Annotated in this window: 100 protein-coding genes, 3 pseudogenes and 1 riboswitch (1 of these 104 running past the window's edge); of the genes and pseudogenes, 58 read left to right on the top strand and 45 right to left on the bottom strand. The window is 60.2% G+C overall.

What is annotated here, in order from left to right; genetic code table 11:
- Both ACPYOP_RS03270 and ACPYOP_RS03265 read left to right on the top strand, forming a co-directional pair.
- Positions 1-84, top strand: partial view of a DUF4142 domain-containing protein gene (locus ACPYOP_RS03270; protein WP_481408958.1) — the end only. The gene continues 444 nt to the left of window position 1, outside the view; 84 of the gene's 528 nt are visible here — the last part of the coding sequence; its start codon lies beyond the left edge, outside the window; it ends in the stop codon at positions 82-84.
- Between the two features lie 375 nt (positions 85-459).
- Positions 460-735 carry a hypothetical protein gene (locus ACPYOP_RS03265; protein ID WP_481408957.1) on the top strand — a complete coding sequence of 92 codons (276 nt, stop codon included), beginning with the start codon at positions 460-462 and terminating at the stop codon, positions 733-735.
- A 428-nt stretch (positions 736-1,163) separates the two neighbouring features.
- On the opposite strand, the gene atzF is transcribed toward ACPYOP_RS03265, so the two are convergent.
- From atzF to ACPYOP_RS03215, 10 genes are all read right to left on the bottom strand, one after another.
- Positions 1,164-2,975, bottom strand: coding sequence for an allophanate hydrolase (atzF, locus tag ACPYOP_RS03260; RefSeq protein WP_481408956.1), 1,812 nt, complete (start codon positions 2,973-2,975; stop codon positions 1,164-1,166).
- The gene (gene uca / locus ACPYOP_RS03255) at positions 2,975-6,511 is read right to left on the bottom strand and encodes an urea carboxylase (protein WP_481408955.1); all 3,537 of its coding nucleotides are present in this window, start codon (positions 6,509-6,511) and stop codon (positions 2,975-2,977) included. Before uca ends, atzF begins: the two co-directional genes overlap by 1 nt.
- A gap of 1 nt (position 6,512) precedes the next feature.
- The gene (locus ACPYOP_RS03250) at positions 6,513-7,163 is read right to left on the bottom strand and encodes an urea amidolyase associated protein UAAP2 (protein ID WP_481408954.1); all 651 of its coding nucleotides are present in this window, start codon (positions 7,161-7,163) and stop codon (positions 6,513-6,515) included.
- A 14-nt stretch (positions 7,164-7,177) separates the two neighbouring features.
- Positions 7,178-7,996 carry an urea amidolyase associated protein UAAP1 gene (locus ACPYOP_RS03245; protein WP_481408953.1) on the bottom strand — a complete coding sequence of 273 codons (819 nt, stop codon included), beginning with the start codon at positions 7,994-7,996 and terminating at the stop codon, positions 7,178-7,180.
- Positions 7,993-8,820: an ABC transporter ATP-binding protein gene (locus tag ACPYOP_RS03240; protein ID WP_481408952.1), complete on the bottom strand. Its 828-nt coding sequence runs from the start codon at positions 8,818-8,820 to the stop codon at positions 7,993-7,995. The genes ACPYOP_RS03245 and ACPYOP_RS03240 overlap by 4 nt, the downstream gene beginning before the upstream one ends.
- A complete protein-coding gene (locus tag ACPYOP_RS03235; RefSeq protein WP_481408951.1) occupies positions 8,817-9,635 on the bottom strand; it encodes an ABC transporter permease in 819 nt (272 codons plus the stop codon). Before ACPYOP_RS03235 ends, ACPYOP_RS03240 begins: the two co-directional genes overlap by 4 nt.
- A 60-nt stretch (positions 9,636-9,695) precedes the next feature.
- Positions 9,696-10,766: a putative urea ABC transporter substrate-binding protein gene (locus ACPYOP_RS03230; RefSeq protein WP_481408950.1), complete on the bottom strand. Its 1,071-nt coding sequence runs from the start codon at positions 10,764-10,766 to the stop codon at positions 9,696-9,698.
- 74 nt (positions 10,767-10,840) lie between these two features.
- Positions 10,841-10,954, bottom strand: a riboswitch (guanidine-I (ykkC/yxkD leader).
- 360 nt (positions 10,955-11,314) lie between these two features.
- Entirely contained in the window at positions 11,315-13,282 is a 1,968-nt protein-coding gene (locus ACPYOP_RS03225) for a CHASE2 domain-containing protein (protein WP_481408949.1), read from the bottom strand.
- On the bottom strand, positions 13,282-16,929 hold the full coding sequence (locus ACPYOP_RS03220; protein ID WP_481408948.1) for a FecR domain-containing protein: 3,648 nt from the start codon (positions 16,927-16,929) through the stop codon (positions 13,282-13,284). Before ACPYOP_RS03220 ends, ACPYOP_RS03225 begins: the two co-directional genes overlap by 1 nt.
- Before the next feature lie 445 nt (positions 16,930-17,374).
- Positions 17,375-17,848 carry a VOC family protein gene (locus tag ACPYOP_RS03215; protein ID WP_481408947.1) on the bottom strand — a complete coding sequence of 158 codons (474 nt, stop codon included), beginning with the start codon at positions 17,846-17,848 and terminating at the stop codon, positions 17,375-17,377.
- A 395-nt stretch (positions 17,849-18,243) separates the two neighbouring features.
- Between ACPYOP_RS03215 and ACPYOP_RS03210 the strand changes: the two genes are divergently transcribed.
- The 3 genes from ACPYOP_RS03210 to ACPYOP_RS03200 all read left to right on the top strand — a co-directional run bounded on the left by ACPYOP_RS03210 (position 18,244) and on the right by ACPYOP_RS03200 (position 21,576).
- Entirely contained in the window at positions 18,244-20,085 is a 1,842-nt protein-coding gene (locus ACPYOP_RS03210) for a methyl-accepting chemotaxis protein (RefSeq protein ID WP_481408946.1), read from the top strand.
- A gap of 399 nt (positions 20,086-20,484) precedes the next feature.
- Positions 20,485-20,907, top strand: coding sequence for a DUF982 domain-containing protein (locus ACPYOP_RS03205; protein ID WP_481408945.1), 423 nt, complete (start codon positions 20,485-20,487; stop codon positions 20,905-20,907).
- A gap of 234 nt (positions 20,908-21,141) precedes the next feature.
- Positions 21,142-21,576 carry a DUF4168 domain-containing protein gene (locus tag ACPYOP_RS03200; protein ID WP_481409087.1) on the top strand — a complete coding sequence of 145 codons (435 nt, stop codon included), beginning with the start codon at positions 21,142-21,144 and terminating at the stop codon, positions 21,574-21,576.
- Between the two features lie 89 nt (positions 21,577-21,665).
- Here the strand turns inward: ACPYOP_RS03200 and ACPYOP_RS03195 are convergent, their stop codons facing one another.
- The 4 genes from ACPYOP_RS03195 to ACPYOP_RS03180 all read right to left on the bottom strand — a co-directional run bounded on the left by ACPYOP_RS03195 (position 21,666) and on the right by ACPYOP_RS03180 (position 25,346).
- A complete protein-coding gene (locus ACPYOP_RS03195) occupies positions 21,666-22,022 on the bottom strand; it encodes an avidin/streptavidin family protein (RefSeq protein WP_481408944.1) in 357 nt (118 codons plus the stop codon).
- A 284-nt stretch (positions 22,023-22,306) separates the two neighbouring features.
- Positions 22,307-22,609 (bottom strand): alkylphosphonate utilization protein, encoded by a 303-nt coding sequence (locus ACPYOP_RS03190; protein WP_481408943.1) that lies wholly within the window; start codon positions 22,607-22,609, stop codon positions 22,307-22,309.
- Between the two features lie 186 nt (positions 22,610-22,795).
- Positions 22,796-23,806 carry a polysaccharide pyruvyl transferase family protein gene (locus tag ACPYOP_RS03185; protein WP_481408942.1) on the bottom strand — a complete coding sequence of 337 codons (1,011 nt, stop codon included), beginning with the start codon at positions 23,804-23,806 and terminating at the stop codon, positions 22,796-22,798.
- Between the two features lie 55 nt (positions 23,807-23,861).
- A complete protein-coding gene (locus ACPYOP_RS03180) occupies positions 23,862-25,346 on the bottom strand; it encodes a lipopolysaccharide biosynthesis protein (RefSeq protein ID WP_481408941.1) in 1,485 nt (494 codons plus the stop codon).
- Between the two features lie 664 nt (positions 25,347-26,010).
- Here ACPYOP_RS03180 and ACPYOP_RS03175 point away from each other — a divergent pair.
- Entirely contained in the window at positions 26,011-26,409 is a 399-nt protein-coding gene (locus ACPYOP_RS03175; RefSeq protein WP_481408940.1) for a DUF1236 domain-containing protein, read from the top strand.
- A gap of 227 nt (positions 26,410-26,636) precedes the next feature.
- Here the strand turns inward: ACPYOP_RS03175 and ACPYOP_RS03170 are convergent, their stop codons facing one another.
- On the bottom strand, positions 26,637-28,976 hold the full coding sequence (locus tag ACPYOP_RS03170) for a methyl-accepting chemotaxis protein (protein WP_481408939.1): 2,340 nt from the start codon (positions 28,974-28,976) through the stop codon (positions 26,637-26,639).
- A 444-nt stretch (positions 28,977-29,420) separates the two neighbouring features.
- On the opposite strand from ACPYOP_RS03170, the gene ACPYOP_RS03165 reads away from it, so the two are divergent.
- A complete protein-coding gene (locus ACPYOP_RS03165; RefSeq protein WP_481408938.1) occupies positions 29,421-29,621 on the top strand; it encodes a type II toxin-antitoxin system VapB family antitoxin in 201 nt (66 codons plus the stop codon).
- Positions 29,618-30,001: a type II toxin-antitoxin system VapC family toxin gene (locus ACPYOP_RS03160; protein WP_481408937.1), complete on the top strand. Its 384-nt coding sequence runs from the start codon at positions 29,618-29,620 to the stop codon at positions 29,999-30,001. The genes ACPYOP_RS03165 and ACPYOP_RS03160 overlap by 4 nt, the downstream gene beginning before the upstream one ends.
- Positions 30,002-30,283: 282 nt before the next feature.
- Here ACPYOP_RS03160 and ACPYOP_RS03155 read toward each other — a convergent pair whose 3' ends face one another.
- The 4 genes from ACPYOP_RS03155 to ACPYOP_RS03140 form a co-directional block, all read right to left on the bottom strand.
- Positions 30,284-31,075 carry an amino acid ABC transporter ATP-binding protein gene (locus ACPYOP_RS03155; protein WP_481408936.1) on the bottom strand — a complete coding sequence of 264 codons (792 nt, stop codon included), beginning with the start codon at positions 31,073-31,075 and terminating at the stop codon, positions 30,284-30,286.
- Positions 31,072-31,740 carry an amino acid ABC transporter permease gene (locus ACPYOP_RS03150; RefSeq protein WP_481408935.1) on the bottom strand — a complete coding sequence of 223 codons (669 nt, stop codon included), beginning with the start codon at positions 31,738-31,740 and terminating at the stop codon, positions 31,072-31,074. The genes ACPYOP_RS03155 and ACPYOP_RS03150 overlap by 4 nt, the downstream gene beginning before the upstream one ends.
- Positions 31,737-32,378 (bottom strand): amino acid ABC transporter permease, encoded by a 642-nt coding sequence (locus ACPYOP_RS03145; protein WP_481408934.1) that lies wholly within the window; start codon positions 32,376-32,378, stop codon positions 31,737-31,739. Before ACPYOP_RS03145 ends, ACPYOP_RS03150 begins: the two co-directional genes overlap by 4 nt.
- Positions 32,379-32,476: 98 nt before the next feature.
- Positions 32,477-33,304: a transporter substrate-binding domain-containing protein gene (locus ACPYOP_RS03140; protein ID WP_481408933.1), complete on the bottom strand. Its 828-nt coding sequence runs from the start codon at positions 33,302-33,304 to the stop codon at positions 32,477-32,479.
- Between the two features lie 229 nt (positions 33,305-33,533).
- Here ACPYOP_RS03140 and hutC point away from each other — a divergent pair, with 229 nt between their 5' ends.
- From hutC to ACPYOP_RS03120, 4 genes are all read left to right on the top strand, one after another.
- Positions 33,534-34,277, top strand: a complete 744-nt coding sequence (gene hutC, locus ACPYOP_RS03135; protein ID WP_481409086.1) for a histidine utilization repressor — start codon at positions 33,534-33,536, stop codon at positions 34,275-34,277.
- Entirely contained in the window at positions 34,274-35,215 is a 942-nt protein-coding gene (locus ACPYOP_RS03130) for a LysR family transcriptional regulator (RefSeq protein WP_481408932.1), read from the top strand. Before hutC ends, ACPYOP_RS03130 begins: the two co-directional genes overlap by 4 nt.
- Positions 35,216-35,319: 104 nt before the next feature.
- Positions 35,320-36,672, top strand: a complete 1,353-nt coding sequence (locus ACPYOP_RS03125) for an LLM class flavin-dependent oxidoreductase (RefSeq protein ID WP_481408931.1) — start codon at positions 35,320-35,322, stop codon at positions 36,670-36,672.
- 16 nt (positions 36,673-36,688) lie between these two features.
- A complete protein-coding gene (locus ACPYOP_RS03120; RefSeq protein ID WP_481408930.1) occupies positions 36,689-37,213 on the top strand; it encodes a flavin reductase family protein in 525 nt (174 codons plus the stop codon).
- A 7-nt stretch (positions 37,214-37,220) separates the two neighbouring features.
- Here ACPYOP_RS03120 and ACPYOP_RS03115 read toward each other — a convergent pair whose 3' ends face one another.
- The 3 genes from ACPYOP_RS03115 to ACPYOP_RS03105 form a co-directional block, all read right to left on the bottom strand.
- The gene (locus ACPYOP_RS03115; protein WP_481408929.1) at positions 37,221-38,384 is read right to left on the bottom strand and encodes an aminotransferase; all 1,164 of its coding nucleotides are present in this window, start codon (positions 38,382-38,384) and stop codon (positions 37,221-37,223) included.
- 353 nt (positions 38,385-38,737) lie between these two features.
- On the bottom strand, positions 38,738-39,652 hold the full coding sequence (locus ACPYOP_RS03110; RefSeq protein ID WP_481408928.1) for a proline iminopeptidase-family hydrolase: 915 nt from the start codon (positions 39,650-39,652) through the stop codon (positions 38,738-38,740).
- A 54-nt stretch (positions 39,653-39,706) separates the two neighbouring features.
- Positions 39,707-40,489, bottom strand: a complete 783-nt coding sequence (locus ACPYOP_RS03105; protein WP_481408927.1) for a helix-turn-helix transcriptional regulator — start codon at positions 40,487-40,489, stop codon at positions 39,707-39,709.
- 131 nt (positions 40,490-40,620) lie between these two features.
- Here ACPYOP_RS03105 and ACPYOP_RS03100 point away from each other — a divergent pair, with 131 nt between their 5' ends.
- From ACPYOP_RS03100 to ACPYOP_RS03055, 10 genes are all read left to right on the top strand, one after another.
- Complete coding sequence (locus ACPYOP_RS03100) at positions 40,621-41,511, top strand: proline iminopeptidase-family hydrolase (RefSeq protein WP_481408926.1); 891 nt, start codon at positions 40,621-40,623, stop codon at positions 41,509-41,511.
- 51 nt (positions 41,512-41,562) lie between these two features.
- Positions 41,563-42,501, top strand: coding sequence for an ABC transporter permease (locus tag ACPYOP_RS03095; protein ID WP_481408925.1), 939 nt, complete (start codon positions 41,563-41,565; stop codon positions 42,499-42,501).
- Positions 42,498-43,349 (top strand): ABC transporter permease, encoded by an 852-nt coding sequence (locus ACPYOP_RS03090; RefSeq protein WP_481408924.1) that lies wholly within the window; start codon positions 42,498-42,500, stop codon positions 43,347-43,349. The genes ACPYOP_RS03095 and ACPYOP_RS03090 overlap by 4 nt, the downstream gene beginning before the upstream one ends.
- Positions 43,346-45,055: a dipeptide ABC transporter ATP-binding protein gene (locus ACPYOP_RS03085; protein WP_481408923.1), complete on the top strand. Its 1,710-nt coding sequence runs from the start codon at positions 43,346-43,348 to the stop codon at positions 45,053-45,055. Before ACPYOP_RS03090 ends, ACPYOP_RS03085 begins: the two co-directional genes overlap by 4 nt.
- Positions 45,056-45,074: 19 nt before the next feature.
- Positions 45,075-46,589, top strand: a complete 1,515-nt coding sequence (locus ACPYOP_RS03080) for an ABC transporter substrate-binding protein (protein WP_481408922.1) — start codon at positions 45,075-45,077, stop codon at positions 46,587-46,589.
- Between the two features lie 560 nt (positions 46,590-47,149).
- Positions 47,150-47,359, top strand: a complete 210-nt coding sequence (locus ACPYOP_RS03075) for a cold-shock protein (protein WP_481408921.1) — start codon at positions 47,150-47,152, stop codon at positions 47,357-47,359.
- A 779-nt stretch (positions 47,360-48,138) separates the two neighbouring features.
- Positions 48,139-48,276, top strand: coding sequence for a hypothetical protein (locus ACPYOP_RS03070; protein WP_481408920.1), 138 nt, complete (start codon positions 48,139-48,141; stop codon positions 48,274-48,276).
- 268 nt (positions 48,277-48,544) lie between these two features.
- Complete coding sequence (locus ACPYOP_RS03065; protein WP_481408919.1) at positions 48,545-48,790, top strand: hypothetical protein; 246 nt, start codon at positions 48,545-48,547, stop codon at positions 48,788-48,790.
- Positions 48,791-49,370: 580 nt separating this feature from the next.
- The gene (locus ACPYOP_RS03060) at positions 49,371-49,637 is read left to right on the top strand and encodes a DUF1488 family protein (protein WP_481408918.1); all 267 of its coding nucleotides are present in this window, start codon (positions 49,371-49,373) and stop codon (positions 49,635-49,637) included.
- A gap of 39 nt (positions 49,638-49,676) precedes the next feature.
- On the top strand, positions 49,677-49,943 hold the full coding sequence (locus tag ACPYOP_RS03055) for a BON domain-containing protein (protein ID WP_481408917.1): 267 nt from the start codon (positions 49,677-49,679) through the stop codon (positions 49,941-49,943).
- Between the two features lie 96 nt (positions 49,944-50,039).
- On the opposite strand, the gene ACPYOP_RS03050 is transcribed toward ACPYOP_RS03055, so the two are convergent.
- Complete coding sequence (locus tag ACPYOP_RS03050; protein ID WP_481408916.1) at positions 50,040-50,675, bottom strand: hypothetical protein; 636 nt, start codon at positions 50,673-50,675, stop codon at positions 50,040-50,042.
- A gap of 148 nt (positions 50,676-50,823) precedes the next feature.
- Positions 50,824-51,510 carry a glutathione S-transferase family protein gene (locus tag ACPYOP_RS03045; protein ID WP_481408915.1) on the bottom strand — a complete coding sequence of 229 codons (687 nt, stop codon included), beginning with the start codon at positions 51,508-51,510 and terminating at the stop codon, positions 50,824-50,826.
- Positions 51,511-51,619: 109 nt separating this feature from the next.
- Between ACPYOP_RS03045 and ACPYOP_RS03040 the strand changes: the two genes are divergently transcribed.
- On the top strand, positions 51,620-52,192 hold the full coding sequence (locus tag ACPYOP_RS03040; RefSeq protein ID WP_481408914.1) for a TetR/AcrR family transcriptional regulator: 573 nt from the start codon (positions 51,620-51,622) through the stop codon (positions 52,190-52,192).
- 382 nt (positions 52,193-52,574) lie between these two features.
- Here the strand turns inward: ACPYOP_RS03040 and ACPYOP_RS03035 are convergent, their stop codons facing one another.
- A complete protein-coding gene (locus tag ACPYOP_RS03035) occupies positions 52,575-53,198 on the bottom strand; it encodes an FMN-dependent NADH-azoreductase (protein ID WP_481408913.1) in 624 nt (207 codons plus the stop codon).
- A 397-nt stretch (positions 53,199-53,595) separates the two neighbouring features.
- Between ACPYOP_RS03035 and ACPYOP_RS03030 the strand changes: the two genes are divergently transcribed.
- Positions 53,596-54,492 carry a LysR family transcriptional regulator gene (locus tag ACPYOP_RS03030; RefSeq protein WP_481408912.1) on the top strand — a complete coding sequence of 299 codons (897 nt, stop codon included), beginning with the start codon at positions 53,596-53,598 and terminating at the stop codon, positions 54,490-54,492.
- Positions 54,493-55,172: 680 nt separating this feature from the next.
- Here the strand turns inward: ACPYOP_RS03030 and ACPYOP_RS03025 are convergent.
- A complete protein-coding gene (locus tag ACPYOP_RS03025) occupies positions 55,173-56,537 on the bottom strand; it encodes a lactonase family protein (protein ID WP_481408911.1) in 1,365 nt (454 codons plus the stop codon).
- A 112-nt stretch (positions 56,538-56,649) separates the two neighbouring features.
- Here ACPYOP_RS03025 and ACPYOP_RS03020 point away from each other — a divergent pair, with 112 nt between their 5' ends.
- The gene (locus ACPYOP_RS03020; RefSeq protein WP_481408910.1) at positions 56,650-57,546 is read left to right on the top strand and encodes a LysR family transcriptional regulator; all 897 of its coding nucleotides are present in this window, start codon (positions 56,650-56,652) and stop codon (positions 57,544-57,546) included.
- Positions 57,547-57,984: 438 nt separating this feature from the next.
- Here the strand turns inward: ACPYOP_RS03020 and ACPYOP_RS03015 are convergent, their stop codons facing one another.
- Entirely contained in the window at positions 57,985-59,025 is a 1,041-nt protein-coding gene (locus tag ACPYOP_RS03015; RefSeq protein WP_481408909.1) for an alpha/beta fold hydrolase, read from the bottom strand.
- Positions 59,026-59,120: 95 nt separating this feature from the next.
- On the opposite strand from ACPYOP_RS03015, the gene ACPYOP_RS03010 reads away from it, so the two are divergent.
- The 10 genes from ACPYOP_RS03010 to ACPYOP_RS02965 all read left to right on the top strand — a co-directional run bounded on the left by ACPYOP_RS03010 (position 59,121) and on the right by ACPYOP_RS02965 (position 70,065).
- On the top strand, positions 59,121-60,017 hold the full coding sequence (locus tag ACPYOP_RS03010; RefSeq protein ID WP_481408908.1) for a LysR substrate-binding domain-containing protein: 897 nt from the start codon (positions 59,121-59,123) through the stop codon (positions 60,015-60,017).
- 841 nt (positions 60,018-60,858) lie between these two features.
- On the top strand, positions 60,859-61,722 hold the full coding sequence (locus ACPYOP_RS03005) for a DMT family transporter (RefSeq protein WP_481408907.1): 864 nt from the start codon (positions 60,859-60,861) through the stop codon (positions 61,720-61,722).
- Between the two features lie 372 nt (positions 61,723-62,094).
- Positions 62,095-62,901 carry a class I SAM-dependent methyltransferase gene (locus ACPYOP_RS03000; RefSeq protein ID WP_481408906.1) on the top strand — a complete coding sequence of 269 codons (807 nt, stop codon included), beginning with the start codon at positions 62,095-62,097 and terminating at the stop codon, positions 62,899-62,901.
- Positions 62,902-62,994: 93 nt separating this feature from the next.
- Positions 62,995-64,026: a prephenate dehydratase domain-containing protein gene (locus tag ACPYOP_RS02995; protein ID WP_481408905.1), complete on the top strand. Its 1,032-nt coding sequence runs from the start codon at positions 62,995-62,997 to the stop codon at positions 64,024-64,026.
- Positions 64,023-65,450, top strand: coding sequence for an FAD-binding oxidoreductase (locus ACPYOP_RS02990; protein WP_481408904.1), 1,428 nt, complete (start codon positions 64,023-64,025; stop codon positions 65,448-65,450). Before ACPYOP_RS02995 ends, ACPYOP_RS02990 begins: the two co-directional genes overlap by 4 nt.
- 36 nt (positions 65,451-65,486) lie before the next feature.
- Entirely contained in the window at positions 65,487-66,710 is a 1,224-nt protein-coding gene (locus tag ACPYOP_RS02985; RefSeq protein WP_481408903.1) for an alpha-hydroxy acid oxidase, read from the top strand.
- Between the two features lie 38 nt (positions 66,711-66,748).
- Positions 66,749-67,729, top strand: a complete 981-nt coding sequence (locus tag ACPYOP_RS02980; protein ID WP_481408902.1) for an ABC transporter substrate-binding protein — start codon at positions 66,749-66,751, stop codon at positions 67,727-67,729.
- On the top strand, positions 67,726-68,658 hold the full coding sequence (locus ACPYOP_RS02975; RefSeq protein WP_481408901.1) for an ABC transporter permease: 933 nt from the start codon (positions 67,726-67,728) through the stop codon (positions 68,656-68,658). The genes ACPYOP_RS02980 and ACPYOP_RS02975 overlap by 4 nt, the downstream gene beginning before the upstream one ends.
- Entirely contained in the window at positions 68,658-69,455 is a 798-nt protein-coding gene (locus tag ACPYOP_RS02970; protein ID WP_481409085.1) for an ABC transporter ATP-binding protein, read from the top strand. Before ACPYOP_RS02975 ends, ACPYOP_RS02970 begins: the two co-directional genes overlap by 1 nt.
- A complete protein-coding gene (locus ACPYOP_RS02965; RefSeq protein ID WP_481408900.1) occupies positions 69,427-70,065 on the top strand; it encodes a MarR family winged helix-turn-helix transcriptional regulator in 639 nt (212 codons plus the stop codon). The genes ACPYOP_RS02970 and ACPYOP_RS02965 overlap by 29 nt, the downstream gene beginning before the upstream one ends.
- Before the next feature lie 159 nt (positions 70,066-70,224).
- On the opposite strand, the gene ACPYOP_RS02960 is transcribed toward ACPYOP_RS02965, so the two are convergent.
- From ACPYOP_RS02960 to ACPYOP_RS02950, 3 genes are all read right to left on the bottom strand, one after another.
- Positions 70,225-70,920, bottom strand: a complete 696-nt coding sequence (locus tag ACPYOP_RS02960) for a sulfite exporter TauE/SafE family protein (protein ID WP_481408899.1) — start codon at positions 70,918-70,920, stop codon at positions 70,225-70,227.
- Between the two features lie 85 nt (positions 70,921-71,005).
- Entirely contained in the window at positions 71,006-72,955 is a 1,950-nt protein-coding gene (locus ACPYOP_RS02955; RefSeq protein ID WP_481408898.1) for a primary-amine oxidase, read from the bottom strand.
- A gap of 74 nt (positions 72,956-73,029) precedes the next feature.
- Positions 73,030-74,469, bottom strand: a complete 1,440-nt coding sequence (locus ACPYOP_RS02950; protein ID WP_481408897.1) for an APC family permease — start codon at positions 74,467-74,469, stop codon at positions 73,030-73,032.
- 133 nt (positions 74,470-74,602) lie between these two features.
- On the opposite strand from ACPYOP_RS02950, the gene ACPYOP_RS02945 reads away from it, so the two are divergent.
- A complete protein-coding gene (locus ACPYOP_RS02945) occupies positions 74,603-75,787 on the top strand; it encodes an AraC family transcriptional regulator (RefSeq protein WP_481408896.1) in 1,185 nt (394 codons plus the stop codon).
- 213 nt (positions 75,788-76,000) lie between these two features.
- On the opposite strand, the gene ACPYOP_RS02940 is transcribed toward ACPYOP_RS02945, so the two are convergent.
- The 9 genes from ACPYOP_RS02940 to speB form a co-directional block, all read right to left on the bottom strand.
- A complete protein-coding gene (locus ACPYOP_RS02940; protein WP_481408895.1) occupies positions 76,001-76,972 on the bottom strand; it encodes an acetylxylan esterase in 972 nt (323 codons plus the stop codon).
- 60 nt (positions 76,973-77,032) lie between these two features.
- The gene (locus ACPYOP_RS02935) at positions 77,033-79,453 is read right to left on the bottom strand and encodes an aminotransferase class III-fold pyridoxal phosphate-dependent enzyme (RefSeq protein WP_481408894.1); all 2,421 of its coding nucleotides are present in this window, start codon (positions 79,451-79,453) and stop codon (positions 77,033-77,035) included.
- 197 nt (positions 79,454-79,650) lie between these two features.
- Positions 79,651-80,454: an ABC transporter permease gene (locus ACPYOP_RS02930; protein ID WP_481408893.1), complete on the bottom strand. Its 804-nt coding sequence runs from the start codon at positions 80,452-80,454 to the stop codon at positions 79,651-79,653.
- A gap of 2 nt (positions 80,455-80,456) precedes the next feature.
- Positions 80,457-81,347 (bottom strand): ABC transporter permease, encoded by an 891-nt coding sequence (locus ACPYOP_RS02925; protein ID WP_481408892.1) that lies wholly within the window; start codon positions 81,345-81,347, stop codon positions 80,457-80,459.
- 5 nt (positions 81,348-81,352) lie between these two features.
- Positions 81,353-82,423: an ABC transporter ATP-binding protein gene (locus ACPYOP_RS02920; protein ID WP_481408891.1), complete on the bottom strand. Its 1,071-nt coding sequence runs from the start codon at positions 82,421-82,423 to the stop codon at positions 81,353-81,355.
- Between the two features lie 25 nt (positions 82,424-82,448).
- Complete coding sequence (locus ACPYOP_RS02915) at positions 82,449-83,552, bottom strand: polyamine ABC transporter substrate-binding protein (RefSeq protein WP_481408890.1); 1,104 nt, start codon at positions 83,550-83,552, stop codon at positions 82,449-82,451.
- A gap of 324 nt (positions 83,553-83,876) precedes the next feature.
- Positions 83,877-84,824, bottom strand: coding sequence for a LysR family transcriptional regulator (locus ACPYOP_RS02910; protein ID WP_481408889.1), 948 nt, complete (start codon positions 84,822-84,824; stop codon positions 83,877-83,879).
- 200 nt (positions 84,825-85,024) lie between these two features.
- Positions 85,025-85,948, bottom strand: a complete 924-nt coding sequence (locus ACPYOP_RS02905) for a LysR family transcriptional regulator (RefSeq protein WP_481408888.1) — start codon at positions 85,946-85,948, stop codon at positions 85,025-85,027.
- A 65-nt stretch (positions 85,949-86,013) separates the two neighbouring features.
- A complete protein-coding gene (gene speB, locus ACPYOP_RS02900) occupies positions 86,014-87,066 on the bottom strand; it encodes an agmatinase (RefSeq protein ID WP_481408887.1) in 1,053 nt (350 codons plus the stop codon).
- A 156-nt stretch (positions 87,067-87,222) separates the two neighbouring features.
- On the opposite strand from speB, the gene ACPYOP_RS02895 reads away from it, so the two are divergent.
- The 13 genes and pseudogenes from ACPYOP_RS02895 (at position 87,223) to ACPYOP_RS02835 (ending at position 100,021) form a co-directional block, all read left to right on the top strand.
- Positions 87,223-88,329, top strand: a complete 1,107-nt coding sequence (locus ACPYOP_RS02895; protein ID WP_481408886.1) for an ABC transporter substrate-binding protein — start codon at positions 87,223-87,225, stop codon at positions 88,327-88,329.
- Between the two features lie 70 nt (positions 88,330-88,399).
- On the top strand, positions 88,400-89,440 hold the full coding sequence (locus tag ACPYOP_RS02890; RefSeq protein WP_481408885.1) for an ABC transporter ATP-binding protein: 1,041 nt from the start codon (positions 88,400-88,402) through the stop codon (positions 89,438-89,440).
- A gap of 4 nt (positions 89,441-89,444) precedes the next feature.
- Entirely contained in the window at positions 89,445-90,296 is an 852-nt protein-coding gene (locus tag ACPYOP_RS02885) for an ABC transporter permease (RefSeq protein ID WP_481408884.1), read from the top strand.
- Positions 90,296-91,090 (top strand): ABC transporter permease, encoded by a 795-nt coding sequence (locus ACPYOP_RS02880; protein ID WP_481409084.1) that lies wholly within the window; start codon positions 90,296-90,298, stop codon positions 91,088-91,090. Before ACPYOP_RS02885 ends, ACPYOP_RS02880 begins: the two co-directional genes overlap by 1 nt.
- A 38-nt stretch (positions 91,091-91,128) precedes the next feature.
- Positions 91,129-92,649, top strand: coding sequence for an aldehyde dehydrogenase family protein (locus ACPYOP_RS02875; RefSeq protein WP_481408883.1), 1,521 nt, complete (start codon positions 91,129-91,131; stop codon positions 92,647-92,649).
- Positions 92,650-92,705: 56 nt separating this feature from the next.
- Entirely contained in the window at positions 92,706-94,376 is a 1,671-nt protein-coding gene (locus ACPYOP_RS02870; RefSeq protein ID WP_481408882.1) for an amidohydrolase, read from the top strand.
- A 63-nt stretch (positions 94,377-94,439) separates the two neighbouring features.
- Positions 94,440-95,153 carry a GntR family transcriptional regulator gene (locus ACPYOP_RS02865; protein ID WP_481408881.1) on the top strand — a complete coding sequence of 238 codons (714 nt, stop codon included), beginning with the start codon at positions 94,440-94,442 and terminating at the stop codon, positions 95,151-95,153.
- A 93-nt stretch (positions 95,154-95,246) separates the two neighbouring features.
- Positions 95,247-96,098, top strand: a complete 852-nt coding sequence (locus ACPYOP_RS02860; protein WP_481408880.1) for a transporter substrate-binding domain-containing protein — start codon at positions 95,247-95,249, stop codon at positions 96,096-96,098.
- Between the two features lie 75 nt (positions 96,099-96,173).
- Positions 96,174-96,887, top strand: a complete 714-nt coding sequence (locus ACPYOP_RS02855; protein WP_481408879.1) for an ABC transporter permease — start codon at positions 96,174-96,176, stop codon at positions 96,885-96,887.
- Positions 96,884-97,576 carry an ABC transporter permease gene (locus tag ACPYOP_RS02850; RefSeq protein ID WP_481408878.1) on the top strand — a complete coding sequence of 231 codons (693 nt, stop codon included), beginning with the start codon at positions 96,884-96,886 and terminating at the stop codon, positions 97,574-97,576. Before ACPYOP_RS02855 ends, ACPYOP_RS02850 begins: the two co-directional genes overlap by 4 nt.
- A 37-nt stretch (positions 97,577-97,613) precedes the next feature.
- Positions 97,614-99,206 carry a gamma-glutamyltransferase gene (ggt, locus tag ACPYOP_RS02845; protein WP_481408877.1) on the top strand — a complete coding sequence of 531 codons (1,593 nt, stop codon included), beginning with the start codon at positions 97,614-97,616 and terminating at the stop codon, positions 99,204-99,206.
- A 94-nt stretch (positions 99,207-99,300) separates the two neighbouring features.
- Positions 99,301-99,384, top strand: a pseudogene (locus ACPYOP_RS02840) (short-chain dehydrogenase); the annotation flags it as partial.
- Positions 99,385-99,802: 418 nt separating this feature from the next.
- Complete coding sequence (locus ACPYOP_RS02835; protein ID WP_481408876.1) at positions 99,803-100,021, top strand: hypothetical protein; 219 nt, start codon at positions 99,803-99,805, stop codon at positions 100,019-100,021.
- Between the two features lie 41 nt (positions 100,022-100,062).
- On the opposite strand, the gene ACPYOP_RS02830 is transcribed toward ACPYOP_RS02835, so the two are convergent.
- From ACPYOP_RS02830 to ACPYOP_RS02815, 4 genes are read right to left on the bottom strand one after another with little or no spacing between them, the layout of a single operon-like run.
- On the bottom strand, positions 100,063-101,412 hold the full coding sequence (locus ACPYOP_RS02830) for an 8-oxoguanine deaminase (RefSeq protein WP_481408875.1): 1,350 nt from the start codon (positions 101,410-101,412) through the stop codon (positions 100,063-100,065).
- A 38-nt stretch (positions 101,413-101,450) separates the two neighbouring features.
- Complete coding sequence (locus ACPYOP_RS02825; RefSeq protein WP_481408874.1) at positions 101,451-102,647, bottom strand: amidohydrolase; 1,197 nt, start codon at positions 102,645-102,647, stop codon at positions 101,451-101,453.
- 18 nt (positions 102,648-102,665) lie between these two features.
- The gene (locus ACPYOP_RS02820) at positions 102,666-103,703 is read right to left on the bottom strand and encodes a questin oxidase family protein (RefSeq protein WP_481408873.1); all 1,038 of its coding nucleotides are present in this window, start codon (positions 103,701-103,703) and stop codon (positions 102,666-102,668) included.
- On the bottom strand, positions 103,700-105,151 hold the full coding sequence (locus tag ACPYOP_RS02815) for an NAD(P)-binding domain-containing protein (RefSeq protein WP_481408872.1): 1,452 nt from the start codon (positions 105,149-105,151) through the stop codon (positions 103,700-103,702). Before ACPYOP_RS02815 ends, ACPYOP_RS02820 begins: the two co-directional genes overlap by 4 nt.
- Positions 105,152-105,371: 220 nt before the next feature.
- Between ACPYOP_RS02815 and ACPYOP_RS02810 the strand changes: the two genes are divergently transcribed.
- The 3 genes from ACPYOP_RS02810 to ACPYOP_RS02800 all read left to right on the top strand — a co-directional run bounded on the left by ACPYOP_RS02810 (position 105,372) and on the right by ACPYOP_RS02800 (position 108,684).
- On the top strand, positions 105,372-106,658 hold the full coding sequence (locus tag ACPYOP_RS02810; protein ID WP_481408871.1) for an ABC transporter substrate-binding protein: 1,287 nt from the start codon (positions 105,372-105,374) through the stop codon (positions 106,656-106,658).
- 269 nt (positions 106,659-106,927) lie between these two features.
- Positions 106,928-107,869: a carbohydrate ABC transporter permease gene (locus ACPYOP_RS02805; RefSeq protein WP_481408870.1), complete on the top strand. Its 942-nt coding sequence runs from the start codon at positions 106,928-106,930 to the stop codon at positions 107,867-107,869.
- Positions 107,866-108,684 carry a carbohydrate ABC transporter permease gene (locus ACPYOP_RS02800; protein WP_481408869.1) on the top strand — a complete coding sequence of 273 codons (819 nt, stop codon included), beginning with the start codon at positions 107,866-107,868 and terminating at the stop codon, positions 108,682-108,684. Before ACPYOP_RS02805 ends, ACPYOP_RS02800 begins: the two co-directional genes overlap by 4 nt.
- 177 nt (positions 108,685-108,861) lie before the next feature.
- Here ACPYOP_RS02800 and ACPYOP_RS02795 read toward each other — a convergent pair whose 3' ends face one another.
- Positions 108,862-110,010: an ABC transporter ATP-binding protein gene (locus tag ACPYOP_RS02795; RefSeq protein ID WP_481408868.1), complete on the bottom strand. Its 1,149-nt coding sequence runs from the start codon at positions 110,008-110,010 to the stop codon at positions 108,862-108,864.
- 45 nt (positions 110,011-110,055) lie between these two features.
- Positions 110,056-110,838 carry an SDR family NAD(P)-dependent oxidoreductase gene (locus tag ACPYOP_RS02790; RefSeq protein WP_481408867.1) on the bottom strand — a complete coding sequence of 261 codons (783 nt, stop codon included), beginning with the start codon at positions 110,836-110,838 and terminating at the stop codon, positions 110,056-110,058.
- Between the two features lie 162 nt (positions 110,839-111,000).
- Here ACPYOP_RS02790 and ACPYOP_RS02785 point away from each other — a divergent pair, with 162 nt between their 5' ends.
- The 6 genes and pseudogenes from ACPYOP_RS02785 to ACPYOP_RS02760 all read left to right on the top strand — a co-directional run.
- Entirely contained in the window at positions 111,001-111,852 is an 852-nt protein-coding gene (locus ACPYOP_RS02785; protein WP_481409083.1) for a DeoR/GlpR family DNA-binding transcription regulator, read from the top strand.
- A gap of 70 nt (positions 111,853-111,922) precedes the next feature.
- Positions 111,923-112,723: a BtpA family protein gene (locus ACPYOP_RS02780; protein WP_481408866.1), complete on the top strand. Its 801-nt coding sequence runs from the start codon at positions 111,923-111,925 to the stop codon at positions 112,721-112,723.
- Between the two features lie 15 nt (positions 112,724-112,738).
- Positions 112,739-114,220 (top strand): FGGY-family carbohydrate kinase, encoded by a 1,482-nt coding sequence (locus ACPYOP_RS02775; RefSeq protein WP_481408865.1) that lies wholly within the window; start codon positions 112,739-112,741, stop codon positions 114,218-114,220.
- 58 nt (positions 114,221-114,278) lie between these two features.
- A pseudogene (locus ACPYOP_RS02770) lies at positions 114,279-114,512 on the top strand (IS6 family transposase); the annotation flags it as partial.
- A gap of 147 nt (positions 114,513-114,659) precedes the next feature.
- On the top strand, positions 114,660-115,238 hold the full coding sequence (locus ACPYOP_RS02765; RefSeq protein WP_481408864.1) for a TetR/AcrR family transcriptional regulator: 579 nt from the start codon (positions 114,660-114,662) through the stop codon (positions 115,236-115,238).
- Between the two features lies 1 nt (position 115,239).
- Positions 115,240-115,343 (top strand): annotated as a pseudogene (locus ACPYOP_RS02760) (2-hydroxychromene-2-carboxylate isomerase); the annotation flags it as partial.

Here is a 115,343-nt window from a genome sequence, read left to right as displayed (position 1 = left end):
AATGCTGCTTTGAAAGCATGGGCTGCCAATACGACACCTACGCTCGAACATCACCTGCAGATGGCCAAACAGTTGGGGAAATAGAGCTTAGTCAGGAGTATAAGATCTCGCGAGAGAGGATTCCTCACTGATCAGAGCCATTTGTACCTGCAGTCGCCCGCGAGCTGCGGCGTGCTTGTCCTCTTGTTTCGAACACGCGCACAGCAGTTCTTGGTTCAGCCGGCTAAACGAAAGCGCCCAACCGGCTGAGCCTGGAAGTTTACTTACCTATTGTTCCGTCGAGCATTCCAAGCCAGATGCACCGCAACAAAATGCGGCTGCCAAGTGGACTCCTGTCTTTTAACGCGTAGTATGAAGCGTACTGTCATCAATCCTCAGGCGCTTGTGATCGCAGGACAGAGTGTGAGCCGGTCGCCCAGGAATACGAGGAACTCTATGCCCGTTTCGAGATCGACAGAAATGTCGCTAGATCGTGATCTTCGCCCCATTCTGCTGAAATGGGCAAAAAAATTCGTCGAATCGGAGGCTGCGGCAGATCGCGTTGTGCGGCGGACCATCAATGTTATCTGTGATAATCCTGAGCTGCTGGATGGGCCTCATATGAACGAAGCACTTTTCGCTCTCCTGCGCCGATACGCCTTCGACGAGAATGATTTGAGAACAAGCCGGCAATCCGAAAGCGCGAAGCCAGCCGTCAACGACATGACTGACGAAGAAGTTCAAATGGAAAAATAATTTCCATCATAAGGTCTTATGCCGGTTGACTTGCCTGTCTGTACAGAGAGCCGGTTCCTATTCCCCCACGGCAAAGCGTTCTCAGCAATTATATATAAAAATCCGTAGGTCACCCGCCGTACGTTTTGACATCGGCCACACCGCGACTGAAAGACGAGACGTGGAAGGTTGCTCCTCCGACTTTTGCGGCCATTGCTCATAAAAATCGTTTTCGTGCATCTCGGAGACAGCGATGGCGAGACCGGGATTATCTGCCGCTCACGGCTCCAATTGGCGCGATCGATCAGTCTCGCGGGATGCCTCGCTGCAAACGGCGGGAGGATGGCGTGAAATCACGACTATCAATCGCAAGGGTTCTGGCGATCAGGCCGTCGAGAATGATCCGCATTGTCCTGAGGAGGAGCTTTCTCATCTCGTTTCTCCATTATTCAAGCCGTGGCATTTGCGGTGCGAATGAAATTTCGCCAGCCACCAAATTCGGTGATGTCTTTGGCCCCTGTCGTGGCGTGGCTCTCGCAGAGAAAGCCAGAAACCGCCGTGCCGTCGTCTAGCGTAATCTTGCCGATGCCGAGCGGAGCTGGGATTTTCTGGACGAAACGACCGAAGGCTTCGGGTGGCAGGGCCCAGACCTCGACCTCTATGCCGCCGCCTGCAAAGCCGGGTTCACGCACCAGCCCCGGCTTGGGCGGGACGGTTCCCGGCAGCGCGAAGAGACGGTAGTCGCCGGCCGTCCGGCAGGTCTTCAGCCGATAGCCACCGGAGGAGGTCAGCTCGTGATTGAGCGGCATGCCGCTCAAATGTGCCCCGACGACGACGATCGGCACAGAGCCGTCATTTGCCGGCGGCACGCGGCTTGCCTCGGGGATAGTCGCTGCGCGGTCCCGACCCATCCCCGCGCTCAAGGTCCGGTGCATGGCGTCGGCGAAGGGAGCCAGCGCCTCGTCGGTGAAGGCCGGGCCGATCAGGGTCACGCCGGCCGGCAGGTGGCCGATGGCGTCGAAGCCGGCCGGAATGGCGATCGCCGCGCAATCGAGCAGATTGACGAAGTTGGTGTACCGGCCGAAATGCCCGTTCTTGACGATGGGGTCTGCCATCATCTCCGCGACCGTGTAGGTGGTCGGCGAGGTCGGCAGCATTAGGATGTCCACCTTCTCCCATTCCCGTCTGGTCTTCTGGCGCAGCGTTTCGAGCCTGTATCTGCCCTCGAAAGCATCGACGGCATCGTAGGTTTTCGCGCCTTCGATGATGGTGCGCACCGTCGGGTCGAAATCATCGGCGTTGCTGGCGAGAAAATCTTTCACCGCCGCCAGCCGCTCGGCGACCCAGGGGCCGTTATAGAGCAGCTCGGCCGCCTGCCGGAACGGAGCGTAATCGAAGGGAACGATGATCGCGCCGAGGGCACGCGCCCGTTCGATCGCAGCGTCGTAAAGGGCCTCCACGTCTCTGTTGCCGAAGAATTCCCGCTCCGCCCCGTCGAGCACGCCGATCCGCAGGCCGGAGGCAGGCAGGCTGGCTGATGTGGCCCTGCGCGAGAAGGGGTCGGCGGCGTCATAACCTTCCATCATCTTGCGGATCGCAATGCCGTCGCCGACCGTTGCGGCAAAAATAGTGACGACATCGACGCTGCGGCAGGCGGGCACCACGCCGACATTCGGCACCAGCCCCGGCGTCGGCTTGATGCCGACGAGATTGTTGAAGGCCGCCGGCACACGGCCGGAACCGGCCGTGTCGGTGCCGAGCGCGAAACTGGCAAGGCCCAAGGCGACGGCAACCGCCGAACCGGAGCTCGAGCCGCCAGACACATAATCCCTGTCGAATACCGAACGCGGTGCGCCGTGCGGCGAGCGCGTACCATTAAGGCCGGTCGCGAACTGGTCGAGATTGGTCTTGCCGATCACCAGTGCGCCGGCGGACTTGAGCCGCGCCACGACAGTCGCATTCTCGTCGGGATGATAGGCGAAGGCTGGGCACGCGGCCGTGGTCGGAAGACCCGCCACATCGATATTGTCCTTGACCGCGAAGGGAATGCCCCAGAGCGGCAGGCTGTTCGGTTTCGGCGCGTGGACCAGCAGTGCCTTGGCGGCGGCGCGCAGGTCATCGTCCGGGGTCGGCGTGATGAAGATCGCCGGATCGTCGGATGCTTTGCGGCGGCGGATCACCTCCTCGACGAGATCAAGGGGCGATAATCCGGCTGCATAGGCGGACTGGAGCGAAGCAAGATCGAGAATGATGGGGAGCATCAGATTTCCTCCAACACGACGAGGACATCGCCGGCTTTGACGTTGCGGCCGGGACCTGCGCGCAGATCGCGGACGCGGCCTGGTGCATGGGCGGTGACGTTGATTTCCATTTTCATGGATTCGATGATGGCGAGCGTCTCGCCGGCGACGACCGGCTGGCCCTCCTCGACGAGGATCTTCCAAACGTTGCCGGGCACGGCGCTTTCGATGCCGAAGCAGCCTTCGGGGATGTCGCCCCCGAGCCCGGGACCGCTGCCCTCGTCAACGGAGAAACTGTCGAGGCCGAGATCTTTCCAGCGCTGCCGTTCGGCCTCGAAGGCCGATTGCTGGCGAGCTTTGAAGGTGCCGATCGCCTGTGCATTGCGGGCAAGGTCCGCCTCATAGGCCGCATAGGAGAATTCGCTCTCCTCGATGCGGATCGGATAGCCGCCGTGCGGGAAGGCTGCGCGCGCTTCGGTGAGTTCCTCGTGGCTCACCGGGAAGAAGCGGATCTGATCGAAGAAGTCGAGCAGCCATGGCTTCTCTTTGGAAAAGACCTTCGTCTGGCGCCAAGTGTTCCAGACCTGGATCGTCCGGCCGAAGAGCTGATAGCCGCCGGGGCCTTCCATGCCGTAGATGCACATATAGGCGCCGCCGATGCCGACGGCGTTTTCCGGCGTCCATGTCCGGGCGGGATTGTACTTCGTCGTGACAAGCCGATGGCGCGGGTCCATCGGCGCGGCGACCGGCGCGCCGAGATAGACGTCGCCAAGCCCCAGCACGAGATAGCTGGCATCAAAGACGATGTCGCGCACCGCCTGTTCGTCGGCCAGCCCATTGATGCGGCGGATGAACTCGATATTCGACGGGCACCAGGGCGCATTCGGGCGGACGAGCTCCTGATATTTGCGCATCGCAAGTTCGGCATCGGGATCGTTCCAGGACAGCGGCAGATGCACGATCCGGCTTGGGACCTTCACCGCCTGCGCTGGCGGCAGGGAGGCCTCTATCTCGGTCAGGAGGCCGAGAAGGCGCGTTCGGGCAAGGCCGGTTCCGTCATAGTGGATCTGCAGCGACCGTATGCCGGGCGTAAGATCGACGAGCCCCGGAAGCTTCGCTTCCTTGATCGCCTGCATCAGAAGATGCACGCGCAGGCGCAACGCGATGTCGAGCTGCATCGGCCCGTATTCGACGAGCAGATTGTCGTCTCCCTGGCGGCGATAGACCACGGGGACAGGCCCCGCCTCGCTGTGCCCTATGATCGCGGCACCCGCATCGTCGCCGATGCGTCTGACCACCGGCCCGGCGATCGGATCCTCGGCGCGCTTCACCGCATGGAAGCGGATCTTGTCGCTCGGTTTGAACTGGCCCATCTTCCATTGCTCGTCCCGCGCGATCACCGCCGGGCAAACGAAGCCGCCGAGGCTCGGGCCGTCGGGACCGAGAATGATCGGCATGTCGCCGGTAAAGTCGATCGCGCCGACCGCATAGGCGTTATCGTGCAGGTTGGAAGGATGAAGCCCGGCTTCGCCACCATCCGTGCGCGCCCATTTCGGCGCGGGGCCGATCAGGCGCACGCCGGTGCGGGCGCTGTTGAAATGAACCTCGTATTCGGTTGAAAACAGCGTTTCGATATCCTCCTCCAAGAAGAAATCGGGAGCGCCGTGCGGGCCGTAGAGCACGCCGACTTTCCAGTTGCGCGTGAGCTCGGCCGGTTCATTGGCCGGCTTCGACGCAGGCTGCGGAGCGCGGGCGAGCCGCAGCACATGGCCGGCGCGAAGCGCTCCCGTCGCATGGCCTCCGAACTGGCCGAGACTGAAGGTGGCGCGCGAACCGAGCACCTCCGGGGCCGCGAAACCGCCGGCAACGGCGAGATAGGTACGCTGGCCGGCATCGGCGATCGCACCGATCGAAAGCGTCTGACCCGCCTTGACGAGGATCGCCGCATCATGTCGAGCCGGCATGCCGTCCAGCGTCATCGGCATTTGCGCGCCAGCAAGCGCGACCGTGACATCCGAAAAGAATTTCAGCACCGGCCCGGAGACGGTCAGCTCCAGCGCCGCTGTCTCGTCGGCATTTCCGACCAGACGGTTGGCATGGCGAAAGGATCGCTCGTCCATCGGTCCGCTTGGCGGCACGCCGACATGCCAGAGACCCAGTCGCCCCGGCAGCTCCTGCAGGCTCGACTGGGCGCCCGGCGAAACCACTTCGACAACATCGGGCAAGAAGATGAAATCCTTGAGCGCCGTCGTCGCCACATGGCCGCTCGCCAGAAGATCCGAGGCCGCAATCGCCTTCAGATAATCGAGATTGGTCTCGATGCCGGAAATCTTGCTGTCTTCGAGTGCCTTGCCGAGCGCTTTAATCGCGCTTGCGCGATCCTCGGCCGTCACGATCACCTTGGCGAGCATGGGATCATAATAGGGGCTGACCTCGGTGCCCGTCTCTATCCAGCCGTCGACACGTACCTTGTCCGGAAATACGACCTCGGTCAGCAACCCGGCGCTTGGCCTGAACCCGGCATGCGGCATCTCGGCATAAATGCGCGCTTCGATAGCGGCACCCTTGGGAACGAGATTTTCCTTTCCGGTCAGCACGTCTTCGCCGGCCGCTTGACGGATCATCCATTCGACGAGATCGATGCCGAAGACCGCTTCGGTCACGGGATGCTCGACCTGCAGGCGAGTGTTGACCTCGAGGAAATAAAACTCTTCGCGTGCCGGGTCGTAGATGAATTCGACCGTTCCCGCCGATCGGTAGCGGGCGGAGATACCGAGCGCGACGGCCGCCGCATGCAGGCGGATCCGAACCGCATCGGATAATCCCGGCGCTGGGGTCTCCTCGATCACCTTCTGGTTCCGGCGCTGCAAGGAGCAGTCGCGCTCGCCGAGCGCGATCACCCGGCCATTGCCGTCGCCAAAGATCTGCACTTCGACATGGCGAGCCCTGTCGACGAAACGCTCCAGATAGACACGCGCATCGCCAAAGCTTGCGCGTGCGGTGCGCTGCACGCTCTCGAAGGCAGCGCTCAGGCTTTCCGGGTCGTGACAAAGCTGCATGCCGATGCCGCCGCCGCCGGCGGTCGATTTCAGCATCACCGGATAGCCGATCTCGGTGGCAGCCTTCAGAGCTTCATCGCTCGTTTCCAAGAGGCCGCTGCCGGGCAGCAGCGGCACGCCGCTTTCACGCGCCAGTTCGCGAGCCCGATGCTTCAGCCCAAAGGCGGCGATGTTATCGGGCGTCGGTCCGATGAAGGCGATACCTTCCCTGGCCAGCCGCTCGGCAAAATCGATATTTTCCGAAAGGAAGCCATAGCCCGGATGCACGGCCTCGGCGCCGGTTGCCTTGCAGGCGGCGATGACGGCGTCGATGTCGAGATAGCTTTCGGATGCCGGCGCCGGGCCGAGCCTTATTGCCTCGTCGGCCATCAGCACCGCCTTGGAAAAGCGGTCGGCATCGGAATAGACGGCAACGGAAGCGATCGCCATGCGCCGCAACGTCTTGATAATCCGGACGGCGATTTCGCCCCGGTTTGCGATCAGAACCTTGTTGAACATGTCAGGCCTCGCTGTCCCAGACCAGCACCCGGATCGGTGTCGGATCGAAACCGTTGCAGGGATTGTTGATCTGCGGGCAATTGGAGATGACGAGCAGTACGTCCATTTCCGCTCTCAATTCGACATAATCGGCCGGCGCGGAGATCCCGTCGACGATCGTCATCTCGCCGCCAGGCTCGATCGGCACGTTCATGAAGAAATTGATATTCGGAACAACATCGCGCTTGCTCATGCCGTGCTTGGAGACTTCCAGAACGAAATTGTCGCGGCATGCATGGAGATACTTTGTGCCGTGGCCGAAGCGCACCGTGTTGCTTTCGCAGGAGCAGGCGCCGGCCGAGGTGTCGTGACGACCGCAACTGTCGGCGGTCATGGTCAGCATGACCCGGCCTTCATTCGAGATGATCTTCGTATTCGTGGAGATATAGGCGGCACCCTGTTCGCGCATCGTATCCTGGTTGGAATAGCGCTCGGAGAAATCCGCGGCATTGTAGAACAGCGTGTCGATCGCCTGCTGGCCGTAGCTATCCTCGATGCGCAACGTCTGGCCTTTCCGCACCACCGTCGAGAACGGAGCTTCCGCGGCGATGAAGTGATCCTGCACCACGTTTTCGAGCGTGCGGCTAGGTGCCGTCTGGATGAAATCGGTCATGGTCTCGCTCCTCCTCAGATCGCCGCCAGCGTGTTGTTTTCAAAGCCGCGCATGGCCTCGGCGGTCGCGGTCCGGCAAAGGTCGTCGGCTGGTGGCTCCACTGCTGCGATGCGGGTGACAGTCACCGAGTTTGGCTGGTAGCTGGGATCGGGATCGAGCGGATGCGGGCAGTTGGAAAAGCCGACGATCAGGTCCATCTCGGCGCGCAGCTCAACATAATCGCCGCCACTCAAAAGTTCCGGCCTCCATAGGAATGCGCCGTCCCGGTCAACGCGGACAGGGGCGAAGAGTGCCAGCACCGAGGGAATATCCCGCCTGTCGAGCCCGGCCTTGGTGGCGAGCAGGACGAGGTTGTCACGGGTGCTGCGTTTACCTTCCCCGTATTTCGCCAGGTTTGAGGCCGCGGTGGAACTGCCCATCAGGCAATCATGTGCGCCAGAGGAATCCTCGGTAACGGAAAACATCACCCGGCCCATGTCGGAGAAGATCACCCGGCCTTTGCCGAGCGCTGTCGTCCACTGCATCTTCACGGTATCGGGCAGGTTCAGCCGCTCGCTGGTGTCGGCGGCACTCCAGGCGACGAGAGAGACCGTCGAGAAGCCGTGATCGAGGCTGACGCGCAAGGTTTCGTTCTTCCTGACATGGGTCGACCAGTACCAGCCGCCGGGGATTACCTCGCGGTGGACGATCTTGTCAGAGGCGATTTCGGGCGCAGGCAAGGGACTTGCCCCTGGCAGGGCCTTTGGCGCGAATTCCAGGCCCTTTCTTTGATGCTCTTCGTAGCGCGCGCGGTTGGCGGCTATTTCTTCCGGCGAACGTCTGACATGTGTCATGGCTGGATTTCTCCCGACGAAGCCAGGTCGTCCCGGCGGTGCCCCAGGGAAGTGACCGGGCCGTCCCGGTCGGAGCTGAAGATCGATGGCGTGCCGGCGATGCGCGGCGGCCAGATGGAAATATCCTTGGTGATGGTCGCGCCGTAGCGTTCCTTCTCTTCCGGTCGGTCGCGGCGGCGCTCAAAGGCGACGACGCGGGTGGCGAGCGTGAAGGCTTCGCGCATGTCATGGGTGACCATGACAACGGTCATCTGTGTTTCATGCCACAGCCGCTTCATCAGCATGTGGATCTCGGCGCGGATGCCCGGGTCGAGCGCGCCGAAAGGCTCGTCGAGCAGCAGCACCTTGGGGCGCATGATGAGCGCCTGGGCAAGCGCCAGGCGCTGCTGCATGCCGCCGGAAAGCTGGGCCGGATATTTGTCTTCGGCGCCGGCAAGGCCGACCTCGGCGATGAGTTGACGCGCCTCCTCGATCGCATCGCGGCGCGCCGCACCGAAGAGTTTGGCCTTGTAGCGCGAGGCTGTAAGTTCCTTGCCGAGCAGCACGTTGCCGAGTGCCGTCAGATGCGGAAAGACCGAATAGCGCTGGAAGACCACGCCGCGGTCCGCGCCTGGTTCGGCAGGCAGCGCCACACCATCGAGAAAGATCGTGCCTTTGGTCGGCCGCTCCTGCCCCAGCAGCATGCGCAGGAAGGTCGACTTGCCGCAGCCGGACGGGCCGACCAGGGCGACAAAGGCTCGCGAGGCGACCCTCAACGACACGTCCTCGAGCACGATCTGGTCGCCATATTCCTTCCAGACCTTGTCTATCCTGAGTTCGCTCATGCCTGCTTCTCCAGTTCGGACCAGGGGAAGGCGGCGATGCGGAGACGATCGAACAGATAGTTCATGAGCACGGCAAGCAGCGTGATCCAGACGACATAGGGAAAGATCACGTCCATCGACAGATATCGGCGGACGAGAAAGATGCGATAGCCGAGGCCGGAATCGGATGAGATCGCCTCGGCGGCGATCAGGAACAGCCAGGCCGGCCCGAGCTGCAGTCGAAGGCAGGTGATCAGTCGCGGCAGGATTTGCGGCAGCACCACGCGGAGCGCAATCTGCCAGGAGGAGCCACCGAGCGTTTCTGCCTTGACGATCTGTTCGCGCGGCAATTCCAGCGCCTTCAGTGCCAGGTCGCGGATCATCGTCGGCGCAACCCCGATCACGATGAGAGCGATCTTCGAGGTCTCGCCGAGGCCCATGACGATGAAGAGGATCGGCAGAAGCGCCAGAGGCGGCACCATCGAAATGACGGCAACGAAAGGAGAAAGGAGGGCTCTGAGATAAGGCAGCATGCCGATGAGCATACCGATCAGCAGCGCTGTCATCGTGGAGATGCCCAGGCCGGCAAAAAGCCGGATCAGGCTCGCCCAGCTGTCCGACCAGAGCAGATATTCTCCCGTGCGCGGATCGGCGATGAAGGCCATGCGATTGATGGCGTCGGCAAAGCCGGCAAGGCTGGGCAGCAGCTTGTCGTTGGCGTTTTCGGCAAGTCGCGCCGCCGAACCGGCGCCATAGGCGACGATCAGCAGAGCAAAAGGCAAGAGCATCAGGGCAAGCCGCGCGCCGGGGCTGGGCCTGGTATTGATCCAACGCATGAGAACCTCCGCGGATGAAGGAAACAGGCGGCGCTCCGGCGCCGCCGGCGGAGGTCTCGCTCAGAGCGCAGCGGCGGCGGTCTTCATGTAGGTTTCCGTGAAGCGCAGCTTGACGTTCGCGCTGTCGCCGAGAACCTTGCCGTCGGGCATTTCAATGCCGATGACATCGGCGGATGGCGCGCCATTGCCAAGCAGGCCCTTCTGGAACAGGAAGCTGCGCACCAGATCCATCGTCTTCGGCAGGGTCGGCGAGGTGGTGAAGGCAACCGCATCGGCGGGCTTGTCGAAAAGCTTGGTGGCGGCGAGCTGCGCCTCGAAGCCTTTCAGATCCGTGCCCGAGGCCGCCCCCATCGCTTCGCGGGCGGCCTTGCCTTCGGGCGTATCCGCCTTCACTAGTGCCGCCGTTTCGTACCAGATGCCGGCCAGCGCCTTGCCGAAATTCGGATTGTCCTTGAGGACATTGCTGTTGGCGACCATCAGGTCGATGATCTCGCCCGGCACCTGCGAACTGTCGAAGACCTTCTTGGCCGAAGGATCCTCGAGAATGGTCGAGACCAGCGGATTCCAGGTGACGACGGCCGAGACGTCGGGCGTCTTGTAGGCCGCGACCATGTCGGCATCAGAGGTGTTGACCACCTTCACGTCGCGTTCGGTGAGCTTGACGCTGTCGAGCGCGCGCGCGAGCAGGTAGTGCGAAACGGAATATTCGACCAGATTGACGTTCTGGCCCTTGATGTCGGCAAGGCTCGTCTTGTCTTTGAGGATGACGGCGTCATTGCCGTTTGAAAAGTCACCGACGATCACGGCCGTCGTGTCGACGCCGCCGGCAGCGGGGATCGAAAGGCCGTCCATGTTGGTGAGCGTTACGGCATCGAAGGCACCGGCCGTGTACTGGTTCATCGACTCGACGTAGTCGTTGAACTGAGTGACTTCGATGTTGATGCCGTATTTGTCGGCCCATTTCTTGACGATGCCGTGGTCGCTCGCGTAGCCCCAGGGCATCCAGCCGACATAGATGGACCAGGCGACCTTGAAACTGGTTTTCGGCGCGGCGCTTGCAGCGGAGCCAAGCCCGAAAGCCAGCGATACCGAAAGGGCCGTTACGGAAAGGATCTTCGAAAAAGTCTGCATAGAAATTCCCCTTTTGCTTTTTTCAAAAAGGGATCGGCAAAGACCATCGCGCCGCCAATCCCTTGGCTTACGAGGTCTCCCGGGCTTTTATCCCGCCGTGCATCCGGTGGGATTTCTCCCCCAGCCGGTGGTGGCTCTCGGACCAGCACGCTCCGAAAAGGAGCGCCGGAACCCTAGCCACCAACTCTGCGGATAAAGAAGCAAGGTCCATGCCACTTCCAAATATGTATGATAGCTGCGGACCGAAGCATGATCACGAATGGCAGCGACGCCATTCAATGCCGCTATTTTGATCACGGTGCCCAGAATTTCTGCCGGAGTTGCCGCTGGTACCTCTTCATCGGCGATATCTTCGCCTGGGCCTGTGCGGCAGGCGCGCTGGCGCTTACAGCTTGGATATTCAGCCCCTCTCCCTGGCGGCCGCATCGCTGATAACGAGTTCCACAATCGCCAAAGCGGGGACACCCGTCGTGGCCTCGGCAGTTGGTCGGTCATTGCGAACGATCCTGCGGATCGGAAGCGGGTCGCGATGAAAGGGATATCACCCTCTAAATTTCTTCCTGCACGATCGCATAATATGGCTGGAGGTGGGGAATAGCCGTCTTCAGTTTTTCGAAGCGCTCATCAAGCGGCGTCAGCGTCTTGTTGTATTTAGCCACAAGGAAGGCTTTGTGAAGTTCTAAGTCGTCAGGATGAACGTCTTCCACGACCGTGAATACCGGGGACGGCGCGGTTCGTCCTTTGACGATGATCCGGTCCAGTTCGACGACGGTGTAGAAACCACTCACAAGGCGTGCCGTCTCCTCTCCGAGCAAAAGGGCGATGCCGTAGTTTTTGGATTCGCCTTCCAGGCGGGATGCCAGATTGACCGAGTCACCGAGGCAGGAGTAGTCGAAGCGGCGGGTTGAGCCCATGTTGCCGACCACGCAGTCTCCGGTATTGATACCGACGCCCATTTTCAGCATGTGGAACGGCGCGCCGCTTACCTTTGACTCCGCCTCGAGCTGCTCATTGAGCGCTGCTATCGCCGCCTGCATCGCGATCGACGCCTCGACCGCGTGAAGTGCATGCTCGGGGTCGTCGAGCGGAGCATTCCAGAAGGCCATGATGCAGTCGCCCATGTATTTATCGATCGTTCCTCCATGATCCATGACGATATCAGACAAAGGCGTCAGCAGACGATTGATGAGACCGGTGAGTTTTTGAGGATCGTCCTTCATAGTCTCTGCGATCGCGGTGAAGCCTCGCACATCGGAAAAGAGCACTGAAAGCGTGCGCTTCTCGCCACCGAGCTTCAGCTGCGAGGGGTCTTCCGACAGTTTCTTCACGAGGTCGGGCGAGATGTAATGTGAAAAGGCCCGAGTAATCCGCAGCTTGTTTCTGCGCTCTTCCGCAAAGTCAAAAGCGGCTTGACCGAAGGCAACAGAGACATAGGCGACGGTCGGCCCTAGCGGCGAAACGAAGAGGTGGCCGAACCGGACGCCGGCATAGCAGAGCGCAGCAAAGACGAAGACTGCGACGATAGCCGCGACCAGGGTGAGCCAGCCGGTCGACCTCCAGACCGTTGCCGCGGCGAGCAGGGCCGCGAGCAGAATGAAGCCCACGAAAGGCGCAGAACCGGTCTGGGCGATCGCAAGCTTCTGACGAAGATTGTCGTAGATCGTCGCCTGGATCTCGACACCGGCGGTGAGTTTGCCCGTGTGCATCGTGTAGGGCGTCGCGAAGGCGTCGGCACCGCCCTTGTCGATCTCCGGGGCGTTTTGAAGACTGAGGCCGATCAGCACTACGCGATCCTTGAAGATGCCCGCGGGCAAGAAGTTCTCAGGGTCGAGCGCCTGATAGTAGGAGACGGTTGGATAGCTGCGTGCCGCTCCGAAGGATTGGATCATTGCGTTCTGCGGGATCACCGCTGCGTCATCGCCCGCTGCTCGCAGAAGGGTGACTGCAAAACCATCCTCGTAGAGCGGAATGGTGCGGAAGACGCCGTCGCCTCCAAGCTCGATCGACGCAATGCCTGTACGTGCGCCTGCCGCCGTCAACTGGGGAAGCGGCGTTGCCCGCACGAGTTGATTGGCTTGCGGCGTCTCGATCAGCGTTTCGTCACCTGCGAGAACGACGTCCCGGCCGACTGCGGCGGTGATGGCCGCATCATGCTCGGCCGTCGAAGGCTCTGCCATGATGATATCCATGCCAACAGCCTTTGCGCCAGCCGCACGCAACTGCCGGATCAGCTCTGCGTGCAGGCTACGCGGCCACGGCCATTGCGCATTGATGGCCGCGAGAGATGGCTCGTCGATTGCCACGATCACCGGTCCGCCATCCGGCGGCGGCGGATCATCGATCGTCGATAGATAATCGAAAGATTTCAGCTCCAGCAGCGACCAGGCCGGCAAGCGCGAAAGCAGCAAGATTCCGATCAGCGTCAGGAGAACCAGCATAAGCAGCCAGAGACCACGAATGCTCGGCGGCGAAGCAGGCACCCGTGAAAGCGGACCAAGGGTTGAAGGCGCTTTCATCAGAACCGGACTTTTAGCGTGCCCTTTACGGCACGGCCCCAGCCGGCGACACCCGGTGATATTTCGAAGTCCTTCCCGAGCAGGTTGAAGGCGGCAAGCTCAAGCGCAAAGCGCTTGTCGAGCGGCTCCCATAGGAAATTGGCGTCGAGCGTCCAATAATCGTCGAGGTGGACATTGCCCAGAAATGGATCGATGCCTTGACGCTCGCCGGTGTAGTTCGCTGCCAAGGTGACCTTTATATTGGCGTCGTTGACCCAGGTAAGGGCCACCTGACCGGAGTTGTTCGGTACATAGGGCAAAGATCTGCCAAAAGTCGGACTCGTCGGATCATTGTCTCTTGAATCGGTATAGGCTGCAGTCGCCGAAATTCCGAAACCGTTGCCCAGGGCAATGTTCGTTGTTGCGCTGACCCGATCAATGCGACCATCGTCAATATTGGTACCAAATGTGAACGGGAAAATGAACGGCGCGCTTGTCGGATACGCCACGCTCAGTTCGCGAATTTCCTGGTGCTGATAATCGAGGCTCGTGAACAGATAATCCGTCCACTGAGCATCCCATTGCAACGCGATCGTATCGGTGTAGCCCTCGGCGCCGAGGAACGGCTGAAACGGCTGCAGACCGAGGACGCCGATCGGAGAGAGCGTCGGCGAGCCGAAGTCGAAGCTTTGGCGCATGAACGCCGCCCGCAGCCATTGACCGTCCGCCGGCGCCCATGCTCCTCCAAGGCGAGGCTCCAAGCGTTTGACATCCGTCGCTTCGCCGTCCATAAGCGTGCCAAAAAGTGCGTACTCAGCCTTGATCTCTGGGGTGATCTCGTGGATGAGATCAACATAGGCGCGCCCGATGTTGATCTTCTCATCGACAGGGGCCGATATTGCCGAACCCGCAATTTCATCCGAAGCTTTGAGTTCGACGAACCCGCCTTCCACACCGTAGCGCCATGTCAACTCGCCATCGCCGTAGAGATGGTTGATAGCCGCCACGTAGCTTTTTTGTGAAGTCTTCGCAATTCGGTCCAATATCGGCGGCGGACCGAACTCTTGGGTAAGATCCTGATCGGTATCTGTGTAGAATACCGCCGCATTCATGACATTGCGATAGCCGAAGGTGTGGCTCCAGCCGAAGCCGGCTGCTGTCGCCTTGTTATCGGCGTCGCCGTTCTGCTCGAACGGAGCCAGCGAAAACGCCAAATCACGATCGACTTTGCTGTCGGCGTGATTTGCGTAGAGAACGAAACGGTCATCGGGGTTGGGAGTGGCTGTCAGATATCCGTTGCCTGAGAGGCTTCGAATGTCGCCGCTGAATGTGCCAGTCCCAAATCGGCCTCCCGCGAAAGACTGGTCCTGGCCCGCCGTCGGGGTTTGATCCCAGGTGATGTTCGCAAAGCCGCTGATTGGGAAGGGTTCATTGGCGAAGCCTTGAATTTCGGCTTCACCAATGAGCCTGTTCTTGCCTGCCGAATGCATCGCGCCAGCACCGAGCGAGCCTTCCAGAAATGGGCGCCTTAGAAGATTGGCCGATCGCGATCGGCCCGAAAGCATATGCGGGTCCAGCAGCAGTCCCTGCACCAATGCCGAGAAGCTATTCGAGTTGGGCTTGAAGAGATCGATTTCGTCGTCGAAGATTTCCGTATTGGCAAAGGGCCTGATATTTCCACGGATGGCCTGGTCGACATAGCCGCTGCCGGCGAACGGATCGAAGACCGCGTCGCCGTAGTAGCGCCCCCAGGCATTAAGCCCTTGCAGGCGGAATGCATTGTTCAGCGTCGAACCGGCATCTTGATTGGCCCCGAGCGAGCCATAGTGCCCGCCACGGGCTTTCGAACGTCTCAGAAATTCCTGAGCATTTCGGATTGCGCCGTCCGCATCGTAGTCGTCGATCGCCACGGCCGTTCGAAAGGACGAAATGACGGGATCGTTCTTGTCGAGCCGATCAGCATTGTCCAGAGCCTGGTTCGAAGGATCGCGCTCGCCTTTCTCGTAGTGTCCTGCTGCGAGCATCAGCTGTGCCTGCGAATAGCTGGGATTGGCTGTCGAGGCGGCCAGCAGGTCGTCGACGGCTTTGTCCATCTCACCCGTCTGCAGATAATAGCGTCCCCGCGCCAGCAGGGCGACGTCGAAGGCGGGGTCGACGGCTAGTGCGAGGTCGATCTCGCGCTTGGCCTCCTTCATGCGTGACTGATCGAGATAGTGAACAGCAAGATTGGCGTGGCTGATCGGGTCGTCGGGATCGAGTTCGATCGCCTTCTTGAATGCGGCTTCGGATTCTCGGTCGGCGCCGCGAGCATCTTGCAGCAAACCGAGATCGTTCCAAGCCATCGAGGAACCCGGGGTGATTTTGATCGCGTTGTTAAGGTCTTCGAGTGCGCCATCGAGGTTGCCTTCGAAGGCTGTGCGCATGCGAGCCCGCGCCTGCAGTCCGTCAGGGTCTTTTGGGTCGATCGAAAGCGATTGTTCAATCGCTTCGCGCATCTGGACCTGATCATTGATCAATATTGCAAGCTGCGCACGCAAAGCTGGCAGCCGTGAATCCGTCGGATAGCGTGCCTCTGCCTCCTTCATCGTTTTGATCGCGGCGGGAATGTCTTGGAGAAAGCCGGCCGTGTAGGCCTTCATCGCCGCGGCATAAGGGCCGCTGATGTTGGCTGGTGGCTTTTCCGCGTGATTGGGGTCCCGCAACGAACGCGAATAATAGCCGCCATAGGCGGCGATGCTGCGGCGTTGCGGGTCGAGCATCGGTTCCGCCCGCGAAAACAGTCTTGCGGCTTCATCGTAGCGCTTCTCTGCGCCGGCGATCAGCGCTTCGATCAAATCGGCGCGCGCGCGCTCGGTGGCGGAGAGTTTGTGTGGCCGGGCATTTGCGAGCGATTCCGCCGCCTTCCGGCGGCCATCGAGCGACATTTGCACTTCTGCAAGTGTCAGCCATTCCTCCGCATTTCTGGCGCCGGGTGCCTTTGCCTCGATGCGGCTGCGCTTGGAACGCATCTCCTGGATCGGAAGGGGGGAGGCAGGCATGAAGGTGAAGCCGCTGCGCAATGTTAGATAGAAGAGCATCTGTTCGCGGTCGTCGGGCGTTACGATTACGAGCTTACGCGGCGCTTGGCCGATCCTGGCAACGGCCGCCTCGCCTTGTGCGACCTCGACGCTGCCGTGCTCGTTCTTGAGCTCCACGCGGCCTTCCAACACGATAAGCGAGGTCTGGTCGCCTTTGACCGTCAGTGTCCAGTCTGTGCCGCGAATGGCAGCTGCCGCGGCCGGCGTTTCCACCGTCAAGCCCTGGCCGCCGCGTTGGGCTCGAGCCCACATGGTGCCGGATTGCAGGTTGAGGATCGTGTCGCCGGTGGCGCCCATCTGCTTGACTTGCAGCGCCGAGTTTCGGCCGAGGCGGACCTGCGTATGGTCGGCGAAGAGGATCGCAAGCTGGCCGTTGGCATTGGTGCGCAGCAGGTCGCCGCCAAGCAGATCTTGATGGAGCGCGACATCCTGCCAATTGGACAGGTCGACGAAGCGAACTTCCTCGCCCAACTTGTGATCAATCACCGAACCGGTAGCTTGCGCTATCCGCCGAACAGGCTCTGCCTCTGCTGGCTGCATTAAACACAATGCAACCAGCGCGATCGCTGTGCCCCCACACGCGTATCTCATAGATCGGTCCCCAACCTGCAGCAAGGATTTGTCTGCCTGTGGTTGAAAGTCAAGTGCGATGAGAGATCGACTTGCTGCATCCAAAATATGTTCTATCGAAGAAACACTTCTGTGCGTAGTAAGGTGCAATCGTTCTTGATAATTTATAGAAATTCATGAGAGGATTACTCTACATTTATTATTGCAGTATTATAAGTTTTCCAAACTTATAATACACTATTAATATAAATGTACGTAAGCCGCCCCTGAGGAAATGTCTTTCGAAGGGTATTTGTATATATTTGCACCGTAGCCATTGTCAGCGACGACAATGTCCTCGGCCCGTTACAGCATCTAGTGGCCGGACGTCGCCGGTCGCGGATTCCGTCCGGTCAATATAGCCGCCTGATTTTGTCCGGCCGCCAGTATCGAATGGCGGACAGTGTTCGCGCAACGCCGAATTGCCTCAGCCGCGCCGAGCAGCCGCAATCGCGGCGACGTCGATCTTACGCATGGTCATCATCGCGTCGAAGGCGCGTTTTGCCTCATCGCCGCCGACTACGAGCGCTTCCATCAAGATGCGCGGCGTGATCTGCCAGGAGATGCCCCATCTATCCTTGCACCAGCCGCACTCACTTTCCTGGCCGCTATTGTTGACAATGGCGTTCCAGTAGCGATCGGTCTCTTCCTGGTCTTCGGTGGCGATTTGAAACGAAAAGGCTTCGTTGTGCTTGAATACGGGGCCACCGTTCAGCCCGACGCAGGGGATGCCCGCCACGGTGAACTCGACGACCAGCACATCGCCCTGCTTACCGTCCGGATAGTCGCCGGGAGCGCGGATGACGGCCCCCATCGCACTATCCGGAAAGGTTTCGACATAGAAGCGGGCAGCGGCTTCGGCATCCTTGTCGTACCACAGGCAGATCGTGTTCTTTGCCATTGCAAGTTTCCTTCCCGGTTGTTGTTGTGATTTTCAATGGGAAATAGGTGACAAGCTGTCTTTCTCCACCCCGGAGGAGCGATTTCACGGCGATGCCGGCCAAAACACTTTCAAATGATTGGATGGTCGCTTCCGCCCTGTGTGTGGCGAGCATGATAGAGGATTGGTCGGCAGCCCGGTCACCAAACTGCGCAGCGCCTTCAGCGAAGGCGTGTCGGCATGCTCAAGTGAGGGGAGCCGTTTCGTTGCCATCCCGGGCCTCAATCATGATTTGCTGCTCCTTGGGAATCTTTTCGTTGCAATCCCTTTCTATCGGGCCCTTTCTATCGGGACATTGCCTAGAATCTTAATGACTTCCGTCCAACCTTGTTCCGGCTGTATCACCGGAGACATTCATGCTGCGTTTTCTTTCGACATCCATCGTGCGCCAAGTGGTTGCGATCACCCTCGGGTTGCTCGTCGTCAGCACGGCTGCAATCGTTACGGTGACCTACTACAACCTCAGCCGCGATGTGATGGACAGCGCAGTGGCCGACGCCAAAGATGCAAGCCGCGCGATGGCAATTCTCTATGCCGCGAGCGACGATGGCGCAAAGATCACACTGAAGGACACCGATCTTGCCTCCATCACCGAGGAGAAGATCCCGGCTTTCAACGATCATGGCCTTGTCGACCGGACCGCGCAATCGATCGCGGGCGTGGCAACGATCTTCGAAAAGCAGGATAGCGACTACGTTCGCGTGTCCACCAACGTGAAGAAGCAGGACGGCAGCCGTGCCGTCGGCACCAAGCTCGCGGCCGATCATCCCGCTCAGCCCGTACTTGCCAAGGGCGAGGCCTACTACGGTCCGGCTCAGCTTTTCGGCCGCAATTTCATGACCGGCTACTTCCCCGTCAAGAATGCCACAGGCGCTAATGTGGGTATTCTATTCATCGGCATTCCGATGGAAGTCTATTTTGCGCGGTTGAACCATCTGCAGCTTCTCGTCCTGACGGCCGGAGGAGCGGTAATGGCGCTCGTCGGCCTGCTCGCCTTCTTTGCAATCCGCCGCTCGATAAAGCCGCTGCGGGCATTGACCATGACAGTTCATGCGATCTCTGCCGGCAATCTCAACAGCAGCATTCCCTGCGTCGAGAGGAAAAATGAATTCGGCGAGATCGGGCGCGCGCTGGAGGCGTTTCGCGATAGCGCGCGAGCGCGCCGCGATCTGGAAACGCAGGCAGCCGAACAACGTTCCCTTGCCGAAGCCGAACGCAACCGCAACGACACGGACAAGCGCACGCTTGACGACCAGATCGAATTTGCTGTCAACCAGATCGCAATCGGCCTCGGCCGGCTGGCGCAGGGAGATGTTTCCCAGACGATCGAAACGCCGTTCGTGGGGCGGCTCGAGCAGCTTCGCATCGATTTCAACGCCTCGCTTGTTCGACTGCAGGACACGCTGTCCCGAATCCGCGACAGCGCGACAACTATCCAGCATAACAGCAACGCGATGCGCTCCTCGGCCGGCGAACTCTCCAAGCGCACGGAGGCGCAGGCAGCCAATCTGGAAGAAACCGCCGCCGCCGTGGAGGAAATCACCGTCACGGTCCGCTCTTCGGCCGAACGCGCCCGCGAGGCAAACAATGCCGTGGCGCTGACCAAGAAGACGGCCGACAGCTCGGACACCGTCGTCGCCGATGCCGTCGCCGCCATGAGCCGTATCGAGGAGGCGTCCAGGCAGATCGAACAGATCATCGAGGTGATCGACGATATCGCATTCCAGACAAACCTACTGGCACTGAACGCAGGCATCGAAGCCGCACGCGCCGGAGACGCAGGCAAGGGCTTTGCCGTCGTCGCGCAGGAAGTGCGCGAACTGGCGCAGCGCTCCGCCGGGGCCGCGCGCGAGATTAACGGCCTCATTGAGAAATCGACTCGGGAGGTCACAGCCGGTTCCGAGTACGTACAGAAGACGGGCGACATGCTCGCTTCGATCAGCCAGGAAATCGTTGCAATCAGCAAGCACGTCGAGGCTATCGCGACCGCCAGCCGTGACCAGGCAACGGCCCTGCACGAGGTCAACGGTTCCGTCAACGCAATGGATCAAATGACCCAGAAGAATGCAGCGATGGTCGAGGAAACGACCGAAGCCAGCCGAGGGTTGGCCGAGGAAGCCGATGCTCTGATGAGCTTGCTGCAGCAATTCCGTATCGAGGGCGCGGTGAAGGATGGGCGGGCAAGGCGAGCAGCCTGACCGCTCCTCGTGAACCCGTGTATTCGAGGATGATATTTGGAAGATGGTGCTGCATGGATTTTTGAGTGCTTTGTGATCTTGCCCCTTCCTTCCATCCATGGCCGCCCTAGTTCCTAGAGCAAGACCGAGGCTCGAAGCGAAACTTCCGTGGGGAAGAGCGTCACAGACCTCCTCATGGCCAGCCCAGTTCCCCTTCAACCTTTCGGTGTTCGTCGGCGGCCAACAAACCAACCCCATGTCTATCGAAGATCTCGACATCCTTGCCAGCCAGATGCTCCGCCTTCTACGGCTGCGGTTTTAAATTGGTCTATCATCGGATCCGCCCGGTTACAGGTATCTGCCAGATTTTTCAGATTTAAAAACTGATGTTAGTTCCGGCCAGCCTTTAGAAGCTTGTGCATGTGCTATCTGACTACTCTTTGCCGGCCGCAGCTAGCAAAGTTATACAGTCTTGAGCCGGATGCATCCTCGGCAGGAACAAAGATGTTATTATCTCCGTTTCAGCATCAGAGGTCGATTATGTTGATGTATGGAACATGGCAGAGGCCCGTAAGTATTCTGCTGCAGCGCGTCGGCGAGTTGCGCGCGATTAACAGTAGTTCGGAAGCACTTGACTGTCTGTTGGTCGATTGGCCCGTCGAGGAAGACCAGGCTCATCAGGATGCGTTGATAATCTGTCGCGCCGCGATCGAGGGCAATTCCAATCCGGAGCTTGCGCGAGATGCCTTCATTGTGGCGGCGTACGAAGCTCATATCTACATGAAGCTCGGATATATCGACCGGGATTCTGACGCTATCGAACCACCGAAGCCGGCATTTTGAGATCGTAGGCGATCCCGGCCCGAAGCTCACGCCGCTCCGATCGGCGACGGCCATAAAGCCGCCGTTCCGCGGTCAGCAGATCGCCGTACTATTGCCCCATAGAAAACGTTTGGCGGCCACATTGTCGCCGGATCGGTCTTCAACCCTAACCGGCGGCCAAATCAATGCGATATGCCGCCGTTCGCTCTACGCCATCAAAGAGGTGTTCCCCCGCACTATCGAAGAGGAATCAAGATGATCACTCGTTATATCTCCGCCACATCGTTGACCGCAGCGGTCTTGAGCCTGATGTTTGTCGGCAATCCTGCGTCCGCGCAGCAGGCAACGCAAGAAAAGCAACCCACCCAAGGACAACCGGCTAGCAATGGGACGGGTGCCGCCGTCAGCGATCAAAAGATCGAGGCTTTTGCGGTCGCCTATCTGCAGGTGGACAAGATCAGGCAGGAATATTCGGCCAAGATCGGAGCAACGCCGGATGCAACCGCGAAGCAACAGCTGCAGACCGAGGCAAGCAAACAGATGGTACAGGCTGTTCAGACCTCTCCGGGCATGTCGGTAGACGAGTACAACGCAATTCTCACGGCCGCGCAGAAGGATCCGGCGCTCGTCAAGAGAGTTCAGGACAAGATTCAGAAATCGGCGCCTGAACAGCAGCCCGCGCAGCAGTAAGTAACGCCACGATCGCCAGGCAAAACGATCTCCACCACGACCGTGCCGAGTACAGCAATCTTGGCGCGGCGTGGATCAGGGGCTCTCCCTCAGGTGCATCGCTCGAATGTATCGACATTCGTCTGCACCGAATGAGCCCAGCCGAGCTTCTCAAGCTGGCCGGAATTTCCGACTTTCGCGCTGGTCACGACGTGCCAGACTGTTTGGAGCTTATTCTCACGCAACATTCCCGTGAATGAGCAGATTGACGTCGGACCGTCTCCCGCCATCCCAAAGGCAAAATTGATGCAATCATCGAACCAAACGCCGGTTGCCGGCAGTTCATGGCCAGAGAAAGCACTATCCTGCAGAGCGGTTTTGAAAGTGCCTTTGATCAGCCCATCCCGATCCTCGATGATTGTTAGCGTAGAGCCGTATTGATTGCGCCAGGTGCCCGTCCAGGTCATTCGAAAATCTCCTCATCCTGTAGATTGTAAGATAAGGAAACTAGTCGCGCGCGTGGGTGTTCCGCTCTAAGCTCGCAGCCGAGGAAATCTTTCGCATAATCTTCATAAAGCGATCGTTGCCGTTTGCAGCGACGCTGCGCGATGACATCAGAGATGTGCAGCTACGGGCTTCAGAAGCCACGCCGAAGCACTACGTGGCTGCATGGGCTGCCTTTGGATCGGCCAGGGTGGAGATCAAGTCGCATTCGCGCGTGAGGCGAGTGCGAAAACCTTGATCTCGCCGTTCAGCGCTTGCGGACGAATTCGGTGCGCAACACCAATCCCTTGATCGTATCATGCCGGCAATCGATCTCCTCGGGATTGTCGGTGAGCCGGATCGACCTGATGACGGTCCCTTGTTTGAGCGTCTGGCCGGCGCCCTTCACCTTGAGATCCTTCACCAGGACAACGGAGTCTCCGTCTGCCAGAACATTGCCCGATGCATCGCGGACCTCCGCAGCTTTTGCGGCCTCCGCGGCGATCTCCGAAGCCGGCCGCCATTCGCCGCTCGCCTCGTCATAGATGTAATCGTCGTTCTGCTCGCTCATGTCTGCCCTGCCATGTTGCTCTATTCAGCCGTATCGGTTGCCGCCACGCTTTCAGCATGGACGACCAACTCAGCTGAGCCCTTTATCCCGCAAACGCCGCGAAATCAAATCGGGGGCACCAGGCGTCGCCGGGACAAGGATGCCGCGCGATCGAGAGGCAAGGCCGAGCATGATCAATGGCCGCGTTCAAGCTGCCGGTACGAGCGTCTGATCGGCCTGGTGGCGCGCCCAGGCGATCCCGTCTTCAAGCGAGGTTGCTCGGTACGCCAGATCGGTGCCGCCGGAAAATGCGGCCATGAAACGGCGTATCTTGCCGTAGCTGTTGTCCAGCACCGCATGCGGTCGCCCGAGCAGGATCGAGCAGATATGGACATGAAGCCGGTCGGTAACGAGCGCGCGACCGCGGGAGATCTGGCGGATACCGCGACCGAAACGATTATGGGCTGCCGCATCGAGCTTGCGCAACCGCACTTCCGCCGGTTTGAGAGCCAGCAAGGCCGTTGCCGCGCCGAGCGCCTTGGAGATGCGCACGCGCCTGGCGGATTCAGTCGTCCAGTCTTCCTTCGGAATATCGGGATAGGCGGAGAGGTTCGCATCCCCGACCTTTTCAAGATCGGATCTCAGCATGGCAAGGACCGGAAATTGCGGTTCCTCCGGCTGAATTGTTCCGATGGAAAAGGCCATGTCCGGGCAAAGGCGCACCTCGCAATCGAAATGCTTGAGAGCAAATTCCTTCGACTCCTCGTCGCGCACCAGCAATACGAAGTTCTTGTGGCGTCCGATGACACGGGCGCTTTCGGCGAGGCGAGCCTCGGATTTGTAGTGGATGGACTGCGGGAACTGGATCACCTGACGATCGGGAAACCGCTCCAGGACCCGTTCGCGGAAATCCTGATGCGCGTCCCATATATCGCCGAAATTGCCGCCGCCATGAATGAAGATCGGACCGGTCGGCATGGTCCGCTCGAGTTGCTCGGGCGAAAAATCATCGATCCGCGAGACATAGGTCGGCCGCTTGCCGTATCTCCTCTTGAGATAGGCCATTTCGCCCAACCAGATGGCGGAGTCGCCGCAATTACGGATGTCGGGAAAGTCGAGAATCGCCAAAGGCTCATCATGGCTGACGTAGTCTTTCAGGCAATCGTGGATCATGTTGTCCAACTTCGCGATCAGGGCTCGATTTGATGGCAATGTCATTTCCCCATTCCCCTTTAGATGACAAGGCAGTTCGGCCGGCCTGGCCGAACGTTCTTCAGGCGAGGCGCAGTTTCGGCAGCACTTTGCCGAGTATGGTTTGAACCTCTGTTTCGGGACCGGTCGGCCGCTTCATCAACCTCCAGAGGAGGAACGTCGAACCGCAGTAGAGCAGGCCGCCAAGCGTGATCAGCATTGCGAGATGCGCCACGAGCACGAGCTTATCGTCCGTCGGCGCCAAATGGCTCGATGCGAGCGACACGCCGGCCGCCATCACGGCGACACTTGCGAGCGCCCGAAGGTTCACCGACAATTGCTTCGCGACAGTGATGCCGGTGAAGCGCCTCACTAGCATCATGTTGACGGCGGTGCTGAAGAGGCCGGTGAATACCCGGCCGGCAATGACCCCAGGCAGGCCATAGAGCATCAGGCCGCCAATCATGATCGGCACCCGCAGGCAGAACATCTGGGTATCGCGGACGAAGAGCACCCGCGTCTCGCCCTTGGCCATGCCGAGCGGCTGCACCAGCGAGCCGAGCGTCTGCAGCGCAAAGACAGAGGCAAGCGACTGGATGATGAAGATCACGGGCGCCCATTTGTCGCCAAGCGCGAGCCTGACCAGCGGATCGGCGGTCACCGCAACCCCGATGCCGGCGGGAAGCGCAACGGCGGCAACCAGCGCCTGCACGCGCTGATAAGCGGCGGCGAGCCTGCCGGGGTCGTTATGAATGCCGGCAAAAGCCGGATAGATCGTTTGCGTGAGGGGCGCGGTCGCTTCCCGCGTCGGCATCATGGCAAGGTTGCTTCCCACGGAATAATAGCCGAGCTGGATGCCGCCGAGCATCTTACCAACAAGCAGATAATCGAAGCGCCAGTTGAGCGTGCTGACGATCTGCCCGGCGGTGAGCCAGGCGGAGAAGGAAAAGAACTCCCGCATATGCTTGAACGTGATCCTGGGCCGGAACGGCAGCACGAGATAGGAGACGATGACATTCGTCGCCTGGCTTATGAGGGTTCCGACGATCAGCGCCCAATAGCTTTGATAGATCACCGCTATCGCAACGGAGGCGACGAAGCCGGCAAATTTCTGCGAAACGGCGAGTACGAACTCCTGCCAGAAGATCAGATCGCGCTGGAGCATGATGCGACGGGGATTCGTAAGGCCGCCCATCAGCATGCTGAGGCCGAGCGCCAGCATGACGCCCGTCAATCTGGGCTCGTTGAACAAAGCGGCGGCCGGATAGGCAAAGATCGCAAACAGGATGCAGATCGCCAGTCCGCGCGCGGCGTTGAGGGTCCAGGCAGCGCTGAAATGGGATTCGTCCGGCGCCGCATGCCGGATCAGCGCCTCGGAGAGGGAAAGTTCGGTAATGGTCGTGACGATCATGAGTATCGTCATGCCCAAGGCAACCACACCGAAATCCGCGGGCGCCAGATAGCGTGCCAAGACGAAAGTGCTGAGTGTCGCAAGCCCGTTCACGATCGTCCGGGACAGACTTAACCACATGCTTCCCTTGACGAGGCGTCCAGTGATGCTGCTCATACGATATCCAACTTCCCACAGTGCAATTAGGTGACCGGAGGTGCGATCCGCACGAATAAACCATGCCGTACCGACCCTTGCGGGTCGGAACAGCTCGGAAGAGCCATATGGTCGCTGTAAGCAAAGACGCCTCCGGGCATCTCAGCGGGAACTAGTTCGAAGATTCCGTATGTCAACGCTCCCAGATCATTTTCGCATCATTTCTGGATCATTTTCGCATCAGTTTCGGATCATCGGCCCGTGACGCTCGATCGATCGGAAATTAGGTTCGCCTGTCGCGCTCGCGGTGCCCGTCGGCAATACGCGCAACACGCTGTCGGCTGCAACGCAGAGACACGCCGTGGCAGCGGTCGCCCGATCGACACCAGCCCGTCAGGCTTGATGCCTGTCGGGACCTTCGATCATGTCATGCGGGGAATAAAAGCGGTCGTTTAGCATTCGGCATCGGATTGCCCATCGCCAGGCTTGGAACCTGGCTTGATACCGCTGGGAACCGCGCTTGCGATCAGTCAATTTTGGCTGCTTCTCACACTCGCCATTCACGAATTCTGTCAACGTGGTTCCAACTTGTGATGGCGGAAACCGACCCCGAAAGCGGAACATTCCGGTGTCCAATCCTATTCCCCTTTCAGCTCTTCGGAGCCGATGAGTAAAGGAGAATGCTATGTACACGAACCTTATCGTTTCAGCGGCGGCCACCTTTGGTCTTCTCGCTGGCTCAGCCTTCGCGCAGTCTTCAACGGTCACTGGTGCCGCGGGCGGCGCGGTGACCGGTGCCGTTGTCGGCGGCCCCGTGGGCGCCGCTGTCGGCGGCGTGGCGGGCGCCATAGTCGGTACCGCAATCGATCCGCCGCCGCAGAAGGTGATCACCTACGTACAGGAACAGCCGATGCCTCCTTCCGAGGCCGTCGTCCAGGATCGAATTGTCGTAGGTCAGCCGCTTCCAGAGACCGTTGTCGTGACACCGGTTCCTGAAAATCCGGCTTACGCCTATGCGGTCGTCAATCATGAACGCGTCATCGTCCAGCCGAAGACACGCAAGGTTGTCAAGATTCTCGAATAATACCGGCGAAGGGCCTCCCACGGGAGGCCCTTTTGACGCGGCATCGACTTCGGCGGTTACCTCGCCGACGCGAAAGAAGCACACACAGACTAAGCGGCGCTATAGACGATCGAGCCCTGATCACATCTAGTTGTGATATGCACCAGGCAGGATAATATCCTGGTCAACGAGAGCGTTGAACTTGTAGCCAGGGCTGAACCGCGGCGCCTGTCTTCACATCAGACTAATCAGAACTCCGACCACCCCTGCTGGAGATGTTTAAGCGCAGCATTGCCCTGCGCGACGGGAGCCCCGCGTGCAGCAAGCCGGCGCGTTGCCGGGGCTGAAGCAGGCGGGGACACGGGCCTTGCCTGTTGCTCCATGCGCTCGGCTTCGCCTGTGCGGAAGGCGCTCAAGAGTTCGCCAAGACGCTTGCTCTCCTCGGCCAAACCGGCGCCGGCCGCGTTCATCTCTTCGACCATCGCGGCATTTTGCTGCGTCGCCTGGTCCATGTGATTGACGGCGCTGTTGATCTCCGAAAGACCCATCGACTGTTCCTGAGCGGCAGTGGCGATTGCATCCATGTGCTGATTGATCTGCAGGACCAGATCGGCGATGACAGCAAGGCCCTCGCCGGTGTCGTTGACGAGCTTCACGCCCTCGCCGACGGCGACTTCAGAATTGCCGATCAAGGCCTTGATCTCTTTGGCGGCATTAGCCGAACGCTGCGCCAGCTCGCGCACTTCCTGGGCGACGACGGCAAAGCCTTTGCCGGCTTCGCCCGCACGCGCCGCCTCGACGCCGGCGTTAAGCGCAAGCAGGTTGGTCTGGAAGGCGATCTCGTCGATCACGCTGATGATCTGGCTGATCTGCTTGGACGAATGCTCAATTCTTCCCATGGCGCTGACGGCATTGCTGACGACCTGACTGGAGTTTTCTGCCCGCGATCGGGCACCACGCACCAGGTCACGTGCATCGCCAGCTCGTTTGGAGGTCGACTGAACATTGGCCGTTACCTCTTCGAGCGCTGCTGCGGTCTCTTCCAGCGAGGCAGCCTGCTGCTCCGTTCGCTTGGAAAGATTATCGGAAGCCTGCGAAATCTCGTAACTGCCGCTGTTTACCAGCGACGCGGCCTGGCCGACCTGAGACATCGCGGCGCGCAGCTGGCTGACCGATGAATTGAAGTCGTGGCGCAGAGCTTCGAACTGCGCAGCCAGCGGTGTTTCGATCTCACAGCGCAGGTCGCCCGATGCCAAATGACGAAGTCCCGTCGCAAGCGAACCCGTTGCCTGCAGCAGCCTCTCTTCTGCCTCTGCCTCGGCACGGCGCTGGACTTCGACGCGTTCATTCTCCGATGTAATGCGTGCCTCGGCAGCTTCGGCTTCCAGCGCCTTGTTGCGCAAGGCTGCCTGTTGGAAAATCTGTACGGAACGGGCCATGGCGCCGATCTCATCGCGCCGTTCGACGCCACCGATTGAGACCGAGAGGTTGCCTTGGGCGAGTTCGGTCATGGAATGAGTTAGCACCCCGACGGGCTTGGTGACGCGATAGATGATGACGCAGATGCCCGTAATACTCAGGGCGACTGCAACAAGGAAAGTGAGCCCGTAGGCGATGAAACTGACGAATGCATCACTCTGGCTGACGGCTGCATTGGCGACCATGCCATCTGCTGCCGCCGCGGCGGTGTTCGTGATCGTCAGAAGGGCGGCATTGCCGACCGGGCGCCAGTCGTCGAGAGACATGGCTTTCTTCTCACCGGCTGCGAACTTCGCAAGCAATGCATTGTGTTTTGCTGCAAAGTCACCGCTGAAAAAGGTCGTGCTGCTGATTTTATAGGCGTCTTTGACGACCTGTGGTGTCGACGGATGATTGACCAGAGTGCCGATCTGCCCCCAGGTGAAGTTCGCGGCGTAATCGAATTGCTGGATCTTGCTGACGTCCTCAGGCTTCATCGCCTCTCCAGAGGCGAGTGTGTTGACGTACAACAAGTTTGCAGCACCAGCAGTTGCGCGCGTGTACCATGTCAGCGCACGGATCTGAATGAGGGCCGTCATTGAAGGATCGCTCGCGCGAATCCGGCTTTCAATGGCGGTCGAGCCTGTCTCCAACGCCGTTAAGAGCTGCTGACCGATGTCCAGCGTCGTGGCCTGCAGTGTCGGGTCGCGATCAGCAAGCTTCTTGGCGATTTCGCTGTCGAGCTTTGAGCGGAATGCGACGACCCGATCATAGGCGTTCATAACGTCGGCAATCGGGGCTTTGAGCGTCTCGTCGTCGATGTTTGCAAAGACCGATTTTGCATCAGCCATATATTTGTCGACGATCCCCCTGTCCGTTTTCAGCAAGGTAAGCGTTGCATCTTGCGCGCCAAGCTCAAGTTTGGCGAGCGACGACCCGTCACCTCGCTCGTTGCGAAAATTCGCAAGTGTTTGGAAGAGCGCGCGGTCTAGCATGGTGAACTTCGAGACGTCGGCATACTTGCCTGCATCGCGATAAGCATCAAGCGTCGAAGATCCCGTTAGCACGCATAGGGCGATGCTGAGAAAAAGGAAAATTCCAACAAGTATATTGCGAAGAGAAAAAAACATAATTGCTCACCTACGTTCGGGGCGCCGTGATGCTAGCCCGCTTCGCCGAAACCCATATTTCTGGAGCTCTTGTGGTGAAATTTCTAAAAGAAAAGCAGTCCGTGAGCCGTCGAGGCGCCGCCCGACCACAGGCGCATCATGCCCTGCCCAATCACGAGAAAAGTTAGCCCAGCTTTATTGAAACAGAATTAACGATTTCCCCTAAAAACACAGGGGCTATTTCGATAGCTCCGTTAGCGTTGTTTACCGCCTCGATCTGATCTTGCCTTCACCTTTGATGAACTCGGCAATATTGGCGACATCATCACGTCTATAGGGACGAAGCGAAGGTATTGCCGACACGAACGCTTTATATCAGCATCCCAGACGGACGGGGCCAAAACCAGGCATGGTTTTTATCACCAAATGGTGCTATTTAGAACACCAGAACAAGGAAACAAGATAATGCGATCCACCATCAATCTCGACGATACTCTGATGGAAAGGGCTAAGTCCTTAACCGGCACGAAAGAAACAGCCGCCCTCGTCCGCCAGGCGTTGGAGACACTTGTCCGAGTGGAGTCGGGAAAACGCCTTATCGCGCTTGGAGGAACCATGCCTGATGCAGAGGCAGCCCCACGCCGCCGGAGCACAGCGGCTAAGTGATACTAGCAGACACTTCGATCTGGATTGATCATTTCCGCCATGCCGATACAGAGCTGCGCACGATTATCGAGGATGATCGTCTACTCTGCCATCCGGTTGTAATTGGCGAGCTGGCGCTTGGCAGCCTTCGCGATCGCGGGAGCGTGATAGCTTTGCTGGCGGCCCAACGCGAAGCCTTCGTTGCGACACACGACGAAGTCATGATGATGATTGATCGCCACGGCATTTTCAGTATGGGCATCGGCTACACAGATGCCCACTTGCTAGCCTCGGTCCTGCTCGATCAACGAGCGGCCTTGTGGACGAGAGACAAGCGCCTGCAGGCAGCGGCCGAAAAATCAGGCGCTTCACTGCATGTTCCGCTCAATGCGCGCAACTAAACTCTCAAATAATTCTGCTAAGGTTTCGGACTTTTTCCCATCCCTTTCTTGCTCTTGAAGGGTATCGAACCACCGACCTGTAAATTATTTGGCTTCTTCACACGACGGCGGCGCTGCGCTGGTCGTCGTAACCGTCGATCGGCGTCCAAAATTTGCACGCCGGAACACAATTCAGTATGCCGGATAAGCATTGGAGCAATTCGTTGCCATCGCATCGACAAGATGAAATTCACGACGATGAATTGGCGAGCTGGGCTGATGCCCACGGGGATCCCCGATAAGTTAAAGCAGCATCGAGGCACCACGGTCGAGATAGGTATCGAGGAATTGCTCAAGACGCGGGTTCCTCGGCTTCTTGAAGACCTCCTGCGGCGGCCCGGTGAACTGCACCTTGCCGTGGTCGAGGAAGATGATCTGCTGGCCGACGGTGGCGGCAAAACCTATCTCATGTGAGACAACAACCATGGTCATGCCCTCGGCGGCCAGATCGCGCATGACGTTCAGGACTTCGCCCGTCAGCTCCGGATCGAGCGATGAGGTCGGCTCATCGAACAGCATGATCTTCGGCCTGAGCGCTAGAGCGCGGGCGATCGCCACGCGCTGCTGTTGTCCGCCTGACAGCTGCGAGGGATAGTGCCCTGCTCGGGCTTCCAGCCCGACCTTCACGAGTTGCGCCATCGCAGCATCATCGGCTTCCTTCCGGCTCATCTTGTGAACCATCTTCAGCGCCTCGCTGACATTGCCGAGCGCCGTCATGTGCGGCCAGAGATTGAACTGCTGGAATACCATGCCGATCTGGGCGCGGATCGCACGGTTGGCGGCGGCTGAAATGCGCTCTCGCCGTCCTTGAGAATCCTCGGTGAAGCCAAGCACTTCACCGTTGATGGAGATCGTCCCGCGCGTTGCCTCCTCGAGAAAAGCCATGCAGCGCAAAAGCGTGCTCTTGCCGGAGCCCGATGGGCCGATGAGGCAGGAAACCTGCCCGGGCTCGATGGCAAGATCGATGCCATGAAGGACCGTGGTCTCCCCGAAGGTCTTGATGAGATTTTTGACTGCGATCGCGGGGACGCTCATGCGTTGAAAAACCTGAATCTGGAAAGTTTCGTTTCGGCAAGATTGCCAAGCCAGCCGGTGAGTTCGACGAGCACCCAATAGAAGAGCGCCAGCACGGACAATGCTTCGACGAAGGCATATTGCTGCGATCCGATAGCGCTCAGCGTTGCCGTCAGCTCTGGCACGGTGATGATGGACAAGACCGCCGTCTCCTTCATCAGGATGACTACCATATTCACGGATGGCGGCAGCACCAGCATCGTCATTTCCGGCAACAGAATGCGCCAGACGATCTGCCTCCGCGTCAAGCCAACGCATTCGCCGGCCTCGATATGGCCCTTCGGCACGGCCTGAAAGCCCGAACGGAAGATTTCGCTGAAATAGGCCGCGCCGTAGATCGAAATACCGATCAACCCGGCTGGCAATGGATCGAAATCAAGGCCGACGAAGGGACCGCCGTAATAGACTAGGAAGATCTGGATGAGAAACGGCGTGCCGCGTAGAACGGCGACAATGGCGCCCAGCGCCTTATCGACAATGACGCCGCCATATTGCCTGGCGACCGCCATCAGGAAACCAATGATGGCTGCGGCGATAGTGCCCAGGATCCAGATCATGATCGTCACGCCCGCACCGCTGACGATGGCTGGCCACTGCCCGATGATGACATTGATGTCGAAGGTCATCGCGGCACCCCGGGCAATCTGTTTTCGATCACGCCACCGGCAAGCGCCACCAGCCAGTTGATCATCAGATAGATGAGACCAGCGGACGCGAAAATCTGCAGCGGCAGGAAGGTGCTGCCGGCCAGGTCCTGTGCCATGCGTGTCAATTCGACGATGCCGACGACCGAGACCAGTGATGACGCCTTGAGGATCAGGATCGCCTCGTTGACGAGAGCTGGAAACGTGAGGCGCAGGGCAATCGGAACCTTGATGCGGCGGAAGGTCTGGCGCGGCGTCAGACCGACCATTTCAGCCGACTCCACCAAGCCTAGAGGCACGCTGGCAAAGCCGCCGCGCAGATTCTCGGCCTGGTAGGCTGCCGTGCAGAGCGACAGGCCGATGATCGCGGCCACGACGCTCGGCACATTGAGCCCGATGACCGGAAGCAGATTGTAGATCAGCAGCAATTGCACCAGCAGCGGCACGCCGCGGAAGAAGCTGATGAAAATCTGAGCAGGTCGCACGAAAAGGCTACGCCCCGATAGCAGCATTCCAGAAAGAAGGATCGCAATCGCAAAGCCGATAAGGATCGACACGACACTGATCGTCACCGTGTAGATCGACGCCTGCAGAAGCAACTCGAAGAGTTTGAAGGACATGTTCAGATTTCGCCCGATTGGCGGTCAGGAGGGTTCCGCTCGCATTGCTCGGCCATGCCTCGGCGCTGCCGCAGGCACGGCCGATTTCCGGTCACCAATCAGAATGCCGGGTCCTTGACGGAATCCGGCGTATCGAAGCTCGCGCCGAACCACTTCTTCTGCAGCGTCGCCATACGGCCATCAGCCTTGATTTTCAGCATGGCGGCATCGATCGCGTCCATCAGCGGCGCATGATCGGCATCCTTCAGGCCGATAAAGCCGAAATAGGATTTCTTGCCAAAAGGCGGAAGAACGACTTCGAACGTGCCTTCGCGCTGCTTGGCGACGAAAGCAATATTCGGCAGCGAGTTGGCAACGCCGGCGATGCGGCCGGCCGCCAGGTCCGCATAGGACTCCGTAAAGGCCGGATATTCGCGGATGTCGACCTTGGTCGGCAGGGTTTCGGAAAACTCCTTGAGCTGATCGAGCTGCGCGGTCGCCTTGCCGACGCCGATCTTCTTGCCGGCGATATCCCCAGGCTTGTTGATCGTCTTGTCGCCGGTTTTTTTCAGGATGGCGATGGTCGCCTCGGCAAGCGGCGGTGTGAAGCGATAGCGCTCCATGCGCTTCTTGGTGATCGTCGCCGGACCTGCGACGACGTCGAACTTGCCGGCTTCGAGCGCCGGGAAGACACCATCCCAGGGCAGCGTGACCCATTCGATCTTCACGCCGAGTTCCTTGCCGATCTCGTTGAAAAGATCGACGTTCAAGCCGACATGCTCCCCAGCATCGATAAAATCGAACGGCGCGAAAGCCGTCTCGGTGCCGACCTTCAGAGTGCCGGCGGCCTTCACGGCGGCAAGCGTATCGGCCGCATGGGCAGAAATCGTCGCGCCAAACAAAAATACGGCGCCGACCAGCCCTTTCAGAAGCGAATTCTTTTTCATATTTCTCTCCAGTTTTTTGTCCTTCCGATGGAAGGTCCAGATTCCCCAAGCATTGTCCCGCCGAACGGATTTCTCTGACCCGCTTTTGTCTATACAAATAGATACAGGCTGGCCTACACTGTCAAACATTAAACTCGATGAACGCAAGATTTGTGCCGCATAGCGGCAGTGGACCCAGTAAAAGCGGCTTTCGCGGAAACTGAATGTCATCATTGGATCGAGGTGAGTGTTGGTCTCAATTCATCGGAGAATTTTCGAAGACCTCGAAGCCAGGATCGTGAGCGGTGCTTGGCCGCCCGGTTATCGCATCCCCTTCGAACACGAGCTCGTACAAGAGTATCAATGTTCCCGGATGACCGTGAACAAGGCGCTTTCGGCCTTGGCGGGACGCGGCATGATCATACGCCGCCGGAAGGTTGGTTCCTTCGTCGCCTCGCGACAGATCGACCGCACGGTGATGGATATTCAGGACATTTCCACGGAGGCCGAGCTGGCGGGGCATGACCACAGCTACAGGATGCTGATGCGAAAGATCGAGACGCTGGATGCCGCGACCGCGGCACAGCTCGGCGAACCAATGGGGGCGGAGATCCTGCGGCTTCACTGCCTGCATGCGGTGGACGGCAAGCCGAATGCGCTGGAACGGCGCATCATCATGCTCGCCATGGTGCCGTCTGCCAGAACCGAGAGCTTTGCTTCGGTTCCGCCCGGCAAATGGCTGCTGGACATGGTGCCCTGGTCGAAGGCAAGACACGTCATTCGCGCCGTTTCGGCCGATGCCGCCACGGCACGCCTGCTTGAGACCGAGCGCGGCGAGGCCTGCCTGACACTCATCCGCCAGACATGGCAGACGAGCCGCACGGTCACCTATGTCGAGATCATCCATCCCGGCGACCGTTTCCAGTTCGCCGGCGACTTTCATCCGAGTGAGAGAGGCGTCATGGATCAACTGTCGCGGAGGAGCGCCTCTTGATCGAGAAACAGGCTATCAGGACAGTTCCGCTCAAAGGCCTGCAGGTCTTCGAGGCTGTGGGCCGTTGTGGCAGCGTAAGCGCCGCTGCCCTGGAGCTGAAGGTTTCCCCCGGCGCGATCAGTCAGCAGATCCGCAAGATCGAGAGCTTTCTCGGCGTCACCTTGCTGGAGCGCAACGGCCGCACCGTGGAACTCACCCAGTGGGGGCGGCTCTATCATCAGGAAATATCGAAGGGCTTCGAGCAATTCGTGCTTGCGGAACAGATTTTGGAGCGGGCGCGCAACGAGAATGCCCTGGTTCTCAGTGCCCTGTCTTCCGTCGTCAACAAATGGATAGGACGCCGGATCTTCGACTGGCAGGCCCTACATCCGAGCGCCCATGTCAGGATCGTCGGCCGCGACAAGGAACCGCGCATGGGCTTCGACGACATCGATTTCCGCATCAGCTATGGATCGGATGTGCTGCAGCATGATCACTATACGGAGCTGTTCCGCGACTGGGTCGTCCCGGCCTGCTCGCCGGCACTGATCAAAGGCAAGGCTCCCTCCGCCGCGCGGCTTCTCGAATATCCACTCCTGCATGTCGAATGGGAGCGGCATTTCACGCCCTATCCGAGCTGGCGCGAATTCGCCGCCAAGACGGGCGCAGCACTCGAAGAGAGCAGCGCCGGTCTGTCCTTCACCCTGTCGAGCAGTGCCATCGATGCGGCCGTCAACAAGCGCGGCATCGTTCTCGCGCAGATGTCGATGATCGCGGATGAACTGGAAGCACAGACGCTCGTCATCCCCATCGATATCCGCATTCCGTTGCAAGAGAGCTATTTCCTCGCTTGGGATAGGGCAGCATTGCAAAAGCCCTTCGGTCCCGCATTTCGCGAGTGGCTTGTTTCGATCTCCCGTCAACAGGCGCGCATATCCGCACCGTCGACCTCGGCATAGACTTTTAGAAAAACTAAAACGAAAGACAGTGCTGCGATATTGATGAAGAAAATCGCAGGACGATAATCTGCACAGACTTTGGGCTTGGCGAGCAGGAGAACGGTATGGCGCGCACCGACAAGATGAAGCTGGGCACTTTTGTCTACACCTTCGGTTTTCATCCAGCCTCCTGGCTTCATCCGGCCAGCGACGTCAACGGCGCCAATGATTTCAGTCATCTTCTCGGCGTCGCCAAGCGATCCGAAGAAGCCAAATTCGATTTCATGTTCATGGCGGATTCGCCCGCCGCAGCCGTCGGTGATCCCGATGCGCTTGCCCGCATTCCGACCAAGATGAATCGCTTCGAGCCGTTGTCGCTGCTGGCGGCGCTGTCCGTTACCACCAGCAATCTCGGCCTCGTCGCCACCGTCTCGACGAGCTACTACGAGCCCTACAACGTTGCTCGCCTCTTCGCATCGATCGACCACTTGAGCGGCGGCCGCGCCTGCTGGAACGTCGTGACCTCCGATCACGACGAGACCGGCTACAACTTCAACCGCGAAGGGCTGGATCCACATGCGCTGCGCTATGAGCGCGGCAATGAATTCGTCGATGTCGTGTTCGGCCTGTGGGACAGTTTCGAGGAAGATGCCCTGCTTCTCGACCGGGAGAGTGGCGTCTATTACGACAAGACGAAGCATCACACGTTGAACCACAAGGGCAAGCACTTCCAGGTGCGCGGGCCGCTTAACATCGCCCGCTCGCCGCAGGGCCGTCCGGTGATCGCGCAAGCCGGCGGATCGGAACCCGGCATGGATATGGCGGCGCGCACCGCCGAGATCGTCTTCAGCCTCGCCTCCAACATCGACCGCAACCGCGACTTCTATGCCAATGTCAAAGGCCGCATGCCTGCCTACGGGCGCGACCCGCAAGATCTGAAAATCATGCCCGGCGTGGTCATCAATGTCGGGGAGACCCAGGCCGAAGCGGAAGCCAAGGTCAACTATCTCATCGACCGGATGCATCCGGATGTCGGCCGGCTGATGCTGTCGGAATTTCTCGAGGCCGATCTGCGCGGCGTACCGCTGGATCAGCCCTTCCCCATGGACAGGCTTCCCTCTGCACCCAAGGGCTCGCGCGCTTTATTCGACGAGCTCGTCGATTTCGTCAAAAGCGGACGCACGGTCGGTGAGCTTGTCCGCCATTATGCGGAAAAGCATACCGGCAACGGCATTACCGGCACACCGACGCAAATTGCCGACTTCATGGAGGAATGGTTCGAGACGCGCGCCGCCGACGGCTTCATCCTGATGTTCCCGACCCTGCCCTCCAGCCTTGACGACTTTGTCAAGCTTGTCCTGCCGGAATTGCGGCGCCGCGGTCTCTTCCGCGAGGAATACGAAGGACGGACACTCCGCGAGAACCTCGGCCTTTCCAGGCCCATAAATCGCTTTGCGAAAGGTCCCGTTACCGCATGAAGAAGGAGTTGCTCCGATGACAAACGGATCCTCGATCGATCAGGAGAGTTTCAAGCTTTCCATGCGTCACCTTGCGGGCGCGGTCAGCGTCATCACCGTTGGCGAAGGCGAGGAGCGTACCGGTTTCACCGCGACCTCCGTCTCGTCGCTCTCGGCAGACGCTCCCTCGGTTATCGTCAGCCTGAACCGAGCATCCTCCTCATGGTCGATTCTCGAACGCCATCGTTGCTTTTGCGTCAATGTACTGGCCGACGACCAGCAGCATATCGCACGGTCCTTTGCCGGCCTTGGTGGGCGCCGCGGCGCCGAGCGCTACCGCGATGCCGGTTGGTATCACCTGAAAACCGGGGCGGCCGCGCTGGAAAATGCTTTGACAGTGTTGGATTGCGAGCTGGAGAAAGCGATACACCATCACTCCCATGTGATCTTGATCGGCCGGGTCTGCGCCATCGACGTCCGACGCCATACCAGCCCGCTCTTATACTGGGACGGTGGCTATCGTAAGCTCGGCGCCGCGGCTGATCTCGCTCATACCAACTAGCATTGTTTCAACGAAGGCGATCGGACAGGAGCCCAATGGACGCCGCGTCGGCATTGGCAAAGGCAAGCCGCAGATAGCGTTCCTGTCCCACACCGAAATAGCTTCCGGGGATACTGACGATACCCGCCTGCTTTGCCAGCCTCTCGGCCACCTCGGCAGAAGATTGGTCGGCGAAGGGGTGGCGCACGAACGCGAAATAGGCACCGATCGCGGCGATGTCCCAACCAGGCAGATCAGACAGAACGGCCTTCAGCGCCTCCGCTCGGCGGGCGATCTCGAGCCGATTGCCTGCCCGCCAATCTGCAAGCACCGGCAAGGCGGCAGCTACCGCCACTTGGGCGGAGCGCGGGGCGCAAATCTGCATATTGTCCATGATCTTGGCGATCTCGCCCAAAAGCTTAGGCCCCGCCGTCACCGCCCCCAGCCTGTGACCGGGGATACAGAACGATTTCGAGAAGCTGTAAAGCAGAACGAGCGTCTCCTCCCAGCCGGGCTCGGACAGAAGCGCATGCGGCCGGCCGTAATCACCCGGAAGAAAGTCACGATAGGTCTCGTCCAACACAAGCCAAGCGCCATATCTCCGGCACAGCGCAAAAAGATCATGCAGCAATGACGGCGGATAGACGGCCCCGGTCGGGTTGTTCGGCGTGACGACAGCAAGCGCCCGCGCTCCGGCTGCAAGCGCCTGCTCGGCCGACGCGATATCCGGCAGGAAGCCGCTGGCCGCATCACACTCGACAAGCATGCGCTTGATGCCAAGCATGGACAAGGTCGTCTCATGATTGAAATAGAAGGGATTTGTGAGTGCGATCGTGTCGCCGGCACCGGCAAGGGCGATGGCGGCACACATGAAGGCCTGATTGCAGCCGGAAGTGATATGGATATTGCCGGCCTGGATCGGCGCGCCGTACATGCCGCTCACGTGCCGCGCATAGGCTTCGCGCAGCACCATTTCTCCCTCGATCGGCCCATAGCCCGTCATGGCCTGCGATGCCGCCGCTTCGCCAAGGAGGCGCAGCATCTCGGGATGGGCAGGATAGCCGGGAACGGCCTGTGACAGGTCGATCAATGGCCCGCAAGCACCGGCATAGTCGCGCGCCCACGCAAAGACCGAGGGAATAGGCGGCGGCGAAAGCCGCGTTACGAAAGGATTGGGAATTGCGGATGGCATGACGATGGGTTCCTTGGAGACCGATTGCTACACCGATATCGAGAGCAATCTCAACTGCTTTTGTCAGATCGTATTGCTCCTCCCAGCGTGCCGTCCGCTCGTGCGGTCTGTCCGGCGGCCGAAATCCAGCTTGGAGCGAATTGTGGCCACCCAAATCCGCCGTCTGCTGACAAACGATCCAGCGCTGCCGGCACTTGCGGCCCTCATGAAAGAAATTGCAGGCGCATTATCAGGCGCCCTGTCTCTCGCCCACGCAGCCCTGGGGTGGACGCTTCAAGTCCGGACCAACCGAGGCGCGCGGGAAGCACCAGTTTGGCGGATATAGTCCGATCGACGTCGACAGGTCGACCCGATCAATCATGCCTATTCAAGAATTCCGAGACGGTTTTCAAGCAGAGGTCCCTCTCCTCGACATGCGGCATGTGGCTTGAATTCTCAAAGAGCACCCATTCGCAGCCCTTGACGCGGTCAACGTAAGGTCTGACCACCAGCGGCGTTGCCTCGTCATATTTGCCCGAGATCAGTAGGGTCGGCGCTTCGATGAGGGGAAGCCGGTCTTCGATCGTCCAGTCCTTCATCGTGCCGATGACATGAAATTCGGTCGGGCCGTTCATGTTGCGGTAGACGGTATTATCCTCGTCCATGATAGCGAAGGTACGGGCGACTTCCGGCGGCCAAGGCACAACACGACAGACATGGCGGTCGTAGAAGACGCGGGAAGCGGCAATGTATTCGGGATCGGTGATCGTGCCGGCTTGCTCGTGTTTCAGCAGCCTGTCCTGCACATCCTGCTGCAGTTCCTCGCGAAGGCGGTTCGCCTCCGCGACCCAGGTATGCATGTTGGCCGGCGAATTGGCGATGACGAGCGCCTTCAGACCTTTTGGCTGGCGCACGGCATGTTCGGCACCCAGCATGCCGCCCCAGGACTGGCCGAGAAAGGCGTAACGATCCTCAATGCCGAGATGCTTCAGGAGCGCATCGAGTTCTTCGAGGAAGAGTACCGGCGCCCAGAAGTCGGGACCCTTTTCAGGCAGGCGCGTGGAATTGCCGTTGCCGAGTTGATCGTAGTGGATCACAGGGCGGCCATCGATCTCGGTAATACCTTTGAAGCTGTCGACATAATCATGGGTGCAGCCCGGGCCGCCATGGGCGACGACGAGCGGCAGCTTGCCGGAATCGAGCGAGCCGGTGATGCGATACCATGTCCGGTACTCGCGAAAGGGCAGAAAGGCTTCCTGTGTCGGGGCTGCAGCCACGGGCTTCTCCATCTCTAGGCTTTGACGGACAAGACCATAACGCGACCCACGCGAAGGCGGCAGCTATCACAAGTTATAGGATAGCCGCTCGTCCAACAGGCGATAATGCGTGGCGCGGACGACGGCCTGCGTGCGGTTCTTGGCACCGAGCTTCTTTGCCGCGGCGTTAAGATGCATGACGACCGTCGGCACGGAGCGATCGATGATGCGTGAAATCTCCTTGGCGGAATAGCCTTCGGCGGAGTAGCGCAGGCATTCCCTCTCCCGCTCCGTCAGCCGGATCTTGCCGACGCTGAGTGCTCCGGCATCGAAGAGCGAATAGGCTGCCTCGTGGAAGACATGGGCGAGCAGATTGAAGTCGGCGATGTAGCGCAGGGCATCACGCTCGAATTCCTTGTTGCTGCCGAACCGGATGCCGGTGACGGTGGCGTAATCGCCGCGAGGCATGTGCACCGGTACGGTAACACCTGTCGACATGTCGCGCTCACTGAGATAGCGAGCGACGGGAGCAGTATCCTCGCTCATGAAGCGCTTGATCAGCGTATCGGCGTTGGAATCGTAATTCCAGAAGAAAGGCGCCGAGGTGCGCAGGGCGACCTGCTGCACGGGATCGATGCGGAAATAGCCGCGATCGAACCAGTATTCGTGCATATCGTCCGAGATATTTCGCAGCTTCAGGAGCGACGGGATCATGATCTTGCCGTCGAGATCGTAGGGCACCGGCGTAAAATCGTAGATCAACGCCTCGAAGCCGATTGCCTTCATGGCCTCGAAGACATGGTCGATGCGGCCGTCCAATGTCTGATGCGCCGTGAACTGACGTCTGATGGTTCCGATTTGGTCGAGCATGGCGCGGTTCCCATCTGTGCTTCCGGCCTCCCAACCTATCACTTCTTATAGCTGGTGCCGATCGCGGTTTAAGGTAAAAATTTAGCCATGCTCAAATATTGAGCAAGCAGAATCTTTCACCGGAGTTGTCAATGTGGCGTGAAATCCCGCCCGAGGCGCGGCACGACATCGAAGTCGATGGCTACAAGGTGGTCGCCTACAGTTTCGGGAGCGGGCCCGAAACCATCCTCTGCCTGAACGGCGGTCCAGGCCTGCCGTGCGACTATTTGCGCGAAGCCCACTCCTGCCTGATCGACAAGGGCTATCGTGTCGTCGCCTTCGATCAGCTCGGCACCGGTGCCTCCGACCGACCGACGGATAAGGGCCTATGGACCATCGGCCGTTATGTCGAGGAGACGGAGACGGTCCGCAAAGCGCTCGGCCTCGGCAAGGTGCATATGCTCGGCCACTCCTGGGGCGGCTGGCTGGCGATCGACTATGCACTCACCTATCCCGAGAACCTGCAGACGCTGATCCTCGAAGACACCGTTGCGGACATGCCGCATCTCATTTCCGAACTGGAGCGGCTGCGCGCCGCACTTGGCCAGGAAACCGTCGCCATGATGCAGAAGCACGAGGCGCAGGGAACTTACAATCATCCCGAATATCTCGCGGCTGTCACCATCCTCAACTATCGCCATGTCTGTCGTCTGCCGGAATGGCCGGCGCCGGTTCGCCGCTCGCTGGACGATTGGAACATGGATCCCTACGAGACGATGCAGGGGCCGAACGAATTTCTCTATATCGGCAATCTCAGGGACTGGAACCGCATTCCCGACCTGCCGCGTCTGCCCATGCCCGTACTGATCACAACGGGCGAGCATGACGAACTGACGCCAGCCTGCGCGCTTCGAATGAAGCTCGCCTTGCAAGATGCCGAGCTCAAGGTCTTCGCCAATGCCAGTCACATGCCCTTCTACGAAAATCCGCAGGACTACTATCCGGCACTTCTCGATTTCCTGTCGCGGCACAGGGCAAGCTGATGCACGATAAGGTGATCCAAACCCGACGACGACAAAGGGGCGATCGCCGCCATGCATCGCTATAAATTCATTCTGACACGGCCGCTGCAGTTCCTGCCGGTCATTTTCGGCATCAGCGTCATTACCTTCGTTCTGGTGCGCCTGATTCCCGGCGATCCCGCGCGCAACATCCTCGGCACGCGCGCGACGCCGACGGCGCTTGCCAATATCCGCGCGCAGTATGGCCTCGACCAGCCGATGTGGCTGCAATACTTCTATTTCATCAAGAATCTCGGCAACGGCGAGATGGGCAAGTCGATCCTATACAAGATCGACGTGCTGCCGCTGATCGCCACCCGAATCGAACCGACGGTTGCCCTAGTCGTCTCAAGCGTCATCCTGTCGATCCTGATCGCCGTACCGATGGCCGCGATTGCCGCGCGCAATGCCGGCCGCGCGCCGGATCATATCGTTCGCATCGTCTCAACTTTCGGCATCGGCTTTCCGCCATTCTGGCTGGGGCTGATGTTGATCATCCTGTTCAGCGTCCAGCTCGGCGTCTTGCCGGTGTCGGGCTATGGATCGACGATCGTCGACAAGGTCGCCCATCTCATCCTGCCGGCTCTGACCGTCGCGCTGTCGCTCTCGACGGTGCTGACCCGCAGCCTGCGGGCTGCGATGATCGAATCCCTCAAATCGGACGTGGCGACCGCTGCTCGTGCCCGCGGCATGCCGGAAGGCATCGTCTTCTGGCGGCATGTCGTGCCGAACTCGCTGGTGCCATCGATCAATCTGCTTGCCGTCAACATCGGCTGGCTGATCGGCGGAACCGTCGTCGTCGAAAGTGTCTTCGCTCTGCCCGGCATGGGTCAACTTTTGGTGCGCGCCATCTTCTCCCGCGACTACATGGTCGTCCAGGGTGTCGCGATGGTGTTTGCCTGCGCTACCGTGCTTGTCAATTTCCTAGCCGATATCGTGACCGTTGCAGCCGACCCGCGGGTGACGCTATGAATGTCGAAGCGATCGCCCACTCTTCTGGCGCCTGGAGAAAATTTCTTGGAAAACACCTAACGCTGACGCTCGGCGGCGGTATCCTGCTGTTCTTCCTAATTCTTGCGATCTGCGCCCCCATCGTCGCGCCCTATGATCCGATCTTCCAGAATGCCGATGTGCGCCTGCAGGCTCCGTCGCTGCCGCACCCTTTCGGGACGGATAATTTCGGCCGCGATATCCTGTCGCGCGTCATCTGGGGCGCGCGTATAGATCTGCAGATCGCGGTCATCGGAGTGTTCTTCCCCTTTCTGATCGGCACCACGGTCGGCACTATCGCGGGCTTCTTCGGCGGCATCGTCGATGCGCTGTTCATGCGCATCGTCGATGTCATCCTCGCTTTCCCGTTTTTGGTGTTGATGCTGTCGATCATTGCCATCCTCGGACCGGGACTGAGCAGCTTTTACATCGCCATGGCGCTGGTCGGCTGGGTTTCCTATGCCCGCCTCATCCGCGCGCAGATGCTGGTCCTGAAGGGCAGCGACTACGCGGTTGCCGCCGCCAGCCTCGGCTTCAGCCGGCCGCGCATCATGTTCCGTCATCTGCTGCCAAACGCTATTGCCGGCTCGATCGTCTTTTCCATGTCGGACGCGGTGCTCGTGCTCTTGAGCGGCGCGGCGGTCAGCTATCTCGGCCTCGGCGTGCAGCCGCCGATCGCCGAGTGGGGCGTCATGGTCGCCGAAGGCCAGAGCTTCATCACCACAGCCTGGTGGATCACGCTCTTTCCCGGCCTTTCCATTGTCTGCCTCGCCTTCGGCTTCAGCATGCTGGGCGATGCGCTCGGCGAATTGCTCGGAGTGCATGAATGAGCGCGCCCGTCCTTTCCGTCCGCAATCTCGTTGTTAAAGCCCATCTCGACAACGGCACACGCACGCTGATTGATGACGTCTCGCTTGATCTCGATAAGGGCGAAATCCTCGGTCTTGTCGGCGAGAGCGGCTCTGGCAAGAGCCTCCTGTGCCGTTCGCTCGTGCGGCTGCTGCCGTCCTCGCTGCTGAAGATCGAAAGCGGCTCGATCCGCCTCGAAGGACGGGAATTGACCGAGGTCAGCGATGCGGAGATGCTTGAGGTGCGCGGCGGCGAGATCGGCATGATCTTCCAGAACCCGACGAGCCATCTCGATCCCGTCATGCGTATCGGTGACCAGATCGCCGAGGGCATCCGCTATCATCAGGGCCTCAATGCTCGCGCGGCCCGCGCGGCGGCAACCGAGATCCTTGGCCAGGTCGGCTTTCCCGATCCTGTCAGGCAATATGACAGCTATGCGCACGAATTTTCCGGCGGAATGCGCCAGCGCGCCATGATCGGCGTAGCACTTTCCTGCAATCCGAAGATCCTGATCGCCGATGAGCCGACGACCGCGCTCGATGTCACCATCCAAGCGCAGATTCTCAGCCTCTTGATCGACATACGCGACAAGCGCGGCCTCTCCATCATCCTCATCACCCATGATCTCGGCATCGTCGCCCAAACCTGCGACCGGATCGCCGTGATGCGCGGCGGAAAGCTGCTGGAGGAAGGTCCGAAACGGGCACTTCTGTCACAACCGGGGCATCCCTATACGGTCGACCTGATCAACAGCCATCCGTCGATGCCCGATGAAACAGCATCCGTCAGGGAACCCACGAAAGGCGCTACGTCCCTCAAACCCCTCCTTGAAATCGACGATCTTCACGTCCGCTTCAATGTCGGCAGCGGCTTTCTCAAGGGCAGCAGTAAAAGAACCGTCAACGCCGTCTGCGGCGTCAGCTTGCGGGTAATGCCGGGCGAAACCGTGGGGATCGTCGGCGAATCCGGCAGCGGCAAGAGCACGCTTGCTCGTGCTATTCTTGGCCTGACGCCGCTCTCCTCCGGGCACATCACCTTCGGCGGGGTCGACCTGGCGCAGCAGAGAACGGCGGGGCTCATCAAGCTGCGGCGCGAGGCGGCCATGGTGTTCCAGGACCCCTACAATGCGCTCAACCCGCGGCTGACGATCGGCGAGATGATTTCCGAAGTGCTTAAAGTGCAGGGCAAGGTCGTATCGGCCGATATTCCCGCCCGCGTCGGCGAACTGCTGGACCTCGTCGGCCTGGAGCGCGAATTTGTCAATCGCAAGCCGCGCAGCATGAGCGGCGGCCAGTGCCAGCGCGCCGGTATCGCTCGAGCACTCGCCGTCGATCCCACGCTCATCATCGCCGACGAATGCGTCGCCGCTCTCGACGTCACCATACAAGCGCAGATCATCGAGCTCTTCCGCGAGCTGACGCGGAAGATGAACCTGACCCTACTCTTCATCGCCCATGACCTCGCCATCGTCCGCAATCTTTGCGAACGCACCATCGTCATGTATCGCGGCGAAATCGTCGAGGAAGGCGCGTCCGAGGAGGTCTTCATGCGGCCGAAACATGCCTATACGGCCTCGCTCATCGCCGCCATCCCGGACATCGATCCAGACAAGCCGCTCTTCGCCGACACCGATCTTCGAAGCGAAAGGAGAGTTGGCGAAATCCTGCCATTCAAACGCATGCCATAACAACCAAGGGAACGATCTTATGACCAGCAGATGGAAATCAATTGGGCTTGCGGCCATCGTCGCCGGCCTTACTCTCACTGCAAGCTATGCCGAAGCAGCAGGCGTTCTGACCATCGGCCGCCGCGAGGATTCGACGACGTTCGATCCGATCAAGACGGCGCAGAACATCGACAACTGGGTCTTCTCGAACGTCTACGACGTGCTGATCCGCGTCGACAAAACCGGCACCAAGCTGGAGCCCGGTCTCGCCGAAAGTTGGACTGCATCCGACGATGGCCTGACCTATGTCTTTAAGATCCGCGACACGAAATTCTCCGACGGCTCGCCGCTGACGGCCGAGGATGCCGCCTTCAGCCTGCTGCGCATCCGCGACGACGCGGCCTCGCTCTGGAGCGATTCCTACAAGGTGATCGATACCGCGGTCGCAACCGACGCGCATACACTGACGATCAAGCTCAAACACGCCTCCGCACCCTTCCTGTCGACGCTGGCGCTGCCGAATGCCTCCGTCATCTCCAAGAAGGGCATGGAATCGCTCGGCCCCGACGCCTATGGCGAAAAGCCGATCGGTTCCGGTGCCTTCGTCGTCGACGAATGGCGGCGCGGTGACCGTATCATCCTCAAGAAGAACCCTTATTTCTGGCAGGCCGACCGTGTGAAGCTTGATGGCGTCGAATGGATCTCCGTGCCGGACGACAATACCCGTATGCTGAACGTCCAGGCCGGCCAGCTCGATGCAGCGATCTTCGTGCCCTTCTCCCGCGTGGCGGAGCTGAAGAAGGACCCCAACCTCAATGTCGATATCGACGCTTCGACCCGTGAGGATCATCTTCTGATCAACCACGCGCATGGTGAGCTCGGCAAGAAGGAAGTCCGCCAGGCCCTCGACCTCGCCATCGACAAGAAAGCGATCGTCGACGCCGTCACCTTCGGCCAGGGTGCGGTTGCCAATTCCTACATTCCGAAGGGCGCGCTTTATCACTATGCCGACAACCTGCAACGCCCCTACGATCCGGACAAAGCCAAGAAGATGCTGACAGAGGCCGGCGTTTCCAACCTGACGCTGACCTATCTTCTCCGCGCGGGCGACGAAGTCGACGAGCAGACGGCCGTGCTGGTGCAGCAGCAATTGCAGAAAGCCGGCATCACCGCCAACCTGCAGAAGGTCGATCCCAGCCAGGAATGGGATATGACGGTCGCCGGAGACTATGACATCTCGGTCAATTATTGGACCAACGACATTCTCGACCCGGACCAAAAAACGACCTTCGTGCTCGGCCACGATTCCAACAACAACTATTCGACCAACTACAAGAACGAGACCGTGAAGGAGTTGGTCGCCAAGGCTCGCCTGGAGCTCGATCCCAAGAAGCGTGAACAGATGTATATCGATCTGCAGAAGGTGGCGAAGGACGACGTCAACTGGGTCGACCTCTACTACAGCCCCTATATCAACGTCTCGCGCAAGAATATCGAGAACTTCTACCAGAACCCGCTCGGCCGCTTCTTCCTCGAAGATACGGTCAAGAACTGAATTTCTACTGCCGATCTTTGCTCCGCCGCCCGGCGGAGCATCGCTCCTTGAACGCGGAGATTGATCGTGTCGCCAGACGAGATCGATAGACGGTTCGGAAAGAAGCTGAGGCGGCGCTGCGCGGCGGAGGTGCAAGAGCCATATCAAGCGGATTGCGCGCGGAGCAGTCCGAGACCGTTACCAACGATACGCAGCCATCCACCTTCCATGGCCTAGATGAGATTCGAGCCGTAGATGTCGGTTGATATCCTGGCACCTCATGAAATAGAGAAGCGATTTCATGTATTTGGGAAATGCTGCTCATCCGCGCGTGATAAAAGCCGGCGCAGCAAGCGGCTGCATTTCTGGTTCCAGCAAATAGCGCGTGGCTTGGGTGCGTACTGTCAATTTCCGCATTGCCCATTGTAAAATCAAAAATTGAGCGTACATATAGGACATCGACCATTGCTTGTGATGTCGTTCCAGAGCCTTATGCTCCCGTTGGATTTCCTCTCAAATAATCGATCTTATCCCGCAATGCATCGCGGGACCCACAACGATTGCTGGGGAAGGAAATCGCAATGAATACTGGCACTGTAAAGTGGTTTAATCCCACCAAGGGCTTCGGCTTCATCCAGCCTGACAACGGCGGCATAGACGTGTTTGTCCATGTCTCTGCTGTGGAGCGCGCGGGAATGCGTTCGCTTTCGGACGGCCAGAAGATCAGCTACGACGCCGTGCAGGATGGAAAGTCCGGCAAGAGCTCCGCTGACAACCTTCAGGCGGCATGAATTCGTCATTCGCTCCGCTGACCACGGATGTACTGGCAGCTAAGCCGAATGACTGTGAGAGGTCGGGTCCATGCCCGGCCTTTTGTTTTCTGGGAATTGAGCTTCTCATGACTGGCATCCACCACCGCTCCGATGACAGGATCGTTTTCGAGATCTCGTAATGTGATAACATCGAGCTGCAAGATGCGGTCGGGTCTTCGCCGTGATGGAAGCTCAAGGCATCGCGCTGCGGTATGTGCTTTGACAATGCGAATTTTTACGCGTCAGCCGCAATAATATCGATATCACGGCTTCGACCGCGCCTAGATCCGGCGAAATGGGCATCGCAGACGGTGCGATCGGTTCGTAACGTGCAGGAAAATGACAATAGCCTGCCCAAACGGCGATACAGGCGCGTCTTGGACGTCAACAGCCGTGCCACAGGAACCGCCGTCTCGGTGGACGGCCTTACCCAAACAAAAGGAGGACGCGATGTCTTCCAACGAATATTCCGCATGCCTTTCACGAAACCTGGTTCGAACGAGTACGTTCGCATATCGTGATCACGCGGATCTGTGCACGCTCCTGGAAACCGCCGTTGGCCGAGACTCCCAGCGAAGTCTGCCTCTAGCGAGCACGACGATATTTCCCGATTTCGGCTCCCATTGGAAAACCCGCATGCCAGCATCCCTCCGGGCCTTACGCTCCCGCGGCAATAGGGCCGTTTCGGAAGAAACGCCAAACCAAATTCAAGCAGTTAAATAGCGCCGACACCTATCCGGGCGCCCAAGGAGAAACCAATGGCTAAAGGCCAAATGCGCAGCAACCGAGAGATCCGCAAGCCCAAGAAAGACAAGACAGCAGCAGCGGCACCAGCCCCATCCGGCGCGCAGGTTAAGCTTGCAAGCGGCAACCCGGCAAATCTCGGCAAGAAATAGCAAGCTGGCGCGCCATCAAACCAAACTCACTGCGAGTGGGCGCGCTATCGCACTCATTATTCGAGGAACAAATGATAAATCATACCCCCCGACAATCCGCGGAAAAGCTCTTTCGCGTGCCCTGCGCCGAAGCAGGATCAAATGCCGAAAAGCTCCTGAACCTTCGAAAGAGGATGCAGCGGCGCAAGCGCGAGCTTCGAGACACCGAGCGCGAAATCAGAGATGCCGCGCGGGTAGAACTCCCTTCCCGAACCTGGAGGACAACCACGTGACCAGATTCGATTACATAGAGGGAGCAGGACTTTATGCGGGCAAAGCGATACGCGGACGTAGCGGACTTCGTTATAGGCGTTTCGAAACGGCCGCCGAGGCGCTCCGCTTCGCGGTCGAAGACCTGCCTGGCACGCAGCAGCGAGGCTCTCTGTTGGAAGTAGACGAGGCGCGCTTCGACCACAATCAGATCCGCGCGCTTTACGACGCGCCAGATTATCCGCTTTCCCGGCGGATCAAGTGATCGAGGAAGCGTCCTGCTGGGGATCTGTCGCTGCGCAAAATGACTTAATGTGCGGAGAGATTTCTCTGCGCCGCTGCCGAACAGAAAGATGCACGTTGACCGCGACAATGCCGCCGGGCCAGTCAGGGAGAGGAAGCCTATACTCACGGGCATAGCCTGGGGATCAAAACAGATGGCGATCCAACCGGCGGGAGGGCGGACGCAGACGCCTCGCGATGCGATTGCCACAGATGCGAAACCTTATTGTGGAAGCGCGCGATGCTCTTCAGGCACAGCCGTGCAATTCAGATCTGTACAGGAGTGCGATGAGACTTGTTCCGAGATCGAACAGCACATCGTACCTACATTGCAATTCGAATGCCGCACCCCCATATTTCTATAGGAGTAGAGCTGCGAAGATGCAGCCGTTCGCGGGAATTAGGGCTCCCGGGCGCAGGATGAGGGTGTCTCTACATCTGTAACACAGGCATCCGGCCAGAGCCCGGATGCGCCTCAGGCGAGACCGCTACTACGTCCCTAATAGCATGCTCTGCGACGGTCCAAATGAATTGGACATTACCAACCCTCCGGGAGAGAATGCGTGACACTGACCTTTCCCAATAAAAGCCGCAGTTTTGACGAGAGCCGCAATGCAGTCCGCTTCTCAGGGTATGACGGCATGTTCGAAATCCGGTTTTTAGTCGAAGCCGATGCCTTGCCGACCGCAAGCCGGTCCGGCCGCTCGGAGGACGAGTGCCTGGGAGCCTTCGACAGGGCTCGCGAGAGCATTCTGGAAGCCGCCACCCATGCCTACGGCCGCGGCGGCAAAGACCGATATATCCTGACGGCGCAGGATATCCGCCGGTAGACTTTTACACCCGGAAGGGCCAATGCAGGAGCCGAAACAATGGCAGTCGACAGAAAATATCTCAGCGTCGCGGTCCGCGCGGCTGCCCGCCGCCCCGACCAGGGCGATCTTGAATCGGCCGTCGACAGCGCGCTCGCCGACGCCGGCGATCTCGACTCCAGCTATATCTTCGTCACCGCGCGCGGCCGCGACATCACGCTGGCCGGATGGGTGCATATGAAAGCGGAGGTATCACTTGCCGAGGAGATTACGCTGAGAACCAAGGGCGTGCGCAAGGTTCACAATGAACTGTCGCCGGATTTATGAGGCAAGTCCGTCCGTCACCATTTCCGTCGGCGCGGCTGCGCCGTGTTCCTGCCCGGCCACCAGCGAAAACCCGGGACATCCGATTTTCGACGGCGGTCATCGGGACGGCTCCAGCGTCGCATTCATTACTGCCAAGAGATCAGCGAGCGCCGTCTGCTCGATCCGGACGACCCTGCTCAAGCGGCTGCCCTCCCACGACGGGCCTTCGATCGGCTCTTCATCCTGCGCGATTTTGTAATCGACGGCCGGATGCATCTCACCAACAAGATCTGACAGCGCGAAAGGGGCGGATATGCGCTGCCTTCGCCTTCGTTCTCGACAAGCAGGAAGCCCACCGCGAAAAGACGTGGCCGCGCGAACGGCATGTCGTGACTTCACAATAAAAAAAGAGGCATTTGAATGTCGAGACAAAACAACGCCACGCCCTTTACCGCCAGTGATCGCCACGACTTCGGCGCCAACGGCAAGCGTCCGGACGGCAATCCCTCCGCGAAGGAATTGATCGCCCATGCCGCCGCCGCACGCACCGATCTCGCGGTGCCGGCCGAGGAAGCACGCGCAGTTGACGAACTCGGTGAAGCAAAGAAGCCGCGGCATCGGTCCACAAAAAGCCGAAGCACTGAGAACGATGCTAAGAGTCTGGCTATCCGGGATCTTCCCACAATGAGAGAACTCGATCAGGCGCGGACCGATCACAGCAGGAAGATCGCCATCCGGGAAGCTGAGAGGCATGCCGAGGAGCCTGACGAAAAAGCCGGGAAGTGAACAAGGATTAGAGCCATCGACCGCACCCGCGTGCGCGGCGGAGCTGGCTCAATGCTCTAAGGGGAGGAGCGAAGAGCCGCTCTGCCTCGGTGCAGGCGTGGATAACCTCGTATGATCAGAACCCGAGCCGACGCAGATCCTCAGTGACGAACGTCTGGCCGCTGCGGTTCTTGACGCTTGGCAGCTCGCAGACTTTCGCGCGCCAGGCGTTCAGCGCGGAATAATCCTCCGGCACGGCAATGCCGGCAGCATCGGCGAACATCAGCCCGGCAAAGACTGTGATGTCGGCCATCGAGAACGCATCGCCAGCGACGTAGGGATGGCTCTGCAACACCGTGTCGAAATACTTCATGCCGCCGAGAGCCCGATCGCGCTGGCGGTTGCCCCAATCCTGACGGCCGGCCCATTCGGGGCTCTTGAACACTTGCAGTGCGGGGCCAAGACCAGGCGTCGCGTAATGGAAATAGTTGCCGACCGCGTCGAGCAGCTCGGTTTCGGCCCGTTTCTGCATCATATGGATGACGGCTTTTTCCTTCGGCGTTTGGCCGGTGAGCTTCGGGTGGCCGTCGAGATTGTCGAGATATTCGGTGATGGCGGTCGCCTCGGCAATATACGCACCATCGTCGAGCTGCAGGACCGGCAGCACGCCGGACGGGTTCTTTTCAAGAAAGGCCGGCTGCTTGTGTTCGGCGGCGATGAGGTCGACGGAGACGAACTCGACCTGCGGCTCGAGCCCCTTCTCGGCGAGGACGATGCGGATGCGAGCCGGATTGGGAAAGCCGGGGCGGTCGAAGATTTTCATAACACGGTTCCTTTAACTGTCTATCGATAGATAGATAACGCTTTGCCATCTATCCCTTCCCTTTATCGGCGTCAACAACTATCTATCGAGTGATAGGTACGGAGTTACGATGGCTAAAACCAAAACAGATATGCATGAGGCGCTGATGACTGCCGCAAAGGCAACGGTGCAGGCGCGCGGCTACAATGCGCTCAGCTTTCGCGAGCTAGCAAAAGAGGTCGGGATCAAAAGCGCCAGCGTGCACTACCATTTCCCCACAAAAGGCGATCTTGGGGCTGCATTGGCCCGCCGTTACACTGAAGATGGGGCGGCCTATCTGGCGGAGCTGCTGGCCAGCTCCGACGACCCCTCATTGTGCATGGATCGATATACCGAGATCTTTCGCTCGGCACTGACTAACGACAATCGCATGTGCCTGTGCGGCATCATGAGTGCCGAGTTCGATGATCTTCCGATCGAGGTTCGGACTGAAGTGGACAGGTTCGCCGAGATGAACGTGGGCTGGATCAAGCAAGTCTTGGCGAGAGCTGAACCTGCGGCGAGCGAGGAACAATTGCAGGAACACGCGATGGCAATCTTTGCCGCCATCGAAGGCGCGCAGCTCATCGCGCGCGGCTGCCAGAATATCGGCATCTATGACCGGACGATCCAGGCTTATCGGACCACGGGCCTTATTCCGTGATGTCCAGCCGACGGCGCGAACGGCCAATGTTCAATGTGTCGGCTTGATTGGGGTCTGGACTGACGACCCTGTTGTTACAAAAGTGGTCAGCGCTCTATTCGTATCGATCTGAACATGAAGGACCCATACTAGGCCATAGTGACGATTGAACGGTTTGGGATTTCCCAGAGGTGCAAATCAGATTCAACACTGATTTTGGAGGTCAGCGATGGACTGCGACGCGCTTCGGACGATCAGCAAAAATAACGACAAAAGACGCCCACGACATCCTGGGCGTCCAAAGTCAGCCAATGCCCACGGTGCAATAGCCGTGTTTTTCTAGCGACGAAGAAAGAAAGGCGCTACGGGTCTCTCCCGCATTCCTTGATGTAACCGCTGGACATTAGATCGCTCGAGCAACCGCTGCATCGATCTCGGGCTGGAGAGTTGCAATGAAACCTTCCATCGTCGCTTCGCCCAGGTCAACAGCTTTGGCGCCACCACCCGCCACCACAGTCACGTCGGTGATTCCGATCACGTTGAGGATCAGGCGCAGGTACTGGGGCGCGATGTCGCGGTCGCGGATCGGCGAACCTTCGGTGTAAACACCTCCACTCGCGATCAGCACCGTCGCCTTTTTGCCCGTAACCAGGCCCTCGCCGTTGAATCCCAGCGTCTTACCCTTGCGGACTATATGATCGACCCACGCCTTGAGCGTGGCGGGGATGTTGTAGTTGTGGACCGGCGTGGCGATGAGGATGTGATCGGCTGCAAGGAACTCCGCGACCAGCTCGTCGGACAGGCTCAGCGCCTCTTTCATTGCAGCCGTCTGCTGCTTGGGTGGCGTGAAGTAAGCCTGCAACCACGGCGCATCAACGAACGCCAGAGCGGTTTCTGCGAGATCGCGGTTTAGGACGATTCCACCGGGATGCGCGGTCCCCCATTCGGCGACGAAGCGCAGGGTCATGTTACGCGAGATCGAACGGTCGCCACGCGGGCTGGTTTCGACGACAAGAAGCTTGGTCATGGTTGTTCCTTCGTTGAGATTTAAGTCGGGTTGGGGTCAACCGAAGCGGAAGCCGGAAATCGGCTTGCCGAGGGCATGACCGTGGAAGTGAACCGCACACGGAGGCGACTGCGGCCGCTACCATCAGCGGCTGCAGATGGTCCTCGCGCGGTTGGGCATAGCGAGCGTTGGGCGGCAAGGATTGCGCGTGGTCGCTCGGCGAACGTCGCCGCTAGCCCGCGCAGACAGGTTTCCAGTTCGCACCAGGTATCGCGCATAGTCCCCGATTTCAGGAAGAAACCGGGTCCGCCTCCATTATTGTCAAAGAAAGTCGGTCGCATGAGCGACACTATTATTCGTTGAAAAGGATCAGAAGAAGTGATAAAAATATGATGATCTTTATCTGTTAGGATGATGGATGATCGGTAACCTTACCCTCGACCAGTTGCGGATCATTGTGACTATCTCGGATACGGGCAGCTTCTCCGCCGCAGGCCGCAGGCTCGGGCGCGCGCAATCCGCTATCAGCCAAGCCGTCGCGACACTGGAGGCCGTCCAAGGCGTCTCCTTATTCGACCGCTCGGGATTCCGCCCGGTGCTGACCGACGTGGGCCGCGTGCTGGTGGCAAAAGCGCGCACAGTTCTGTCCGGCGTCGCCCAATTCGAGGTAGTCGCCGCCGGAATACGCGACGGGCTCGAACCCGAACTGGCGGTCGCGATCGACCCGCTGGTGCCTACTGCCGCCTTCATCGACAGCCTGGATGCGCTGCGGGCCGAGTTTCCTTCCCTCCCCGTGAGCTTTTCAACCGAGGGGCTGGGCGGGGCCGAGCGAAGATTGCGGCGCGGAGACGCGGCGCTCGCGCTCTGCACCCTGCTGCCGGGCGTGCCTGAAGATGTCGCAGCTCGGCCCCTCCTTGGCATCGACCTTGTTCCGGTGGTGTCGCCAACGCATCCATTGGCGAAGCTGGCCCGGCCAGTGACAGCCGCTGATTTGGAAGAGCATACGCAACTCGTCCTTTCCGATCCGGCCGCCCCCGATGATCCTGGCTACGGCATCATCGGAACCAGGGCCTGGCGCTTTGTGGACCTCGGGCGGCGACTGGACTTCCTGCTGGCGGGGCTTGGATGGTGCCGTATGCCCGAGTATCTCGTATCGCCGCATCTGGCCGAAGGGCGCCTCGTCTCTCTCGCCATCGAAGACGACCCTGACCGCGCGCGAGGTCCGTTAATGATTTACGCCGCCCGGATGCGGGACCGCGCCCTCGGACGGGCAGGGAGTTGGCTCCTCAATGAGTTGCAGGATCGCCTCGCCTGACCGGCCGCCGGTTCACGGATTCCACGCCGCCTGTCAGAGACCGCGCGCAGCCGAGTGCGACCAGCCCATCCCTCCGCCAAAGCCCACCGCCAATCCGGTCAGGTCGGCCGTCGCGTTCAAGGCCCTCTACCGGGAGCTGAGTCGCTTTGGTCGCTCCATGAGGACGTGGGTTGAAGTGCGTCCCACTTCAACGAAACCATGTCGTCGGTAGAGGCTACCAACTGGGTTCCACAGAAGATATTCAAGGCGAACGGGGAGGTCTTCGCCGTCCGCAAGTTCGAAGCAGTGGGCAAGAATTTTCGAGCCAACACCCAATTGGCCGTCCATTCATCTCGATCTGACAAACTGGCTTCTCGCGCAATCGTTGAACGTGGACTTCGCGCTGGAATTTTTCATCCCATCCCCACTGCTGAATGATGTGAGGGCCGAGAGCCTGTTTCTTCGCCTGGAATGAGAACTCAAATTCCTCATCCGTCGGTGTGAGCATCTTAAATGTGAAATCAGGAGGAAGGTCAGGAACTTTCATAGGATCGAGACTACCTTCAAGCGATCAGCCGGTCACCTCCGTTTTCCCCTTGTCAACGTCGAGACAAGTGACACCGCCACTGCCTTGTGGCACTTGCTCCATAATGCCGCACTTCTCAGCAAAGGCAGCCAACCGGCGGCTCCGGCGAGACCCGTCAATATCGCACACCGGCGAGATCGACGTGATGCACGCCGTGTGGCAAGGGAACCCGTCCGAGCCGTTCCAGACCAGGATTGTTTCCCTTGACCACGCGGAACACCTCCAGACCGGCGCCTTCGCGATCATCTGCGCCCTCATGCCCTTGAAAAACAGTGGCAAGGAAATGATCTCCGGTGAGATCGAAGGTACCACCCTCCGGAAGAACGCCCTCGAACGGATAGTTGCCGACCTTGGTGAGCGTGCCGGACGAACTGTCAAAAGCCAGCAAAGTCACCGTTGCCTCCCGTTGATACCGCTCGGAATTGGCAGGAAAGGCAGTGCCGCGCATGTTGACAGTGGCGACAAATTTTCCATCAGGACTGACCGCGATCCCTTCGGCGGCCACATCGGTTTCTACGCTGGCGATTCGTTCGTGACGCGCATCGTTGGCGGGGGTGGCGGTGTCGGCGAGGCGGACGACGCTGATGGCTGCGGATTTGTCGGGGACGCGCCCGGCCAGATTGGTGGCGGTGAAATCCCTACCCCAATCCGAGGTGAGGTAGAAGCCGCCGTCCGGCGTGAAGCGGCCGACGAACGGATCGGTGCCGGTTTCAACAATGTTGCCCCAAGGCCGCATCGTTAGCCTTCCCCCCTCTTCGAGGACTTCGAAGAAGGCCACACGGTTCTGCGTGTTGATGTTGACCGCCAGGAAGCGGCCGGAAGGATGCCACTGTACGTTGGTCGCAGTCACGCCGCCACGCGGTCCGGGGGCTGCGCCCCGCACGCCCAACTCAGTCAGGCCAAAGCGCGCGACCTCGTCAAATTGGCCATCGTCATAGGACACGATCTGCACGAAGCTCTCTTCTGGCGTGTTTGAGACCACGGCAACGCGGCGACCATTCGGGCTGACGGCCAAGGCCTCAGGGAAAGCCGCCACCTCCGCAGAGTCGGCAAGCCTCGGTACTGCCTTGTCGGTAAGATCCGCGGCGAACAGCCTACTGCCGGGCGGTAGGTCGGCCACCGTGTCTCCTGTTTCCGGACGCTGCCCGAGACGCTCGATCACGAAGGCCGTCCGGCCATCGCGCGAAAGAGCGAGGACTTCTGGCGCGGCGGTAACGGAATTCGACAGCCGCAGACTTCCTGTGACGAGCCGGCTATCGACAATGGATAGAACCGTCAGCAAGTCGCGATGACCCGCCTCTCGCGGCGCGAGGCGACCGGTTGCATATGTCTGGGCAACGAAATCACCATCGGAAATCACGGCGATCGTCGACCCGCTTACGCGGCGAACCAACTCGGTCGGATCGGCATTCACCGGGAAATTCATGATGCTGTTCATCAATGTCGCCGCAAGACCGACAGCTAAGCGATTTCCAGACATGACATGTTCCTTCAATTCAAGGGTACTTCACTTTGAGTAGACGATGCCATGCCTACTGATTAGTATCCAATTCGAAGATTTCGCTCTGTGATAAGGTTATACTTTCACCACCATGGATGTCCGTTCGCTCGCTTGTTTTGTCGCTGTCGCTGAAGATCTCCATTTTCGGAGAGCCGCCGAGCGCCTGAACATCACGCAACCTGCCTTGAGCCAGCGCATTCGTACCCTCGAGCACGAAGTCGGCGCGGCGCTTTTGGAGCGGAACCGGCGCCATGTACTGCTCACAGCAGCCGGAACCGCATTCCTCGAGCCGGCGCGCGCGGCAGTGGCCAACGCGGCACAAGCTAAAATACAAGCACTTCGCGCGGTCCGTGGAGAGATTGGGCGCCTCCGGCTCGGCTTCACGGTCATTGCCTTCTATAGTTCATTGCCCGAGGCCGTGCGTCTCTATCGGAGCAGATTCCCGGATATTTCGGTCGATCTCACCGAGATGAATTCCCCGATGCTGGAGCAATCTCTCGCCGCTGGGGATATTGATCTTGGCATCCTCCATCCGCCCGTCGCGGTCCCGGGTCTTTCAGTTCGCGCGCTTCCATCCCAACGGCTCGTGCTCGCCTTGCCGGAGCAACACGTCCTGGCGGTACAGCAAACGATTCGTGTGAGCGATCTCGACCGTCAGCCGTTCCTCATCGCACCAAGGATAATCGGACCAAACATCCATGATCGTGTCATCGCACTGTTCAGGAACGAGGGTATCCATCCCCACATCCTGCAGCATGTATCGCCCATGACAACGCTGGTCGGGCTGGTCGCGGCTGGCGCCGGCCTCGGATTTGTGACGGAAGGCGTTGCCAATGCGGGGCGGCCGGGCGTGGTTTTCCGTCCGGTGTCCCCCGATCCTCCGTCATTGCCGATCGCGGCCGCGTGGGCGGGATCTGCTCCTTCAGCGGCCGCGGAGCGGTTTCTCGAAGTCGTAGCCGACTTGCAAACTGGACTGGACGAACACTGATGTCCTCTACTCGCTTGCGTTTGGTGCGACAGCGAGCGCCTCAGAGGGGTGGTGCATTTACAGTCATATGTACATGCAGCGCTGCTGGACGCGGGCGAGCGGTTGCCTTATCAGCATGTCTGGAATCATATGATCACGAAACGCGGCGCCCTCGACGGACTCCTGATGAAATCAGCGCAGATCGCCTCGAAGCACAGCGGGGCTGATGACAAGGACGCGGCGGCTTGAATCGTTCACGAGGAACGAATCCATTCGGTCAAAGCGACGATCGCCGCATGATGGTCGTTAACGCCCAACGGGTGTTGGCGCGTACCTCTTCAGGTCCGCTTCCAACCATACCGCTCTCGAAGTCGCGATGGCGAGCCAAGAAGGCAGAACGGTGTCAGCCCAAAGCGATACCGGCAGCGAAGGCAAGCTTGCTGATCACCGTCGCCTCACCTACCTGGCTGAGGCGGTAAACGCGCGCACGGCATCAAGGAACTTCTGGCGGTCGGGAGTGGGCTGAAGGTGAACATAGTGAGAAGCCCCAGGAATTTCGACAAGTTCGGCCGAGGCGGCGTTGGTCAGATGCGCCAGCAGGGTCTGACCGTCGACTGGACGCGACCAGAAATCGTTCGCTGAGCGTAGGATCAGCACATGAGCGCGGATGAATGAGGCGTCGAAGAGTTGTCGGCCATTGACCATCTTCAGGGTGTCAGCCGTCGGTCCGGACGGGAACCGGAAGCTCGCAGGCTCGCGCTTGCCTGCCGTTTTGTCGCCCTCCATGGAAAGCTCGACATAGCGGTCGAGAAAAGCTTGGTCGATCCCCTCATTCCGCCAGCGACCGGCCAGATCCTCCGCTGTCGCCAAACGATAGGAGCCATGCCGGCCATAGTTCAATTCGTCCGGTCGTTCGGGATCGCCGAATTCTTCCTGCAAGGACCAACCGCCAGCCGGTCCTCCATAGGCACCGTTATAATAGATGAGGTGTGAGATTTGCTCCGGATAGAGCGAGGCGTAATGGCCTAGCCACTGCGAGCCCGTAGCCCAACCGATCGCCGCAAACTTCTTGTCCTCAGGATGCAGTCGCTTGATCTCATTGACCACGGCTGCGATGTCGCGCACCGCCTCATTGGATCGAACCGCCACCGGCGCGTCCATTCGCCCGCGCTCCATCTCCTTCGGGAAATCGGAGCGACCGAACCCGCGTACGTCCATCAGGTACACATGATACCCGGCCGCGGCGATTTCTTCGGCGGTCGATGACCCGGATGCATCGACATCCCAACTCGCCAATACGCCTGACCGCCCCCCATTGATCATCAGCATAGGTCCCTCGTGAGAGCGAGCCTCGGTGTCGCGAAGCTCGCGCACGAAAATCCTAAGCCCGTCAGCGCTCAGAACCGTGAAGTCACGGCGGATGACCTCCGCCGTTGCCGGCGCGGCTGCCATGACGGCGAAACTCAGGCCGGCTGCGAGGATCGAAAAGGCATAACGCATGGGATCTCCGATGGTTGTGATGCACTCCGGAAACGATCCCTCGTTTTCGATTAGAAATCGATGGTCTATCTGAAGTCTTTTGATATCGTGATAATATGGAACTTCGTCATCTCCGACACTTTCTCGCTATCGCTGAAGAACTGCATATGGGTCGGGCTGCTCTGCGTCTCGGAATGGCTCAGCCGCCGCTCAGCCAATCGCTTGCGCGCCTGGAAAATGAGCTCGGCGTCCGCTTGTTTGAGCGCGTGAACCGCCGTTTGTCCCTGACGCGGGCGGGTTCGGCTTTTATCGATGAGGCAAAGGCCTCGGTCCTGCATGCCGACGCGGCCCTTGCCGTTGCCAAATCCGCAGAAAGCGGCGAGGCCGGCGTCATCAAGATCGGTTTCGTGTCTGCCGCACTCTACGAGCGACTTCCTCATCTTTTGTCCCAGTTGAGGCAGCTCTATCCGAGCATCCGCCCGAAGCTCGTCGAATTGTCGACGAACGAACAGCTTGCTGCATTGACGAAAGGAGAGATCGACATTGCCTTCGTTCATCCGCCGTTGGGCACAACCGAGCGCCTCAACGTGGTCGAGTTTCCAGCGGAGGCAAGTATCGCCGTGCTGCCTGATGATGGCAGGAAAGGGACCGTCACGCTGGCAGAGGTTGCGGCGCTAGGACTGATCCTCTTTCCAGAGAGCCAGGGGCCAGTTCTGCATGCCCGCATCATGGACAGTTTCACCAAGGCCGGGCTCGATATCCGGATCGTGCAAGAGGCGACGCGCGCATTGACGATGTTGTCGCTTGTATCTGCCGGTCTGGGGGCGGCCCTGTTGCCACAATCGATCCAGCGCCTCACTTTTCAAGGTGTTCGCTATGCTGCAATCACGGACGTCGCCCTGCCAAGCTTGTCAGTCGCGATGATTACAAAACGACACCCCCTGCCCGGCGTGGTTCGCCGGGTATGGCGGCTGTTTGAGACGAGCTATGCGACCACGGATCAACCCGAGTAAGCATCCTCGACTACTCCGGCTGATACACTGACGTGGGTGCCGGAACCACTTACTCAGAGGAAGATGCATGCGGCCGACGAATAGCTGTGGCAGCCTTGGTTTGCAGGCGGGGCGAGACGGGCTATGATTGGATGGACTAAATGGAGGTGTTCTTATTTGAGTGCACTGTCACCGTAAATCCTCGAGCACGAAGTCGGCACGGCGCTTTTAGAGCGGGACCGGCGCCATGTACTGCTCACAGCAGCCGGAACCGCATTCCTCGAGCCGGCGCGCGCGGCCGTGGCCAGCGCTGCACAGGCAAAGATACAAGCACTTCGCGTGGTCCGGGGAGAGATTGGGCGCCTCCGGCTCGGCTTCACGGTCATTGCCTTCTATAGTGCTCTGCCCGAGACCGTGCGCCTTTATCGGAACAGATTCCCGGATATTTCGGTCGATCTCACCGAGATGCATCGTCGCCGTCAGCCGGGACCAGCCCCTTGAGGAAGGTGAGTTCGGCTCCGGTAAGGTCATGGCCGTCCAAGTAGAGCAAATTGAAGAAATCCGAGCGGCCCTGCTCGTCAAGAATGAGGGTTTCGCCGGCCGATATCGCCGTTGAAACTGACCTCTTTGCCTCGGCCGCCGTAGCCGGGGCGCGATCCGTCCAGTCGTAGCCGCCGCGCGTCAGGATGAGGACGCCGGACGGCTCAACGTGAGCGGCCGAATGGTAACCGTATGGCAGCGGACATCATTTAAATATTAGTTGCATTTCGCAAGTATATATTTGACATTGCATTCTATGCCCTACGCATCGCGGTGAGGCGGGGCAATTACCTGGTCACGATCTAGCCGCAAAGGATGCAAGATGACTGCAGCCCTCTTTCTCGCGACCGTTCTTTTCTGGGGTTCGGGCGCCATCGTAACATCCCTCCAGGCAAGCGCTTCCGCCCCTGAATTGTCGGTAGCAATCCGCATGCTTCTTGTCGGGGTCGGAATGCTCGGATTTTCGATCGCCACCGGCAGACCGATCACGATAGCCCGCAGCGATCGCCTTTGGGTGGTGATACAGGGCATATTGTTTTTCGGAGTTGCTTTCATCGCCTTTTACAAGGCGACGAAGGGCATACCGAGCGGGATAGCAGCCCTGGTGCTGTCGAGTTCCTCCCTGTTTGCAGCCATCGCCAGCCGCTTGTTGCTGAATCTGCGGATAAGCCGCGGTGCGACGATTGGCATAATTTGCGGTCTTGTGGGCCTTGGCATCGTGGCGGCCCCACAGATCTTCGCACTGCATCTGAATCCGCAAACCATGACGGGCTTCATCTGGGCCGCCATCGCTGCGATGGCTACTGGCACGGGGACGGCGATTGCCTCACGCAACCAGCGGCGTGGCGTACCGATCCCAGTGCTCATGGGCTGGGGAGCATTATGTGGATGCGGCTTCGGGCTCGCCTGGGCTGTGGTTGTCGGCACGTCACTCACAATCCCTATAACCGTTGGCTATCTGGCACAGCTTGCCTATCTGGCAATTGTCGCCTCATGTGTTACGTTTCTCATGTATTTTACGCTCATTGAAAAAGTCGGCCCCGCGCGAGCGGCCTATGCACTAACCGTTGTTCCGATTGTCGCGATAACGATCTCGGTTATCTTCGAAGGCCTGCATATCGATACTCGTATCGCCTTCGGCGGCGCGACGATCCTCCTCGGCAACATTTTGGTACTCAATGCCTAAAGCGGAACCATGAAACGCGCGTTCCGCGATGGCAATCCCATGCGTGTCCGAACGCGGTCGCGGCGGTCGAAGCTCCCCGTCAAGCCCGTGCATCATGACTGTAGTTTGAATGCCATGTCCCGGCCGGGCGATGGTCGAGAAATGCTGCGACCCGTATAAAAAATACCCTCAGATCGCTTGGCTTCGGTTAAATCTGCCTCCGATAAGCCCGAATGCACAAAGCTTGTGCACGTCTAAATTACTTGCAAATAGCAATTGATTTCCTATTAAATCTATGTTGTAGTTTTAATCATAAGAGGTAAATCGCATTGCGATTACCCGTAAAACTAGAATCTAGGGAGATGTCCGAACCGCAACAATTTTGGAAGGCATATGATCATGTATATGTCCTCGACACCGATCGAATCAGAGGTCGTCTTCTCCGGCCGCCGCTCGGCAACCTACCGTGATGCACTCCATCTCTTTCCTGACGCCTGGTGTGACGACATTGCCGCCATGCGCCGCTTCTTGCAGCCGATCGATGGCCGACGCATCTTGGAAATCGGCGCCGGCAATGGTCATTTCAGCCGGGCGATTGCCGAAAGTGTCGGTCCTACCGGTTTGCTGGTCGCGACCGACCCGTCCACCGAACAGCTTGAGGATCTTGAAGTCGAAAGTGGCGGCCGGATCAAGGTCTTCGGTCAGGCAGCGCACATGCTCGACCTGCCGATCCGCGATTTTGACATGGCTTGGTCGCGCGGCGCCGTGCACCATATTTCGGATAAGACCGCCGCCTGGAAGGCGATTGCAACTCATATCCGACCCGGCGGCAAGCTGGTGATTGCCGACATTTTCGCCGGAACGCGGCTTGCCGCCTATTTCGACGATTTCATCGCTTTGAGTTGCTGTACAGGCCACGAGGTCTCCTTCCTTTCACGGGAATTTGCAACGAGCCTGTGTGCTCTGACCGGATGGGATAAGCCGCAATTTACCGATGTCATCACCCGCTGGCGCTTCGACACCAAGGCAGATCTCGGACATTTTCTGCGATTGCTGTTCTCGGCAACCGAGATCTTTACCGACGACGACTGCCTTGTGGCAGCGGAACGCCATCTTGACGTGGTTTCTGACGGTAACGGCATCGCCCTGCTTTGGCCGATGACAGTGATGGAAACGACACGGCTGCCGCCCGCAAACTAATCATAGATGACCGATGACAGGCGCACGACGCGGGACGGGACAAGTCCGTCCGCAGTGTGACCTGGTGCGTACAATTTTCTTCGGAGATCGCCTATGACATCGCCCGCCGCAAACCTTGAATCAATGGCCCCTCCCCTCACAAGCCCTTTCGATCCGGATGCAATTCCATTGGCTCCGGGCACCAAGAAAATCGGTTCGGCCACCACCGTCCATAAAGTCGGCTATAATGGTCGGCCCGGTGCATTTGCGGATGTTGCCTGCAGGATGGCGTTCCCATCGGCGGATCGCATCGCCATGCCGAGCTTGGAGACCACGGTCGCCAGTACTGTCCGCGGTGAAGTCGACCGGATACTCCTGCCATGTGAAAACAGCCTGGTTGGGCGCGTACCGGATGTGCATAGGATCGTGCCCGATAGTGGTTTGCATATCGTCGGTGAGCATTTTCAACGCGTCGAACATTGCCTCATGGCGCCAGTGGGCGCCACGCTCGCAAGTATCCGGCGGGTCCGTTCGCATCCCGTGGCACTCGGTCAAGTCAGCCGGCTGATCGCAGCGCTTGACCTTGAGGCTGTCGCCGCACCAACGACATCGCACGCAGCCGAGCTGGTGGCGTCTTACGGAGATCCGAGCGAGGCCGCGATTGCCTCGGATCTGGCTGCCGACCTCTACGGATTGGATATCCTCAAACGCAATGTCGAAGACGATGCGCATAACACAACGCGGTTCTATGTGCTGTCTGCCGAACCTCAGGCAATCGAGCAAAGAACACAACTTCTGACAACAATCGTCTTCCGTACCCAGAACCGGCCGGGCTGCCTCTACCATGCCATTGCCGGATTTGCCGAAAACGGCATCAACATGACCAAGATCGAAAGCTATCTTGTTGGGGGGCAATTCGTGCCGTCCCGCTTCCTCTGCGAATTCGAGGGTGATCCCGCCACTCCAGATGTAGCCGATGCGCTCGATATTCTCGCTCGCTATGCTCGCGAGCTGGTGGTGCTCGGTACGTTTCCGATGGCTAGCCACCATCTGCGCAACCGAAGCGAGGAAAATCTCTCTTCCTGGGGAACCAAGCCTCCAGCCGCCTTTCGATGGTCCGATGATCAACAGGAGGTCGCGCGATGACGGCCGCGGTCAACCACCACAGGCGCGATGACCATCTTGCCGATGCCGCGATCACGAGGTTGAAGCTGCATTTTGGCGATCGGCTGACAACGGCAGCCGCCGTGCGGGATCAGCATGGCCGTGACGTGAGCTGGCATCCCTCCTATCCGCCGGATGCGGTCGTTTTCCCTGATACGGCAGATGAGATATCGCGTATCGTGGCGACCTGCCACGCCTTTGAGGTGCCGGTGATCCCGTATGGAACCGGCACCTCCTGTGAGGGACATGTTGCAGCGCTTGCGGGCGGAATATGTATCGATCTCTCGCGGTTGGATCGAATTCTGGCGGTTCAACCGGACGACATGACCGCAACGGCCGAGGCAGGAGTAACCCGCAAGCGCCTCAATGCGGAGTTGCGCGATACTGGCCTGTTCTTCCCTGTCGATCCCGGCGCAGACGCTTCGCTTGGCGGAATGGCCTCGACGCGCGCCTCCGGTACGAATGCCATGCGCTATGGCACGATGAAAGACAACGTCATTTCACTTGGTGTCGTTCTACCCAATGGCGATCGGATCCGCACCGCAAGCCATGCTCGCAAGTCGGCCGCCGGATACGATCTGACACGTCTATGGGTGGGATCAGAAGGCACGCTCGGCATCGTAACCGACGTGACCGTCAAGCTGCATCCGATTCCAGACCACGTCGTTGCTATTTCGGCAAGCTTCTCCACGCCGGAGCAAGCCGTCGGTTTCGTGCTTGTTGCGACCAGACTGACCGATACACTGGCACGCATCGAACTGCTGGATGAACTGCAGGTCCAAGCCGTCAATAGCTACTCAAAGCTCTCTTTGCCGGTCGAACCCACGCTTTTTATCGAACTGCACGGCAACCGAGGGGCGGTCGAGGCAGCCTTGCCGTTCATAGAGGAGGAGGCACATGCCGCCGGAGCCAGTCGGTTTGATACGGCCGTATCGGCGGAGGCCAGAGGCAGGCTCTGGCAGGCACGCCATGATATCTGGTGGGCCAATCTTGCGCTGCGCCCGGGCGCAAGTGCCCTCCCCACGGATAGCTGCGTGCCGGTATCGCGTCTCGTTGAGGCAATTCTTGCTGCCAAGGCCGACGTGCGAGATCTTGGCCTTCTCGCACCGATCTGCGGCCATGTGGGTGACGGCAATTTCCATCTTTGCGTACTTTTCGATCCCTCCGATCCGGATGAAACTCAGCGCGTCGAGACACTAACCAAACGTCTTGCGGCCCGCGCTATCGCCCTGCAAGGAACGTCAACCGGCGAGCATGGGATAGGCCACGGCAAAATAGCAGCGCTCGTCGCCGAGCATGGTCCCGCCATTCGGGTAATGGCCGCGATCAAGCGTGCCGTCGACCCTCGCAACATCATGAATCCGGGCAAGATTTTCAATCTCGCCGAAGCGCCGCCTTTCAATTGAGCGGGATCCATAAACCAGGGAGGTAATAGAACATTCATGTCCAATCAGCATGGCCCGGCCTCGATCGCCGATTTCAGAATTGCGGCGCAGCGCGCATTGCCGAAAATGGTCTTTGATTTCTTCGATGGCGGCGCCGGCTCGGAGCTGACGCTGCTTGAAAACCGTGCGGCGCTGGACCGAATCCGCCTGGTCGGCTCTGCACCGGTTGACGTCGGTCGTCGCTCGGCAACCATCTCGCTCTTCGGCAAGCCGCTCTCAATGCCTGTCATCATAGGACCCACCGGACTTGCAGGTGCAGCCTGGCCCGCGGGCGACCAAGCGTTGGCTCGGGCTGCTGGGCGAGCGGGAATCCCCTTTGTAATGAGCTCGGCGGCCAGCGCGACCATGGATGCCGTGGCGACCGCCGGCGATGGCAGAAAGTGGTTTCAGCTCTACCTGTTCCGTGATCGCGATGTCAGCCTCAGACTGTTGGAGCAGGCAGGGGCGTTAGGCTTCGAAGCAATCGAAATAACTGTCGACAACGCCATCCCCGGCAGGCGATTGCGCGACGCCCGCAATGGCTTTTCGCTGCCGTTCCGCTGGACACTGAAAAAGCTCCTGAGTCTTGCCAGCCATCCCGGCTGGGCACTGCGGATGGCGCGCGCCGGTGCACCCCGGCTTGAGGTCATGGCGGCCGAGTTCGACCTCAGGTCCGCAGGCACGATTGCCGAAGTGATGGAACAGCAGCTCGACCCGACTGTCTCCTGGGACGATATCGCCTTCATACGCGACCGTTGGAAAGGGCCCTTGATCCTCAAGGGCCTGCTCGATCCGGAGCAAGGCGCCCGGGCAGCGGAACTGGGACTCGATGGCATCGTGGTCAGTAATCATGGCGGTCGTCAGCTCGATGGAGCCATTGCGAGTATCGATGTGCTGCCGGAATTCGTCGCAGCCGTGGGTGGCCGGCTGGCCATTCTCGTCGACAGCGGATTTCGCAGCGGCACCGACATCATCAAGGCGCTCGCCCTTGGCGCCACGGCGGTACAGATCGGCCGCGCAACACTCTATGCGCTTGCGAGCGGCGGAGAGGAGGCGGTCTCCAGAGCGCTGGGCATCATCGCCACCGAACTCGATGTCGCCCAGGCGATGATGGGTTCACCGACCATCGCCGATATCGGCCCCGCGAAGCTCCGGCTGTCACCGCCCCTGATCCGGGCCGATCGGGTGACGACACCCCGTGAGCCCGCCCTATCCCGTCCACAGGCGTTCGTTGCCGCTTGAACGAATTTCCCCAAGAACCTCCCGAGGAGATCATCCCGATGCGCCGTAGAACTGCTCTGCTTCACGCCCTTGCTCTCTTAGCCTTACTTGTGCCGTTACCAGCAGCCACCGCGTTTGCGGCCGGCAGGACGGTGGCGCTGACCTATATCGTCGAGCATCCCGCCATCGACGCGGCACGCAAGGGGATCATCGATGCGCTGGCCGATGCCGGTTTCGTCGACGGTAAAACCATGACGCTTGACATAGCGAGCGCTCAGGGAAGCATGCCGACACAGACGCAGATCGCCAAGACGTTCGCCGGTAAATCGCCCGACCTGATCGTCGCCATCTCCACGCCGTCTGCCCAGGCCTGCCAGGCCGCGACCAAAGGGGCGATCCCGATCGTGTTCTCCGCCGTGACAGATCCTGTTGCCGCGAAATTGGTCAAAAGCTTCACCCAACCGGATGGAACATTGACCGGAACCAGCGACAGGCAGCCTTTGAACCTGACCTTCGAATTGATCCATAAACTGACGCCAACGGCAACGAAGGTCGGCGTCCTCTACAATGCCGGCGAGGCCAATTCCGTCGCACAGGTGGCAGACATGAAGGCCGAGGCGGCGAAGTTCGGCATGAGTATCGTCGAGGCGACAGCCGCACAGTCAGCCGCCGTACCGGATGCCGCCCGCAGCCTCGTCGGCAAGGCCGACGTCATCCTGCTCCCGACAGACAGTACGGTGGTTTCGGCAGTCGAAAGCGTGGTCAAGGTCGGCGTCGATGCGAAGATTCCGGTCTATGCCAGCGACACCAATTCCGTCGAACGCGGAGCGATGGCGGCGCTTGGGTTTAATTACTACAAGCTGGGACGGCTGACGGGCGAGATCGCGGCCAAGATATTGAACGGAGCAAAGCCGGGCGATATCCCGGTCGGGACGCTGGACGGCGAAGATCTCTACCTCAATCTCGCCTCGGCCAAGAAGATGGGCGTCACACTATCCGAGGCGATAACGCAGAGCGCGGCGAAGGTGATCGCCCAATGAGCCTGATCGCCCTTTCCGGCGCCTGTGAAGCAGGCCTGCTGTTTGCCCTTGTTGCCCTTGGCGTCTATCTCTCGTTTCGGGTGCTCGATTTTCCGGATCTTACCGTCGACGGCAGCTTCCCGCTTGGCGCGTCGGTGGCGGCGTCGACGATCATGGCGGGTGTGCCGCCAATTGCCGCAACGCTGCTCGGATTTGCCGCAGGCGCCTCCGCAGGCTTCGTCACGGCGTTCCTGTCGGTGCGACTGAAGATCATGAACTTGCTCGCAGGGATACTGACGATGGTCGCATTGTTCTCGATCAATCTACGGGTCATGGGTAGGCCGAATATCTCGCTTTATGGCACCGACACCATATTTTCGTGGATCAATGGGATCGAGGCACTCGGGGTCTGGGCCAATACGATATTGCTTCTGTGCATCGTATTGGCCGCAAAGATTTTGATCGACTGGTTTCTTGCCACCCAGATAGGGCTGGCCTTGCGTGCAACTGGTGCCAACCAGAAGATGGCCGAGGCACAGGCCGTCGACAACGGCCGCATGGTCATGCTCGGCATGGCACTCGCCAACGGCCTCGTCGGCCTTGCCGGAGCGCTTTATGCCGAAAGCCAGGGCGTTGCGGATGTCTCCATGGGTATCGGAACGATCGTCATCGGCCTTGCCGCCGTGATTATCGGCGAGACAATCGCCGGCACGAGATCGGTCGCGAGGGCGACGCTCGGCTGTATCGTCGGTGCGTTGGTCTACCGGCTGGTCATCGCGCTGGCACTCGACGGTGGCGTGATCGGCATCCAGGCGCAGGATCTCAATCTGGTGACTGCAGTCGTGGTCGCTGCCGCTGTCATGGCTTCGAAAGCGCGGCTGAAGAAACTGCCCACCATCACGCGCACTCGCCTGCGTGAGCCGTCGAAAGCAGAGGGAACAGCCTCATGATGTTGAGCCTCGATACGATCTCGGTCACGTTCAATCCTGGGACCGCTCTCGAAGTAGCCGCGTTGCGTGGCCTATCCCTCGGGATACCACAAGGGCAGTTCGTAACGGTCATCGGCAGCAATGGTGCCGGAAAGTCCACGCTGCTATCGGCCATTGCCGGCGCAATCGCGCCTGATCGGGGCCGGATTGCCATCGATGGCCTCGACGTCACCCGGTTGACTGCCCAGGCACGGGCGAGATTCATCGGCCGCGTATTCCAGGACCCACGGATCGGAACCTGTGAGGCTCTTACCGTCGAGGAGAATCTTGCACTCGCCTCCGCGCGCGCCGGGCGGCGCGGACTGTCCCTTGCCCTCGGCGGGCGGAGTGGCCGCGCACGGTTCGAGGAACAGCTCGCCGGTCTTGGCCTCGGACTTGAAACGAAGCTTAGAGCGCGGATTGGCACACTTTCCGGCGGTCAGCGACAAGCAGTGAGCTTGTTGATGGCGACGTTGCTGCCAATGAAGCTACTTCTTCTCGATGAACATACAGCGGCGCTCGATCCCAAAGCAGCGTCGCGCATTCTGGCCCTTTCGGCAGAGATCAGCGACCATCAGCGTCTCACCACGCTGATGGTCACGCACAGCATGCGCCATGCTCTGGACTATGGCCAGCGCACCATCATGATGAGCGGTGGACGCATCGTGCTTGATGTCGCAGGCGATGAGCGGGCCGGCTATGATGTGCCCGACCTGATCGCCCTATTCGGAGCAGCAAGTGGCGGCGAGATTGCCGAAGACAGGTTGTTGCTCGCTTGATTGCTGCCACGACCCGCCGCCGCTTGTTTTCGGATTTTCGCTGGAATATATCTGCAGTATGCAATTAAAAAATGATCAACCTGTTGACCGGGTGGCGGAGGAAAGCGAGGAGGCAACGGCCAACAAGTCGGCCTTTCGGCTCGATCGCTGGATACCCTACCGAATGTTTCTGGTAGCAAGCAGCACCGCTGAGTTGCTGGCATCTTACTATGGGCCACGATACGGTCTGTCTCAGGCGTCGTGGCGAATTCTCGCTATCGCCGGCGGCCGTCCCGGGCTTTCAAGTAAGGAAATTTGCCATGCCGGTGCGCTTGATCAATTCGCCGTCAGCCGCGGCATAGCACAACTGGTCTCATTAGGCTTTGCCCGGCGCAATGCCGGTGCCGGCGACCGGCGGTTTTCGGCAGTCGAATTGACACCCGATGGCTACAAGGTGCTTGAAGAGATCGTGTCAATCGGGCAGGCAATGGAAGCACGCATTCTCGAAAGCTTATCGGAACGGGAGCGCGAGACGCTGCATGCCATGCTGGATCGCATCGAGGATGCTTGCGCGGGAGCCGTCGCTCGCGGCTGGCAGGCAGTAGTAGGCGACGTCAAATCTGGAACCTGAACTCTCCGTTCGGCCAATCTGCCGGCGCGGCAGCCCGAATGTGACAACTTTCGTGTCCTTTCTCGGTGCCAGGACGCTATAGGTAATATCACTCTGCCAGTTGATTCGGCCCGGTCGCAGGTTGGTGGGTGAGCGATTTCGTAGCATCTTGCCCATAACTCAGCCGAGACAAAGGCTGGCGAACGAGGCGCCTGGGAATGTCGCACTCAAGACCCCAATGGCTGCGAGCGTCAGTCCCGCCATGCGCCGCAGGGCCGGGCCTCGCCGCCACGCGCGTTGTGACCCAGTCAGCATCGCCGTGCCGGCGGCGACCGCCGAAACGGCGGGAATGGTTGCAAGGCCGAAGCCCGTCATGAACAGGGCGCCGCCGGCCATCGAACCTGTCAGCATCGCTGTCATCAGTGCGTTGTAGACCATGGCGCAAGGTGTCAGCCCCCAGCAGATGCCGACGACGAGCGGTGTCGATGCGTTGAGTGGCCGCGAGATGGTGGCCGGCGCCCGGCCGATCACGGCCATGATCCCGCCGTCCAGCCGCCGGATCGCCGGCAGAATGCCGACGATCGAAAGCCCTGACCAGATCAGGGCCACGGCCGCGATTAGCCGCAACACCTCCTGCCCGCCCGAAAATCGCAGCAGCCAGCCGAATGCCTCCATCATCGAGCCGACGGCTGTGCCGGCGACCGCATATGTCGATATTCGGCCGAGCTGCATTATCAGCAACGAGGTTGAGCGGCGGCCTTCAGGCGCGGTCGCCAGCATCAGCGACGAGGCGATACCGCCGCAGAGACAGGCGCAATGCGCACTGCCGGCAACACCCAGCAGCAGACCGCTCATCAGGATGACGTCACTTTGCATGGCTTTTCCGCATTCATTTCAGGCTCGTCTGGGCAGAAATTATAGGCAATAGCCCCTTGAGCGGGAGGGCAACCGGCCCGCCCGGCTACGCGTTGCAACTCGCGGCATTCACGTCCGGGGGCAGGTTTATCGTCGGATTGCCGTCGAAAAAGCCGCTCGGCATCAGCTTGAAGCCGGTGGTCACGCAGGGCTGGACGGGGAAATCTTCGATCCGCACCGGATGATGCAGGCCGAAGACGTGCCAGAGCACGATCTCGGTATTCTCAATCGGCCGATCCTGCTTGATGAAATCCGATACCCCGCCATTGCCGTCCGAATGGTTCATGAACTCGCCGGCGGGAAATCGTTCCTCGGGATCGAGCGCCGTCACCCAGAGGTGGTTCTGCACGAAGCCGGCGCGCTTGCCCGAGGGAGAATCCGGATGCACGAAGGGCGTTACGCAATGCGTTGCGTCCAGCCGATAGCCCACCGGCGAGCCGGCATAGTTGGTCTTGTTGGGGTTGATGACCTTCCAGTAGCGATGCGACGCCGGATCGGCGCGCCGCGCAGCCTCGCTTTCGCGCGCAAAGACGGTCTCCTGCTCGTAGAAGGCGTTGCCGTAAGGGTTGGCCGGACCGAACGGCTCGGCATAGGTATTGCACTCGACCACGCTGTTGGCGTCGCCGTCCACCGCCATTTCCAACCGGGCGCAGAGGATGTGCTGGTGGATATGGCCGATCACTCCGGGCACGACCTCGCGACCATATTTGCCCGGCTGGCCGGGTATGCAGGCGGCGGTGTTGATGATGCCGGTCGCCTTGACCTCGAACTCGATCATGCCGTCGAGAAAGAGATACCAGTAGAGCGCGTATTCGTAGTTGCCGACGGTGCAGATCGTCGAGATCACCAGCTTGGCGCCCCGCCGGATCTCGGCCCGCTCGCTGCGGAAGTCGATATGTTTCCAGAGCAGGCCGGAATCCTCCTCGTGCACGCAGATCGCCTTTTCGATCGTCCACGGCTCGCCATCCATCGTGTTGAGCGTGACGTCGAGATATTTGATCACGCCGAGGCAGTCGCAGCCGAGCGACAGCGAATTGGCGAGCTTGCCGATGCCGTATTCGCCGATGTCGAACACGTTCTTGCGGAAATGGCCATTGTCGGGACTGCCATAGGGCACTGTCATCTCGACGATCGACGCGCGGTGCACGATCGGCCGGCCGTCGAAGGAGATATCGTGCAGCGTCAGCGCCTCGCGGGCGTTGAAACCGACCACCAGCGACCAGTTGCGCCAGGTCAGCCTGTGGCCATCAAACTTGAAGTTGACGCCCTCCGGCTGCACGACATCGATCGGCTTGGCCTTCGGCTGGAACTCGCTCAGGAACTGGTGCTCGTAGTTAACCTCCTTCATCGGCACCGGCACGACGCCGTAGTCGTCGACGCGGATCACCTCATTGGTAGTCAGGTCCACGACCGCGTTCAGCCCCTCGATCGGATGGGCGTAGAAGTTTTCGTTCTCGCGCAGCCTGAGCCAGACGAATACGTGACACAGATGCCGGCCCTCCTCGCCCGCTACGCCGAAATTGCCCGCCGACCAGGGATCGACACAGACCTTTTCCATTTCGGTGATCCCGCGCTTGGCGCAGGCGGCGATGAACTCGGGATTGGCCCGCACGATGCTCTCGATGCCGAGGAACTGTTCGAGCTGGATCATCGGCCGTTTGCCCGGCAGAGTCTCGGACGAGATGATCTTCTCGTCGTTGAGCGACACGATCATCTTGGTGACGCTGACGACGGCGGCGCTGAAGACGTTGACGCGCGCGCGCCGTAAAACCGGCCCGCCGGCGAACTGGGCACGAAGCTCCGCCTTACTTGGCTCCAGAAGCTGGATGGTTTCGAAGCGGGTGTCGGCACCGTAAGGCGGGTCGCGTCGAACGATCGCGGCGGCCTTGCGGATCTCGTCCGGTGTCAGCGGCTCGAGCGGGTGGATGGCGGCCGCATCGACAGGCGCTCCTTTGGCTTGTGAGGTTGCACAGCAATGATCGACATGATCCAGCATCGGTAACTCCATGGTGTTTTGTTGGATATCTATGCGGCTGCCGGATCACATCCGGCGGCCGGGGCGGCGATCGCCTATTCGAAGGCGCGGCCGAGATTGGCGTAGACCAGCGGGCGGTTCGTCCGTATCCACACGGCGAAGACCGCGCCCACTACGCCGATCAGGGCGACGATGAGCGGGAACATCTCGACGATCAGCGATTCCGATCCGCTCACCAGCGATATGTTGGAAATCATCAGCACGAGGCAGGCGGCGAGCCCGATGCCGCTGATGACAGGCGCGATCAGCCGATGCCAGAGGCCGACACCACGGCTGTCGGCGCGGAAGAAGCCGATGACCGCCAGCGACACCATGATCTGCAGCACGAGGATGCCGATCGAGGCGAAAGCGCCCATCCAGGCAAACACGACGGCGTAGGGGTCCTGCCCGGCAAGTGCGAAGAAGGCGATCAGTACGAAGACGATCAGAGTCTGGATGACGCCGGCAATATAGGGAGACTGGTGGTCGCCATGGGTCTTGGCAAAGCCGGTCCAGGCCAGTCCCTCGCGGCCGATGGCGAAGAAGTAGCGGTTGATCGTGTTGTGGAACGACAGCGCGCAGGCAAACAGGCTGGTGATCAGCAGCGCGTTGAGCACGATGCCGGCCGCCGGCCCGAGCAGCGTCTGCACGGCGGTCAGGTAGAGCGTCGCGGTGTTGGCAGTGGCCTCAGCGGCGATTTTGGAGGGACCGTAATAGAGCGCGATGCACCAGGTGACGAAGGCATAAAACACCGCGATGATGATCACCGCGAGATAGGTGGCGCGGGGAATGGTCTTCTTCGGCTCGCGCGCTTCCTCGCCGAAGATTGCCGTCGCCTCGAAGCCGATGAATGAGGCGACCACAAAGACCAGCGCCACGCCGAGGCCGGGCCCCATGATGGCCGAGGCGCCGAATGGCGCAAGCACGATGCCTTCCGGTCCGCCGCCGGTCAGCAGCACCTTGGCGCTCAAGAGCAGCAGGATGGCGATCTCGGCGACCATGCAATAGCCCAACACCTTGCCGCTGAACTCGATGTTGCGCATGCCGCAGAAGAACACGGCAACGCCCAGGAGCGCAGCATAGACCCACCAGGCAATGTCGGGGCCACCCGCCGATTTGATGATGTCGTTGACGAAGAAACCGAACAGGCCGAACACCGCGATATCGATGGCGTTATACGTTGCCAGCGCCACGAAGGCGCCAGCAACGCCGGTCGGCTTGCCAAGGCCCGTGGCGATATAGGGATAGAAACCGCCGGCACTGCCCATGAAGCGGTTCATCGCCGTGAAGCCGGCGCTGAAGAGCAGATAGAGCGCCCCGACCAGCAGATACATGGCCGGCACGCCCGCGCCGTTGCCGAACGCGAAAGCGGCCGGCGAGGCGCCGACGACCGCCGTCAGCGGTGCTGCCGCGGCAACCACGAAGAATATGATGTGCGAGACGCCGACTGCATTACGCCTCAACTGATTACTGCTGTTCAGGTCCATTGTTGACATGCAAAGCCTCCTTCGAAGTAACAGGCGTGACCGAAGGCATTTTTCGCACCTTCGTCAGAAGCAAAGCCCGCCGTCGCGCGGACAAACGGATACCTCCGGCAATCGCCAAGCGATTGCCCGGTCGGTGTTTGCAATGGTGAACTTTCTTCTCGCTGACTTGATCGTGCGCAAAAATTGCTGGGCTGTAATTGACATTTTGCGCCAAAAAACCCGCGTTTCGCCAAAACTACGCGCAGAAACAAACTGGCATGCATCTTGCGTTGATCCTTTTATCCGGCCTGAGATCGGAGGGGAAAACGCAATGGAATCTTCTGGGGTCATAGCTGCATCGGTGATCGATGGCCTCCTCTCGACCATCGACAATCGCGGAATGGATCGTCAGGCGCTCGCGGCCCGCGTCGGTATCGGCGACGCGGCTCTATTTAAGGCCCAGCACTTCCTGCCGCTGACGACATTCACCTCCATTCTGGAGATCGCGGCAGAAGAAAAAAACGATCCGCTGCTGGCGCTTAGCCTTGGAAAAATCTTCAAATTCGACAGCCTCGGCATAGTCGCCCGCGTGTTCCGCACCGCGCCGACGCTCGGCGAAGGAATAGAGAAATTCGTCCGCTATTTCCCGGCGCTTCAGAGCAATACAAAATCGTCGCTCGACATTGAGAACGGCCTCGCGCGTTTCTCGTATTCGATTAAAGACGCCACGATCCGGCATCGCGTACAGGATGCGGCCTTCACGGAGATGGTCTTCTGCTCGATGCTAGAGGCGGTCATCGGCAACGGCTGGCGGCCTTCCTGCGTAGACTTTGAGCATCTGCCCGGCGAGCATCTGGCGCTATATCAGTCACATTTTGCCTGTCCGTTGCGTTTTGGGCGGCGCGAGAACGCAATTTTCTTTTCTGCGCGGTATCTCGACCAGCCGCTTGACCAGCATGATTTTGGTCTGCAGGCGCGGCTGGAGACCGAACTGGACGAGTTGATCGATGGCGAGGATGCCCGCCTCGATCTGATCACCAGCATCAAGGCTTGGATCATCGCCGCCCTCTGCCGCTCGGCGAGCCTTGATATCGAGAATGCCGCCGATGATTTCGGCATGAGCCTCAGAAGTTTCCAGCGCAAACTATCGGAGCTCGGCGTCAATTACGCAGACATTCGCAATTCGGTGCGGATGCAAATCGCACGCAGCATGCTGGCCTCGACCAGCCTGCCGATCCCGGTCATCAGCGAATATCTCGGATACAGCGAGCCGAGCGCGTTCTGTCGCAGCTTCAAGCATCTGACAGGCGACACGCCGGTCGGTTACCGCCAGCGCCACGTCAACTAGAGCATGATGCCGAAAAGTGTGAGCGGTTTTCGGACTACATCATGCTCTACTTTTTTGATTCTAGAGCGGATTCAGATTTTAGGTCGAACAGACCTAAAATCATCCGGCTCTAGGCGAGCATGAGGAATTGCTGGACCGAGGAGGACCTCGAAAAAATCCGCAAGCGCACGTCAAGGCACGGCTCAAAAAGGGAATGCCGGTGTCGAACTGCCGTCATTTTATGCCGAAAAGCTTGCTGAGCCAGATCATTTGCTCACGCTCCTGGCAGGCTTGGCCGCCCTCATGGTTGTTGAACTCGTATTCGACGATGCGCTTTTCGCCAGCATAGGCGTTAAAGGCTGCATAGACCGTCGAGGGCGGGCAGACTTCGTCCATCATTGCGACGGAGAAGAGTGCCGGCGCACGAGATTGCCGGGCGAAATTCACGCAGTCGAAATAGGCGAGCGTTTCGAAAACCTGTGCCTTCTTGTCACGATGCTGCGCCAGGAACTGAACGATCTCGGAATACGGCTCGCGAATTGCAATCTGAACCGCGCGTGGAAAGTCGCATAGGAACGGCACATCCGGCATGGCGGCCTTGATTCGCGGGTCGAGGCCGGCAACCGCGATCGACATGCCGCCACCTTGGCTGTCTCCGCAAACCGCGATGCGGTCGGAATCGATGAATGGCAGCTCGACCATGGCATCGATGGCGCGCACGCAATCAGTCAGAAGCCTGCGGTAATAATACTCGTTCCGGTCGAGCACGCCCCGCGTCATGAAACCGGGGAAAGATGCCGTTGAGCCGACGGGATCGGCGGTATCCCCCACGCTCCAGGCGCTGCCCTGCCCGCGCGTGTCCATGCGGAAATAGGCATAGCCAGAGGCGGCCCAGTGCAGTTGCTCGTGCGGCAGGCCACGGCCACCGCCGTAGCCGATGTACTGAACGACGAGCGGCAGGCGCCCTTCCCGCTGCACCGGCAGGATCAGCCATCCTTTGATCGGATGGCCGCCGAAGCCCGGAAAAGAGACATCGAAGGTCTCGACCATCCTCAACGTTGTCCCGGCCTTGACGATATCGACCGAGCCACCGGCCTTCCGGGCCTCGGCAATGGTCGACGTCCAGAACGCGGGGAAATCGTCAGGCATGGCGACCTTGCTCGTATAGGCACCCAGTTCGGGATGGATGAGATCGGAAATCGGCATTCTGGCCTCCGCAGGAAGAAGTGATAGGAACGGCGATGAAACCGAGCGAATGGGGCGTCTTCAGACGCCCGCCGTGGCAAGCTCGGCAGGTACCTGCGACAGTGCCGTTTCCAGAGCTTCAAGGCACCTTGCCGCATCGGTCTCGCTGAAAGCCAGAGGAGGCCTGATCTTTATGATATTGCCAAACGGACCGGTGGAGGAGACGAGGACGCCGAGCGTCTTCATCCGCTCGCGAACCCAGCGGGCAGCGAGCTTCGCCGGCGCCCGGGTGGCTCGGTCGGTTACAAGCTCGACGCCGAGGAACAAGCCGCGCCCCTGGATGTGGCCGATCAGTTCGTGGCCTTTCGAGAGATCGTCGAGGCCGGCCTTGAGAACGGCACCGCTGCGGCGCGCATTGCCTTGAAGATCCTCGCCCCAAAGGACATCGAGGCATGCATTGCCGACGGCGGCCGAGACTGTGTTGCCGCCGAAGGTATTGAAATAGCCGCCCTTCATTTGCAGGGTCATGGCAATTTCGCGCGTCGTCACGAGTGCCGCCAGCGGATGGCCGTTGCCCATCGGCTTGCCCATGGTGACGATATCCGGCTCGACGTTGAAGGCCTGGAAGCCCCACATATGCGTGCCCGAACGCGCGAAGCCCATCTGGACCTCGTCGGCAATCGTCAGCGCGCCGTGGCGTCTGACAGCGCTATAAGCGAGAGAGAGATAGTCGTCCGGCGGGACAAGGGCGCCGTTCGCGTCGAAGATGGAGTCGATGAGCAACCCGGCAAATCCCTTCGCGTTTTCTGTCAGGCGTTGCGCGGCGTCATCGACATGGCCGGCATATTTCGATCCGGCATCGTTGTCACCCCGCCGGTAGAGGCCGCGGTAGAGGTTCGGCGGCGGCACCGTTTCAACCCAGGCGGGCCTGTCCTTGGCATCGTAATCGATGAGCGAGAGCGGCGCGCCAATCGAGGTATTGCCGTGGTAGCTGTTCTCGGTGACGACGATGCCTTCCTTGCCCGTCATGGCGCGCGCCATACGCACGGCGAGATCATTGGCTTCGGAGCCGGTGCAGACGAAGATCCACGTATCGAGATGCGACGGCAGCGTCGCCGACAGCCGTTCACCCAGTCTTACGATTTCCGCATGGAGATAGCGCGAGTTCGTGTTCAGCGTGCTTGCCTGCCGGGTCAGGGCATCCACCACATAGGGGTGGCAATGTCCGAGATTTGCGACATTGTTATAGCAGTCGAGATATTCGGTGCCCAGAGCATCATAAACCTTGGTGCCACGGCCGCGCACCAGCTCCAGCGGTTCGTTGTAGAACGTGTAGGTTTTGCCGAGCACGGCTTCGCGCTGCCGGAGCAGCGAGGGCGTCGGCGCGGTCGGGGCATCTGCGGCAGCCGTGCTGATGGGGACCACTGACGGCAGCATGCCAGCAACGAAGGTGGCATCCGTCACCTCAGCGATGCGCTCGATCGCATCCATGTAGAGCGTCTGGAGATCGTCGAGCGGCGTGCCCGGCCCGCTGATGGTGGACTGATGGGAGACGATGCCGACCTGCAGCAGCAGTCGGGCGAGAACGAGGTTGCGGAGAACCGCCAGATCATCGGCTTCGAGCGGCATGAAGCGCTGATAACCCCGGGCAAGGCAGGTTGCCGCGAAGACGGGATCCGATGTCCAGTGGATAAGCGAGGCGATCGTGACCGCGAGATCCTGCGCGACAGGTCCGTAGACCATGTCGCCAAAGTCGATGACGCCCTTGACGGAGAAGACCGGATCGACGTCCGCCAGCAGGTTTGATTCGTGGAAGTCGTTGTAGATGACCTGGGCGCGAAGCTTCGGCAGAGCCTGCGCTATGGCAGTGGAAAATTCCGGCAACAGGGCAAGCGCTACCGGCCTGATCCGTTCGGGCATATAGAGATGAAGGCGTTCGACGAGCCGGGGGGCGTTCTTCAGGTCCCAGGGCATGCGCTTCGGTGCCCCACGGCCGTGGAAGCCCTGCAGCGCGCGCGCCAGTCGGCCGCTCATCGTGCCCAGCATTATCAGCTCTGGCGCGCTCAAAGAGCGCCCCGATGCCTTTATCTGGTCGAGCAGGGTCCGCCCGGGCAGGAAGGTCAGAACCCTGAGGACATGGGTCCTGCCGGCCTCATCAGCCACATCGGCCATCAGCGCGCCGGCGAGCGTGCGCCGGATCCGCGGCACCGGGAAATCCGGATCGATCGCGGCGACATGCTCGAGGGCGTCGATCTGGAACTGAAGACTCTCTGCCGGCTCCTCGATCGAGGCCACCTTGACCACGAATTGCGCGCCGTCAGCCGTGACGAGACGGAAATTCTGCTCACGCTCGCCGCCAAGCCGCCGCCAGCTGCCGGTCAGGCCGTAGACAGCCGCAACCCGGCTTTCGACGAGCGCCTGGGGAAGGTCCGGCGCGGCGATGCTGGCCAGCAGCGTTTCGACCGGGTCTTGCGTGGACTTTAGCTGAGATTGGATGGCCACCGGACTACCTCACGATCTGAACGAAATAGGCCCGCGCGGTCGGCGCAGTATTGAAACGGCCGGCGGAGACAAGGGCTCCGCATTGAACGGTCTGCGGCAGGGCTTCTCGCATGAGAGCGCCATCCCACACAGGACGAAAACAAAGGTTGACGTGGGTCATCCGCAAGCCTCGCGCTCCTTTTCCGCCGCCATCGGCCTCACTCTCCCGCCAATCGCTGATCGGATCGGCGCGTGGTAACCGCCACAACGAGGAGGCCGAACGCGACGATGCCGAGGATCATGGTCGAGACCGCGTTGATTTCGGGCGTCACCCCGAACTTGATCTGCGAATAGATTTTCATCGGCAGCGTCGATGCGCCCGGTCCGGTCGTGAAGCTCGAAATGACGAGATCGTCCAGAGACAGCGTGAAGGACAGCAGCCAGGCGGAGATCAGGGCAGGCAGGATATTCGGCAGGGCCACCTTGATGAAGGCGGTAACTGGCGAGCAGCCGAGATCGCGAGCGGCTTCCTCAAGCGACGGATCGAGCTCCGTCAGCCGCGATTGCAGGACGACCGCGGCAAAGCACATGGTGAAGGTGGCGTGGGCCAGCGTGATCGTCAACGGGCCGCGATCGATGCCGAGTGTGACGAACATCAGAAGCGTGGAGACGCCGAGCACCACTTCCGGCATGACCATGGGCGCTGCCAGAAGGCCAAGGAAGAGCCGGCGGCCGCGAAAGCCCCCCATCCGCACCGTCACGAGCGCGGCCAAGAGCCCGAGCAGAGTGGCGACCGTGGCGGAGACTGCGGCCACGGTGAAGCTCACCCGCGCCCCGTCGCGCAGGGACGCATTCGAGAGCGCGGCGGCGTACCATTGGGCCGAAAAGCCGCCCCACACGGTCACCAGCCTCGACTTGTTGAAACTGAAGACGATCAGGATGACGATCGGTAAGTAGAGGAATGCCATGACGGCGAGAATCGACAGTCGGTTGAACCAGCTGAGGTCATTGGTGTCTGACATGGCTAGACCCTCATCTTGGACAGCCGCGATTGCAGCAGCGTGATCGGGATGACGAGAAGAAGCAGCAGGAGCACCGTCACCGCGGCAGCAACCGGCCAGTCCCGGTTGTTGAAGAACTCGACCCAGATGGTGCGGCCGATCATCTGCGTATCGGCGCCGCCGAGCAGGTCGGGAACGACGAATTCACCCACGACCGGTATGAAGACCAGTGCGCATCCGGCCGCTACGCCAGAACGGCTTAAGGGAAAGGTGACGCGCCAGAAGGTTCCGAAGCGCGTGCATCCGAGGTCGCGGGCAGCCTCCAGAAGGGTGCGGTCGGCATCCGCCAGATTCGAATAGATCGGCAGGACCATAAAGGGGAGATAGGTGTAGACGATACCGATATAGATTGCTGTCTGCGTGTTCATGATCTGCAGCGGATGGTCCACGAGCCCGACGGCCTGCAAAGCAGCATTCAGCAGTCCGTCATTGCTGAGGATCGCCATCCAGGCATAGACGCGGATGAGCAGCGAACTCCAGAACGGCAAAATGACCAAAAAGACCAGGACCGAACGCCAGGAGCGACGGCACCGGGATATGCCGTAGGCCAGTGGGTAGGCGATGAGAAGCGTAATGATCGTCGCGACCAGCGCGACCTTCAGGCTGTTCAGGTAGGCGCGCGCATAAAGCCCGTCGCGCAGCACGAATTGCAGGTTCTCGAAGTTCAATCTGATCGACAGGAGCGCGCCATCCCAGTTGAACAGCGGCTCGAAAGGCGGCATGCCGACCCGCGTGGACGACAGCGCGATCGCCATCACCAGAATGGTTGGGAGCAAAAACATGATGCCCAGCCAGAGGAAGGGCGGGAGGATCAGCATCCTCTGACTGAGGCGAAGCCGGTGCGGGGCGATCATGGCGCTCACTCCGAGAGCAGGTGAGCGGCATCATCCGCCCACTGTGCAACGACGGAAACCCCGACGGCAAGATCGTCGTGGCTACCGGAATTGACCTTGACTGCGTCGAGGGTCGCGTTCGTTGTAAGGCGCACGCGGTAGCGCCGCTGTACGCCGCTGTAGGTAACGTCCTCGATCACACCGGGAAGGCCCGGCCCGCTGTGAGCTAGGTCGACGCGTTCCGGTCGCACCGATAGCCAGAGCGGGCCATCCGGCGAAACGCCGGCCGGCAGCCGCGCGCCGAACTGGCCCTCGAAGCCAGACAGGGTGAGGCGCGCCTGCCCGCGCTCTGCCTCGATGGTTGCCACCTCGAAGATGTTGGCTTCGCCGAGAAACTTCGCGACATAGCGGGATACGGGGGCCTCATACACCGTTTCCGGTGCGCCGACCTGAAGCACTCGGCCCGACTGCATGATGGCGATGCGCGAGGATACCGTCATGGCTTCGTGCTGGTCATGGGTCACGATGATGAAGGTGAGGCCCAACTCCTTCTGCAGGCGGACGAGTTCGTCCTGGGTCTCGGTTCTTAGATTCTTGTCGAGCGCTCCCAGCGGCTCGTCAAGCAGCAGGACCTTGGGACGCTTGACCAGCGCGCGTGCCAGGGCCACGCGCTGCCGCTGGCCTCCCGAAAGCTGCGAGGGCTTCCGATCCAGCAAGGCCTTCAGTTGCAGCTTGTGGCCGACATCAGCCAAGCGGCTGTCGATCTCGGCTTTCGGCAGGCGCTCCTGCACCAAGCCGAAGGCGATGTTCTTCGCCACGCTGAGATGCGGGAAGAGCGCATAGGACTGGAACATCATGTTGGTCGGGCGCTTCTCCGCCGGCAGCATGGTGATATCGGACCGGTCGAGTAGCACCCGTCCCGAGGTCGGCGTCTCGAAACCAGCGATCATACGCAGCAGGGTCGATTTCCCGCAGCCGGAGGGGCCGAGAAGCGAGAAGAACTCGCCCCTACCGACATCCAGAGACACACCGTTGACGGCGATGAAGTTTCCATAGGACTTACTGAGACTGTCGACCGCCAGATAGGATTGTTGCATGTCCACTTCCCTGGTGACTACGCGCTCAGTTGCCGGCGCGGAAGGTGGTCCAGACCCGGGTGCGTTCCCGGTTCTGGCGGGGCGGCAGGGACCGGTCACTGAAGAGCATCGCCCGGACCTGGTCCGACGGGTAGATGTTGGGGTCGCTGGTGATCTCGGAACTCACAAGCGGCGTCGCCTTGGCATTCGCATTGGCGAGGAAGACGGCGTTGCTGATATCGGCAATCACCTGGGGATCGAGGATGTAGTCGATGAACTGGAGCGCCTGATCGACATTCGCCGCGCCGGCGGGTATTGCCAGCGTATCGAACGAGACGATCGTGCCTTCCTTCGGAAGGGAATAGCGGACATCCTGACCCGTATTCGCCTCCTTGGCCCGCGCCGCCGCGATCCCCGTGTCGCCGCTCCACATCACCGCCAGGCAGAGCTGGCCGGAAGCCATGTCCGCGATCAGCTTCCCGCTCTGCATATGCCGCACATTCGGCCGCAATCCCATGAGGAGATCCTGTGCCTTCCGCAAATCTTCTTCCTTGCTGGAATAGGGATCGAGTCCGAGATAGTTGAGCGCCATCGGGATGATTTCGTTCGGCGCATCCACAATGCCGATGCCGCAGTCGGCAAACTTTGCCGCGATCTTCGGATCGAAAACCATGGCGAGGCTGTTGACCGGCGCATCGGGAAGCCGCTGGTCGACCATCGCGCGATTATAGGCGATCCCGGTGGTCAGCCACATGTAGGGAACGAGATAGGCGTTGCCGCTGTCGTGCTCGCCGAGCAGCTTCAAAAGCTCGGGATTGAGGTTGCCGTAATTCTTCAGCTTGCTCTTATCGATCGGCTGCAGCGCGCCGGAGGCAATCAGACGCTCACCGACCGTTGCGCTGGGGAAGACGACATCGAAGCCGCTGCCGCCCGCCAGCAGGCGCGTTTCGAGAACCTCGAGGGAATCGAAAAAATCGACCCGCGCGTCGATGCCCGTCTTTTCGACGAATTTCGAGATGGTATCAGGCGCGAAATAATCAGAGAAATTGTAGATGAACAGCTGCGCCGCATGAGCGCTGGCCGCCGACAAAATCAATAGTGACCCTGCAGCCAGAAGCCGATTGAGAGTCCGACGCAGCGATTTGGTCATCAAGATTCCCCCTGAGCAAGAATATCGTCAAGCAAGAATCCGAACTCCCTGACGATCAATATTGAGTTTATCTACCGTAAGGACAAAGGAGTTTTGTTTGCATTTTCCCGAAGTGAAGAACGACGCTTCGTCAAACAACTCCAGGGCCTGCTGCCTTCGGTCGTCATCGTCAGTGCGCGTCCCGCTTGCCGGCAGAGATCGCGTCCTTCTCGCACCAGAGCCGTCAACGAAGGGGTGCCGTCCTAAGCGCCGCAATCGCTCGATTTGTCTCGTTGTTTTCAGGAAATTTCGGCCGGAAGGCTTTTCCGCAATGTCGAACTGCCGCTAAGCGGCGCGGATTGTTGTCGTCTTCATTGAGCTCTTGATGACATCAACAAAGGTCCGGACGACCGCCCGGCTCTTCCAATCCTCCAGCGTCGCGACCTGGAACTTGGCCTTGTAGGAAAACAGGTTAGGCCGGATCAACCGCATCCGTCCCGAGCGCACGAATTGAGCGGCATAATGTTCTGGAAGATAGCCGAGATAGCAGCCGGACAGAATCAGGAGAGCTTCAGCCTCCATGCTGGATACTGTCGCGTGCGGACTGCTGATCGCGAAGATCTTGATGTCGCGGGCCGCCCAGTAATTCCGCCCGATGATGCGGTGTGTCCGAGCCTCGTCAATGCCAATATCCTCGTCAGGCACGGAAAACAGCGGGTGACCCGAACCGCAATAGAAATTCTGCGTCTCCTCGTAGAGATCGATGTAGGCGAGGCCCAGCGCCATGCGCGGGAAACTGCCGACGACGAGATCGAGCTTTCGCGACACGACGTCGCGCAACAGTTCGCCTGGTGACTTCGTCTCGATTAAGAGGTGAAGCGCAGGCGCGATTTCCGCGAGCTTTGCTATGGTTCGCACAAGAGGCGATATCGGATCGGTGATCGTGTTGTCGACAAGGCCGACGGCAAGATTACCGCTGAGATTGGAGCGCAGGCCGGACACCCTGCGGCTGAACTGGTCGAGCGAACCGAAGAGCCGCTGGCATTCGTCGAAGATTGTACGGCCGCTTTCGGTGAGTTCAAAACCGCCACGCCCCCGCTTGCAGAGGGTGACGCCCAGCCTCTCCTCCAACGCCGTTATCTTTCCCGATATTGTGGAGAGGGAGAGGTTGAGATCGGCCTGCGCGGCCGAGAGGCCTCCGGCCTCCACGACCCGGATAAAGATCCGGATGAGACGAATGTCGGCATTATCGACCGAAATCAGATTGCGGATATTACCTTCGCACTTTCGCATCTGCCGTCTCCACTCGTCGTCGGTGCGCCAACAGGTCCGAGACTGCCGGCCGTTCGCCGTGGCAGTCGCGCCACACGGGAAAGCAGAGCAGAGTATCCGTGAAGAGTGCGTCTCGCCCAGAACTCCATTCGCCCAGGCACCAGACTAAATCAGCGAGGGCGCCGCCAAAAATAACGTTCAATGAACCGATACATTGACATTTACAAATGTAACCCGTGCGCCTTGACGATTGCCTCGGCGACAAAGGTGACATTGGCAGCCTGCTCGCCCGCCCTTGTCGCGAGGTCGATGTCGGCGGAATAGTCCTCATCTGATGTGGGCAGCCGGCGCAGGCGCCCCTGCTGCTCGAACAGGCTGGCATAGTGGACCGGAAGGACTCCGAGATAGGCACCCGACAATACCATCAACATCTCCGCCTCGATGTCGAAGGCCACGCGGTTCAGGATGGAATTGTGGAAACGCTGGCCCTTTACGCCGTTCCAGTAGCCGCGATGGACCCAAGGATATCCATCGCCGTCAACGCTTGTGACGGCTTCATCGGCGGCATCGAACAGGGGATGGCCCAAACCGCAGAAAACCGCATGCTCTTCACGGTAGAGGGTTCGGTAAGAAAGGCCTGACACCTTGATGTCGGAACCGCCTATACCGACATCGAGCTCGTGCGCGGCGACCGCCATCGTGATGTCGTTTGGCCGCATGATCCTGAGGTTCAGCTCGATTTCGGGGGCGGCACGGGAGAGTTCGGCGATCGCAACCGATATCTGCAGACGCGGGTCCGTCGCGATGCAGTCCACAATTCCCAGACTCACCTTTCCTGCGAGAGCGCTTCGCACGCAGGACAGACGCGCCGAACTTGCGTCCAACATTCCAGTCATTTCGACACTGATGTCATAGACCCGGCGTCCCTCATCCGTCAGGGAGAACCCGCGGCGTCCCCGCTCACATAACTTCACTCCGAGACGCTGTTCGAGCGCCGTTAAATGATTGGAGATCGTCGGTTGGCTGAGCGAGAGCTCCATCTGAGCCGCGGAGATGCCGCCATTACGCACGACGCTTTCGAACACACGAAACAAGTGGAGATCGGAACCTGATATCTTCATGACGCCAGATTGCACCAAACGCATGGGATCGCAAACTCCCGGACGGCCCTGACGCGCGTGTCCCCCAAAAAGCGGTCCAGAGGGCACCGCTAAGTCTCGTCGACCTGACCGCTGTTGACCATCAAACAAAGGATCGTGTGGAGCACCTGCGCGGCGATCTGCGCGGTGTTGGTGGTAGCGTCATATTGCGGCGCGACTTCGACAACGTCACCGCCGATGATGTTCAGCCCGTTGAGCCCACGCAGGATCTGCAGGACTTCCCTCGGCAGAAGTCCTCCCACCTCCGGCGTTCCCGTGCCCGGCGCAAAGCCCGGGTCCACACTGTCGATGTCGAAGGAAACATATGTTGGACCGTTGCCGACGATCTCCCGCGCTCGTTCGATCAGACGAGGCAGACTGGCCTGGCCCACCTCCTCGGCATGCACAACCGTCATCCCGCTCTCGTAGGAAAATTCCCAGAGATACTCCGCCGGTCCGCGGATGCCGATCTGGATCGTCCGCCGCGGGTCGAGGACTCCGTCCAGCACCGCCAGCCGGAACGGCCCACCGTGCTGGAACTTCGTTCCCTCGTAGGGGCCTGCCGTATCGCAATGGGCGTCGATGTGGATAAGGCCGACGGGCCTGCTCTCCCCGACAGCCTTGAGAATAGAAGAGGTTATGGAATGGTCGCCGCCCACGCTAAGCGGACGCACGCCTGCGCGGACGAGCCTGCGGTAGAAGGCTTCGATATCCCTGTGGCAATGGGCAAGATCGAAGCGGCTGAGCATCGGGACATCGCCGATATCGGCAATCTTGGCCTTGCTCATCGGCGACGTGCGCAGGACATGGTCGTAAGGGCCGATGCGCTCGATGTTGCGCAAGGCGCGCGGGCCGAAACGACTGCCATTGCGGTTGGTCACTCCCAGATCCATGGGAACGCCGACCAGCGCGATATCCAGCCCCCCGAAGTGCTCGTCGTCCTGAGCCTCCGGCAAAGCGGGCGCGTCGAGAAGTGTCGGAATGCCGGCGAACGGCCACTTGCGCTTGTCTCCGCCCTTGAATTGCGATTGTGCCACCTCCCGAAAGTGCGGTTCGAAAATATCGCCGCCAGAGGCGTTGCCGTATTTGGCTCGAAGTGCGTCGAGATGCGCCTTGTCTACCATTGAAAAAATCTCCCCGTGACATGACCGATATTAGTGGACCTTCACCTCGAAATAGTTCGGATTTTCCCGAAGTGAAGGCGCCGATATTGTAATGTATTTGCGCGACGCGATCGGTGACAGTTCCCGCTAATAAATCCAAAAATGCAGGGGAACGTCATGCCTATTGAAAGCATCTCAAACACATCCGTGGGACGTCGCAGCATCCTCAAAGGGTTGTCCGGGCTCGGTCTGGCACCCATCGTCAGCGGGTTTCCGAATATCGCACGGGCGCAGGAGAAAAAGCTGCGCGTGGGTCTGTACGGCGGCTACTTCAAAGACACGTTTGACGCCGAAATTTTTCCGGACTTCACTGCCGCTACGGGCATCAAGATCGAGAGTGTGGGCGAGCCGACGGGTGAGGTCTGGCTAATCCAGCTGGAGCAGGCGGCCAAGGCCGGCAAGTCGCCGGTCGACATCTCCATGATGGCGGGCGTTCCCGTGATCCGCGGCGCCAATTCCGGGCTCTGGGCGCCGCTCGACCCGAAAAAAATCCCCAATATGAAATACATCAAGCCGGCGCTGATCCGCCAGAATAGCCAGGGCGAGATCGTCGCGATCGGCGCCACAAGCTGGTATGTCACGCTGGTTTCCAACACCAAGGTCTATCCCGAAGCCCCGACGTCCTGGAAGGACATCTGGGACCCAAAATACAAGGACAGCCTCGGCCTTCTCGCCAATGTCGGCAACTCGTATCTCCTTGAAGTCACGGCCAAGGTCTACTTTGGCGGCATCAAGCATCTCGACACCGACGACGGTATCCGTGAGGCGGCAGCCAAGGTCGGCGAGCTGAAGCCAAATGTGCGCCTCTGGTATCGCGACGAGGCGCAGTTCGAGCAGGCGCTGAAATCCGGCGAAATCCCCATGGGTCAGTATTTCCATGACGTGACGCGACTGGCGGTGCGCGATGGCTTCCCCGTCCGCTCCACCATGCCGAAGGAAGGCGGCATCTACGACTATGGCACCTGGGCTGTGACGAAGGCGGCGGCCTCCTCGTTAGATCTCGCCCATGTGTACATGGACTACATGTCGCAGCCCTCGACCCAGGCAAAGCTCGCCCGCAAGCTGGGCAGCGCACCGATCGTCGAGCGCTCCAGCATGGATTTGACCGATGAGGAGTTCGATTCCGTCTCCTCCGACATCGATCCGGTCACCCCGCATTACGAGATGCAGGCGCTCAAGACGGAATTCATCAATCAGGTCTGGACAGAGATGCAGCAGGGCTGATCGCCCCGCTCCATAGACCGCATACAACCTTTAAAGGCGACGCGTCCGCGCACCCCGCTGGAGGAAACACATGTCCGGACTGGCTATTTACGAAATCAACAAGTCCTACGGCCCCGTGCCCGCCTTGAACAACATTTCGCTCAATGTGGAAAACGGCAAATTTCTGTGCCTTCTGGGGCCATCCGGCTGTGGAAAGTCCACGCTGCTGCGGATCATCGCCGGCCTTGAGGATGCGTCGCGGGGGCGGATCCTTCTCGACGGGCGCGACATTACCAACGAGCCTGCCCATATGCGCAATTTCGGCATGGTGTTCCAGTCGCTTGCGCTCTTCCCGCATCTCTCGGTTGGCGAGAACATAGCCTTCGCCTTGCGCATCCGCGGGGCGTCGAAGGAGGTGCAGAAAGCGGAGGTGGAAAGGCTCCTCTCGCTCGTGCACCTGCCGGGCATCGCTGACCGGTCGATCACGCAGCTTTCGGGCGGCCAGCGCCAGCGCGTGGCGATCGCCCGTGCTCTGGCGCTGAAGCCGAAGCTGTTCCTTCTCGATGAGCCCATGTCGGCGCTCGACGCCAAGCTGCGCGAGGCGATGCAGGTGGAACTGAAGCGCCTGCAGCAGGAACTCGGCATCACGACCTTTCTGGTCACGCATGACCAGAAAGAGGCGATGACGACCGCCGACCTGGTGGTACTGATGTCCGGCGGCGTGATCCAGCAGGTCGCCCCGCCGCTGGAGATCTATCGCAATCCCGCTAACGCTTTCGTCGCGGATTTCATCGGCGCGGCAAACCTCTTCGAGGGCAAGGTGACCGCGCAGGGGCGTGTCAGCGTTCCCAGCGGCATGGTCACCCTAAAGGATGCGCCGGCCTCGGGCACCTTCACTTTCTCCGTACGCCCCGAGGACCTCGAACTGCGCGACGAGGCCAGCGACAGCAGCCTCTTCGGTCACATCGCCTTCGCTCGCTATCTTGGGGCCAGCATTGAGGTCAGCATTGCCGTTGAGGGCATGGAGAAGGACGTGGTCGTTGCCCTTCCCTCTCGCCGCGAGACCGGCCTGACGGTCGGCCGCCCCGTCCACATCCACGTCAATGGCGCGACCTGCGTCGTCCTGAGGTGATCCGATGAACGCTTCAAGCCCAAGGACCATTGCAGGCTATCTTCCGATCATCGTTCCCGCAGCGCTTCTGATCGTGCTCTTCGTCGTGCCTTTCGGCACGATGGTCCTGACCTCGTTCCATGAGAATTCAAGTTTTGGGTCGCCTGAAACCACGTTCACTCTTGCGAACTACCGGCGCCTGCTCAGCCCCTTTTTCGTTGGGTTGCTGGTCGCGACCTTCGGTCTGGCCTTCGGTGTCGCTGCCATCGCGATCGTGATCGCCTTTCCCTTCTCCTACCTGCTGGTCCATGCGCCGCGGTCGACGCAGGTGTGCTGGCTGATCTTCCTGCTCTCCATCCTCTCGCTGTCGGAATCGATCATCGGCTTTGCCTGGTCGACACTTCTGTCGCGCACGGCCGGGATCAGCAATTTCCTCGTTTTCATCGGGCTCATCGACAAGCCGGCCTCCTATACGCCGGGCCTCGCAGCCCTCGTGGCAGGTGTCGTCTATACCGCTTTCCCCTATGCCGTTCTCGTGCTCTACCCCATCCTGTCGCGGGTCGATCCGCATATCGAGGAAGCCGCAAGAACGCTCGACATGTCGCCGCTCCGGACCTTCTTCGGCGTCGTGCTGCCCATGCAGCGCAACACAATCGTCACGACCTTTCTCATGCTGCTCGTCTTTACGCTCGGCACCTATTTGATGCCCCAGATCCTGGGCCGTCCCCAGCACTGGACCTTGTCGGTCGCCATCAGCGACCAGGCGCTTGTGCAGTCGAATATCCCCTTCGCCGCAGCGCTTGCGGTGTTCCTGGTGATCGTGACGTTTCTGATCGTGATCACCGTCGTGCAATTCGGCCGCAAGGAGCGCGCATGATGGGACAAGTCTTTCTCCGTCGCTTGTCCTTCAGCCTACTCGGCATCATCATGGCAGCGCCGCTGGTCGTCGTGTTCGGCGTCTCCGTCAACGAGAAGAAGTCGCTGACCTTTCCGCCGCAGGGCTTCAATCTGGGCTGGTATGGAGATCTCTTCCGGTCGGCCGACTGGTCGGGAGCCGTACTCAACAGCGCGATCATCGCGCTGTTCTCCGCCGCCTTCGCGGTCGCGATCGCCTTTCCGATCGCCTGGTTCAACTGGCGCTACCGGCTGGGCTGGGTCAAGGTCGTCATCACGATCGGCCTGGCCCCGTTTCTCCTGCCGCCGGTGATCACGGCGCTTGGCTTCCTGTCCTTCTGGACGCAAACCGGCTTCTATGGGCAGTATTTTACCGTCATTGTCAGTCACGGCATCTTTCTGGTGTCTCTGCCGCTCGTCTCCCTGACACTCGGTTTCAGCACGCTGGACGCCAGCCTGCCGGAAGCAGCCGCGACCATGGGTGCGGACAACCGCGTAATTCTGCGCACCATCGTCTTCCCTTTGGTCCGACCCTACCTGATCTCAGGCTTCGCTTTCGCCTTTGTCGTCTCCCTGAACGAATATCTGATCGCCTACATGACGGTCGGTGCCGTTCTGGAGACGCTGCCGATGCGGATCTTCAACTCACTTCGCTACGGGTACACGCCGGTCATGGCATCGGCCTCGATCTTCTTCGTCATCCTGACGGTCGTCATCTTCTCGCTGGTCGCCCGTTTCGGAGACCTCCCCAAGTTGCTGGGCGCCTACCGCAGGTGACGGCAGACCCTCCGGGACACACCGCCCGGCGGCAACACATGAAACGCATCGAAATGGAGACTGCAGCTGTGACCATGACATTTTCCCGCCCACAGCATCTGAACGTGCCTGCTGATCTCCTGGAGCGGCCCGAGGCTGTGTTTGTCGGCGGCCGCTGGCAGACCGGGCGCGGTGCAGCGGCGATCCTCGCTATCGACCCGTCCACGGGAGAAGCCTTCGCAAGAATCCTGCCGGCCTCTGCCGAGCAGGTGGCGGAGGCAACGCAAGCGGCAGAAAGGGTGTTCATGGACTGGAGACGCACGAGCGGCGGCGAGCGGGCCGACTTCCTGCGCGCCATCGCGGCGGGACTGAGAGACCGGAAACCTGATCTCGTCGCCCTGCAGATCCTGAACAACGGAAAGCCGCGATACGAGGCCGAAATCGATGTGGACGATGCCGCTGCGACCTTCGACTATTATGCCAGCCTCGCTGCGGAGCTTGACGACCAGCAGGGCCGGCCCGTCTTGCTTGGCGACGAGTCACTGACCGGCGCCACCTATTTCGAGCCGCTCGGCCCGGTCGGCCTGATCGTGGCTTGGAACTTCCCGATGGTCACGACCGCCTGGAAGCTCGCACCGGCACTGGCGGCAGGCTGCACCGCCGTGCTCAAGCCTTCCGAATTCACGACGCTCGCCGAACTGGTCTATGGTGATCTCGCCACGCAGATCGGCCTTCCCGCCGGCGTACTGAATATCGTTCCCGGGGGTGGCGAGGTCGGCGCGGCGCTTTGTTCCGACCGGCGCATCCGCAAGATTTCCTTCACTGGGTCGAATGCGACCGGCAGCCGGGTCATGGCCGCGGCAGCCAGCCGCGTCGTTCCGGTGTCTTTGGAGCTTGGCGGAAAGTCCCCGATCATCATTCTCGAAGATGCCGACATTGCCCAGGCGGTGGAGGTCGCGGCGGCCGGCATCTTCTTCAATTGCGGGCAAATGTGCTCGGCAACCTCAAGGCTACTGGTGGCTGAGAGGATCGCCGAGGACGTCACCGCAGCGCTCGTTGCCAAGGCCAACCAGCTTCTGGTCGCCGGGCATGACGAACCAGATGCGCAGATGGGCCCGCTGACGACCACCGAGCAGTTTGCCAAGGTGAAGGCTGTTCTGGAGAAGGCACGCGCCGCCGGGTTGGACTGCATTGCCGGCGGCAACCCCGTCCATGGCCGGCGGGGTTTCTTCGTCGAGCCGTCCATCTACCGAAACGTGCCGACTGATCATGCGATGTGGCGGGAGGAGATCTTCGGGCCGGTTTTGGCGATGCGCAGTTTCACTGGTGTCGACGAGGCCGTCGCACTGGCCAACGACACCGATTTCGGACTGGCCGCCACCGTGGTCGGAACGGACGGCGACGCCGCGGCTGCAGTGGCACGCCGCCTCGACGCCGGTCATATCTGGGTGAACACGCCTCAGATGATCTTCCCCAACACCGCTTGGGGTGGCTTCAAGGCGAGCGGCATCGGCCGTGAACTAGGCCCTTGGGGGCTCGCGGCCTATCGTGGCGTCAAACACGTTACGAGCGCGGTCTGAGCGGCTCGCGGGACCAGCCCGATGTCGAACACTCGATACCCTTGAAAGGTAATTGCATGACTGCTTCAGCAGACTTGATTATCACCAATGGCCGCGTTCTTTCTATGAACCCGGACCAACCCGAGGCCGAAGCGATTGCGATCGCCGGCGGGCGTATTCTGGCCGTGGGCAGCCGAAACGAGATTGCAGCCTATCGCAACTCCGCAACCCATATAATCGATGCGAGCGGAGCAACTGTCACCCCCGGCATAAACGAAAGCCATATCCACCTCTTCGGCGGATCGAGTGAACTCGATCAGCTCTCGCTGTTCAACGTCAAGGGATATGACGCAATGAAGGCTGCGGTGCTGGCTTATGCGGCATCGAGACCGACCGATCCCCTTCTGCTGGCCAACGGGTGCGACTATACCATTTTGGGCGCTGACCGTGGCGTGGATCGCCAAGTCCTGGACTCAATCTTGCCGGATAGGCCACTTGCCGTCATGTCGCCGGACCATCACACTATCTGGGCGAACACGATCGCGCTGACAAAGGCAGGCATTCTGGAGGGCCGCGCTCTTCCGCCGGGCAATGAAATCGTAATGGGCGAGGACGGCCTGGCGACCGGCGAACTGCGCGAACACTATGCCTTCGACGACGTCATCGCCCTCGGCGCCAATGGCGGCCGCGACCTGCTGGGCCTCAGCACCGGCGGTGAACCCGATCCGGAACCGAGCGCCGCCGAGCGTGCCTATGACCGGGCTCTTCTGAAACGCGGACTTCAGCACCTTGCAGCCCACGGCATTACGAGCTTTCAGAACATGGATGGCAATCGCTATCAGCTTGAACTGCTCTCGGAGATCCAGGCGGAGGGCGGGCTGATCTGCCGAGGGAGGATCCCTTTCCATTATACCGGCGGCGACATCGTCACCCAGATGGACAAGGCAGCTCAAATGCGGGCCGACTTCAATGGCGAATGGCTGAATTCCGGCACCGTCAAGATGTTCATGGACGGCGTTCTCGATTCCCATACGGCCGTCATGTACGACGATTATGCCGACCGGCCGGGTTGGAAGGGCGAGCCGCGTTTCGACCAGGCGACTTTTGATCGTGTTTGTATCGAGGCGGACAAGCGCGGCCTGCAGATCGCCGTCCATGCCATCGGTGACGGCGCCGTCGCCAACGTCATCGATGGATATGCGGCCGTGGAGGCCAGCAATGGCAAACGCGACAGCCGCCACCGGGTCGAGCACATCGAAGTGGTGCGGGCTGGCGATCTGACCCGGATGGCGCAGATGAAGATTATCGCGTCCATGCAGCCTACCGTCCCGCCCGGCCAGATGGGCCTGCCCCTTGAACCGACGCTGTCGCGCATTGGCCGCGAGAACTGGGCTCGCTCCTACGCATGGCGCGCCATTCGCGATGCCGGCATCGACTTGATCTTCTCGAGCGATTGGCCGGTTTCTCCCGTGTCACCGATACTCTCGATGCATTCCGCTATGACCCGTAAGCCTTGGACCGACGACCAGCCAGACAACCGGCAGACGCTCATGGAGGCGCTGGACGCCTATACGGTCCGAGGCGCATATGCCGAATTCGCCGACAGCTGGAAAGGCCAGCTGAAAGCCGGCTTTGCCGCCGATCTCGTCGTCTGGGACCACGATCTTCAGGCCATCGAGCCCGACGAGATGGTCAATGTCGCGCCGCGCTACACCATCTGCGGAGGACAAATCACCTACGCAGCGTGAGCAGCAGAGAACAAGCCCTAATCCTCAACCGGGTTTGGCGAGCTTGACCAACAGGAATGACTTATGATTGGATCAGTGGATACAAAAAGCCAGAATGGAGGTTTGATGTCCTCATCCATTGCCTCATTTGGAAAGCATGCCTCCACGGCCGAGGAAGAGGCTTATCTGCACATCCGGCGAGCGCTTCGGCTTGGCCGCTACAAGCCAGGCGAACGATTGATTCCTGAGGACATCGCAGGTGAGATCGGCATGAGCCGCATGCCGGTGCGGGAGGCGTTCCGGCGCCTTGCTTCCGAAGGGTTGGTGGTTCTGCGGCCCAATCGCGGCTGCATCGTCGCCGGTCTTACAGTTGATGAACTCTACGAGATTTTTGAAATGCGGTCCGTGCTGGAGGGCCTCGCGGTCAGACTGGCAATGCCGCGCATCGACGAAGACGAACTCGAAGAACTCGATCGCCTGCTCGAGCGCATGGAGCGCGCCGGCAAGAGTGGCAGCAGTGACTGGGTGGTCCGGCACCAGGAATTTCACGGCCGCATTTGCGCGCTGAGCCAAAGGCCCAAGCTCATTCACCAGATCGCGACGCTGCACGCGGTGATCGAACCCTACATGCGCATCTGGTTCGACTATGTCGAAAAGCCGCTCTCCGCCCGTGAAGAGCATGCTGCGGTGATCGCGGCGCTGCGTTCCGGCGATGCGCGCCAAGCGGAGCAGGTAATGCAGGATCATATTCTCGGCACAGCACCGTTGCTCGCCGAGTTCGTGACACCGAGCCGGTGATCAGCGCCGGCCGGAGAGAAATGCCCCAAACCGGCAACAGACCGGAAACGGGCGACGGGAACAGCTAGATCAGCCAACGAAAGGGGAACTCACATGAAAATTCATCGCCTGGCCGCCGTCGCGGCCCTATTCGGAATGCTCGGCTTCGGCCACACCACCCTCGCCCAGGATGCTCCAAAGGCGATAACCATCGCCACCGAAGGCGCTTATGCGCCTTGGAATTTCACCAATGCCGACGGCAAGCTCGACGGCCTGGAGATCGACCTCGCTAACGATCTTTGCGCCCGGATGAAGATCAAATGCACGATCATCGCACAGGATTGGGAAGGCCTTATCCCGTCACTGAAAGTCGGGAAGTTCGATGTGATCATGGCCGGCATGTTCATAACGCCGAAACGCCTCGAGACGATCGACTTCACGCAGCCCTATGCGGTCGATCCGGGCAGTTTCGCCGTCGCCAAGGATAGTGAGCTTGGTAAGCTCGGTCTTTCCGGCGAAAAGTTCAACATGGACGACAAAGCTGCCTCCATGGCCGCGATCGAAAAGCTGAAGCCCATGCTGAAGGGCAAGGTGGTCGGTGTCCAGGCAGCAACGACAATGCTTGAGTTCGTCAAGAAATACTTCGGAGACACGGTGGAAATCCGTGAATACAAAACAACCGAGCAGCATGACCTCGATCTCGCGGCGGGCCGCATCGATGCGTTGTTCGCGCAACAGACAGCCCTCGCCACAACGCTCGCGAAACCTGAATTTGCCAATTACACGCTCGCGGGGCCGAGCTTTGTGGGCGGCCTCTTCGGTCTCGGAACCGGCGCGGGCCTGCGCAAAGAAGACACCAAGCTCAAGGAGATGCTGAACGCAGCGATAGACGGGGCGATCGCAGATGGCACGATCAAGCGCCTCTCCGAGAAGTGGGTGAAGACAGATGTGACGCCGGTCAAGTAGGTACGAGCGGACCTGCCCGATCGGACTGGCTTCGGCCGTGCGGTCGGGCAGCGCGCTGAAAGGCTCTAAAATCACATGACCGATATCTTTCGCAATTTTGGCTTCGGGCAGGGCAGCTGGGACGTCGCCCTGCTCGTGGCATCCGGTGTTACGCTATCTCTGTCAGTCCTCGGCTTCCTTCTCGGCGCCGTCTTCGGCGCACTCGCCGCAGGCGGCAGGCTATCCTCGCGTCTTGTTCCTGCCGGGCTCGCCAAGGCCTATGGCACGGTGTTTCGCGGTATTCCCGATCTGCTGACGATCTACCTGCTTTATTATGGCGGCAGCATCGCCCTGACGCAGATCGGGAAGCTCGCGGGCAACGCGGGCTTCATCGGATTGCCGACATTTGCGACCGGCGTGCTCGCGATCGGCATCATTTCCGGCGCCTATCAGGGAGAGGTTTATCGGGGCGCCTACCAGGCGGTGGATTGCGGCCAGTTCGACGCCTGCAAGGCGCTCGGCCTGTCCCGATACCAATCCTTGCGTCTCGTCATCGTGCCACAACTCATGCGTCACGCGCTGCCGGGGCTCGGCAACGTCTGGCAGCTGGTGCTCAAGGACTCGGCACTGATCTCCGTGATCGGCCTCGTCGAACTGATGCGCCAGGCGCAGATCGGCGCCGGCTCCACTCGGGAGCCCTTCATCTTCTATATTGCAGCCGCCGTGCTCTACTTCATCATCGCCGCCGTGACGGGTTCGGTTTTCCGCTACGGCGAGGCCCGTGCCTGGCGAGGCATGGTCCACGCATGATCGACCTCACCTTCTTTCTCGAGATCATCCCCGCATTGCTCGCCGGCCTGCCGATGACTCTGCAGCTTGCTGCCTTCTCGATCAGCATCGGATTCATCATGGCGCTGCTGCTGGCACTTGCCCAGCAGGGAAATTATCGGCTCCTGGTTTGGCCCATCCGGGCCTTCGTCGCGGTCTTCCGCGGCACTCCACTGCTCGTGCAGATCTTCCTCATCTATTATGGCCTCGGCCAGTTCCGGCCAACGCTCCAGGCGATCGGGCTCTGGTGGCTGTTCCGTGAGCCCTATTGGTGCGCCATCATCGCACTCAGCCTCAATACTGCGGCCTATGGAAGCGAGATCCTGCGCGGAGCGATGCTGGGCGTGCCGCGCGGCCTGGTCGAGGCGGCCTCGGCGTTGGGCCTCCCACGCTTGCTCACGCTGCGCCTCGTTGTCCTGCCCCTCGCATTACGTCAGGCGATTCCGAGTTACAACAACGAGATCATCCTGATGGTCAAGGGCACGTCCCTTGCATCGATCATCACCCTGATTGAGGTCACCGGTATCGCACAGGGACTGATTTCGCAGACCTATCGTGCCGTCGAGGTCTTCATAGCGGCCGGCGCTATCTATCTGACGCTCAACTTCACCATCATCTCGGCGCTGAATGCGCTTGAAACCTGGCTTACGCCCTACCGGCCGCGTGCCTGAAGCAGGCCTTGCGGAATTAACGAGGAGAATGAACACAATGCGCAATTTCGAGAAGCCGACGCGATCCGTCGCGGTATCGCGCCATGCGATGGCGGCGACCTCGCACCCTTCCGCAACGCTCACCGCGCTGCAGATCATGGAGGCCGGCGGCAATGCCATGGACGCCGCCATTGCCGCCTGCGCCGTGCAATGCGTCGTCGAGCCGGGTTCGACAGGCATCGGTGGCGACTGTTTCGCGCTCTATGCGCCGGGCGGATCGGACAAGGTCGTCGCCTACAACGGCTCTGGCCGCACGCCGGCCGCTTTGACTGCCGACTGGTTCGAGGAGCGCGGCCTGACAGAGGTCCCACGTCAGTCGCCGGCCGCAGTAACGGTTCCGGGCGCGATCGATGCATGGACACGCCTGCACGCCGATCACGGCCAGCTCCCTTTTGCTGACGTGCTTGCGCCGGCAATCCGCTTTGCCGAAGAAGGTTACGCGATCACGCCGCGCGTGCATCGCGATTGGTCCTTGGAGGAGGAACTGCTCGCCGCCGATGCGACGGCAGCGAGGATCTTCCTTCCGGGCGGGCGGGCGCCAAAGATCGGCGAGGTGCATCGGCAGCCGGAGCTGGCAGAAACCTTCAAACGTCTTGCCGCCGAAGGCCGTGACGGCTTCTATCGCGGTCCCGTCGCCGAAGACATCGTCGCCTATTTACGCTCTCTTGGCGGACTTCACACGAAGGAAGACTTTGCCAGCGCGCGCGGTGAATATGTTATTCCGGTTACCACCGATTTTCGCGGCTATACGATTCACGAATGCCCGCCGAACGGCCAGGGCATCATCGCGCTCTTGATCCTCAACATCCTGAGCCGCTTCGAGGCCAAGGGCGATCCACTATCGCCGGACCGACTGCATGTCGAGATCGAGGCGACGCGCCTTGCCTATGCCGCCCGTGACGCCTGGATCGCCGATCCCGACAAGGCAGATGTCCCGGTGGATGAGTTGCTGTCGGATTCGCTGGCCGACCGGCTTGCGGCAACGATCAAGCTGGAAAAGGCACTGACCGACCTGCCGCCGTTCGAAATGCCGCTTCATCGCGACACCGTCTATATCTCGGTCATCGATCGCGACCGCAACGCCGTGAGCTTCATCAACTCGATCTTCGACAGTTTCGGGACCGGGTTGGTCGCGCCGCGCTCCGGCGTCATACTGCACAATCGGGGCCAAAGCTTCTCGCTCACGCCGGGTCATCCGAACCGAATCGCACCATCGAAGCGGCCACTTCACACGATCATTCCAGGTATGGTCACGCGCAACGGCCGAGTGGAGATGTCGTTCGGGGTGATGGGCGGCTACTACCAGGCCCTTGGCCATGCCCATCTTATCTCCAAGGTCCTCGATTACGGCATGGACCTACAGGAGGCGATCGATCTGCCCCGGGTGATGCCGACTGCCGATGGAACAAGAGTGGAGGCCGAGCATACGATTGACGGCGCGATCAAGGCCGAACTCGAACGACGTGGTTTTACCTTTTCGCCTGCGGAGGATCCGATTGGCGGAGCGCAAGCGATCCGCATCGATTGGGACAACGGGACGCTGACCGGAGCATCGGAATCCAGAAAGGACGGTGTAGCCCTCGGAATTTGAGGGCTTCTGTCCCCCATGAACGGAATTTCTTCAGGCGACAAGATGGAATGGCATGGCGCGCAGAACTCGTGATCGATGCTCAAACAGTCTAAAGCGCGGCGTGTTCTTCGGCGTGCAGACGATCGCACCGCTGATCCGCGATGGAGGCAGCATCATCGTCACGAGCTCGCTCGCGGCAATTCCAGGAAAAGTGCGCAGCGGTTTTCCGTCCGGAATGCGTAGCGAAACAATAAGATAGGGCGTTTTCGCGGTTCGAAGAAAAGCGGAAATGCTCCAGTCGAACATCCGCATGAGTCGCGGCAGGTCTATGGCCACTAATCGCAGATGCCATAGGTCTATAAGGCATCAGATAGGTTCTGTTGCCTATCTCTTCGGTATGGACATCTGCGAACCGTTACTCTTGAAAGGATATGAACCAAAAACCCACATCTCGTTTTGTCAAAGTATTGAGAAACCAGCTCTTCGACGCGAGCTATGTTCTATGTCATCCGAGATACGTGCTATTCGCGTCAAGCAGTCGATCGGCAGGTCGCCGCCCTATCCGCCGCCAGCGAATTTCGAGTCGCGACCGATCATTGAGATGTAGGCCGCGGGAATTGACCCATGTCCAGGCGGTCGTGGGCGAATTTTTTCGGAAGCTCCGTATAATCAATGGCGTGACTGTTGATGGCGTAGAAGCCTATCACCGGGCCTCCGTTTTTCGTCATCACGAAAACGCGAAGATTGTCGCTCTTCTGAAGCTTGTTTGCGGTCTTCTGAAAGAAGTTATCGACCTGCTCGATGCCGCCCGAAAAAGCCGCCCGATCATGTTTTGAGGGATCGAGCGGCTCGATGATTGGCTTTAGCTTCGTTTTGCTCAGACCGACAGAAGGAAATTGCGGGCGGCGCGATCGTGATCGGCAATCAGCGCCTCGATGTCGACACCCGCCGGCATGCTGTCGGTGACGCGCCATTCGCCTGCGGTCATGACGCGATCGGCCGTAGTGGCGCCGCAGAGCACCAAGGCGGCCAGCGGATCGCCAGCGCCGGAGAAACGCGGTTCGTCGAGCCTGTAGAAGGCCAAGTCCGCCTGGCGGCCAGGCGCAATGGTGCCGATGTCGTCGCGGCCGAGGAGTTTTGCCGAGCCGGCGGTTCCCCAGCGCAGCACGTCGAAATGGGTGACGGCTTCAGCGCCGTAGGTCAGGCGGTTCAGCATCAGCGCATGGCGCATGCTTTCCATCAAGTTGGAATTGTCGTTGGAGGCCGAACCGTCAACGCCGAGACCGATCGGCACGCCGGCGGCTTCCAGCTCGCAGGTGCGGCACATGCCCGATGCAAGCACCATGTTGGAGGTCGGGCAGTGGCAGATGCCGACGCCGTGCCGGCCGAGCTCGGTGATCTCGGCATCGTCGAAATGGATGCCGTGAGCGAGCCAGGTGCGGGAATTCAGCCAGCCGCAGCGGTCGAGATATTCCACCGGGGTACAGGCGAATTTGCTGCGGCAGAATTCGGCTTCCGCCCTGGTCTCGACCAGATGGGTGTGGAGCCGGCAGTCGTAGCGTTCCGCCAGCGCCGCCGTTTGGCGCATCAACCCCAGCGTGACGTCGAATGGCGCACAAGGCGCGAGCGCTACCTGCGTCATCGCCCCTTCGGAGCGGTCGTGATAGCGCCGAAGCACACGTTCGCTGTCGGCGAGGATCACGTCGTCGTCCTGCACAACATCGGCGGGCGAAACGACGCCTTGCTGGTCCCTGATGTTGAGACTGCCTCTCGTCAGCGTGATGCGCATGCCGAGACGGGCCGCCTCCTCGGCCTCGACATCCATCGCGTCTTCGAGACCCGCGGCATAGAGATAGTGGTGGTCGGAGGTCGTTGTACAGCCGGAGAGGAGGAGTTCCGTCAACGCGAGACGGACAGCAAGGCGAAAGGCTTCGGGGGTCATGTGCTTCGCCCAGATGGGGTAGAGTGCGCGAATCCATGGCCAGAGCGACTTGTTGATCGCGGCCGGATGGGCGCGCGTCAGCGTCTGGAACATATGGTGATGGGTGTTGACAAGACCGGGAATGACGACGTGCCGGCTGGCATCGAAGCACGCATCGACGGGAGCCGTCGGTTTCCTTCCGGCCGAGACCAACTCGACGATGCGGCCATTCTCGATGACGACGCCGCCCTCAGCACCCTCAGCCATGATGGCGAGCGGCGATTGAATCCAGAGACGGCCCTTCATTCAGCGATGCTCCCATGCGCCATGCAGTAACGGAAAAATCAGACGACGAGCCGGCCACCGCGGGCGATGATGGCGCCGCGGCGGAAGACGGTGCGATCGAGAGGACGGGCAGCGACGGCTTCTGCCTGCGACGCAGCAGGCAGGATGATAAAATCAGCAGACGAGCCAGCTTGTAGCGGCCCAACGGAGCGGCCGAGGATTTCGGCCGGCGCCTGCGTCGCCAGGCGGAAGGCCGCTGCCAGATCCTCATCCGAACGGAAATCCTGGCGATCGCAGAGAATGCCGACGCGCTCAAGCATGTCGCCATTGCCGAAAGGCGACCATGCGTCGCGGATATTGTCGTTGGCGCAGAAGAGCCGGACGCCGGCAGCAGCGAGCCGCTTGACCGGCGGCATGGGCACCGGACCCGGGGCACTGGTCATGATCGCCACGCCCGACCTGGCGAGTGCTGAGGCAGTGCTGCCGAAATCGGCATCTTCCAACTCGCCGAGGCAGAAGGCGTGGCTGACGACTACCTTGCCTTCGAGCCCGAGTGCGACCGTGCGGTCGGCGATCTGGCGAAGCTCGAAGGCGCCGAGTGCGCCGCCGTCATGCAGATGAATATCGAGCCCAACGCCGTATTTGCCGGCGACGGCGAAGATCGCATCAAGATGGCCGGTCACGTCGTTATCGATGCCGGCGGGATCGAGGCCACCGACGAGATCGGCACCGGCGGCAATCGCCGCATCGAGCAGCTCCGCAGTGCCGGGATCGCGCAACACGCCGGATTGCGGGAAGGCAACGGTCTGGATATCGACGAGATGACCATGGCTCTGCTTCAATGAAAGCACCGCCTCGAGCCCTTTCAGGCCAACTTCGGTATCGATGTCGACATGGCTGCGCACGGAGAGCGTGCCGTAGGCGGCGAGCCTTTCCAAAAGGGCACTACCGCGGGCTTCGATCGGCAGAGCCACCGTGCGCCGCAGGGATTTCTCCGCCTCGATGCGCTTGGCGACCGTATCGCCCGGGATATGCGGGATGAAAGGCAAACCGATCAGCGTCTTGTCGAGATGAATATGACCGTCAACGAAGGGAAGGCTGAGCAGGCCGCCGGCAGCATCGAAACGCGGCACTGCAAGGCCGATGCCGGCCGCCGCATTCGGGCCGATCGCAGCGATCCGGTCATTGGCGAGAATAAGCGAGACGATCTCGCCGGCTTCGGTCCTGGCGTTTTCAATTACGAGGCTCGGCGTCATTAGTTCTTCCAACATCCGCTATGCAATCAGCCCGACCCTGCGCGCCGCGACGACGCGATAGAGTGGATCCCCCCACACCTCTTCCTCCTGCAGGGCGGAAAAGACCAGGCTGACATCGTGTTCGTCGTCCGAAGCGATCGCCGCGCGTTTGATCTCCGCCCAGGCGGGCGCTTGTGATCTGCGCATTTCTTCAAGCGCCTCGGCGGTCGGGAGTGCTGGAAAACCGATCTTTGGCACCAGCGAGGCAATCACCTGCCAGAAGGCGCGATAAAAGGGCTCGGCATTTTTCAGGTGCGGAGAAACGAGGCGCAGCCAATGCATGCCGGTGACGGAATGAAGTGCGGAGAAATCCATGGTTCCGGCGAAGAGGGCAAGCGAGGTCGCGGCCATGCGACGCGGCGTATCGGCGCTGAAAGCCAGGCGGTCGATGACAGGACGGAAGCCCGGAAGGGCTGCGACGGCGCGGATATTATGCCAGAGGAGATCGGTTTCCGGCTCATAATCGCGGATGCCTTCGATACTGCCAACATCGGCAAGCACCCTTCCCGGATCGTCCGTATCGGGAGCGGCGCCAGTCGCGGGTGGGAGCGGCAGGTAACAGGCCGCCCAATAGCCGAGCGCGGTGCCGACCTCCCGGTCGTCCTTCTTGAGGACACCATAAGCAAGGCGCATCAACGGATGCATGGCGCTGCCGGCAAGGCCGTTCACCATGGCGGGCAGATAGGTGCGGATAACGGCGTCGATACCGAGCCGGCGGGTTTCGCCGATCAAGAAGGCACGGTAATCCGCCTCGCGCGTGCGATCGCCGAGCGCCTCGGCCCAAGCTGCCCGGGTAATTGGGGCGACCGGCGGCGGTACGGGCGCAAGCGCGTGACTCTCGCGATAAAATTCGTACCATTGTTCCAAGCGTTCCGCGGAGGCGCCGAGGCGATCGAGCGCGATCAGCACCATCGGAACGTGGTTGGCGAGGAGATAGGGAAATTCGACACTATCCTCGCGTGCCCGCGAAAGGACCGTCTCCAATCCCGAAAGTTCAACAGCGGCAGCCTGTCTCATGCCAAAACCTCCCTTGGTGTCGTGGCGTCCTCGTCTATGCCGGGATCGAAATGCGGTTCGTCATAGGCGGCCAATGCTTCAAGATACCGGTTGGAATCCTCGATGAACAGCGCTTTCACCAGGGCGCCGACGATGCGCGGCACGCCATATTTCAGGCCGGTGACACCATTGCTGATCGGGCCGAGGCTCGCCAGCGCGCCGGCATTGAACATATGGATGCGCGAGACCCAGCGGGCTTCGGCATATCTAGGCGTGAGTTCGAAACCAGGGCCGAGATAGGGATGGCCGGCAAGCATAGCATTCTCTTCTCCCTGCGGCGGCTGGAAACGGTCCTTCCAAAGCGCTGCGGCCCCGGCTAGGCCGACAAGCTCGGGCCTGAGCGCGAAATTAATCTCGTAGCCGGTGCCGAGCAGAAGGTGATCGGCATGATAGGGGCCCTTTGCGGTCAGCAGGCTGATCTTGTCCCCGTCCATCGAGAGTTCGCGGACGCTGCAGCCGAGTTGCATGGTGAAACCAGGGTGGCTGCGGGCCCGGTCATATTGCTCCTGCGTCGGCGGCACCTTGAAATTGAAGTAGAGATTGGCGAAGCGCCAGCGTTCCAGATCCGGCAAATCGGCGAGATGGCCGAGGAAGCCGGAAAAATTGGTCCAGGCGAGAACCTCCGTACGCGGTAAATCGACGCTCCGCGCAAACATGGTCACCTTTCGGGCTCCGGTCTCCAGGGCGGCCACCGCCCAGTCGAAGCTCGACGTGCCGCCGCCAAGGATCGCGACATCCCTGCCCTTGAGAAAATCGATCGGGATCGGCTCATTGCTATGCGTCCAGGCGGATTTCGGAAGCGCCTTGACCATTGCGGGTATGCGTGGACCGCCACAGCCGTCGATGCCGGTCGCCATCACCAGCTGGCGGCAGGCGATCGTACGCCTGGTGCCGTCACGCTTTGTCAGCGTGAGCGCAAGGCCGCCCTCTGCCGGACTTATGGAGGAAAGCCTCGTGCTGTTTTCGACGTCGATGCCGACCGTCTTTCGAAACCAGACAAGATAGGCCATCCAATCCTGGCGGCTGATCTTGTCCAGCGCCTCCCAGGCGTCGACGCCATTCAACGCTTCGTACCAGGAGCGCAGCGTCAGGCTCGGGATGCCGAGGTCCGGACCTGAGAGATATTTCGGTGAACGCAGGGTCTGCATGCGGGCGCAGGTGATCCAGGGACCTTCGCGGCCTTCCTCGCTCTGATCGATCACATGAACGGACCTGATGCCGCGCCGCTTCAGGGCAAAGGCGATCGAGAGACCGGAGAGACCGGCGCCGCAGATAACAATGGAATGGAAGCCGTCGCGGTCTTCATCGTCCAGCTTCGGCCAGTCGGCGCAGAGCGCTTCTGTGCGCGCCATCTCATCATGGGCGCGACGTTCCAGCTCTTTCAGGCGCTCGTCCGGCGTTGTCTTCATGAATATGCAGCTCGCGCGCGTTGGACAGGACAGTATAGACGCGCAGGGATTGATCAGCTCCCCGCCATTTTTTAAGCAACGCGCACAAAATATGGACACTTATGCGCGAATATGTTCTAATTTGTCATTTTTAATGTTTACGATTTTTTGTCAAGTGCGCTTGAGTGCGATTTTGTTTGATGTATAGTGCCCCGAAGCCAATCAAAAAAGGGGAGCAAACATGAAATCGCTCAGCAGTCTCACACGAAAATTGGCGATCGCGGGCCTCGTCTCGGTCGCATTTGTGGGCTCCGCCATCGGTGCTGACAAGAAATACGAAGGCATCACGCTCACGCTTGCCTCCCAGAACGACCAGTTCGCCGCGGTTCTGGCTGCCATCGCCCCCAAATTCACCGAGGAGACAGGCGCCACCGTCAAGGTCGATATTCTCGACTACGGCTCGTTGCTGACCAAGACTACGACGGATTTCGTCGGCGGCACCGGCGGCTACGATCTCGTGACGATGGATATCGTCTGGGCGGGCCAATATGCCGAAAACAAATACACCGTCAACCTCACCAACTGGATGAAACGCGACGCCGCCGAACTGAAGCTCGACGACATCTATCCGACGCTTCTCAACGCGCTTGGCCATTGGGGCGACAAGCAGGTCGCCTTTCCCTTTGCCGGCTATGCCAACGTGCTCGCCTATCGCAAGGATCTCTTCGACGCCGCCGGCCTGAAGGCGCCGACGACGATGGAGGAAATGGTGGAGGCCGCCTACAAGCTGACCGACCCCAGTAAGAATATCTACGGCTTCGTCGCCAACGGCCAGAAAGGCCCGGCGGTCGCACAGGACTGGATGCAGTACAATACCGAGATGGGCGGTTCGATCCTCGGCTCCGACGGCAAGCCGGCACTGAATTCGGAAGCCAATATCAAAAGCCTGACCGTCTACAAGGATCTGTTCATGAAAGCGGCACCTCCGGGCGCCGTTAATTATGACTGGGGTGGACGCGAGGAAAGCTTCCGCCAGGGCATTGCCGCGAGCATGCAGACATGGTCGGTCGGCGCGCCCGGCTACTATGATCCTGCGATTTCCAAGATCGTCGACAAGGTGGCGATCACAACGGCGCCGCGCGGCACCGGCCTGCCGAAGCTCTACGGAATTGGCGGCTGGGGCATGGCGATCAACGCCGGCATCAAGGACACGCAGAAGGAGGCCGCATGGGCCTTCATCAAGTGGCTGGTCAGTCCGCCGGTGCACAAGGAATTCAACATGATGGGCGCCGGCAGCTTCCTGCGCAAGAGCGAGATGACCGATCCCGATCTGCTGAAGAAGTTCCCCTTCCTGCCTGTCATCGCCGAGACATTCGAGCATGGCGACGGCGAATATCGTCCGCGCATCCCGCAATATCCGGAGATTCAGGACCTGCTCGGCACCGCCGTGAACGATGTGCTCGTCGGCAATGCCGATCCGAAGAAGGCGCTCGACTCCGCCCAGGAAGCCGCTGCGAAGCTCTTCTGACAGTGGTTGACGCCACCCAGTTCCTCCCTAGGGCCGCGGCCTGGAGCATGATGCCAAAAATGTAAGCGGTTTTCGGCATCATGCTCGACTTCCCCGATTTAGATGCGGATTCAGATTTTAAGCCAATGTTGCCTGCAATCGTCCGGATTCAGATCGCGGCCCTGCCGTTTCCACACCATTGATCCGATGTGCCTCAAGCTTCATGATTGGATGAGTCGCGGGCTCGATCCCGGTAGCGCGCGTCGAACCAGGAACCTGATGGACATGACGTGACCCTATCCCTCACCTCCGCACTGAAGCACTCTCCGGCCTTGAGCGTTTCCTATCTCGAGCGCAGGCGGCTGTTCTTCATCCTGATGACGTTGCCGGCCATCATCTACGTGCTCGTCATCGGCGTCTGGCCGCTGGCGCAGGGCATCTGGTTCAGCCTTTACGACTACAATCTGTTGAAGCCGGGGCGAACGCATTTCGTCGGGCTCGGCAATTATATCGATCTTCTCTCCGACACGGTGACGCGCGGGGCTTTCGTCAATACAGTCATCTTCACCGTCGGCGCCGTGACCGTCGAACTGCTGCTCGGCTTTGCCATTGCGCTGGCGCTCTGGCGCGACGACCGCTTCAACCGGATCTGCCTGGCATTGATCCTGATTCCGGTGACGATCACGCCGCTTGTGGTCGGGCTGATTTTCCGGGCGCTGCTGCTCGCCGACTACGGGCTCATCGGCTATTATCTGGCCCAGTTCGGGATTTCCGATCCGCGCGGCCTTTTCGCCAATCCGAGCTCGGCGTTGGCGACCCTTATCTTCGTCGATATCTGGGAATGGACGCCACTGGTGGCGCTGATCCTGCTTGCGGGCCTGAAGGCACTGCCGGGCGATATTCTCGAGGCATCGGAAGTGGATGGGGCAACGGCGCTGCAGCGTCTGAGGATCATCGTCATTCCGCTCATGCTGCCTTCGATCCTTCTGGCGCTGACACTGCGCACCATCGATGCTTTCCGCGTCTTCGACAGCGTCTACGTCACGACGGGCGGCGGGCCGGGCAATGCAACCAACACGCTGATGCTGCATGCCGTGAAGCAGGGACTGGAATTCTTCAATATCGGCCGCGCCTCGGCGATATCAAACCTGACGCTGATCTGCATCGCGGTGATCGCGGCAGGCTTCATCCTGTTGATCCGCAAGGCGGATAGAAAGGCGAACGGGCGATGAGCACACGCACCCTCAGCCGCATCGTCGAGCGCGGCTTCATCCTTGTCATGCTCGCCTTTTTCCTGTTGCCGTTCCTGTGGCTGGCATCGACGGCCTACAAGCCGTCGCGCGATATCTTCTCGATCCCGCCGAAATTGACCTTTGTGCCGACTTTCGAGCAGTTCGCGACGGTCTTCCGCCTGTTCGACGTCTGGAGCCTCGTGTCTTCAAGCCTGCTGATCGCCGGCGGTTCCGTCATCCTGTCGCTCCTGCTCGGCGTGCCGGCGGGCTATGCGCTGGCGCGTTCGACCAGCCGCTATGCCATTGCCGTTGCCTATTTCTTCATGGCGATCCGCATGGTGCCGGCGGTAGCAGCACTGATCCCCTTCTATCTGATGATGCGCGACATCGGGCTGCTCGGCAGCTGGATTGCCGTCGTCCTCATCAACGCAATGCTGAACTCGGCCTTCGTCACCTGGATGATGTTTTCTTATTTCCGCAGCCTGCCGAAGGAGCTGGAGGAAGCGGCGCTCACGGATGGATGCACGCTGTTCGGTTCCTTCTGGCGCGTGGCGCTGCCGGCGGTGCGTTCGGGCGTCGTGGCCTCCACGCTTTTCTGCCTGATGTTTTCCTGGAACGACTTCCTCTACCCGATGTTCCTCACCCGGCTCGATTCTAAGCCGATCTCGGTGGCGCTGCTTTCAGCCTATGGAACGAAGGATATCACCTGGGGCACGCTCGGCGCACTGGCGCATTTTTCGACGATCCCGATCGTGCTGATCGTGCTCTTCCTCAACCGCTATTTCGTGCAAGGCCTGACGAAGGGCATTCATTAGAGCATTTCCAGGAAAAGTGCGCAGCGGTTTTCCGTCCGGAATGCGTAGCGAAACAAGAAGATAGAGCGTTTTCGCGATTCGAAGAAAAGCGGAAATGCTCTAGATCCGAATGAGAGCATGACGCCGTCCGAAAGCCGCTCGCACATTTCGACATCATGCTCCAAAGAAGCGATGCGCTCAGGCGCGGATCGCCATTTCGGTCGCGGCGTCGAACACGTGAATGCGGGCGGGGTCGGCGGCAAGCGACAGGCGCTCGCCGATCTTCACGTGGCTGGTGCCGTCGATGATGACGCGCAGGCGCGGCGCAGACAGCGCCACGTCATCCTCCTCGGCCGAGAGCGATTTCAGCCGGTCGGCAGCCTCCACATCGACATGGACAAGTAGGTTGGCGCCGAGATCCTCGACGAAAGCGACAGTCCCAGCCAAACCGCCGGTATCGACCGGCTGGAAGGCCTCCGGACGGATGCCGAGCACGACGGCGCGGCCAGCTGCGGAGGCGATTCGCGGCCGCTCGGCGAGCACCTCGCCCGAAAAAAGGATGGAGGCCTGGCCGAAGCGGGCTTCGGGGCCGTTGTCCGTCGCGAAGAGGTCGACGGCCAGCAGATTCATTGCCGGCGAGCCCATGAAGCTTGCAACAAAGAGATTGGCCGGCTGATCATAGAGGTTGCGCGGCGTGCCGAGCTGCTGCAGAACGCCGCTCTTCATAACGGCGACGCGATCACCCATGGTCATGGCTTCGACCTGGTCGTGGGTGACATAAACGGTGGTGATGCCCGACATCTTCTGCATGCGAGCAATTTCGGCCCGCATCTGGCCGCGCAGGCGGGCATCGAGATTGGAAAGCGGCTCATCCATCAGGAAGGCCTGAGGACTGCGGGCGAGAGCCCTACCCATGGCGACGCGCTGACGCTGGCCGCCGGAGAGCTGGGCGGGCTTGCGGGCGAGATAGTCCTCGAGCTCGAGGAGCTTCGCCGTCTCCTGCACCTTGCGGGCGATCTCGGCCTTGGCGAGGCCACGCACGCGAAGGCCGAAGCCGATATTCTCGGCCACAGTCAAATGCGGATAGAGCGCATAGGACTGGAACACCATGGCAATATCGCGGTCGCGCGGGGCAAGGTCGTTGACGACGGCGCCGTTGATCGTCAAGCGGCCATCGGTGATCTCTTCGAGGCCGCCGATCATGCGCAGCGCCGTCGACTTGCCGCAGCCGGAGGGGCCGACGAGGACCAGGAATTCGCCGTCGCGGATGGTCATGTTCAGGTTGCGGATCGCCGCATAACCATCGCCGTAACGCTTGCTGATCTGGTCGAAGACGATTTCAGCCATGCTTTTTCCTTGCTGAATGGAGGCCCGATGCAGATCCTGGACGGATTAGGTCGTGTAGACGCCGCCGGTGACGTTGACGCCCTGCCCAGTCATGAAGCGGGCCGAATTCGAGCAGAGGAAAACGACGACATCGGCTACATCTTCAGGCGTTTCCAGCCGGCCGAGCGGCGTTTGCGCGATATAATCTGCAACGACGCGTTCGGGCGTTACACCACGCAGGCTCGCCTCCCAGGCGATCTCGCGTTCCTGCATGCCGGTCTTGACGAAACCGGGGCACACGGCGTTGACGCGGATGCCCGAAGCCGCAAGCTCGCGGGCAAGCGCCTGCGTCCAGCCGAGCACAGCAAACTTGCTGGCTGAATAATGAGCCAGCAGCGGCGCGCCGATCTTTGCGGCAAGCGAGGCCGTATTGACGATTACGCCCGGGCCGGTGCGCTTAAAACGGCGGGCGGCAATCTGGTTGGTCAGGAAGATGCCGCGAATGTTGACGTCGAAATTATAGTCCCACTCCTCGTCGGTGAGCTCCAGCGCATGCTGCATGGTTGATACGCCTGCGTTGGCGCAGAGTATATCGTAACCACCTGTCTTCTCCACCTCGGAAAAGGTCGCCTCAACCGAGGCGCGCTCGCGAACGTCGATCGTATGCGCGGTGGCGCCGTTGCCGATCTCGGCCGCCGTCTGTTCGGCGGCAGTCAGATTGATGTCGCAGATCGCCACCTGTATCGACTGGTGGGAGAGTGCGGTCGCGATCGCGCGCCCTATCCCCGTCGCCCCGCCAGTTACGATCGCACGCTTGCCGGACAGTTCTGGAAAGCTCGGAGACTGCATGCCGCCCTCATGGAATGGAAACATCACCGATCATATATCAACAAAATCATTCACGACAAGAGAAATTTATGTTTGAATTTGTTCGAATCATTCGATACAAAGAAAGCAACAATGAAACGATCGCAGCACGAGTTGCGACGGCGGGAGGAAGAGAACGATATCATGGACGCGGAACAGCATATGGTCGCCGCAGCGGAAAAACCGAAGGTTCTGGCCCAGGTGCGGCATGCGCGCATCCTGGAGACGCTGGCGCGCAAAGGCGCGGTCTCCGTCAGCGATGTCGCCTCCCAGCTTTCCGTTTCCGAAATGACCGTCCGCCGCGACCTGATCGAACTCGAAAAGGATGGCAGGCTGGTGCGCACCCATGGCGGCGCGGTGCGCAGCGGCAAGGCCTTCGAGCCGATCGCCAACGAGGCTGTCGACCGCGAGGAGCCGACTTTCGAATCCCGGCTGACGCGCAATGCCGCCGCGAAGCGGACCATCGCGATGGCGGCGGCAGGCGTTGCCGCCGGAGCACGCACCCTGGCACTCGACGTCGGTACCACGACCTATCTGCTTTCCGGCCTGCTGCTCAACCAGCCGCATACGAAGATCTTCACCAACAGCGTGCGCAACGCCATGCAGCTCGGCACCGGCTTTGGCGAGGTTTACCTGCCGGGCGGGCGTATGCGTGGCGAGGAAATGGCGATCAGCAGCCAATCGGCCGTTTCGCAATTCGAGGAACTCTGGTTTGACATCGCCTTCGTTGGCGTGTCCGGGATTACGGCGCAGGGAATTTACGACTATTCCTTCGAGGACACCGACATGAAGCGGGTCTATCTACGCCGCGCTACGCAGAAGGTGGTGCTTTGCGACTCCACCAAGTTCAAGCGTATGTCGCTGGTGCATATCGCGCCGCTGCAGCAATTCGACATGCTGATCACCGATGCCATGCCGCCGGTCGATCTTGCCGATGCGCTGGCCGCCGCCGGCGTCGATGTGCGCATCGCGCCCGAGGAGCAGCCGCTGCTTTGATTTGCCCTTTCCCGAATCCGTCTCCCGGCGGATGACTGTTCCACTCGATTTCGCTTCAGGGAGTTGCCGCATGGTATTCGACTTTTTTGGCGTCAAGAAGAAGGCGGTCATCGCCATGGCGCATATAGGCGCCCTGCCCGGCTCGCCCGCCTATGACGCCGCCGCCGGTGTGAACAAGCTCGTCGAAGACGTGCTTTCTGATATCGAGAAGCTGCAGGCGGGTGGCGTCGACGCCATCATGTTCGGCAACGAGAATGACCGGCCCTACGTCTTCCAGGCGCCGCAGGAAGGGCTGGCGGCTATGACCGCGATCGTCGAGCGGGTGAAACCGCAACTGACCGTGCCGTTCGGGGTCAACTATCTCTGGGATCCTTCGGCAAGCGTTGCGATCGGCGCAGTGACGGGCGCGAGCTTCGTTCGCGAGATATTCACCGGCGTCTTCGCCTCCGACATGGGCATCTGGCAGCCGGATTGCGCCAAGGCGGCGCGGCTACGGCATAGCCTCGGCCGCGACGACATGAAGATGCTCTTCAACATCAACGCGGAATTTGCCCATTCGCTGGACCAGCGACCGATTGAACTCAGGGCGAAGAGTGCCGTGTTCTCGTCGCTCGCCGATGCCATCCTGGTGTCGGGACCACTGACCGGACAGGCCGTAGATCAATCGGACCTCAGGCGCGTTTGCGAAACGGTCAAGGATGTCCCCGTCTTTGCCAATACCGGCGTCAACAAGGACAATGTGCGCGACATATTGAGCGTTGCCAGCGGCGTCATCATCGGCACGCATTTCAAGGTGGACGGCAATACCTGGAATCCAGTCGACGGCGACCGGGTAAAGCGCTTCATGGAGATCGTCGAGAGTCTGCGCTAGGTGAAGAGAGCCGCTATGTCCATCACACTTGGCCTCGATATCGGCACCACCACCACCATCGGCATCTTGATCGAACTTCCGAACCGCGTGCTCGGCCTGGCCTCACGACCGTCGACGCTTCATTCGCCGCAGCATGGCTGGGCCGAGGAAGACCCGGCGGAATGGTGGTCGAATGTCTGCGAGATCATCAAGGAACTGATTGCAACGAGCGGGATCGAGGCCGGGGAAATTTCGGCTGTGGGCGTGACCGGCATGCTGCCGGCCGTCGTCCTGCTTGATGACGCCGGCTACGTGCTGAGGCCCAGCATCCAGCAGAGCGACGGGCGCTGCGGCAAGGAGGTCGAGGAACTTAGGGCCGAATGGAATGAAGCGGATTTTCTCGCCAAGGCAGGAAACGGCATCAACCAGCAGTTGGTGACGGCGAAGCTGCGCTGGATCGCCCGGCATGAGCCTACTGTTTTCGAGCGCATTGCCACGGTCATGGGGTCCTATGATTTCATCAACTGGAAGCTGACCGGCGAAAAGGCCATCGAGCAGAACTGGGCGCTGGAAGCTGGCTTCGTCGATATCAATACCGACAGGCTCGATGACGAACTGATCGAGCTTGCGAGGGTGCGGCGGGACGCTATTCCTAGGAAGGCCGCTTCGCATGAGGTGCTTGGCCATGTGACCGATGAGGCGGCCAAGGCGACGGGGCTTGCAGTTGGAACGCCTGTCGTCGGCGGGGCAGCCGACATGATCGCGTCGGCTTTCGGCGCGGGGATCAACAAGGCCGGCGACGTGCTGCTGAAATTCGGGGGTGCCGTCGATATTCTGACGGCGACGGATGTCGTGCAGCCCGACCCTCGCATGTTCCTCGACTACCACCTGGTGCCGGGGCTCTATATGCCGAACGGCTGCATGTCGACCGGCGGCTCCGGGCTCAACTGGTTCATCAGCACCTTCGCCGGACGCGAGGAGATTGCGGCAAAGGCGGAGGGGATATCCGTGCACCACTATCTCGATCGGCTGGCGGCGGCATGCGCGCCCGGTGCGGATGGGCTGACGATCCTGCCTTACTTCCTCGGCGAGAAGACGCCGATCCATGATGCCGCCGCGCGCGGCCTGATCGACGGGCTGACGCTGTCGCATCATATCGGCCATCTGTGGCGGGCGATGCTGGAAGCCTACGCCTATGCGCTGCGCCATCATATCGACGTGCTGAACGACATCGGCCATCCGACGACGCGTTTCATCGTTTCCGATGGAGGATCGAAGAGCCGTGTCTGGATGCAGATCGTTTCCGACGTGCTGCAGCAGCCACTGCAGGGTCTCACTGGCCATCCCGGCTCCTGCCTCGGTGTCGCCTGGGCCGCGGCGATCGGTGCGGGGTTGACCGAGGATTGGTCCGGTGTGACGGCCTTTGTCGGCCAAGGTGAAAGAATCCTCCCCAATCCCGACAATGCAGCGGTTTATGATCGGGGTTATCGGACCTATCGTGCGCTTTACAGGCCATAGACCAGCGAAGGCACCGTCAAGTTAACCGAACGTCGATCGAGACTTGTGATTTGGCGGCATGAGCTCATTCGCCCCGGCCCCAATTTATCGTCGTCACCGATTTCCAGCGGATGTGATTGCCCATGCCGCGTGGCTGTATTTCCGTTTCCCGTTAAGTCTGCGCATAGTCGAGGATTTGCTGGCAGCGCGTGGCATCAACGTCTCTCACTAGGCCGTGAGGCTGTGGGCGGAGAAATTCGGCAGGCATTTCGCCTGTGATATCCGCAAGCGATCGGCCGGCAGGCTCGGTGACAACACGATCTGCGGCTTGGAAAAAAATCCTCAAGACGACCCAAGAAGTGGAACGACCGGTCTTTCTCCGCCCGAAATGGCGGTTTAGAAGAGATGCGACCATGCCCTCGACCGAGCACCCAATCGAGCGATACCAAGTCAGAAAGTTATGAAAGCTTCCATCTCAGATCATATCCTTGCGTCGGCTGGCGCGCTCTTCTACCGCGAGGGTATCCGCGCAGTCGGCATCGATCGCATCATCGACGAAACCAAAGTCGCCAAGGCAACGCTTTACCGGCATTTTCCATCCAAGGATCATCTCGTCGCGGCCTATCTTCAAGATCGCCATGAGCGGGTCATCCGCTCTCTTCAATCCGTCCTGGACGAGGCGCCGGATCCGCGCGATCAGCTCAACCTGATCTTCGAACGTTTGCACGAGAAGGCAGATAGCCCCGAATTTCGAGGGTGCGCATTCGCTCTTGCAGTCGCCGAGCACGGCGATTCAGAACGCGTCGTCGCTGTGGCGCGCACCCACAAGGCAACGGTGAGCCAGATGTTTGCAGCGCTCATGACAAGAGCGGGCGTAGAGACAGGTCAGCCTGCCAGTCATCTTTCTCTTCTCTACGAAGGCGCACTGGCGACAGTTGCCGTCGGCCGCGACCCACGGGCTGTGTTGACCGCCAGAGACTGCGCCCTTTTCGTCTTCGACGCCGCACTTTCCCTGATCAAGAATGCTGAAAAGGCATAGCATGACAAAAGCAATTGACTATTTCTTCGGTATCGGGTCGCCCTGGTCCTTCATCGGTCTCGATGCCTTTTCGGAACTTGCGGGACGACACGGGGTGTCGATCCG

It is taken from the genome of Rhizobium sp. KNZ2-6A (assembly GCF_056755475.1).
The sequence above is the reverse complement of the archived record's forward strand: the minus strand, read 5'-3'. Positions and strand labels throughout refer to the sequence as shown.

What these genes read in the sequence shown, in the direction of transcription:
- ACPYOP_RS02920 (WP_481408891.1), bottom strand. Translation starts at nt 82,423, where the DNA reads ATGCAACAATCCTATCTGGCGGTCGACAGTCTCAGTAAGTCCTATGGA.
- ACPYOP_RS02820 (WP_481408873.1), bottom strand. Translation starts at nt 103,703, where the DNA reads ATGAGACAGGCTGCCGCTGTTGAACTTTCGGGATTGGAGACGGTCCTT.
- speB (WP_481408887.1), bottom strand. Translation starts at nt 87,066, where the DNA reads ATGGTAGACAAGGCGCATCTCGACGCACTTCGAGCCAAATACGGCAAC.
- ACPYOP_RS03030 (WP_481408912.1), top strand. Translation starts at nt 53,596, where the DNA reads ATGATCGGTAACCTTACCCTCGACCAGTTGCGGATCATTGTGACTATC.
- ACPYOP_RS02995 (WP_481408905.1), top strand. Translation starts at nt 62,995, where the DNA reads ATGACATCGCCCGCCGCAAACCTTGAATCAATGGCCCCTCCCCTCACA.
- ACPYOP_RS02960 (WP_481408899.1), bottom strand. Translation starts at nt 70,920, where the DNA reads ATGCAAAGTGACGTCATCCTGATGAGCGGTCTGCTGCTGGGTGTTGCC.
- ACPYOP_RS03205 (WP_481408945.1), top strand. Translation starts at nt 20,485, where the DNA reads ATGTGCTATCTGACTACTCTTTGCCGGCCGCAGCTAGCAAAGTTATAC.
- ACPYOP_RS02990 (WP_481408904.1), top strand. Translation starts at nt 64,023, where the DNA reads ATGACGGCCGCGGTCAACCACCACAGGCGCGATGACCATCTTGCCGAT.
- ACPYOP_RS03070 (WP_481408920.1), top strand. Translation starts at nt 48,139, where the DNA reads ATGGCTAAAGGCCAAATGCGCAGCAACCGAGAGATCCGCAAGCCCAAG.
- ACPYOP_RS03145 (WP_481408934.1), bottom strand. Translation starts at nt 32,378, where the DNA reads ATGTCCTTCAAACTCTTCGAGTTGCTTCTGCAGGCGTCGATCTACACG.
- ACPYOP_RS02875 (WP_481408883.1), top strand. Translation starts at nt 91,129, where the DNA reads ATGAAACGCATCGAAATGGAGACTGCAGCTGTGACCATGACATTTTCC.
- ACPYOP_RS03085 (WP_481408923.1), top strand. Translation starts at nt 43,346, where the DNA reads ATGAGCGCGCCCGTCCTTTCCGTCCGCAATCTCGTTGTTAAAGCCCAT.
- ACPYOP_RS02855 (WP_481408879.1), top strand. Translation starts at nt 96,174, where the DNA reads ATGACCGATATCTTTCGCAATTTTGGCTTCGGGCAGGGCAGCTGGGAC.
- ACPYOP_RS02815 (WP_481408872.1), bottom strand. Translation starts at nt 105,151, where the DNA reads ATGAAGACAACGCCGGACGAGCGCCTGAAAGAGCTGGAACGTCGCGCC.
- ACPYOP_RS03175 (WP_481408940.1), top strand. Translation starts at nt 26,011, where the DNA reads ATGTACACGAACCTTATCGTTTCAGCGGCGGCCACCTTTGGTCTTCTC.
- ACPYOP_RS02860 (WP_481408880.1), top strand. Translation starts at nt 95,247, where the DNA reads ATGAAAATTCATCGCCTGGCCGCCGTCGCGGCCCTATTCGGAATGCTC.
- ACPYOP_RS03040 (WP_481408914.1), top strand. Translation starts at nt 51,620, where the DNA reads ATGGCTAAAACCAAAACAGATATGCATGAGGCGCTGATGACTGCCGCA.
- uca (WP_481408955.1), bottom strand. Translation starts at nt 6,511, where the DNA reads ATGTTCAACAAGGTTCTGATCGCAAACCGGGGCGAAATCGCCGTCCGG.
- ACPYOP_RS03250 (WP_481408954.1), bottom strand. Translation starts at nt 7,163, where the DNA reads ATGACCGATTTCATCCAGACGGCACCTAGCCGCACGCTCGAAAACGTG.
- ACPYOP_RS03125 (WP_481408931.1), top strand. Translation starts at nt 35,320, where the DNA reads ATGGCGCGCACCGACAAGATGAAGCTGGGCACTTTTGTCTACACCTTC.
- ACPYOP_RS03035 (WP_481408913.1), bottom strand. Translation starts at nt 53,198, where the DNA reads ATGACCAAGCTTCTTGTCGTCGAAACCAGCCCGCGTGGCGACCGTTCG.
- ACPYOP_RS02785 (WP_481409083.1), top strand. Translation starts at nt 111,001, where the DNA reads ATGGACGCGGAACAGCATATGGTCGCCGCAGCGGAAAAACCGAAGGTT.
- ACPYOP_RS02945 (WP_481408896.1), top strand. Translation starts at nt 74,603, where the DNA reads ATGGTGAACTTTCTTCTCGCTGACTTGATCGTGCGCAAAAATTGCTGG.
- ACPYOP_RS03120 (WP_481408930.1), top strand. Translation starts at nt 36,689, where the DNA reads ATGACAAACGGATCCTCGATCGATCAGGAGAGTTTCAAGCTTTCCATG.
- ACPYOP_RS02775 (WP_481408865.1), top strand. Translation starts at nt 112,739, where the DNA reads ATGTCCATCACACTTGGCCTCGATATCGGCACCACCACCACCATCGGC.
- ACPYOP_RS02765 (WP_481408864.1), top strand. Translation starts at nt 114,660, where the DNA reads ATGAAAGCTTCCATCTCAGATCATATCCTTGCGTCGGCTGGCGCGCTC.
- ACPYOP_RS02895 (WP_481408886.1), top strand. Translation starts at nt 87,223, where the DNA reads ATGCCTATTGAAAGCATCTCAAACACATCCGTGGGACGTCGCAGCATC.
- ACPYOP_RS03185 (WP_481408942.1), bottom strand. Translation starts at nt 23,806, where the DNA reads ATGACATTGCCATCAAATCGAGCCCTGATCGCGAAGTTGGACAACATG.
- ACPYOP_RS02810 (WP_481408871.1), top strand. Translation starts at nt 105,372, where the DNA reads ATGAAATCGCTCAGCAGTCTCACACGAAAATTGGCGATCGCGGGCCTC.
- ACPYOP_RS03180 (WP_481408941.1), bottom strand. Translation starts at nt 25,346, where the DNA reads ATGAGCAGCATCACTGGACGCCTCGTCAAGGGAAGCATGTGGTTAAGT.
- ACPYOP_RS02910 (WP_481408889.1), bottom strand. Translation starts at nt 84,824, where the DNA reads ATGCGAAAGTGCGAAGGTAATATCCGCAATCTGATTTCGGTCGATAAT.
- ACPYOP_RS03150 (WP_481408935.1), bottom strand. Translation starts at nt 31,740, where the DNA reads ATGACCTTCGACATCAATGTCATCATCGGGCAGTGGCCAGCCATCGTC.
- ACPYOP_RS02795 (WP_481408868.1), bottom strand. Translation starts at nt 110,010, where the DNA reads ATGGCTGAAATCGTCTTCGACCAGATCAGCAAGCGTTACGGCGATGGT.
- ACPYOP_RS02890 (WP_481408885.1), top strand. Translation starts at nt 88,400, where the DNA reads ATGTCCGGACTGGCTATTTACGAAATCAACAAGTCCTACGGCCCCGTG.
- ACPYOP_RS03095 (WP_481408925.1), top strand. Translation starts at nt 41,563, where the DNA reads ATGCATCGCTATAAATTCATTCTGACACGGCCGCTGCAGTTCCTGCCG.
- ACPYOP_RS03015 (WP_481408909.1), bottom strand. Translation starts at nt 59,025, where the DNA reads ATGCGTTATGCCTTTTCGATCCTCGCAGCCGGCCTGAGTTTCGCCGTC.
- ACPYOP_RS02985 (WP_481408903.1), top strand. Translation starts at nt 65,487, where the DNA reads ATGTCCAATCAGCATGGCCCGGCCTCGATCGCCGATTTCAGAATTGCG.
- ACPYOP_RS03155 (WP_481408936.1), bottom strand. Translation starts at nt 31,075, where the DNA reads ATGAGCGTCCCCGCGATCGCAGTCAAAAATCTCATCAAGACCTTCGGG.
- ACPYOP_RS03225 (WP_481408949.1), bottom strand. Translation starts at nt 13,282, where the DNA reads ATGAAAGCGCCTTCAACCCTTGGTCCGCTTTCACGGGTGCCTGCTTCG.
- ACPYOP_RS03190 (WP_481408943.1), bottom strand. Translation starts at nt 22,609, where the DNA reads ATGAGCGAGCAGAACGACGATTACATCTATGACGAGGCGAGCGGCGAA.
- ACPYOP_RS02850 (WP_481408878.1), top strand. Translation starts at nt 96,884, where the DNA reads ATGATCGACCTCACCTTCTTTCTCGAGATCATCCCCGCATTGCTCGCC.
- ACPYOP_RS03220 (WP_481408948.1), bottom strand. Translation starts at nt 16,929, where the DNA reads ATGAGATACGCGTGTGGGGGCACAGCGATCGCGCTGGTTGCATTGTGT.
- ACPYOP_RS03165 (WP_481408938.1), top strand. Translation starts at nt 29,421, where the DNA reads ATGCGATCCACCATCAATCTCGACGATACTCTGATGGAAAGGGCTAAG.
- ACPYOP_RS03200 (WP_481409087.1), top strand. Translation starts at nt 21,142, where the DNA reads ATGATCACTCGTTATATCTCCGCCACATCGTTGACCGCAGCGGTCTTG.
- ACPYOP_RS02955 (WP_481408898.1), bottom strand. Translation starts at nt 72,955, where the DNA reads ATGCTGGATCATGTCGATCATTGCTGTGCAACCTCACAAGCCAAAGGA.
- ACPYOP_RS03115 (WP_481408929.1), bottom strand. Translation starts at nt 38,384, where the DNA reads ATGCCATCCGCAATTCCCAATCCTTTCGTAACGCGGCTTTCGCCGCCG.
- ACPYOP_RS03045 (WP_481408915.1), bottom strand. Translation starts at nt 51,510, where the DNA reads ATGAAAATCTTCGACCGCCCCGGCTTTCCCAATCCGGCTCGCATCCGC.
- ACPYOP_RS03025 (WP_481408911.1), bottom strand. Translation starts at nt 56,537, where the DNA reads ATGTCTGGAAATCGCTTAGCTGTCGGTCTTGCGGCGACATTGATGAAC.
- ACPYOP_RS02790 (WP_481408867.1), bottom strand. Translation starts at nt 110,838, where the DNA reads ATGCAGTCTCCGAGCTTTCCAGAACTGTCCGGCAAGCGTGCGATCGTA.
- ACPYOP_RS02825 (WP_481408874.1), bottom strand. Translation starts at nt 102,647, where the DNA reads ATGACGCCGAGCCTCGTAATTGAAAACGCCAGGACCGAAGCCGGCGAG.
- ACPYOP_RS02925 (WP_481408892.1), bottom strand. Translation starts at nt 81,347, where the DNA reads ATGATCGCCCCGCACCGGCTTCGCCTCAGTCAGAGGATGCTGATCCTC.
- ACPYOP_RS02905 (WP_481408888.1), bottom strand. Translation starts at nt 85,948, where the DNA reads ATGCGTTTGGTGCAATCTGGCGTCATGAAGATATCAGGTTCCGATCTC.
- ACPYOP_RS02975 (WP_481408901.1), top strand. Translation starts at nt 67,726, where the DNA reads ATGAGCCTGATCGCCCTTTCCGGCGCCTGTGAAGCAGGCCTGCTGTTT.
- ACPYOP_RS03215 (WP_481408947.1), bottom strand. Translation starts at nt 17,848, where the DNA reads ATGGCAAAGAACACGATCTGCCTGTGGTACGACAAGGATGCCGAAGCC.
- ACPYOP_RS02950 (WP_481408897.1), bottom strand. Translation starts at nt 74,469, where the DNA reads ATGTCAACAATGGACCTGAACAGCAGTAATCAGTTGAGGCGTAATGCA.
- ACPYOP_RS03235 (WP_481408951.1), bottom strand. Translation starts at nt 9,635, where the DNA reads ATGCGTTGGATCAATACCAGGCCCAGCCCCGGCGCGCGGCTTGCCCTG.
- ACPYOP_RS02885 (WP_481408884.1), top strand. Translation starts at nt 89,445, where the DNA reads ATGAACGCTTCAAGCCCAAGGACCATTGCAGGCTATCTTCCGATCATC.
- ACPYOP_RS02980 (WP_481408902.1), top strand. Translation starts at nt 66,749, where the DNA reads ATGCGCCGTAGAACTGCTCTGCTTCACGCCCTTGCTCTCTTAGCCTTA.
- ACPYOP_RS03140 (WP_481408933.1), bottom strand. Translation starts at nt 33,304, where the DNA reads ATGAAAAAGAATTCGCTTCTGAAAGGGCTGGTCGGCGCCGTATTTTTG.
- ACPYOP_RS02940 (WP_481408895.1), bottom strand. Translation starts at nt 76,972, where the DNA reads ATGCCGATTTCCGATCTCATCCATCCCGAACTGGGTGCCTATACGAGC.
- ggt (WP_481408877.1), top strand. Translation starts at nt 97,614, where the DNA reads ATGCGCAATTTCGAGAAGCCGACGCGATCCGTCGCGGTATCGCGCCAT.
- ACPYOP_RS02930 (WP_481408893.1), bottom strand. Translation starts at nt 80,454, where the DNA reads ATGTCAGACACCAATGACCTCAGCTGGTTCAACCGACTGTCGATTCTC.
- ACPYOP_RS03240 (WP_481408952.1), bottom strand. Translation starts at nt 8,820, where the DNA reads ATGAGCGAACTCAGGATAGACAAGGTCTGGAAGGAATATGGCGACCAG.
- ACPYOP_RS03020 (WP_481408910.1), top strand. Translation starts at nt 56,650, where the DNA reads ATGGATGTCCGTTCGCTCGCTTGTTTTGTCGCTGTCGCTGAAGATCTC.
- ACPYOP_RS02800 (WP_481408869.1), top strand. Translation starts at nt 107,866, where the DNA reads ATGAGCACACGCACCCTCAGCCGCATCGTCGAGCGCGGCTTCATCCTT.
- ACPYOP_RS03210 (WP_481408946.1), top strand. Translation starts at nt 18,244, where the DNA reads ATGCTGCGTTTTCTTTCGACATCCATCGTGCGCCAAGTGGTTGCGATC.
- ACPYOP_RS03100 (WP_481408926.1), top strand. Translation starts at nt 40,621, where the DNA reads ATGTGGCGTGAAATCCCGCCCGAGGCGCGGCACGACATCGAAGTCGAT.
- ACPYOP_RS03000 (WP_481408906.1), top strand. Translation starts at nt 62,095, where the DNA reads ATGATCATGTATATGTCCTCGACACCGATCGAATCAGAGGTCGTCTTC.
- ACPYOP_RS02780 (WP_481408866.1), top strand. Translation starts at nt 111,923, where the DNA reads ATGGTATTCGACTTTTTTGGCGTCAAGAAGAAGGCGGTCATCGCCATG.
- ACPYOP_RS03110 (WP_481408928.1), bottom strand. Translation starts at nt 39,652, where the DNA reads ATGGAGAAGCCCGTGGCTGCAGCCCCGACACAGGAAGCCTTTCTGCCC.
- ACPYOP_RS02865 (WP_481408881.1), top strand. Translation starts at nt 94,440, where the DNA reads ATGATTGGATCAGTGGATACAAAAAGCCAGAATGGAGGTTTGATGTCC.
- ACPYOP_RS03075 (WP_481408921.1), top strand. Translation starts at nt 47,150, where the DNA reads ATGAATACTGGCACTGTAAAGTGGTTTAATCCCACCAAGGGCTTCGGC.
- ACPYOP_RS03055 (WP_481408917.1), top strand. Translation starts at nt 49,677, where the DNA reads ATGGCAGTCGACAGAAAATATCTCAGCGTCGCGGTCCGCGCGGCTGCC.
- ACPYOP_RS02870 (WP_481408882.1), top strand. Translation starts at nt 92,706, where the DNA reads ATGACTGCTTCAGCAGACTTGATTATCACCAATGGCCGCGTTCTTTCT.
- ACPYOP_RS03105 (WP_481408927.1), bottom strand. Translation starts at nt 40,489, where the DNA reads ATGCTCGACCAAATCGGAACCATCAGACGTCAGTTCACGGCGCATCAG.
- ACPYOP_RS03050 (WP_481408916.1), bottom strand. Translation starts at nt 50,675, where the DNA reads ATGCCTCTCAGCTTCCCGGATGGCGATCTTCCTGCTGTGATCGGTCCG.
- ACPYOP_RS02915 (WP_481408890.1), bottom strand. Translation starts at nt 83,552, where the DNA reads ATGACCAAATCGCTGCGTCGGACTCTCAATCGGCTTCTGGCTGCAGGG.
- ACPYOP_RS03195 (WP_481408944.1), bottom strand. Translation starts at nt 22,022, where the DNA reads ATGACCTGGACGGGCACCTGGCGCAATCAATACGGCTCTACGCTAACA.
- ACPYOP_RS03005 (WP_481408907.1), top strand. Translation starts at nt 60,859, where the DNA reads ATGACTGCAGCCCTCTTTCTCGCGACCGTTCTTTTCTGGGGTTCGGGC.
- ACPYOP_RS03230 (WP_481408950.1), bottom strand. Translation starts at nt 10,766, where the DNA reads ATGCAGACTTTTTCGAAGATCCTTTCCGTAACGGCCCTTTCGGTATCG.
- ACPYOP_RS02970 (WP_481409085.1), top strand. Translation starts at nt 68,658, where the DNA reads ATGTTGAGCCTCGATACGATCTCGGTCACGTTCAATCCTGGGACCGCT.
- ACPYOP_RS03170 (WP_481408939.1), bottom strand. Translation starts at nt 28,976, where the DNA reads ATGTTTTTTTCTCTTCGCAATATACTTGTTGGAATTTTCCTTTTTCTC.
- ACPYOP_RS03080 (WP_481408922.1), top strand. Translation starts at nt 45,075, where the DNA reads ATGACCAGCAGATGGAAATCAATTGGGCTTGCGGCCATCGTCGCCGGC.
- ACPYOP_RS03090 (WP_481408924.1), top strand. Translation starts at nt 42,498, where the DNA reads ATGAATGTCGAAGCGATCGCCCACTCTTCTGGCGCCTGGAGAAAATTT.
- ACPYOP_RS03265 (WP_481408957.1), top strand. Translation starts at nt 460, where the DNA reads ATGTCGCTAGATCGTGATCTTCGCCCCATTCTGCTGAAATGGGCAAAA.
- atzF (WP_481408956.1), bottom strand. Translation starts at nt 2,975, where the DNA reads ATGCTCCCCATCATTCTCGATCTTGCTTCGCTCCAGTCCGCCTATGCA.
- ACPYOP_RS02880 (WP_481409084.1), top strand. Translation starts at nt 90,296, where the DNA reads ATGGGACAAGTCTTTCTCCGTCGCTTGTCCTTCAGCCTACTCGGCATC.
- ACPYOP_RS03010 (WP_481408908.1), top strand. Translation starts at nt 59,121, where the DNA reads ATGGAACTTCGTCATCTCCGACACTTTCTCGCTATCGCTGAAGAACTG.
- ACPYOP_RS03245 (WP_481408953.1), bottom strand. Translation starts at nt 7,996, where the DNA reads ATGACACATGTCAGACGTTCGCCGGAAGAAATAGCCGCCAACCGCGCG.
- ACPYOP_RS02830 (WP_481408875.1), bottom strand. Translation starts at nt 101,412, where the DNA reads ATGAAGGGCCGTCTCTGGATTCAATCGCCGCTCGCCATCATGGCTGAG.